The 114,623-nt window shown below is 72.7% G+C and carries 98 protein-coding genes and 1 riboswitch (1 of these 99 cut by a window edge); of the genes, 47 read left to right on the top strand and 51 right to left on the bottom strand.

Annotated elements, in window-relative coordinates; genetic code table 11:
- The 4 genes from IEY93_RS37900 to IEY93_RS06575 form a co-directional block, all read right to left on the bottom strand.
- On the bottom strand, positions 1-660 hold a 660-nt coding region (locus IEY93_RS37900), incomplete at its 3' end, for a helix-turn-helix domain-containing protein (RefSeq protein WP_229690914.1).
- Complete coding sequence (locus IEY93_RS06565; protein WP_189162069.1) at positions 657-1,226, bottom strand: IS607 family transposase; 570 nt, start codon at positions 1,224-1,226, stop codon at positions 657-659. The genes IEY93_RS06565 and IEY93_RS37900, both read right to left, overlap by 4 nt.
- Positions 1,227-1,437: 211 nt before the next feature.
- Entirely contained in the window at positions 1,438-3,291 is a 1,854-nt protein-coding gene (locus tag IEY93_RS06570; protein WP_203967929.1) for a hydantoinase B/oxoprolinase family protein, read from the bottom strand.
- Positions 3,288-5,399 carry a hydantoinase/oxoprolinase family protein gene (locus IEY93_RS06575; protein ID WP_203967928.1) on the bottom strand — a complete coding sequence of 704 codons (2,112 nt, stop codon included), beginning with the start codon at positions 5,397-5,399 and terminating at the stop codon, positions 3,288-3,290. Before IEY93_RS06575 ends, IEY93_RS06570 begins: the two co-directional genes overlap by 4 nt.
- A 268-nt stretch (positions 5,400-5,667) precedes the next feature.
- Between IEY93_RS06575 and IEY93_RS06580 the strand changes: the two genes are divergently transcribed.
- Both IEY93_RS06580 and IEY93_RS06585 read left to right on the top strand, forming a co-directional pair.
- On the top strand, positions 5,668-7,080 hold the full coding sequence (locus IEY93_RS06580) for a hypothetical protein (protein WP_189162071.1): 1,413 nt from the start codon (positions 5,668-5,670) through the stop codon (positions 7,078-7,080).
- 124 nt (positions 7,081-7,204) lie between these two features.
- Positions 7,205-7,867, top strand: coding sequence for a thymidine kinase (locus IEY93_RS06585; protein ID WP_229690915.1), 663 nt, complete (start codon positions 7,205-7,207; stop codon positions 7,865-7,867).
- A gap of 69 nt (positions 7,868-7,936) precedes the next feature.
- Here the strand turns inward: IEY93_RS06585 and IEY93_RS06590 are convergent, their stop codons facing one another.
- On the bottom strand, positions 7,937-8,839 hold the full coding sequence (locus tag IEY93_RS06590) for a hypothetical protein (RefSeq protein ID WP_189162072.1): 903 nt from the start codon (positions 8,837-8,839) through the stop codon (positions 7,937-7,939).
- A 223-nt stretch (positions 8,840-9,062) separates the two neighbouring features.
- The gene (locus IEY93_RS06595; protein WP_189162073.1) at positions 9,063-9,830 is read right to left on the bottom strand and encodes an SRPBCC family protein; all 768 of its coding nucleotides are present in this window, start codon (positions 9,828-9,830) and stop codon (positions 9,063-9,065) included.
- A 687-nt stretch (positions 9,831-10,517) separates the two neighbouring features.
- Between IEY93_RS06595 and IEY93_RS06600 the strand changes: the two genes are divergently transcribed.
- The 3 genes from IEY93_RS06600 (at position 10,518) to cydB (ending at position 14,181) form a co-directional block, all read left to right on the top strand.
- A complete protein-coding gene (locus IEY93_RS06600) occupies positions 10,518-11,498 on the top strand; it encodes a polysaccharide deacetylase family protein (RefSeq protein WP_189162074.1) in 981 nt (326 codons plus the stop codon).
- A 205-nt stretch (positions 11,499-11,703) separates the two neighbouring features.
- Positions 11,704-13,242 carry a cytochrome ubiquinol oxidase subunit I gene (locus IEY93_RS06605; protein ID WP_229690916.1) on the top strand — a complete coding sequence of 513 codons (1,539 nt, stop codon included), beginning with the start codon at positions 11,704-11,706 and terminating at the stop codon, positions 13,240-13,242.
- 9 nt (positions 13,243-13,251) lie between these two features.
- Positions 13,252-14,181 (top strand): cytochrome d ubiquinol oxidase subunit II, encoded by a 930-nt coding sequence (cydB, locus tag IEY93_RS06610; protein WP_189162075.1) that lies wholly within the window; start codon positions 13,252-13,254, stop codon positions 14,179-14,181.
- A 264-nt stretch (positions 14,182-14,445) separates the two neighbouring features.
- Here cydB and cutA read toward each other — a convergent pair whose 3' ends face one another.
- The 4 genes from cutA to IEY93_RS06630 form a co-directional block, all read right to left on the bottom strand.
- Complete coding sequence (gene cutA / locus IEY93_RS06615) at positions 14,446-16,836, bottom strand: aerobic carbon-monoxide dehydrogenase large subunit (RefSeq protein WP_189162076.1); 2,391 nt, start codon at positions 16,834-16,836, stop codon at positions 14,446-14,448.
- Positions 16,837-16,890: 54 nt separating this feature from the next.
- On the bottom strand, positions 16,891-17,409 hold the full coding sequence (locus tag IEY93_RS06620; protein WP_189162077.1) for a (2Fe-2S)-binding protein: 519 nt from the start codon (positions 17,407-17,409) through the stop codon (positions 16,891-16,893).
- Positions 17,410-17,487: 78 nt separating this feature from the next.
- On the bottom strand, positions 17,488-18,399 hold the full coding sequence (locus tag IEY93_RS06625) for an FAD binding domain-containing protein (protein WP_189162078.1): 912 nt from the start codon (positions 18,397-18,399) through the stop codon (positions 17,488-17,490).
- Positions 18,396-19,766 carry a uracil-xanthine permease family protein gene (locus tag IEY93_RS06630; protein ID WP_189162079.1) on the bottom strand — a complete coding sequence of 457 codons (1,371 nt, stop codon included), beginning with the start codon at positions 19,764-19,766 and terminating at the stop codon, positions 18,396-18,398. Before IEY93_RS06630 ends, IEY93_RS06625 begins: the two co-directional genes overlap by 4 nt.
- Positions 19,767-20,213: 447 nt before the next feature.
- On the opposite strand from IEY93_RS06630, the gene IEY93_RS06635 reads away from it, so the two are divergent.
- Together IEY93_RS06635 and IEY93_RS06640 are read left to right on the top strand one after the other, a co-directional pair.
- Positions 20,214-20,729: a SigE family RNA polymerase sigma factor gene (locus IEY93_RS06635; RefSeq protein WP_189162080.1), complete on the top strand. Its 516-nt coding sequence runs from the start codon at positions 20,214-20,216 to the stop codon at positions 20,727-20,729.
- Complete coding sequence (locus tag IEY93_RS06640) at positions 20,726-21,931, top strand: TolB family protein (protein ID WP_189162081.1); 1,206 nt, start codon at positions 20,726-20,728, stop codon at positions 21,929-21,931. Before IEY93_RS06635 ends, IEY93_RS06640 begins: the two co-directional genes overlap by 4 nt.
- A gap of 127 nt (positions 21,932-22,058) precedes the next feature.
- Here IEY93_RS06640 and IEY93_RS06645 read toward each other — a convergent pair whose 3' ends face one another.
- A complete protein-coding gene (locus IEY93_RS06645; protein ID WP_189162082.1) occupies positions 22,059-22,481 on the bottom strand; it encodes a winged helix-turn-helix transcriptional regulator in 423 nt (140 codons plus the stop codon).
- Between the two features lie 100 nt (positions 22,482-22,581).
- On the opposite strand from IEY93_RS06645, the gene IEY93_RS06650 reads away from it, so the two are divergent.
- From IEY93_RS06650 to IEY93_RS06660, 3 genes are all read left to right on the top strand, one after another.
- Positions 22,582-23,256 carry an NADPH-dependent F420 reductase gene (locus tag IEY93_RS06650; RefSeq protein ID WP_189162083.1) on the top strand — a complete coding sequence of 225 codons (675 nt, stop codon included), beginning with the start codon at positions 22,582-22,584 and terminating at the stop codon, positions 23,254-23,256.
- A gap of 344 nt (positions 23,257-23,600) precedes the next feature.
- Positions 23,601-24,287, top strand: a complete 687-nt coding sequence (locus IEY93_RS06655) for a DUF433 domain-containing protein (RefSeq protein ID WP_189162084.1) — start codon at positions 23,601-23,603, stop codon at positions 24,285-24,287.
- A 6-nt stretch (positions 24,288-24,293) separates the two neighbouring features.
- The gene (locus IEY93_RS06660; RefSeq protein WP_189162085.1) at positions 24,294-24,731 is read left to right on the top strand and encodes a PIN-like domain-containing protein; all 438 of its coding nucleotides are present in this window, start codon (positions 24,294-24,296) and stop codon (positions 24,729-24,731) included.
- 75 nt (positions 24,732-24,806) lie between these two features.
- On the opposite strand, the gene IEY93_RS06665 is transcribed toward IEY93_RS06660, so the two are convergent.
- Positions 24,807-26,372, bottom strand: a complete 1,566-nt coding sequence (locus IEY93_RS06665; protein ID WP_189162086.1) for a PucR family transcriptional regulator — start codon at positions 26,370-26,372, stop codon at positions 24,807-24,809.
- Positions 26,373-26,535: 163 nt separating this feature from the next.
- Between IEY93_RS06665 and IEY93_RS06670 the strand changes: the two genes are divergently transcribed.
- The 4 genes from IEY93_RS06670 to IEY93_RS37905 all read left to right on the top strand — a co-directional run bounded on the left by IEY93_RS06670 (position 26,536) and on the right by IEY93_RS37905 (position 33,320).
- A complete protein-coding gene (locus IEY93_RS06670) occupies positions 26,536-27,444 on the top strand; it encodes an oxamate carbamoyltransferase subunit AllH family protein (protein WP_229690917.1) in 909 nt (302 codons plus the stop codon).
- Positions 27,445-27,803: 359 nt separating this feature from the next.
- Positions 27,804-29,207, top strand: a complete 1,404-nt coding sequence (locus IEY93_RS06675; protein ID WP_229690918.1) for an AllF/FdrA family protein — start codon at positions 27,804-27,806, stop codon at positions 29,205-29,207.
- Positions 29,208-29,209: 2 nt separating this feature from the next.
- A complete protein-coding gene (locus IEY93_RS06680; protein WP_189162228.1) occupies positions 29,210-30,586 on the top strand; it encodes a YlbE family protein in 1,377 nt (458 codons plus the stop codon).
- Between the two features lie 175 nt (positions 30,587-30,761).
- Positions 30,762-33,320: a serine/threonine-protein kinase gene (locus IEY93_RS37905; RefSeq protein ID WP_229690919.1), complete on the top strand. Its 2,559-nt coding sequence runs from the start codon at positions 30,762-30,764 to the stop codon at positions 33,318-33,320.
- Positions 33,321-33,351: 31 nt separating this feature from the next.
- On the opposite strand, the gene IEY93_RS06690 is transcribed toward IEY93_RS37905, so the two are convergent.
- The gene (locus tag IEY93_RS06690) at positions 33,352-35,025 is read right to left on the bottom strand and encodes a metallophosphoesterase family protein (protein WP_189162088.1); all 1,674 of its coding nucleotides are present in this window, start codon (positions 35,023-35,025) and stop codon (positions 33,352-33,354) included.
- A 90-nt stretch (positions 35,026-35,115) separates the two neighbouring features.
- Positions 35,116-36,711, bottom strand: coding sequence for an FAD-binding oxidoreductase (locus IEY93_RS06695; RefSeq protein WP_189162230.1), 1,596 nt, complete (start codon positions 36,709-36,711; stop codon positions 35,116-35,118).
- A 92-nt stretch (positions 36,712-36,803) separates the two neighbouring features.
- On the opposite strand from IEY93_RS06695, the gene IEY93_RS06700 reads away from it, so the two are divergent.
- From IEY93_RS06700 to IEY93_RS06710, 3 genes are all read left to right on the top strand, one after another.
- Complete coding sequence (locus tag IEY93_RS06700) at positions 36,804-38,471, top strand: glycerol-3-phosphate dehydrogenase/oxidase (protein ID WP_189162089.1); 1,668 nt, start codon at positions 36,804-36,806, stop codon at positions 38,469-38,471.
- A gap of 646 nt (positions 38,472-39,117) precedes the next feature.
- Positions 39,118-40,023 carry a sucrase ferredoxin gene (locus IEY93_RS06705; protein WP_189162231.1) on the top strand — a complete coding sequence of 302 codons (906 nt, stop codon included), beginning with the start codon at positions 39,118-39,120 and terminating at the stop codon, positions 40,021-40,023.
- 122 nt (positions 40,024-40,145) lie between these two features.
- Complete coding sequence (locus IEY93_RS06710) at positions 40,146-40,457, top strand: WhiB family transcriptional regulator (protein WP_093171423.1); 312 nt, start codon at positions 40,146-40,148, stop codon at positions 40,455-40,457.
- 424 nt (positions 40,458-40,881) lie between these two features.
- Here IEY93_RS06710 and rsgA read toward each other — a convergent pair whose 3' ends face one another.
- The 4 genes from rsgA to IEY93_RS06730 all read right to left on the bottom strand — a co-directional run bounded on the left by rsgA (position 40,882) and on the right by IEY93_RS06730 (position 45,994).
- Complete coding sequence (gene rsgA, locus IEY93_RS06715; RefSeq protein ID WP_189162090.1) at positions 40,882-41,982, bottom strand: ribosome small subunit-dependent GTPase A; 1,101 nt, start codon at positions 41,980-41,982, stop codon at positions 40,882-40,884.
- Between the two features lie 218 nt (positions 41,983-42,200).
- Positions 42,201-43,454: a serine hydroxymethyltransferase gene (gene glyA / locus IEY93_RS06720; RefSeq protein ID WP_189162091.1), complete on the bottom strand. Its 1,254-nt coding sequence runs from the start codon at positions 43,452-43,454 to the stop codon at positions 42,201-42,203.
- Between the two features lie 24 nt (positions 43,455-43,478).
- Positions 43,479-43,560: riboswitch (ZMP/ZTP riboswitch) on the bottom strand.
- A 5-nt stretch (positions 43,561-43,565) separates the two neighbouring features.
- The gene (locus IEY93_RS06725; RefSeq protein ID WP_229690920.1) at positions 43,566-44,576 is read right to left on the bottom strand and encodes a YihY/virulence factor BrkB family protein; all 1,011 of its coding nucleotides are present in this window, start codon (positions 44,574-44,576) and stop codon (positions 43,566-43,568) included.
- 308 nt (positions 44,577-44,884) lie between these two features.
- Positions 44,885-45,994, bottom strand: coding sequence for an FAD-dependent monooxygenase (locus IEY93_RS06730; RefSeq protein WP_189162092.1), 1,110 nt, complete (start codon positions 45,992-45,994; stop codon positions 44,885-44,887).
- Between the two features lie 154 nt (positions 45,995-46,148).
- Between IEY93_RS06730 and IEY93_RS06735 the strand changes: the two genes are divergently transcribed.
- The 6 genes from IEY93_RS06735 (at position 46,149) to IEY93_RS06760 (ending at position 52,332) form a co-directional block, all read left to right on the top strand.
- Positions 46,149-47,207, top strand: coding sequence for a TetR/AcrR family transcriptional regulator C-terminal domain-containing protein (locus IEY93_RS06735; protein ID WP_189162093.1), 1,059 nt, complete (start codon positions 46,149-46,151; stop codon positions 47,205-47,207).
- Positions 47,208-47,408: 201 nt separating this feature from the next.
- Entirely contained in the window at positions 47,409-48,227 is an 819-nt protein-coding gene (locus IEY93_RS06740) for a TIGR03084 family metal-binding protein (RefSeq protein ID WP_189162094.1), read from the top strand.
- Positions 48,228-48,641: 414 nt separating this feature from the next.
- On the top strand, positions 48,642-50,324 hold the full coding sequence (locus IEY93_RS06745; protein ID WP_189162095.1) for a nitrite/sulfite reductase: 1,683 nt from the start codon (positions 48,642-48,644) through the stop codon (positions 50,322-50,324).
- Entirely contained in the window at positions 50,321-50,464 is a 144-nt protein-coding gene (locus tag IEY93_RS06750) for an Insertion element protein (protein ID WP_189162096.1), read from the top strand. Before IEY93_RS06745 ends, IEY93_RS06750 begins: the two co-directional genes overlap by 4 nt.
- Positions 50,465-50,540: 76 nt before the next feature.
- A complete protein-coding gene (locus IEY93_RS06755) occupies positions 50,541-51,269 on the top strand; it encodes a phosphoadenylyl-sulfate reductase (RefSeq protein WP_189162097.1) in 729 nt (242 codons plus the stop codon).
- Positions 51,270-51,474: 205 nt separating this feature from the next.
- Positions 51,475-52,332 carry a sirohydrochlorin chelatase gene (locus IEY93_RS06760; RefSeq protein WP_189162098.1) on the top strand — a complete coding sequence of 286 codons (858 nt, stop codon included), beginning with the start codon at positions 51,475-51,477 and terminating at the stop codon, positions 52,330-52,332.
- Here IEY93_RS06760 and IEY93_RS06765 read toward each other — a convergent pair.
- Both IEY93_RS06765 and IEY93_RS06770 read right to left on the bottom strand, forming a co-directional pair.
- Positions 52,280-53,197, bottom strand: a complete 918-nt coding sequence (locus IEY93_RS06765) for an FAD binding domain-containing protein (RefSeq protein WP_189162099.1) — start codon at positions 53,195-53,197, stop codon at positions 52,280-52,282. The two genes, IEY93_RS06760 and IEY93_RS06765, sit on opposite strands and share 53 nt — an antisense overlap.
- Positions 53,194-55,710 carry a molybdopterin-dependent oxidoreductase gene (locus IEY93_RS06770; protein WP_189162233.1) on the bottom strand — a complete coding sequence of 839 codons (2,517 nt, stop codon included), beginning with the start codon at positions 55,708-55,710 and terminating at the stop codon, positions 53,194-53,196. Before IEY93_RS06770 ends, IEY93_RS06765 begins: the two co-directional genes overlap by 4 nt.
- A gap of 98 nt (positions 55,711-55,808) precedes the next feature.
- Here IEY93_RS06770 and IEY93_RS06775 point away from each other — a divergent pair, with 98 nt between their 5' ends.
- Positions 55,809-56,501, top strand: a complete 693-nt coding sequence (locus IEY93_RS06775; RefSeq protein ID WP_229690921.1) for a TetR/AcrR family transcriptional regulator — start codon at positions 55,809-55,811, stop codon at positions 56,499-56,501.
- A 316-nt stretch (positions 56,502-56,817) separates the two neighbouring features.
- Here IEY93_RS06775 and IEY93_RS06780 read toward each other — a convergent pair whose 3' ends face one another.
- Both IEY93_RS06780 and IEY93_RS06785 read right to left on the bottom strand, forming a co-directional pair.
- Positions 56,818-57,078 (bottom strand): DUF397 domain-containing protein, encoded by a 261-nt coding sequence (locus IEY93_RS06780; protein WP_308425734.1) that lies wholly within the window; start codon positions 57,076-57,078, stop codon positions 56,818-56,820.
- Positions 57,056-57,979 (bottom strand): helix-turn-helix domain-containing protein, encoded by a 924-nt coding sequence (locus IEY93_RS06785; RefSeq protein ID WP_268241536.1) that lies wholly within the window; start codon positions 57,977-57,979, stop codon positions 57,056-57,058. Before IEY93_RS06785 ends, IEY93_RS06780 begins: the two co-directional genes overlap by 23 nt.
- Before the next feature lie 418 nt (positions 57,980-58,397).
- Here IEY93_RS06785 and IEY93_RS06790 point away from each other — a divergent pair, with 418 nt between their 5' ends.
- Positions 58,398-58,805: an ATP-binding protein gene (locus IEY93_RS06790; RefSeq protein ID WP_189162103.1), complete on the top strand. Its 408-nt coding sequence runs from the start codon at positions 58,398-58,400 to the stop codon at positions 58,803-58,805.
- 155 nt (positions 58,806-58,960) lie between these two features.
- Here the strand turns inward: IEY93_RS06790 and cpt are convergent, their stop codons facing one another.
- Positions 58,961-59,533 carry a chloramphenicol phosphotransferase CPT gene (gene cpt / locus IEY93_RS06795; RefSeq protein WP_189162104.1) on the bottom strand — a complete coding sequence of 191 codons (573 nt, stop codon included), beginning with the start codon at positions 59,531-59,533 and terminating at the stop codon, positions 58,961-58,963.
- A gap of 253 nt (positions 59,534-59,786) precedes the next feature.
- On the opposite strand from cpt, the gene IEY93_RS06800 reads away from it, so the two are divergent.
- The 3 genes from IEY93_RS06800 to IEY93_RS06810 all read left to right on the top strand — a co-directional run bounded on the left by IEY93_RS06800 (position 59,787) and on the right by IEY93_RS06810 (position 61,957).
- On the top strand, positions 59,787-60,698 hold the full coding sequence (locus tag IEY93_RS06800) for an SPFH domain-containing protein (RefSeq protein ID WP_189162234.1): 912 nt from the start codon (positions 59,787-59,789) through the stop codon (positions 60,696-60,698).
- Complete coding sequence (locus IEY93_RS39680) at positions 60,695-61,141, top strand: type II toxin-antitoxin system antitoxin (RefSeq protein ID WP_372444391.1); 447 nt, start codon at positions 60,695-60,697, stop codon at positions 61,139-61,141. The genes IEY93_RS06800 and IEY93_RS39680 overlap by 4 nt, the downstream gene beginning before the upstream one ends.
- A 180-nt stretch (positions 61,142-61,321) precedes the next feature.
- The gene (locus IEY93_RS06810; protein ID WP_189162105.1) at positions 61,322-61,957 is read left to right on the top strand and encodes a GOLPH3/VPS74 family protein; all 636 of its coding nucleotides are present in this window, start codon (positions 61,322-61,324) and stop codon (positions 61,955-61,957) included.
- Between the two features lie 204 nt (positions 61,958-62,161).
- On the opposite strand, the gene IEY93_RS06815 is transcribed toward IEY93_RS06810, so the two are convergent.
- The 3 genes from IEY93_RS06815 to IEY93_RS06825 form a co-directional block, all read right to left on the bottom strand.
- Positions 62,162-63,052, bottom strand: coding sequence for a DUF1707 SHOCT-like domain-containing protein (locus tag IEY93_RS06815; RefSeq protein WP_189162106.1), 891 nt, complete (start codon positions 63,050-63,052; stop codon positions 62,162-62,164).
- Between the two features lie 244 nt (positions 63,053-63,296).
- Positions 63,297-64,403: a maleylpyruvate isomerase family mycothiol-dependent enzyme gene (locus IEY93_RS06820; protein WP_189162107.1), complete on the bottom strand. Its 1,107-nt coding sequence runs from the start codon at positions 64,401-64,403 to the stop codon at positions 63,297-63,299.
- A gap of 2 nt (positions 64,404-64,405) precedes the next feature.
- A complete protein-coding gene (locus tag IEY93_RS06825; RefSeq protein WP_203967926.1) occupies positions 64,406-64,963 on the bottom strand; it encodes a sigma-70 family RNA polymerase sigma factor in 558 nt (185 codons plus the stop codon).
- Between the two features lie 143 nt (positions 64,964-65,106).
- Here IEY93_RS06825 and IEY93_RS06830 point away from each other — a divergent pair, with 143 nt between their 5' ends.
- The 6 genes from IEY93_RS06830 (at position 65,107) to IEY93_RS06855 (ending at position 72,880) form a co-directional block, all read left to right on the top strand.
- Complete coding sequence (locus IEY93_RS06830) at positions 65,107-66,735, top strand: isovaleryl-CoA dehydrogenase (protein ID WP_189162109.1); 1,629 nt, start codon at positions 65,107-65,109, stop codon at positions 66,733-66,735.
- Positions 66,736-66,936: 201 nt separating this feature from the next.
- Positions 66,937-67,824 carry an alpha/beta fold hydrolase gene (locus tag IEY93_RS06835; protein ID WP_189162110.1) on the top strand — a complete coding sequence of 296 codons (888 nt, stop codon included), beginning with the start codon at positions 66,937-66,939 and terminating at the stop codon, positions 67,822-67,824.
- Between the two features lie 204 nt (positions 67,825-68,028).
- Positions 68,029-68,457, top strand: a complete 429-nt coding sequence (locus IEY93_RS06840) for an OsmC family protein (protein ID WP_189162111.1) — start codon at positions 68,029-68,031, stop codon at positions 68,455-68,457.
- 356 nt (positions 68,458-68,813) lie between these two features.
- Positions 68,814-70,946 (top strand): glycogen debranching protein GlgX, encoded by a 2,133-nt coding sequence (glgX, locus tag IEY93_RS06845; protein WP_189162112.1) that lies wholly within the window; start codon positions 68,814-68,816, stop codon positions 70,944-70,946.
- A 54-nt stretch (positions 70,947-71,000) separates the two neighbouring features.
- Entirely contained in the window at positions 71,001-71,723 is a 723-nt protein-coding gene (locus IEY93_RS06850; protein WP_189162113.1) for a pyrimidine reductase family protein, read from the top strand.
- Positions 71,720-72,880: an ATP-dependent DNA ligase gene (locus tag IEY93_RS06855; RefSeq protein ID WP_229690922.1), complete on the top strand. Its 1,161-nt coding sequence runs from the start codon at positions 71,720-71,722 to the stop codon at positions 72,878-72,880. The genes IEY93_RS06850 and IEY93_RS06855 overlap by 4 nt, the downstream gene beginning before the upstream one ends.
- A 43-nt stretch (positions 72,881-72,923) precedes the next feature.
- Here the strand turns inward: IEY93_RS06855 and IEY93_RS06860 are convergent, their stop codons facing one another.
- Entirely contained in the window at positions 72,924-73,739 is an 816-nt protein-coding gene (locus IEY93_RS06860) for an alpha/beta fold hydrolase (protein WP_203967925.1), read from the bottom strand.
- A gap of 72 nt (positions 73,740-73,811) precedes the next feature.
- Here IEY93_RS06860 and IEY93_RS06865 point away from each other — a divergent pair, with 72 nt between their 5' ends.
- Complete coding sequence (locus tag IEY93_RS06865; RefSeq protein ID WP_189162115.1) at positions 73,812-74,414, top strand: PadR family transcriptional regulator; 603 nt, start codon at positions 73,812-73,814, stop codon at positions 74,412-74,414.
- A 116-nt stretch (positions 74,415-74,530) separates the two neighbouring features.
- Here the strand turns inward: IEY93_RS06865 and IEY93_RS06870 are convergent, their stop codons facing one another.
- Positions 74,531-75,901 (bottom strand): 6-phospho-beta-glucosidase, encoded by a 1,371-nt coding sequence (locus IEY93_RS06870; RefSeq protein WP_189162116.1) that lies wholly within the window; start codon positions 75,899-75,901, stop codon positions 74,531-74,533.
- A 212-nt stretch (positions 75,902-76,113) separates the two neighbouring features.
- On the opposite strand from IEY93_RS06870, the gene IEY93_RS06875 reads away from it, so the two are divergent.
- On the top strand, positions 76,114-77,301 hold the full coding sequence (locus IEY93_RS06875; RefSeq protein ID WP_229690923.1) for a carbohydrate kinase family protein: 1,188 nt from the start codon (positions 76,114-76,116) through the stop codon (positions 77,299-77,301).
- A 261-nt stretch (positions 77,302-77,562) separates the two neighbouring features.
- On the top strand, positions 77,563-78,840 hold the full coding sequence (locus IEY93_RS06880) for a C39 family peptidase (RefSeq protein WP_189162118.1): 1,278 nt from the start codon (positions 77,563-77,565) through the stop codon (positions 78,838-78,840).
- A gap of 120 nt (positions 78,841-78,960) precedes the next feature.
- Here the strand turns inward: IEY93_RS06880 and IEY93_RS06885 are convergent, their stop codons facing one another.
- Together IEY93_RS06885 and ligD (IEY93_RS06890) are read right to left on the bottom strand one after the other, a co-directional pair.
- Positions 78,961-79,455, bottom strand: coding sequence for a glutathione peroxidase (locus IEY93_RS06885; protein ID WP_189162119.1), 495 nt, complete (start codon positions 79,453-79,455; stop codon positions 78,961-78,963).
- Positions 79,456-79,642: 187 nt separating this feature from the next.
- On the bottom strand, positions 79,643-80,662 hold the full coding sequence (ligD, locus tag IEY93_RS06890) for a non-homologous end-joining DNA ligase (RefSeq protein ID WP_189162120.1): 1,020 nt from the start codon (positions 80,660-80,662) through the stop codon (positions 79,643-79,645).
- Between the two features lie 263 nt (positions 80,663-80,925).
- Between ligD (IEY93_RS06890) and msrB the strand changes: the two genes are divergently transcribed.
- Positions 80,926-81,330 carry a peptide-methionine (R)-S-oxide reductase MsrB gene (msrB, locus tag IEY93_RS06895; protein WP_189162121.1) on the top strand — a complete coding sequence of 135 codons (405 nt, stop codon included), beginning with the start codon at positions 80,926-80,928 and terminating at the stop codon, positions 81,328-81,330.
- A gap of 414 nt (positions 81,331-81,744) precedes the next feature.
- Here msrB and IEY93_RS06900 read toward each other — a convergent pair whose 3' ends face one another.
- From IEY93_RS06900 to hemG, 3 genes are all read right to left on the bottom strand, one after another.
- On the bottom strand, positions 81,745-82,395 hold the full coding sequence (locus tag IEY93_RS06900) for a hypothetical protein (protein ID WP_189162122.1): 651 nt from the start codon (positions 82,393-82,395) through the stop codon (positions 81,745-81,747).
- A 176-nt stretch (positions 82,396-82,571) separates the two neighbouring features.
- On the bottom strand, positions 82,572-83,273 hold the full coding sequence (gene hemQ, locus IEY93_RS06905) for a hydrogen peroxide-dependent heme synthase (RefSeq protein ID WP_372444389.1): 702 nt from the start codon (positions 83,271-83,273) through the stop codon (positions 82,572-82,574).
- Between the two features lie 50 nt (positions 83,274-83,323).
- Positions 83,324-84,772: a protoporphyrinogen oxidase gene (gene hemG / locus IEY93_RS06910; protein ID WP_189162124.1), complete on the bottom strand. Its 1,449-nt coding sequence runs from the start codon at positions 84,770-84,772 to the stop codon at positions 83,324-83,326.
- Positions 84,773-84,974: 202 nt separating this feature from the next.
- Here hemG and IEY93_RS06915 point away from each other — a divergent pair, with 202 nt between their 5' ends.
- Positions 84,975-86,288, top strand: a complete 1,314-nt coding sequence (locus tag IEY93_RS06915) for a DUF4349 domain-containing protein (protein WP_189162125.1) — start codon at positions 84,975-84,977, stop codon at positions 86,286-86,288.
- A 7-nt stretch (positions 86,289-86,295) separates the two neighbouring features.
- Here IEY93_RS06915 and hemE read toward each other — a convergent pair whose 3' ends face one another.
- Positions 86,296-87,333 carry a uroporphyrinogen decarboxylase gene (gene hemE, locus IEY93_RS06920; RefSeq protein WP_189162126.1) on the bottom strand — a complete coding sequence of 346 codons (1,038 nt, stop codon included), beginning with the start codon at positions 87,331-87,333 and terminating at the stop codon, positions 86,296-86,298.
- A 730-nt stretch (positions 87,334-88,063) separates the two neighbouring features.
- On the opposite strand from hemE, the gene IEY93_RS06925 reads away from it, so the two are divergent.
- Positions 88,064-88,666: a DUF3000 domain-containing protein gene (locus IEY93_RS06925; RefSeq protein WP_189162127.1), complete on the top strand. Its 603-nt coding sequence runs from the start codon at positions 88,064-88,066 to the stop codon at positions 88,664-88,666.
- A complete protein-coding gene (locus IEY93_RS06930; RefSeq protein ID WP_189162128.1) occupies positions 88,663-89,910 on the top strand; it encodes an HRDC domain-containing protein in 1,248 nt (415 codons plus the stop codon). The genes IEY93_RS06925 and IEY93_RS06930 overlap by 4 nt, the downstream gene beginning before the upstream one ends.
- Before the next feature lie 85 nt (positions 89,911-89,995).
- Here the strand turns inward: IEY93_RS06930 and IEY93_RS06935 are convergent, their stop codons facing one another.
- From IEY93_RS06935 to dxs, 3 genes are all read right to left on the bottom strand, one after another.
- On the bottom strand, positions 89,996-91,057 hold the full coding sequence (locus tag IEY93_RS06935; RefSeq protein WP_189162129.1) for a LacI family DNA-binding transcriptional regulator: 1,062 nt from the start codon (positions 91,055-91,057) through the stop codon (positions 89,996-89,998).
- Between the two features lie 72 nt (positions 91,058-91,129).
- Positions 91,130-92,605, bottom strand: coding sequence for an amino acid permease (locus IEY93_RS06940; protein ID WP_189162130.1), 1,476 nt, complete (start codon positions 92,603-92,605; stop codon positions 91,130-91,132).
- 123 nt (positions 92,606-92,728) lie between these two features.
- Positions 92,729-94,687: a 1-deoxy-D-xylulose-5-phosphate synthase gene (gene dxs / locus IEY93_RS06945; RefSeq protein ID WP_372444387.1), complete on the bottom strand. Its 1,959-nt coding sequence runs from the start codon at positions 94,685-94,687 to the stop codon at positions 92,729-92,731.
- Between the two features lie 436 nt (positions 94,688-95,123).
- Here dxs and IEY93_RS06950 point away from each other — a divergent pair, with 436 nt between their 5' ends.
- Positions 95,124-95,933 carry a neutral zinc metallopeptidase gene (locus IEY93_RS06950; RefSeq protein WP_189162131.1) on the top strand — a complete coding sequence of 270 codons (810 nt, stop codon included), beginning with the start codon at positions 95,124-95,126 and terminating at the stop codon, positions 95,931-95,933.
- 30 nt (positions 95,934-95,963) lie between these two features.
- Here IEY93_RS06950 and IEY93_RS06955 read toward each other — a convergent pair whose 3' ends face one another.
- The 8 genes from IEY93_RS06955 to IEY93_RS06990 form a co-directional block, all read right to left on the bottom strand.
- On the bottom strand, positions 95,964-97,166 hold the full coding sequence (locus IEY93_RS06955; protein ID WP_189162237.1) for an ROK family transcriptional regulator: 1,203 nt from the start codon (positions 97,164-97,166) through the stop codon (positions 95,964-95,966).
- A 64-nt stretch (positions 97,167-97,230) separates the two neighbouring features.
- On the bottom strand, positions 97,231-98,484 hold the full coding sequence (locus IEY93_RS06960; protein WP_189162132.1) for a sugar ABC transporter permease: 1,254 nt from the start codon (positions 98,482-98,484) through the stop codon (positions 97,231-97,233).
- A complete protein-coding gene (locus tag IEY93_RS06965; RefSeq protein WP_189162133.1) occupies positions 98,481-99,257 on the bottom strand; it encodes an ATP-binding cassette domain-containing protein in 777 nt (258 codons plus the stop codon). Before IEY93_RS06965 ends, IEY93_RS06960 begins: the two co-directional genes overlap by 4 nt.
- Positions 99,258-99,361: 104 nt before the next feature.
- Entirely contained in the window at positions 99,362-100,483 is a 1,122-nt protein-coding gene (locus tag IEY93_RS06970; protein ID WP_189162134.1) for a sugar ABC transporter substrate-binding protein, read from the bottom strand.
- Between the two features lie 231 nt (positions 100,484-100,714).
- Positions 100,715-101,440: a TSUP family transporter gene (locus IEY93_RS06975; RefSeq protein WP_229690924.1), complete on the bottom strand. Its 726-nt coding sequence runs from the start codon at positions 101,438-101,440 to the stop codon at positions 100,715-100,717.
- Positions 101,441-101,499: 59 nt separating this feature from the next.
- Positions 101,500-102,699: a cytochrome P450 gene (locus tag IEY93_RS06980; protein ID WP_189162135.1), complete on the bottom strand. Its 1,200-nt coding sequence runs from the start codon at positions 102,697-102,699 to the stop codon at positions 101,500-101,502.
- Positions 102,700-102,928: 229 nt separating this feature from the next.
- Entirely contained in the window at positions 102,929-105,718 is a 2,790-nt protein-coding gene (locus IEY93_RS06985; RefSeq protein ID WP_275411975.1) for an aconitate hydratase, read from the bottom strand.
- A 284-nt stretch (positions 105,719-106,002) separates the two neighbouring features.
- A complete protein-coding gene (locus IEY93_RS06990; protein WP_189162137.1) occupies positions 106,003-106,758 on the bottom strand; it encodes a metal-dependent hydrolase in 756 nt (251 codons plus the stop codon).
- Positions 106,759-107,112: 354 nt separating this feature from the next.
- On the opposite strand from IEY93_RS06990, the gene IEY93_RS06995 reads away from it, so the two are divergent.
- The 3 genes from IEY93_RS06995 (at position 107,113) to IEY93_RS07005 (ending at position 109,337) form a co-directional block, all read left to right on the top strand.
- Positions 107,113-107,856 (top strand): PadR family transcriptional regulator, encoded by a 744-nt coding sequence (locus IEY93_RS06995; RefSeq protein ID WP_189162138.1) that lies wholly within the window; start codon positions 107,113-107,115, stop codon positions 107,854-107,856.
- A gap of 7 nt (positions 107,857-107,863) precedes the next feature.
- On the top strand, positions 107,864-108,466 hold the full coding sequence (locus IEY93_RS07000; protein WP_189162139.1) for a DUF1707 SHOCT-like domain-containing protein: 603 nt from the start codon (positions 107,864-107,866) through the stop codon (positions 108,464-108,466).
- A 220-nt stretch (positions 108,467-108,686) separates the two neighbouring features.
- Positions 108,687-109,337 (top strand): DUF6879 family protein, encoded by a 651-nt coding sequence (locus IEY93_RS07005; RefSeq protein ID WP_189162140.1) that lies wholly within the window; start codon positions 108,687-108,689, stop codon positions 109,335-109,337.
- A 133-nt stretch (positions 109,338-109,470) separates the two neighbouring features.
- Here the strand turns inward: IEY93_RS07005 and IEY93_RS07010 are convergent, their stop codons facing one another.
- Positions 109,471-110,391: an LLM class F420-dependent oxidoreductase gene (locus tag IEY93_RS07010; RefSeq protein WP_189162141.1), complete on the bottom strand. Its 921-nt coding sequence runs from the start codon at positions 110,389-110,391 to the stop codon at positions 109,471-109,473.
- An 86-nt stretch (positions 110,392-110,477) separates the two neighbouring features.
- On the opposite strand from IEY93_RS07010, the gene ligD (IEY93_RS07015) reads away from it, so the two are divergent.
- Positions 110,478-111,470: a non-homologous end-joining DNA ligase gene (gene ligD / locus IEY93_RS07015; RefSeq protein ID WP_189162142.1), complete on the top strand. Its 993-nt coding sequence runs from the start codon at positions 110,478-110,480 to the stop codon at positions 111,468-111,470.
- 25 nt (positions 111,471-111,495) lie between these two features.
- Here the strand turns inward: ligD (IEY93_RS07015) and IEY93_RS07020 are convergent, their stop codons facing one another.
- The 3 genes from IEY93_RS07020 to IEY93_RS39295 all read right to left on the bottom strand — a co-directional run bounded on the left by IEY93_RS07020 (position 111,496) and on the right by IEY93_RS39295 (position 112,636).
- Positions 111,496-111,693, bottom strand: a complete 198-nt coding sequence (locus IEY93_RS07020) for a transposase (protein ID WP_189162143.1) — start codon at positions 111,691-111,693, stop codon at positions 111,496-111,498.
- A 178-nt stretch (positions 111,694-111,871) separates the two neighbouring features.
- Complete coding sequence (locus IEY93_RS07025) at positions 111,872-112,450, bottom strand: hypothetical protein (protein WP_203967923.1); 579 nt, start codon at positions 112,448-112,450, stop codon at positions 111,872-111,874.
- Positions 112,451-112,501: 51 nt separating this feature from the next.
- Positions 112,502-112,636, bottom strand: coding sequence for a hypothetical protein (locus IEY93_RS39295; RefSeq protein WP_268241537.1), 135 nt, complete (start codon positions 112,634-112,636; stop codon positions 112,502-112,504).
- A gap of 331 nt (positions 112,637-112,967) precedes the next feature.
- On the opposite strand from IEY93_RS39295, the gene IEY93_RS07030 reads away from it, so the two are divergent.
- Positions 112,968-113,729, top strand: a complete 762-nt coding sequence (locus tag IEY93_RS07030) for a protein phosphatase 2C domain-containing protein (RefSeq protein WP_189162144.1) — start codon at positions 112,968-112,970, stop codon at positions 113,727-113,729.
- A 108-nt stretch (positions 113,730-113,837) separates the two neighbouring features.
- On the opposite strand, the gene IEY93_RS07035 is transcribed toward IEY93_RS07030, so the two are convergent.
- Entirely contained in the window at positions 113,838-114,287 is a 450-nt protein-coding gene (locus IEY93_RS07035) for an NUDIX hydrolase (RefSeq protein WP_189162145.1), read from the bottom strand.
- A gap of 256 nt (positions 114,288-114,543) precedes the next feature.
- The coding region annotated (locus tag IEY93_RS07040) for a hypothetical protein (RefSeq protein ID WP_189162146.1) crosses the window boundary (this coding region is incomplete at its 5' end): on the bottom strand, positions 114,544-114,623 show 80 of its 358 nt. 278 nt of the annotated region lie beyond the right edge of the window.

Here is a 114,623-nt window from a genome sequence, read left to right on the forward strand (position 1 = left end):
GACGTCGATCCCGCACGAGGGCGCGTCGCCCGAGACCGCGCGCCGCTCGTTGACCTCGGACCGGTCGATCTCGAGTTGGAACGACACCCACCAGCGCCCGGCCTGCTCGCGGACGGTGGAGCCGATGACTCGAGCACGACCGTCAGTGATGCGGCCGGTCAGCCACGACATGTCCTCGAGCGTCGCCACCTTGCCGATGCCGGGGAGGTGGGCCACTCGAGCCGAGACGGGGCGGGCGCGGTCGGCGTCATAGCGGAACCTCGAGCCGTGCTTACGCTTCCGCCAGTCCGGGAAGCCGACTTTGCGGCCTGCCCGCTTGCCGGATCTGGAGTCGAAGAAGTTCTTGAACCCGGCCGCGCGAACCCGGCACGCCTGCTTCGGTACCCGCGACGACAAGCCCTCCTGGCCGAACCACGGGAACCGCTCGCGGTGCTCCAGACGCCACAACCGCTCGAGCGCGGGAGCCGACCACGGGACCGCAGTCAGGTCCTTGTCCGCGACGCCGTAGGTCTTCTCCGCCTCCCGCTGCTCGAGCGCGGCCTTCACCTTCTCGAGACAGAAGTTCTCGACCACCCTCGAGAGTCCGGCGTGCTGCCCGAGCCGGGCACGCTGCTGGAGTGCCGGGGCGAGTTCCACACGGTAACCCTGACGGGCGGTCACGCTGCGTCCTTGGCGGCACGGAGGGCGGCCTTGGCCCTGCGTGTGGCTGATCGGCGGCCGTACAAGCGGGCACAGAACCAGGTGAGAACCTCGGTCATGTCCCGCACCAGATCGTCGTCGACCTCGGCGTCATCGATCACTACGATGCGGCGTCCCGTCGCCTGGAGCGCGGCCGACAGGTGCTCCAGACCGAACCGCGTCAGCCGGTCACGATGCTCCACCACGATCACGGCCACGGACGGGTCACGCAGTAGCCGTGCCAGCTTGGGACGTTCACCGTTCAGCCCGGAGCCGACCTCGGTGACCACATCGGCCACGGTCAAACCCATGGCCGTCGCGGCGGTGACGACCCGGCCCGCCTGCCGCTCCAGGTCGGCTCCCTGGCCGGCACTGGACACCCGGCAGTACGCCACGGTGCGGGTGACGGTCTCGGCTGCTTGCTCGAGGACGAGATATCGGCCTGTAGCGGTCTTGACGACCGGGACCGGCATCTTCCCGTCCCGCGCCCACTGCCAGGCGGTCTGGTAGTGGACGCCGTTTCGCCGCGCCCACTCGGAAAGCTTCACACGCTGATGATCCTAGAGGGAAACCGAGAAACGCTGATAATTTCGCTAGCAGCCGAATCCCCCGCCTGAAGCGAGCGCACCGCCTCGCATCGCCGCACGCGCCGGGCCGGCGGCCGGCCCGGCCGGACGGGCGTCGCGGATGCCGCGGCACACGCTTCACGCGATGGGCCTCCCCGGTCGCCGGGGAGGCCCTCTCCCCTGTCCGGCCGGGTCACAGCAGGTCCACGTCGGCGTGCGGACGGCCGCCGGACAGCAGGGGGTAGCCGGGGCCGCGGTCGAAGAAGGCCACCGGCCCGGCGGCACGCAGCACGGCGCGCAGTTCCGCGGTGGCCGCCGCGTCGACCTGCGGCTCGCCCGCCGGGCCGGAAAGGACGACGCCGTAGTCGTCGCGCGCGCCCTGCGGGGAGACCTTGCCGTCGCGTACGTCGGCGGCGACCAGCTCGGGGTCGCGGTCGAAGGGCGACCCCCAGCCGCCGCCCCCGGTGGTGCGCACCCGGATGACCTCGCCCGCCTTCACCGGGAAGTCGTCCACCAGCCCTTCCATCTCCTCCTCGCCGACGGTGACGACGAAGGGGCGTCCGGCCCGGCCGCCGTTCACCCCCCAGCAGGCAAGGATGGAACGGTCGGCGATGGACATGAACGACGCGTCGCGCAGCATGCGGATGTGCTTGTCGTACCCGAGCCCGCCCCGGTACAGGCCCGGCCCGCCGGAGTCGCACGCCAGGCCGAGCCGCTCGACGCGGAACGGCCAGCGGGCCTCGGCGAACTCCACCGGGATGTTGCGCGAGTCCGGCACGACGTGGATGGTGTCCTCGCCGTCGGCGTACCACCGTCCACCCGACCCGCCGCCGAGCACCTCGCGCATGAGGTACGGCCGGCCCTCCTCGTCCTCGCCGTACACGCCGGTGTAGCGGATCGTCTCCTGGTCGGCGGGCATCCGGCCGCCGGTGGCCTTGGCGAGCACCCCGGCGAGCACGCCGAGCAGGCGCAGGATGACGAACGTGCGGGCGTTGGTGGGCGCGGGGAAGACCGGCGTGAGCAGGGTGCCCTTCTCCGGGAAGCGCATCTCGATCAGCGGCACCACGCCCTCGTTGACGTCCAGTTCGGCCATGCGCTCGGGCGTGTCGGCGAGGTTGCGCAGGATCGGCGCCAGCCACTTCTTCAGGAACACCCCGTCGGCGTAGTCGCCGGCGTGGTTGATCGGCCCCTTGGCCTGCGGCGAGGTGCCGGTGAAGTCGATGACCAGCGGCCGCTTCGCCGAGTGGTCGACGGTGAGGGTGATCCGCTGGGTGTGCAGGCGGGGCTGGTCGACGCCGTCGTGCTCGGCGTAGTCCTCCCAGACGTGCACCCCCTCGGGGATCTTGGCCAGCAGCTCGCGGCGGAAGGTCTCGGTGGTCTTGCCGATGATCGCGTCGAAGCACGCCTCGACCGCGGCCCTGCCGTACCGGTCGAACAGCTCCGCCAGGCGCCGGGCGCCCATCAGGCAGGCCGAGCACTCGGCGTCCAGGTCGCCGGCCAGCGAGTCGGGCATGCGGGAGTTCCTGGTCATGATGGTCAGCGCCGCCCGGTTGGGCACGCCGCGGTCCCACAGCTTGATCGGCGGGACCATCAGCCCCTCCTCGAAGGCGCTGCGCGCGTGCGAGGGCATCGACCCGGGGACGGCGCCGCCGATGTCGTCGTGGTGGCCGAACGCCTGGACGAAGGCCACGACCTCGCCCCGGTGGAAGACCGGCACGGTCACGCACAGATCCGGGAGATGCCCGATGCCGCCTTCGGACAGGTAGACGTCGTTGTGGAAGAACACGTCGCCGGGGTTCATCTCGGCGATCGGGAAGTCGCGCACGATGGGCTGGACGAGCGCCGAGTACGACCGGCCGGTCAGCTTGCGCAGCCGCACGTCGTGGATGCCGGCCCGGAAGTCGTGCGCGTCGCGGATCATCGGCGAGCGGGCGGTGCGGGCGATCGCCGTCTCCACCTCCATCTCGACCGAGGCGAGCGTGCCTTCGACGATCTCCACCAGCACCGGGTCCGCCGCCACGTCCGTGCCCTCCCCCTCGTCCGTCACGCGTCCGCTCCTTCCGCACCGGCTCTCGCGGTCCGCGCCGTCACCACCAGGTTCCCGTGCGCGTCGACCTCGGCGGCGAAGCCGGGGTGCAGCGGCAGGGTGGAGCCGTACTCCTCGATGACGGCCGGCCCGTTGATCACCTCGCCGCGGCGCAGGTCGCCGCGGCGGTACACCGGCGCCGTCCACCAGCCGTCCTGGTGGGCCGGTGAGCCGGCGTCCTCCTCGAAGTACACCCGCCGCCGCCCGGCCGCACGATCCGGTCCCCCGGCGGCCGCGCGTGGGGAGTGCTCGGGCAGCTCACGCAGGGTGGGCCGGGTGATCGGGCCGATGCCGGAGACCCGCAGGTTGACCCACTCGACCGCGTGCCGCGGGTCGTCGCGGTAGCCGTACCCGTACAGCTTCAGGTGCGCGAGGTGGAACCGGTCGAGCACCTCGGCCCGCCACGCCTCGTCCACCGGGCCCGGCGGCGCGGGCACCCGCACCTCGTACGCCTGCCCGTAGTACCGCAGGTCGGCGCTGCGCGCGTACACGTGCCGCTCGCCGGGGAACCCCTCGCGGCGCAGCGCGGCGGCCGCCTCGGCCTCCAGCTCGCCGAAGATCCCCGCGGCCGTCTCCAGGGACGGCTCACGGGTGACGTGCGTGCGCACGTAGTCGTTCTTGACGTCCACCGTGAGCAGCCCGAACGCCGAGACGTTGCCCGGGTCGCGGGGCACGATGACGGCCGGCAGGGACAGGATGTCGATGAGCCGGCACACCAGCAGCGGTCCGGAGCCGCCGAAGGCGACCATCGGGAAGTCGCGCACGTCCAGGCCGCGCTTGACGGTGATCTGGCGGATGGCGTTCGACTGGTTGAAGGCGCTGATCTCCAGGATGCCGACGGCGGTGCGCTCGGGGGTCAGGCCGAGCTTGCCGGCCAGCTCCTCGACGGCGGCCCGCGCCGCGGCGGCGTCCAGCGGGATCTCCCCGCCGAGCAGGTGGGGCGGCACCCGGCCCAGGTAGACGTGCGCGTCGGTGACGGTGACCTCGGTGCCGCCCCTGCCGTAGCAGATCGGGCCGGGGTCGGCGCCCGCGGACCTCGGGCCGACCTTGAGCGTGCCCTCGGGGGAGATCCAGGCGATGGAGCCGCCGCCGGCGCCGACCGTCACGATGTCGATCATCGGGATCTTGCACGGGTAACGCCCGACGGCGCCCTCGGTGGTCAGGGACGGCTCGCCGTCCACGACCACGGCGACGTCGGTCGAGGTACCGCCGCCGTCCAGGGTGATGACCGAGGGGCGGCCGGCGGTGCTCGCGATCAGCGCGGCGCCCAGCGCTCCCGCCGCCGGGCCGGACAGCACGGTGGTGATCGGCTGGTGGACCACCTCGGCCGCCGACAGCACCCCGCCGTTGCTCTTCATCACCGAGAACGGCATGCCAAGGCGCGCGGACAGCCCGGCGATGTAGCGGCGCATGATGGGCTTGACCGCCGCGTCCACCAGCGTCGTCACCGACCGCTCGTACTCACGGTACTCACGCAGCACGTCGCTGGACAGCGACACGACGGCGTCGGGGTGCTCGCGTTCGAGGACGGCGCGCATGGCGTGCTCGTGGGCGGGGTCGGCGTAGGAGTGCAGGAAGCACACGCCGATGGCGGTGACGCCCCGCTCCCGGAACCACCGTGCCACTTCGGTGGCCTGCGCCTCGTCGAACGACCGCACCTCGCGGCCGAGGTGGTCGAGCCGGCCGCCGACGGTCTTCACCCGGTGGACCGGGACGATGCGCGGCGGCTTGACCCAGAAGTAGGAGTTGCCGTACCCGTCGGGGACGCTCTGCCGGGCGATCTCCAGGATGAACTCGAAACCCTCGGTGGTGACGAAGCCGAGGTCGACCGGACGGTCCTCCAGGAGCTGGTTGGTGGCCACCGTCGTCCCGTGCACGATGCCGGCGACATCGGACGGCACGCGGCCGGCGAGGATCTTGTGCACCCCGTTCATGAACCCCTCCGCCGGGTCGCCCGGGGTGGACGGGGTCTTGGTGGTGGTGATCTCACCGGTCCGCTCGTCCACCATGACGACGTCGGTGAACGTGCCCCCGGTGTCGACGCCGATGCGGACGCTGCTGCTGTGCATGCCTTCAGTGTGTACTGAACCCTTCCGGCGTCCGGAACCAGCGAGATCCGCCAAGAAATCGCACCTCCCTCGGCACCTTCCGCCCTGCGGCGCGCACGCACCGCCCGATTCGCGTACCGGCTCACCCGCACACGCCGACCGCCCGCCCATCCACGTACCCGCCTGCCGGACCCGGTGGCGGCGGGCTCTCCCGGGTGCCCGCCGCGGCGGCGGAAAAGCGCATCGCGGGCCGCTGGAACCCGCCGGGCGCGCGAACGGTAGGAAGGGCATGGAGCGACGCGATTTTCTGAGGTTCGCGGGCGGCCTTTCGGGTGCCGCCCTGCTCACCTCCTGCACGAGCGGCGGCACCGGCGCGAACGGCCGGAACGTCCCCCCGGACGGCCCCGGTCCGGCGACCGGCACGCTCGGCGGCGCCGGCGGGCCGGCGTCCGGCGGGCACATCCTCTACGCCTCCATCGGAACGCGGGTGGCGGCCATCGACGCCGGGACGGGCGCCACGCTGTTCACCGCGGACCGGCCGGTGCCCGCGCCGGACTGGAGCCGCCTCTACACCGTGTCACCGGCGGGCGAGCTGCTGACGCTGGACGCCAGGTCCGGTGCTGTGACCGCCCGCACCACCGTTCCACCAGGTCTTGTCCCGCATGTGGTTTCGTCCATCGGGAACGCGGTCGCCCTGGCCGCTCCTCCCCCTGCCTCCCCGTACGGAGCGCCGGCCGGGCGCACGGCCACCACCATGGTGATCGCGGCTCCGGACGGGCGGGAGGCGCCGAGGACCGTGCGGCTGGACGGCAACTTCCAGCCCGACGGCCTCAGCGCCGGCGGAGATGCCCTGTTCGTCCTGCAGTACCTCCCGGCGAAGGCACCGGAGTCCTACAAGGTCAAGCTGTACGACATGGAGCAGGGCAAGCTGTGGTCGCTGCTGACCAGGGACAAGCAGCCGGTGCCCGACAGCGTGGAGGAGACGATGCGCGGCGAGGGACGGCAGGCCGTGCTCGAACCCGGCTACCAGCGGCTCTACACCCTCTACACCCACCAGCCGGACCATCTGCACACCCGTGACCTGGTCGCCGGCCGCACCACCGGGGTGCACGCGTTCGTGCACGTGCTCGACCTGGGCCAGCGATGGGCCTACTGCCTGGACCTTCCCGAGCCGTTCGGCCGGGCCCCGGCCGCGGCGCACACCCTCGCCGTCAGCGCCGGCGCGCTGTACGTGTACGAGAACGGGCACGGGACGCTCGTGCGGGCCGACACCTCGTCACTCACCATCACCACGACCCGGACGATCGGCGCCTCCGCCGCGACCGCCGGAGCGGGAACGCCGTCCCCGGCCGAGTCCGGCGGGCCCGCCACGGGTGCCGGGACGGGGAGCGGCGCGTCCGCCGCGGTCTCCGGGGCGGCCGGTGACCTCGTCTACCTCGCGGCGGGCCAATCCCTGCGTGCCGTCGATCCGCGGTCGCTCGCCGTACGGCGCCGGTGGCACCTCCCGGCCCCCGCGCGGGGCGTCACGGTGACCGAGGACGGACGCGCAGTGTACGTGGGCGTGACCGACGCCGTCCTGCGCTTCGCCGGCCGCAAGGAGCCGGCCGGCGACCGGGAACGGCGGGACGGCGACGCCGCGGAGGCGGCCCGGCTGCCGGTCCCCGGACTCTCCCTGCTGCGCCACGCGGCCACGACGACATGACCGGCACGCGGGCCGCAGGAGACCCCGAGACAGCCCCGGCCACGTATGGCAGACCCCAGACCCGAGCCCGTGATGGACACCGGACCGGCCGCAGGCGGGAGGCCGATCGGTATGCTGGCGGCCTGTGAGCGAACTGTCGGCCTTGTCCTTCACCCCCGCGCCCCCGCACCGCGACGCCGTGCTGAGGTTCTTCTACGGCCCGATGGACTGCGGCAAGTCCACCCTCGCGCTGCAGATGAACTACAACCACGGCCGCCAGGGCAGGCGCGGCCTGGTGCTCACCAAGCACGACCGGTCGGGCGGCCCGCGGGTGACCAGCCGCATCGGCCTCGGCCTGTCCGCCGTGGAGGTCACCGAGGACCTGGACCTGGTGCGCCTGGTGCTGGCGCACGACCAGATCGACTACCTCATCTGCGACGAGGCGTGCTTCTACACCGTGGCCCAGATCGAGCAGCTCGCCGACCTGGTGGACGAGCACGGTGTGGACGTGTACGCCTTCGGGCTGGCGTCGGACTTCCGCTCGCGGATGTTCCCCGCCGCCCAGCGCCTGTTCGAGCTGGCCGACGAGGTGTGCCGGCTGCAGGTGGAGGTGCTGTGCTGGTGCGGCCGGCAGGGCCGGCTGAACGCCCGCGTCGTGGACGGGGTCATGGCGCGCACCGGAGAGCAGGTCGTGATCGCCGACACCGACGGCGCGCAGGTGCACTACCGCGTACTGTGCCGCCGCCACTACCGCACCGGCGACCTCGGCGCGCCCCATCCCGACCAGCTCACCGTCTCACCGGTCTGAACCCCGGTCAGCGCACCGCCCAGGCCATGACCGCGGCCGGCCTCGGCGGAGACACCTTGCGACCGGCCGTCAGGAGGCGGCGGCGATGTCGTCCATGCGGGAGGCGAGCTGGACCGGGTCGCCGCCGAGCAGCGCGGACGCCGCCCGCCACCAGGCGAACCACTCGCCGCTGCGCCACATCCAGTCGACGCGCTCGATCACGGCGACGACCTCGCCCTTGACCTGCCAGCGCCCGCCGGCCTGCTCGGCGGTGGCGCCGTGCCGCAGCGCCCACTGACGCAGGTACTCGGCCGCCTGCGCGTCCACGGTCTCGGCGTACGGGTCGGGGTCCTCGCCGGGCAGGGGGTGCGGGCCCAGCCCCGCCGCCACGCCCCAGCTCCACTGGGCCTCGGCGGCGCGTGAGTAGCGCAGCGAGGAGAAGTCGAGGTTGGATCCCAGGGCGCCGTCCGGCCGTTCGACCACGACGGCGTCCAGCCGGCCGCCCGCGTCGAACGAGACGACCAGGCGATGGCCGGGGACGGCGTCGGCGGGCAGGTCGACCCGGTCCTCCGCCTGCCAGGAGTTGAGGTCCACCGACGTGATCGGCGGCCCCCAGGCGTCGTCGGCGCCGTCGTCGGCGATCCACGCCGCGAGCATCTCCAGAACGGTGAGGTCGGTCCATGGTTCGATGGCCGTGTTCGCCGCCAGCACCTCGTCCGGTGCGGGGATCTTGCCGCCGCGGCCGGACGTCCACCAGTCCAGGCCGAGCGTCCGGGTGCCGACGAGCAGGCCGGCGATCGCGGCCAGCTCCGAGGATCTTCTGGTGAGCGCGGCGCCTCGCGCCAGTTCGGCGCAGTTCGCCGTGCGCTCGTCACCGAGCACGCTTCTGGCGTCGCTCAGCAGCAGTGCCGCCGTCGGGTGCCCCTCACCCAGCAGATCGTGGATGAGCCGGCGAGCCTCCGATCGAGCGTCCTCCGCACGGAACTCTCGCATATCCCCACGTTACGCCCGGAGATCCGCTCCCGCGAGCACTTGTCATGTTCCTGTGACGCACTGCCCGATGACCTGGCCGAGCCCTGCCGGGGTCCCCCCCGACACGCTCCCGGAACCAACGTGTGCACGCCGTCCGCCGGCCCTGGCCGGCCCTCGAACGGCGGCCGCGGCCCGGGAAGGTGCCCGGCGGGAGCGTGAGAACGGGATGGGGAGGCTGCGCCGATCAGCGGCGGCCGGTGCGGCCGAGCAGCCAGCCGATGACCGCGCTGCCGAGCGCGACGCCCGCGCCCATGCCGAACGCCGTCAGCACCGGCCAGACGGGCGTACCGGCCCGGGGACGCCCGTCCGCCTGTCCGGCCTCCTCGCGGGGCCGCTCGAAGACCTGTCCCGCGACGGCCGCCGGGCTCGGCGCGGGACCGTCCGGGTGGGCGACCACCATGCTCTCCACGTCCATCGGCCCTCCTGTCAGGCTCGGTACACCCGCTTCCTCGCCGAGGCCGGACGCGGCGGCCGGCAGTGCCTCCTCGACGGCCGGAGCCTGCCCGGCGGGGGCGCGGCGGAGATGCCGCTCCACCGCGCTGAAGAACTCTCCGGCGGTCTTCTTGGCCACCGAGCCGAGCATCCGCTGCCCGACCCCGCCGATCATCCCGCCCACGACCGCCTCGGCGTCGTAGTCGACGCGCGTCCCGCCCTCGCCGGCCTCGCTCAGCCGGATCAGCACGGTGGCGTCCACCGTGCCCGGCGCGCCCGCGCCGCGGGCCCGGAGGGTGAACCGCTCCGGCTCCTGCGGGTCGGACAGGGCGACCTCGCCCTGGTAGACGCCCTTGATCGAGGCGACTCCCGCGGTGACCGTCATGCGGTAGGTGTCGGCACCGGTGGCCTCCAGCCGCTCACAGCCGGGGATCGTACGGACCAGGACCGCGGGGTCCTGCAGCGCGGCCCAGACGCGCATGCGATCGACCGCGACGACGGCACTGCCGACGACCTTCATGACCACCTCCGTGCGGAGAGACTAGAGGAAGACGAGACAGGATGCGCAGAGACTAGGGACGCCACGCCTTCCGCATAAGGGCAACTCTTGCCCGCCCGATTCCCCGCGGGTAGGCATTAGTCGCCGCGAACGCCCACCTCCGACCCCGTTCACCGGCATCGCCGGGTGGCTCAGGAGCGTGACACGGCGAGCGGCATCCGGGCGGGCGGGGTCGTCGCCGGCCGCCATCGGCGCGTGGCGGGTGCACGGCGGGCCGATCGCGGCCGGGTACCGGTGGCTCTCCCCAGGCCATCCGGTACCCGGCCTGTCCAGCGACGGCGCGGGGGACACCGCCGCCGGGCTCGCGTGCCGGCCTCGACCGGCGGGGAGCCGGCGGACCGCCGGTGCCGCTCGCGCGGACCGGTGAGCCGTCCGGCTCCTTGCGGAGCGGTCCGGGCCCGGGCGACGCTGCCCAGGCCGGCCGTGACACCGCCCATGCCGTCGGTGGCGGGCGGTGTGCCGGGGGAAGCGGCCGCTCCCCCTCGCTCTGCGGTGCCACTGTCCACGCTCGTACTTGCGAGGAGCTTGCACACCGGTTACCGGGGGCTCTTTCGCGGCTTATGGCAGGAGATCAGGACGATGGCAGGATTGCTCCCCGTGATCTGGGCACGGAAGGCGACACAGCTAGCGGCCGTAGCAGGACTTGTCATGATCTGCTCGACGGGCGGCGCGAGATCCCCCGAAAGCTCCGTGGCATCCCCGGCGGCCGCGATCACGCCGTCACCTGCCGGCCGGCCCGCCCAGACCTCCTCGCCCTCCGCCGGGCCGTCCCTGGAGAACCGGCCGGTGACGGGCGCGTCGCCGTCCGGCGCCGGGCCGGCGCCGAGCGCCGCACCGACGGGACCGGTGGGGGCGGTGGGGGCGGCGGGGGCGCTGCCCCGGCCGGGCGAGGTCGGGCGGATCCGCGCCGGCTCCGGCGCGGCGCTGCCGGTCATCAGCGCGATCCCGACCAGGCGCAAGGTGGTCTTCCTGACCATCGACGACGGCTGGGAGCAGGACCCGGGGTTCGTCCGGCTGGTCAGGGAGCGCGCCGTGCCGATCACGGTGTTCGCCACGCGCGACGCGGTGGAGGCGCGCGGCGTGCCCGACCCGGGCGCGGCCGGCGGGCGGTACGTCGGCGCGGGCAAGTGGGCGTACTTCCGGGAGCTCCGTGATCTCGGCGTGCCGATCGAGGACCATACGCTGACCCATCCGAACCTGTGGAACCTCGGGCCCGCGGCGCAGCGCACGGAGATCTGCGGCGCGGCCGGGGTCATCGCCGGCGAGATCGGGCGAAGGCCGGCACTGCTGCGGCCGCCGTTCGGCAACTACACCGGGACCACGCTGCGGGTGGCCCGGAGGTGCGGGTTGTCGGCCGTGCTGCTGTGGACGGCGAGCGTGCAGCCGGGCGGGAAGATCTCCTACCAGACGCCGGACAAGCGGCTGCGTCCGGGCGACATCCTGCTGCTGCACTTCCGGGCGAACCTGGCCAGGGACTTCCGCATCCTGCTCGACAAGATCGAGCGGCGCGGTTTCGAGCTGGGGAACCTGGACGCCTACCTCAGGGCGGCGCGGGTGCGTCTCCCCGTCGCGTCTGTTCCCACGGCGCCGCCCACTCCCGCCGTTCCCTCCGCGACGCCTCCCGCCTGATCCTTCCCGGTACCGATCCTTCCCGGTTCGCCTGTTCCGCCTGCCGTTGTGGCGTATCCCCGCGTCCGGCCACCGGGCCGGCGACGGCCGGGTGTGACGAAGATCGCACAGCGCGGCGGGACCTCCCTCGTCTTTTGCTCTACAGCTTGTAGTACTACTGGAGATAGAACTACGACGTGTAGAGCTCGGAACCCGTGAGGGGTGCATGGACGCACTGGATCTGGCGCGGTGGCAGTTCGGGGTCACCACCGTCTACCACTTTCTCTTCGTACCCCTGACGATCGGCCTGGGGATCTTCGTCGCCGGGCTGCAGACGGCCTGGCACCGCACCGGCAAGGAGCACTACCTGCGGCTGACGAAGTTCTTCGGCAAGCTCTTTCTGATCAACTTCGCCATGGGCGTGGTCACCGGCATCGTGCAGGAGTTCCAGTTCGGGATGAACTGGAGTGCGTACTCCACATTCGTCGGCGACGTGTTCGGCGCGCCGCTCGCCCTGGAGGCGCTGCTCGCGTTCTTCCTGGAGTCCACCTTCCTCGGTCTGTGGATCTTCGGCTGGGACCGGCTGCCCCGGCGGATCCACCTGGCCACGATCTGGGCGGCGGCCATCGGCTCGAACCTGTCGGCGTACTTCATCCTCGCCGCCAACGCCTGGATGAAGCACCCGGTGGGGTACGAGGTCGTGAACGGGCGGGCCCGGATGACCGACCTGTGGGCCGTCCTGACCAACCCCACGGCGCTGGCCCAGGTGCCGCACGTGGTCGCCGCCTCGTTCGTCGTCGCCGGCGGGTTCGTCATCGCGGTGAGCGGCTACCGGATCCTCCACGAGCGCCGCACGGCCGCCGCCGAGACCGACACGGTCGCTGAGTTGGTCACGAGCGCCGCGCCCGCCGGCCGGGACACCGCCGCCGCGGCCGCGCCGCGCCGGTGGGCGGCGGGCCGGGGCGGAGCGGGCAGGCCGAAGGCGGGCACCGCCGACCCCGGCATGTGGCGCTCCAGCCTGCGGGCCGCGCTGGTCATGACCGCGATCGCCGGAGCCGTCGTCGCGGGCAGCGGCGATGTGTCCGCGCGGTACATGCACGAGCAGCAGCCGATGAAGCTCGCCGCCGCCGAAGGACTCCGGCACGACACCGCGGGAGCGCCGTTCTCCCCGCTGCCCGGCGTCGAGGTGCCGAAGCTGCTGAGCCTGCTGTCCGCGCACGACCCCGGCGCGACCGTCCAGGGCATGCAGGACATCCAGCAGCGCTACCAGGCCGAGTTCGGCCCCGGCGACTACCTGCCGAACGTCCCCGTCGTCTACTGGTCGTTCCGGGTGATGATCGTCTTCGGGCTCACGACGGTCGCCCTGTCGCTGCTCGGGCTGTGGCTGACCCGGCGCCGCCGCCCCACCCCGGGCTGGTTCGCCCGGGCCGGCGTCCTGGCGCTCCCGCTGCCCCTCATGGCCGTGATCGCCGGCTGGCTGCTCAGCGAGATCGGCCGGCAACCGTGGACCGTCCAGGGCGAGCTGCTCACCGCCGCCAGCGTGTCCCCCGGGGTCTCGCTCGGCGAGGTCGCCACCTCGCTGGCGATCTTCACGGCGGTGTACGGCGTACTGGCGATCGCCGAGGTACGGCTGCTCGTCCGGCACGTGAAGGCCGGCCCCGACCCGGTCGCCGTCCCCTCGGGCCCCGGCCGTCCGGGCGACACCGATGCCGCGGCCGGCGGAACCGACCGGAATGCCCGCCTCCAGCCGACCCTCATGTACTAGGAGACCGCCGTGGCACTCCCGACCTTCTGGTTCCTGGTCATCGCCTTCCTGTGGACCGGCTACTTCGTGCTGGAGGGCTTCGACTTCGGCGTCGGCGCGCTGCTGCCCGTGCTGTCGCGGAACGAGGCCGAGCGCCGGCAGGTGCTCGCCACGATCGGCCCGGTCTGGGACGGCAACGAGGTGTGGCTGATCACCGCGGTCGGCGCGATGTTCGCCGCCTTCCCCGCCTGGTACTCCGGCCTGCTCAGCTCGTTCTACCTGCCGCTGGTGCTGGTGCTGACCGCCCTGATCGCGCGCGGCGTGGCCCTGGAGTGGCGGGGCAAGGTGACGGCCCGCGAGCGCGTGCTCTGTGACGTGGGCATCGTGGCCGGCAGCGCGCTCGCCGCGTTCCTGTGGGGTGCGATCTTCGCCGGTCTGCTGTGGGGCGGCGTGCTCGCCACCGTGCTCGGCGGAGCGTTCTCCCTGACGCTGGCTCTGGTGCACGGCGCGGTGTTCCTCGCGCTGAAGACGGCGGGCCCGCTGCGCGCCCGTGCCCGCCGCGCCGCGCTGGGCCTCGCGGCGGTCGCGCTGCCGGTCGCCGTCCTGGCTCTCCCCGGCATCCCGTCGGCGGGCGCCGTGGGCGGCGGCTTTCGGGTCTACCCGCTGCCGTGGCTCGCCGCCCTGGCCGCCGCCGGCGCGCTGACCGCCGCGGTCGCGCTGCTGTGGCGCCACCGCGAGGGCTGGGCGTTCACCGCCACCGCCGCCTCGATCGTGCTGGCCACGACCGCGCTGTTCGGCACGCTGTGGCGCGCGCCGCTGCCGGGCATGACCGTGGCCGAGGCGGCGTCCGGCCCGTACACCCTGGGCGTGCTCACCTGGATCGGCCTGGCGGCCCTGCCGTTCGTCCTCGGCTACCAGGCCTGGACGTACTGGGTCTTCCGCAAGCGCGTCACCGCCTGAGGGAACTCGCCGATGGCGTACGTACGTTGTGCGCGCATGGGGCTCAAACGGCTCATCGACCGGCTGCTGCGCCGCCGTTCGCGCGTTCTCGCTGGTGGACGCGACGACCGGCCCGACACGGGAGGGGTGAGGGAGCCCCGGCGTCCCTCGTCCACCCCGCCGTCCGACGTCATCCGCCTACCGGAACCGACCTGACCGGTCGGACTTCATCGCGAAGGCCGCCACCCCGTGGCGGCCTTCGCCAGTGGGCGGCCGGGCACGTTCTCAGCGGCCCGCGGCGCGGCGTAGTTCGTACAGCTCGGCGGGCGAGATGGGCATGCGGTCGATGGGCAGGCCCTCGGCGTCCTCGATCGCCGAGGCGATCACCGCGGACACCGGGATCACCCCCGCCTCGCCCGCGCCCTTGATGCCGAGCGGGTTCAGCGGCGAGGGCGTCTCCAGGTGCGCGGTCTCGATGGCCGGGACCTCCGTGGCGTACGGCATCAGGAAGTCCATGAAGGAGGCGTTGAGGAGCTGACCGTGCCCGTCGTAGACCATGCGCTCGTACAGCGCCCCGCCCACGCCCTGCGCGACCCCGCCGTGGATCTGCCCCTCGACGATCATGGGGTTGATCAGCCGGCCGCAGTCGTGCACGACGGCGTAGCGCAGGATGCGGATCTCGGCGGTGTCGGGGTCGGTCTCCACGATGGCGGCGTGCATGCCGGAGGCGAACGTGGAACGGACCGGCGAGTAGTAGTCGCGCCCCTCCAGCCCCGGCTCCTCGCCCTCGGGGACCGGCGGGCGGTCCATCGGCGTGGCGCCGGAGAACTGCGTCGCCCGCGCGGCCTCCTCGTCGAAGGCGTACCGCAGCGGGTTGGACAGCACCGCCACCGTCGCCAGCGGCACCGACGCCTCCGGATTGCCGACGACGCGCACCAGGCCGTCCTCGATCTCCAGGTCGCGCGGGTCGGCCTCCAGCGCGTCGGCGGCGATGCGCAGCGCCTTCTCGCGCACCTTGCGGCAGGCCAGGGCGATCGCGTTGCCGCTCATCACCGCCGCCCGCGAGGCGAAGGTGCCGACGGCGTAGCCGAAGCGCCGGGTGTCCCCGGTCACCACCGAGACCTTCTCCAGCGGCACGCCGAGCTCGGTCGCGGCGATCTGCGCGAACACCGTCTCGTGCCCCTGGCCCTGTGAGGTGAGGCCGGTGGAGACGTGCACCCGCCCGTCGGAGGTCACCTGCACGTGCCCGCCCTCGTACGGGCCCACCCCGGTGCCCTCGACGTAGCACCCGAGACCGATGCCGAGCCGCCGCCCGCGCGCCGCCGCCTCGGCCTTCATCGCCGGGAAGCCGTCCCAGCCGATCATCTCCTTGAGCATGCGCAGCGACTCGGGGTAGTCGCCGCTGTCGTAGATCAGCGGTCGGCCGTCCTGGAAGACCATGCCCTGGTCGTAGGGGAACTCGTCGGGCTGGATGAAGTTGGCCGCGCGCACCTGCGCGCGGTCCAGGCCGAGGTGGGCCGCGATGCGGTCCATCGTGCGCTCCATGCAGAACACCGCCTGCGGGCGCCCCGCGCCGCGGTACGGGGTGACCTGCACGGTGTTGGTGTAGATCGAGGAGAACTCCACGCGGTAGGCGCCGATGCGGTACGGGCCGAGGAGCTGGGTCGCCGTGATGATCGGCACGATGATGCCGTACGGGGTGTAGGCGCCGTGGTCGTGCAAAATCGTCACGTCCAGGCCGAGCACGTGCCCCTCGTCGTCGAAGCCGACGCGCACGTGCTGCACCTGGCCGCGTTCGTGGGCGGAGGAGATGAAGTGCTCACGGCGGTCCTCGGCCCACTTGACCTCCCGCCCGAGCAGCATCGCCGCCCAGGGCACCAGCACCTCCTCCGGCCACGGGTGGACGATCTTGACGCCGAAGCCGCCGCCCACGTCCGGGGCGACCACCTCGACCGATGGCAATGGCAGCCCCAGCTTGGCGGCGATGGCCATGCGCACGCTGGTCGAGGTCTGGGTCGAGCTGTAGACCCGCAGGGAGCGGTCGTCGGCGTCCCACCGCGCGTACACCCCGCGCCCCTCCAGCGGGGTGGAGGCGCTGCGCTCGATGTCCAGGCGGAACGCCAGCGTGTGCGGCGCCGCGTCGATCGCCCGGCCCGCGCCGAGGCCGGCCCGCGACGGCACCTCCTGCACCAGATGCGCGCCGACGTTGCCGGGGACGTCGTCATGGACGAGGTGGGAGCCCAGCGCGGCCTCCTCGATGCCGACCACCGGCTTGAGGATCTCGTAGTCGACCTCGATGAGCGCGGCGGCGTCCTCGGCCAGATAGCGGTCACGCGCCACGACCATGACGACCGGCTCGCCGACGTGCCGGACGACGTCCCTGGCCAGCGGGTAGGCGGTGCGGCCATGGGTCAGCGCCGGGTGCGGGATCAGCAGCGGCAGCGGGTCGCGGACCCGTTCGGGCAGGTCCTCCCAGGTGTAGATCGCGACCAGGCCGTCCACGTCCAGCGCCGCCGACACGTCGATGTCACGGACGCGGGCGTGCGCGTGCGGCGAGCGGACGAACGCGGCGGCGAGCGCGTCGCGGCCGAGGTCGTCCAGGAACAGGCCCTGGCCGGTGATCAGCCGCCGGTCCTCCCTGCGCTGGACCGGCTCGCCGAACAGTCTGGTCGTCACGCCACCTCACCCATCCACCTGGCCGTCACGCCCGATCTCCCGTCCGCGGGCCCGTCACGCGTGCTCGCCCGTGCGCGCGGGCGTGGCGTCCGCCTCGGCGGCCAGCTCGGCCGCGCGGTGCACCGCCTTCACGATGTTCTGGTACCCCGTGCACCGGCACAGGTTGCCCGAGATGCCCTCGACCACCTGCTCGCCGGTCGGCGCGGGGTTCTCCCGCAGCAGCGCGGTGACCGTGCACAGGAACCCCGGCGTGCAGAAACCACACTGCAGCGCGTGGCACTCGGAGAAGGCCCGCTGCACCGGGGACAGCTCTCCCTCCGGTCCGGCCAGGCCCTCCACGGTGGTGATCTCGTGGCCGCCGGCGGTGACCGCGAAGGTCAGGCACGAGCGCACCGGCTCACCGTCCAGCAGCACCGTGCAGCAGCCGCACACCCCGTGCTCGCAGCCGACGTGCGTGCCGGTCAGGCCGAGGTCGTGCCGCAGGCAGTCCGACAGCAGCCGCCGCCCGGGCACCCGTACCTCCCGGACGACCCCGTTGACGGTCAACGCGATCTCGTGCAGCGCCTCACCCATCAGCCCGCTCCCCCATCTCGCGCACCCGTCCACCCATCAACCGGACCCACCGCCTGCGACGCTCCCCGGCGCGGGCTCTCAGCCATCGGACGGCTCCCCGGCTTCCCCGGCGTCCCGGCCGTCGCCGGCCGCCTCCCGCGCCGCGGCGCGCAGCGCCCGTCCGGCCAGCACCCCGGTCAGGTGCCGCCGGTAGTCGGCCGTCGCGTGGATGTCCGCCTCGGGGTCCACGCGGTCGCGCACGGCCGCCGCGACGGCGGCCCAGTCGGCCGAGGCGGCGGGCCGCCGGTCGCACACCTGCGACACGTCGATCGTCACCGGCACCGGACCGGCGCTCACGCAGGCCACCCGGGCGGAGACGATGCGCAGGTCCTCGTCCAGGACGACGACCGCGGCGGCGCCGGCCATGGCGTAGTCGCCGTGCCGGCGGGCCACCTCGCGGAACGCGGTGCCCGCCCGGGGCGGCAGCGCGGGGAAGAACGCCGAGACGGCCAGCTCGCCCGGCCGCAGGGCCGACTCCAGCGGCCCGGTGAAGAACTCCCCCGCCGGGACATCGCGCTGACCGCCGCCGTGCCGGGCCAGCCGCACCGAGCCGCCGAGGACGGCGAGCACGGCGGGCAGTTCGGCGGCGGGGTCGGCGTGCACCAGGCTGCCGACCACCGTGCCCCGGTTGCGGATCACCGGGTGGGCGACCTGCCGCAGCGCGGACCGCAGCAACGGCTGGGCTCGCGCGGCGTCCGCCGAGCGTTCGACGGCGGCGTGCCTGGCCAGCGCGCCGACGCGCACCCCGCCGGCGTCCGCCTCGATGGTGGCGAGCCCGGTCAGGCGGTTGATGTCGACCAGGTGGGCGGGGGCGGCCAGGCGCATGTTCATCAGCGGGATCAGGCTCTGACCACCCGCCAGCACCTTGCCGCCCGCGCCCGCCCCGGCGAGGACCGCGAGGGCCTCACCGAGGTCGCGCGGGGCGTGGTAGTCGAACGGCGGAGGCTTCACGCGCCGGTCTCGCTCCCTTCGGCCAGGACGGGCGACGTCCCGTCCGGGACGCGGCGCCGCCAGGAGATCACCCGCAGCAGGTGGTACCCGCCGAGGACGACGATCGTGCCCAGCGTGATGCCGGCCAACGAGAAGTCCCCGGTGATCTGGTGCGCCACCGGGCCGATCGCCAGGATGATCCCTGCGCCGATCGGCACCATGTTCACCGGGTCGGCGAAGTCCACGCGGTTCTCGATCCAGATCTTGGCGCCCAGCAGTCCGATCATGCCGTACAGGATGACGGTGATGCCACCGAGCACACCGCCCGGTGTGGCCGCGACGAGCGCGCCGAACTTCGGCATGAACCCGAACAGGACCGCGATGACGGCGGCGATGTAGTAGGCGGCCGTCGAGTAGACCCGGGTGGCGGCCATGACGCCGATGTTCTCGGCGTACGTCGTGGTGGGCGAGCCGCCGACCGCGCTGGCCACCGCCGTGCCGACGCCGTCGGCGAGGATCGCCCGGCCCATGTACGGGTCGACGTCGGTGCCGGTCATCTCCCCCACGGCCTTGACGTGCCCGATGTTCTCGGCGATGAGCGCGATCACCGCGGGCAGCACCAGCACGATCGCCGACACCGCGAAGTTCGGCGCGTGGAACTGCGGCAGGCCGAACAGCGAGGCGTCCTCGACGCCCTGGAAGCTCACCCGCGGGTGGGTGTCCACCTTGCCGGCGGCCGCGTTGAACGCGGTGACGTCCCCGAAGATCCGGTCGGCGAGCCAGGAGAGCACGAATCCGGCGACCAGCCCGAGCAGGATGCCGATGCGGCCGACGAAACCCTTGAACGCCACGATGATCACGGCGGTCACCGCCATGGTGATCAGGGCGATCCACGGGTCCTGCGGCCAGTAGATGTCGGCGACCACGTACGCCAGGCCGAAGCCGATGAGCATGACCACCGCGCCGGTCACCACGGGCGGGAAGATCCGGTGAATGATCTGCACGCCGAGGTAGTGGACGGCCACACCGGCCAGTGCCAGCACGGCGCCGGCCACCAGGATGGCCCCGGTGATCGTGCCCTTGTCCCCACCGGCCGCCGTGATGGCCGCCACGCCGCCGACGAACGACGCCGAGGTGCCCAGGTAGCTCGGAATCCTGCCCTGCACGATGAGCAGGAACAGGATCGTCGCGACACCGGACATCATGATCGCCACGTTCGGGTCCAGCCCCATGATCACGGGGAAGACGAACGTCGCGCCGAACATCGCGATCACGTGCTGCGCGCCGAACCCCACCATGCGGGGCCAGCTCAGCCGCTCGTCCGGCTTGACCACCTCACCGGGCGTCAGGCCGCGGCCATCTCCGTGCAACTTCCAACCGAAGGCCATCAGATCCCTTTCGCTGACCGGGCCGGGCGGTCGGTGGCCACCCCGCAGGCGGACCTCCACGGCGTCGTGCCTTGTCGTACCTCGGACGTGCCGGCTCTAAGCGAGATCTCCCGCCGCCCGCGCCGAGCGGCGGGAGATCCTCTTCCTGTTGCGGGCACATTAGACCGGCGGACCCCGGCCCACATGGTAAGGACTTGCCAAACGTGCACCCCGTGGCCGCAGTCCTCTTGCGCACCACCGCCCCCACCAGCCCGTGAACCCCCGTCCCGGCTCCCCGCCGCCTCCAAGAGGCGGACCGCGGTGTCATCGTCCTGCCCGATGAGAGATCCCCCGGCCTGTGGTCACCTCCGGCCACCTCGCGCCCCGGCTCGGACCGCCGCCCCGTGCAACAGTTCTCCGGCGACTCGCCTCTGGGAGGTGACAGACGCGAGGAAAGGGCGAACACAGGTGGAAGCAGATCCGCGGTTCGCGGGGTTCGTCGCCGAGCGCGGCCAGGCGCTGTTGCGCTACGGCTACGTGCTCGCCGGGAACCCCCACGACGCGGCCGACCTGGTGCAGGAGGCGCTGCTGAAGCTGCGCGCCGCCTGGCCGAGGTTGCGGGCCAAGGACAACCCCGAGAGTTATGTGCGCACCACCATGGCCAGGTTGCACACCGCCACCTGGCGGCTGCGGCGGCGTGAGCTGCTCGCCTGGGACCTGCCGGAGCACGGCCACCACGATGTCCTGCCCCACGGGGACGAGCAGGCCATGTGGCAGGCACTCGCCGGGCTGCCGCGCAGGCAGCGGGTGGTGCTGGTGCTGCGGTACTACGAAGGGCTGAGCGACGCGGAGATCGCCACGACCCTCGGCATCTCCCGGGGGACCGTGCGCAGCCAGGCGTCGCGGGGGCTGGACAAGCTCCGCGCGGCCATGCCGGCGCACGGCCCGATGAGCGTCGGCAACGAGTACGAGGAGCGGCGATGAACCACGTCGAGGACACCCTGCGCAGGACCTTGGAGAACGCCGCGCGGCAGGCGCCGACCGCACTGCCCGGAACGCTGGCAGGGCGACTGGAGACCCGCCACCAGCGGCGCAGGCACCGGGCCCAGGCGCTGCTCGCGGCGGCGGCCGTGGTGCTGGTCGCCGGCGGCACCGCGGTGGGGCTTCGCGCCGGCGGCGGAACCACGATGCCCGCCGCTCGCTCGTCTCCCACCCCGTCCCTTTCGGCCACCGCTTCCGCCGTCGCCCTCGAACCGGTGGAGAAGGTGTGGCCACAGGCGGCGTGGACGGCTCCCGTGCGGGCGCCGGGCGGCCCGGAGTTGCGTCCGATGGCCATGATCGACGATCGCACGCTGCTGATGAGCGCCGGGCGCACGTTCGGCAAGGTCGAGACGTTGTACGCCTACGACAGTGCCACCGGCGACCTACGCAGGATCACGGATGTGCCCGCGCCCAAGGGGACCACGCTGTTCGCCACAGGCTTCGGTCTCGATGGCACTCGGGTGGCCTGGTGGACCATGACGAAGGGCGTCGTGCACATCTGGGCCGCCGCGCTGGACGGCGGCAGGGCGCGGCCGGTGGCCGGCCACCCGGTCGACGGCGACGACGCACCGGACGGTCTCGGCCTGGCCGGCGACGATGTGGTGTTCTCGCTGGCGAACGGCGGCGTCTACCGCGTCCCCCTGACCGGAGGGCCGGTGATGCCGGTTCCGGACGGCGCCGGGCTGCACCTGCTGTCCTGGCCGTGGGCGGGCACACCGGGTGCCGGCGACCCCAGGCGGCCCGCGTTCACCAAGCTCGTCAACCTGGCGACCGGGCAGACCAGCACGGCCGTGGTCCGCGACGGCGAGCGCGTGTACGCCTGCGGCGTACGGTCCTGCTTCGGGACGGCACCGGACGGCAAGGCCTTCACCAGGGCTCGTGACGGCTCACGGCAGAAGGAGATCCCCTCTGGCTACTTGGTCCCGGAACCACCGGTGCAGAGCCGCTTCTACGTGCGCAACATCAGGGATGACGGCCCGGGGATCGGCCTCTACGACCTGGTCACCGGCACTCTCGCCGACACGGGCATCCGCGAGGAGGTCGCCACCCGCGGCGAGATCCCCGTCCCCGACGCCGCCGGCCGCATCATGACCTACCGCCTCAAGAACCGGTACCACGTCATCGACCTCTCCAAGATCCCCTGATCCCCTCGCCGGCGCACCCCGGGTGCCCGCCCTGCCGGACCGGGCACCCGGCGTCCGGCACACAAGACGGCCAGGCGACGCGCCGGAACCACCCGGCTCCCCCTCGTTCCGGCCATGCGGGCCGAGGTCAGGCCGCCGGGTGCCGGCCGGCCTGCTCGCCGTCCTCATCGGTATCCGTGCTCCCCCGCCCGGCGTTCTCCTGGGCGTCGAGGAGTTCGTCGCCGTGGTCGGCGATCCACCGTCCGAGCGCCCGCATCGGGCCGTCGACCAGGCTCCGTCCCAGAGCGGTCAGGGTGTACTCGACGCGAGGCGGGGCCTCGGCGTACGCGTGGCGGGTCACCAGGCCGTTGGCGAGCAGGCGGTGCACCGCCTCGGTCAGCGCCTTGTCGCTGATGCCGCCGATGAAGGAGCGCAGATCGCGGCGCCGTCGCGGCCCCGGGCGCAGCGCCGCCAGGACGACGGGGTCCCAGGTGTGGGCGAACAGGTCGGTCGCCGCGCGCAGCCGACAGTCGGCGACCAGTTCGTGGCAGTGGGCTTCACGCTCGCTCATCTCACCCCCATCATCGCCTGCCCGTCGCGCACCGATCGGTGCGCGACGCCTTCCCTACCGTTGCCGTCGACCGGCCGGTGACGGAACGAGGAGAGAGACCATGCGCATCGGAATTCTGGGCAGCGGAAACCTTGCCGAAGGACTGGGCACGGGCTGGGTGAGCGCGGGCCACGAGGTGCTGATCGGCGGGCGCTCGCCCGCCAGGACGCGAGACCTCGCCGGCCGGCTGGGCCGGGGAGCTCGCGCGGTCACGCCCCGCGAGGCGGTGGCCGGACGGGACGCGGTGCTGCTCGCCGTGTCGTGGGACGGCGTCGAGGAGATGCTGCGCAGCGCCGGCGCCGCTCAGGGGAGCCTGGACGGGGTCCCGCTGATCGATCCCACCAACGCGGTCGAGCACGGCGTCGGCGTGTTGCTGACCGGGCCCGGCGAGTCGGCGGCGCAGCGGATCTCCGCCCTCGCGCCAGGGGCCCACGTCGTCAAGGCCTTCCACCTGTTCCCCGCCGGCCAGTGGGCCAAAGCCACCGGAGAGGACGGCTCCTCGGTGACGGTGGCGATGTGCGGCGACGACGCGGCGGCCCTGGACGTGGTCGGCGGGCTGGTCCGCGACGTCGGCGCGGTACCCGCCGTGCTCGGTCCGCTCAAGCGCGCCCGCCAACTCGAAGAGGTGGCCGGTTTCGTCATCGGCCTGGCCTTCGCCGGCCTCGACCCCGCCTCCGCCGTCCCCCACGTTCCGGCACCTGCCGCCCCGGGAGACGCCACGACGGCCTCCCCTTGAGAAACGGACGTGAGGAACCCCGGTCCTTCCGAGCGCGGACGGAGCCGCAGAGGAGGACCATCTCGGCGGCTCCGTCCCGCGATAACCGCCATGCCCCCGGCCAACCCTGGCGACGGCTCGCGGGCCAACCGATCGGGGTGCGCCCCCCGAGGCTGAGCGGACATCCACGTGGTCATGGCGCAGACCAAGAGAATCACCCTCTGCGGTCATCGTGATACTCTCTGCACACGCCAATCGTCCGCCATCGACGAATGGAGAGTCAGCAAGGCGTGAAGAGGCCACCTCCAGGAAGACAGAGGCGACACCCCGACATATCCTCCCCAGCGAGAGGGGAGTGATCGGCGATGGGGACGATTCATACGCTTGACCGGCAGGTGATGAGTGTGCGGGCGGCCGCGCGCCAACTCCGCATCCCTCCGACCACCCTGATGCACTGGCTCGAGGGGGAAGAGCGGCAGGGTCGTTTCTACCCACCGGTTCTCCGAGAGGAGCCGACCGGTAGCCACGATGTGACGTGGGGCGAGATCGTCGAGGCGCGTTATCTCCGGGCGTACCGTCAGCGCAACGTCTCGATGCAGAAGTTGCGCCCCCTTATCGGCGACCTGCGCCGCGAGTTCGGCGTCCCCTATCCCCTGGCGCACTTCAAGCCGTTCGTCGACAGCCGTCGCCGCTTCCTGCTGGAGATTCAGGAAGAACTCGATATCCCGGCGGGACTCCGCATGGTGTACCAGGTGAGCGACGACCAATTCGTGCTGGACCACCGAGTGATCGACTTTCTCGACCGGGTGGACTTCAGCGAGAGCGGCGATCAGGAAGCACAACGCATCCACCCTTTGGGACGTCATTCTCCAGTCGTCATAGACCCGATGTTGTCCTCGGGGGCCGCGACCGTCGAGGGCGTCCGCACGGAGGTTCTCGCCGAACTCGTGGACGCCCAGGTCCCCGTGGAGGAGATCGCCGAGGAGTTCGGCCTCCCTGTCTCCTCCGTCAAGGCGGCGCTCGTCTACGAGTGGGGCGCGGATGCCGCCTGAGGTGTCATGAAGCTGGTCAGACCTCGCTGGTACGTCGATGCGGACACCCTTGGCCTGGCCCATGTCCTGATACGCGTGCGCCGCGATGTGACCTTCTGCGGTGACGACGGGCAACGCCATCGAAAGTCCTGGACGATGTCCCCCTGCCCGATCCAGGAGACGGCCACTCCCGACGACGTGTGGATTCCTCGGGTCGCGGCGGCCGGGCTCGCGATCATCACCCGTGACAGGCACATCGAGATGCGGACGGCGGAGAAGAACGCTGTGCTCGCGGCCCGGGCGCGGATGTTCGCCATCACCGCTGAGGAGAGCCTCGACGCGTGGGGCCTGCTCGAAGTGGTCGTGACTCAATGGCGTCACATGGAAGAAGCCGCCGAGAAGCCAGGCCCCTACATCTACGCGGTGACGCGCTCCGGTATCCGGGAGATCGCGCTGACCTCCTGAGACATCTCGAAGTCGCACCGGGCTGCCCGGGGTGGCGCTTCGTGGCTCGGAGGTGCCGGAGCAGGCTGGGGCCGGTCAGATGCCGCGCATGCGGAGGACGTGGAGGGCGAGGGTGAGGTTGAGGCGCAGGTGGGCGTCCTCGGTGAAGTTGCCGAGCATCCGCTCCAGCTTGCCGATGCGGTAGCGCAGCGTGTTGTAGTGGAAGTGCAGGCGGCGGGCGGTCTCGGCGACGTTGAGGTTGGTCTCCAGCAGCACCTGCAGCGTGCGGCGCAGGTCGGCGTTCTCGGCGTCGTCGTCACCGGCGAGCGGGCCGAGGGTCTCCTTCACGAAGGCGTGCAGCTCGGCGGTGTCGTTGACCAGGGACAGCAGCCGGTAGACGCCGAGCTGGTCGAAGTGGGCGACGGCGCCCCGGCCGTGCAGCTGCCGCCCCACCCGGGCGGCCTTGAGCGCCTGGCCGTAGGCGTCGGGCAGCGCGTCCGCGCCCTGGGCGACCCTGCTCATGCCGGTGGAGAAGGTCGCGGGCCGGGAGTCGGCGAAGGACGCCGTGGCGTCCTTCGCCAGGCGGGTCAGGTCGACGCCGGAGCCGACGATGGCGACCACCTCGTGGGAGAAGCCGGCCACGGCGCCGTTCGGGTCGTGACGGCGCAGCGCGGTGACCCAGGCGGCGAGCAGCCGGTCCGGCGGGATGTCCCACTCGGGGTCGATCTCGGCGACCACCACCCCGACCGGCCGTTCGAGGTCCCAGCCGAAGGCGCGGGCGCGGGCGGCGACCCGCAGGCCGCCACGCCCGGTGAGGACGTCGCGCAGGAAGTCGGCGCGGTATTTGCTCTCGACGGCGGTGACGGCCTCCTGGCGGGTGACCACCAGCGCGGCGACCGTGGCGGCACGTTCGAGGATGCCGACGTCGCCCTCGCGCATGGCACCGCCCGGGGTGTAGGCGACGATGCGCCCGTGGTGGTGGCCGCCGGCCACGACGGGCACGACGGTGTAGCCGCCGCCCGAGACGGCGGGCACGGCCTCCAGCGCGGCGGTGTCCCCCGCGGCGGACAACACCGCGCCCGCGGCGTCGACCACCGCCACCGAGACGTCCAGGAGCCCGGCCACCTCGGCGACGACCTCGCGCAGTCCACCGCCGGCCAGCACGATCTGGACGAGGGCGCGGTGCGCCTCCTCGGTGCGGGCGAGCAGGGCCGCCTGGCGGTTGAGGATGTCGGTGAGGACCTGGTTGAGGATGTCGTCGAAGCCGACGTCGTTGGGTAGCAGGATGAGCGGGAAGCCGAGCCGGTCGGCCTGCTCGACCATCTCGCCGGGCAGTTCGTCGACGTACCTGCCGAGCTTGACGCCGAGCGCCGCCAGGCCCCGCTCGTCGAGGTCGGTGACGAGCGTGCCGAGCGACTGGGGGGTGTTGCGCAGGGGGTAGCCGGTGGTCAGCAGCAGCTCGTGCGGCTTGACCCAGGCGAGGATGTCGGGGACCTCCATGACGTTGAGCCGCTGGACGACGCGGTCGAGGCCGCTCTCACCACCGATCAGCCGGGCCCCGGCGAGAGTGGAGACACCGAGCACCTCGCCCACCGAGACCCCGTGAATGATGGTGCCCGTGGAGGCCGAACGCATCGCCGGGGGTGACAGGTCAGCAGCCATGCTCAGCTCCAGGGTGTAACGCCTTTTCGGTGATTCTGACGGAACAGATCTCCTGTCAACAAGAGCCAACTCCACGCGGAAGTGTTGTCAGCTTTCTCCGTACGTCGGGCTTTCGGACCGTTCTACGTTCTCCAGAGACTCGCGGGGAGGCCGAGTAGTGACTGTGGGGACGCGTACATCGATCCGACACCGCCCGCCTGCGCGCACCAAGGCGTACGGGGCGGCGAGCACGGCGCTGCGGCCCGCGCTCGAGTCGCCCCGCCGCCCGGCGCGGGTGCTGGCCGTCTTCCCGCTCGGCCTCTACCTGGAGATCCGCGGCGACGTGGAGCCGTTCGTCGTGGCCGTCGTCACCGGTGAGGCGACCCGCCTGCCGAACGCGGTGGTGCTCGGCGAGGCGCTGCCGCCGGTCGTGGGCGGCGAGGAGGCCGTCGTGGGCGACGGATGCGTCGAGATCGGCGGGGTCAGCGTGCAGGTCCGGCGCTGGTGGGACCCCGCTCCCGCCCTCGGGCCGGTCGGGCTGGACCGCCTGGCGCCGGCGCTTTCGGCGCTCGAGGGCATCTGCGCGGCCTCCGGCCGGGCGACCGGCCTCGAACCCGGCGGGGCAGGGACCCTGCTCGCCGAGGGATGCGCGCAGGGATCGCTCGTGCGGGCCATCAGCGCCGCCGAGCGGCTCATGGGACTCGGTCCCGGTCTGACGCCGAGCGGCGACGACATGCTCGCCGGTGTGCTGGTCGCGCTGCGGCGGCTCGGTCAGGCCGCGGGCGTGGAGCGGGCCGTGTGGCTGGCCGACTGGCTGGCGGCGACCGTCTCCTTCGACGCGCGTACGCGCACCACGCCCATCTCGGCGACGCTGCTGTACTGCGCCGCCCAGGGGCAGGCGTGCGCGGAGGCGCTGGCCGTACTGCGCGGGCTGGCGGGCCACCAGCCGCTGGAGCCCGCGGTGCACCGGTTACTGCGGCTGGGTCACACCTCGGGCGCGGATCTCGCCTGGGGTCTGCGCGCGGGTGCGTTCGCGGTGCTGAGCCTTGGTGGCGCCGTGACCCCGAGCAGGTCCGGCGGCTTTACAAAGTAGATCAAAAGTAGCGTTAACCGGCGAACACGACTGACGTCCGTCACCGCCCAGCCATCGCGAATCGGGTCATCCAGACCGGCCCCACCGGCGCCGGAACCCGGCCCGATCACTGGGATCCGGACCTGGACAGAAGGGCGCCGGGGCCGGGCGGGAAGGCCCCGGCAGGGCCGGACCACCCACGGACGACTCCGGACGGACGCTCCTCGACGTCGCGCCGAGGGGCCGGGTCCCAGAGGAACGAGTCCCCCATCGGGACGACGTCCCACACAGCCTGTCGGGAATCGTGTGAGAAATCGGCTGAGATGCGGTGAGCGACCAGTGAAAGTTAATCGCGTGACGCGAGGGGCGGTGAGCGACCGTTGACGACGAACGCCGATCGGGTCGAGGTGCGCCCCGGCGTCTATCACGACTCGGTGAGCCTGATGCGGGTGAGCCAGGCGCTCGGGTCGCGCCCGGGCGTCACCCTCGCCGTGGTGGCCATGGCGACCGACCTCAACGTCGAGCTGGCCCGCGAAGCCGGGTTCGCCGTGCCCCCCGCGGGCCCCACGGACCTCCTGGTGGCCATCAGGGCCGGCGGCGAGGCCGAGCTGGAGGAGGCCGCCGCCGAGCTGGAACGGCAGTTCGCCGCGCTGGCCAGGGGCGCGGCCGCGGGCGGCGCGGCGACCGGTGAGATGGCCCCGCGCACCACGCGGGCCGTCGCCCGGGTCTTCGACGCCTCGCTGGTGCTGGTGTCGGTCCCCGGCGAGCACGCGTTCGCCGAGGCCATGGACGCCGTCGAGGCGGGCCTGCCGGTGATGATCTTCAGTGACAACGTGCCCGTCGAGCAGGAGGTCCTGCTCAAGCGGCGGGCGGCCGAACGCGGCGTCCTGGTCATGGGGCCCGACTGCGGCACCGCCGTCGTGGGCGGCGCCGGGCTGGGTTTCGCCAACGTGCTGCGCCCCGGCCCGGTCGGCGTGGTGGCCGCCTCCGGCACCGGCGCCCAGCAGGTGACCTGCCTGCTCGACCACGCAGGCGCGGGGGTGAGCCACGTCCTCGGCGTCGGCGGCAGAGACCTGTCCTCGGCGGTGGGCGGCGCCTCCACCCTGGCCGCGCTGGCCGCCCTGGACGCCGACCCCGCCACCGAGCTGATCGTGCTGATCTCCAAGCCCCCGGCCCCCGAGGTGGCGCAGACCGTGCGCCAGGCAGTGGAGGGCCTGGCCACCCCGGTGGTCACCGCCCTGCTCGGCCCCGGCCAGGACGACCTGACCGCCGCGACCGAGAAGGCGCTGCGCGCGCTCGGCCTGCCGGTCCCCGAGTGGCCGAGCTGGACGCCGCCGGAGCCCTCCGCACCAGGCGAAGGGCCGGCGCCGCGCGAGTTGCACGGGCTGTACTCCGGCGGCACGCTGTGCGCCGAGGCCGCGATCATCGCGGGGAGCGGCGATTTCACCGACTTCGGCGACGACGCCTACACCGTCGGCCGTCCCCATCCGATGATCGACCCGACCGTGCGCCTGGAGGCGCTCGAACGGGCCTCCGGCGTCGTGCTGCTCGACGTGGTGCTCGGCCACGCCGCCGATCCCGACCCCGCCGAGCGGCTGGCGCCTGCGGTCGCGCGGGCCGTGGGGCGCGGCGCGTCGGTGGTCGTGGCCCTGGTGGGCACCGCCTCCGATCCCCAGGGGCTGGGCCGGCAGGCGCAGTCCCTGGTCGCGGCGGGTGCGACGGTCTTCACCTCGAACGCGGCGGCCGCCAGGCACGCCGCGAGTCTGGCCGGGAGGTCACGGTGACGATGTCCATGCTGCAGGGCGAGCCGCGGGTGATCACCGTCGGCGCCTCGGTGCTGGCCGAGTCGCTCGACCGGCAGGCCGTCCCGCGCCTCGGGGTCGAGTGGCGGCCCCCGCTGCCGGGCACCTCGCAGGCGCTGGCGAAGGTCCTGGCCGACCCGCGGCGCGAGGCCGCCAACCGGACGGCCGCCGGCCGGCTGACCTCGGCGCGTCCGAGACTCGTGGCGGCACGGCCCGCGCGCGAGGTGCTCGGCCTGCCCGCCCGTACATTCCTGCACGCCGGGCCGCCGATCGAGTGGGAGCGGGCGTCCGGGCCGATGCGCGGCGCGCTCGCCGGCGCCGCGATCTTCGAAGGGCTCGCCGCGAACGCCGAGGAGGCCGAACGGCTGCTCGCCTCGGGCGGCGTGCGGCTCGACTCCTGCCACCACCACCGCACCGTCGGGCCGATGGCCGGGGTGGTCAGCCCGTCGATGTGGATGTTCGAGGTCGCCGACGACGAGTACGGCGGCACCGCCTACTGCTCGCTCAACGAGGGCCTGGGCAAGGTGCTGCGCTACGGGGCCTACGGGCAGGAGGTCATCGAGCGGCTGCGCTGGATGGGCGAGGTGCTCGGCCCGGTGCTCGCGGCGGCGCTGGAGCTGAGCGGTCCGATCGACCTGCGGTCGCTGATCGCCCAGGCGCTGCAGATGGGCGACGAGCTGCACAACCGCAACCGTGCCGCGACCTCGCTGTTCGTCCGCGAGATCGCGCCGTCGATCGTCGACGCCTCCCCCCGGCACGCCGCCGACGTGCTGCGGTTCGTCAACGGCAACGACCACTTCTTCCTGAACGCCGGGATGGCCGCGGGCAAGGTCTGCGCCGACGCCGCACGCGATGTCCCGGGGTCGTCGATGGTGGTGGCGATGGCGCGCAACGGCACCGATTTCGGCATCCAGGTGTCCGGGCTCGGCGACCGCTGGTTCACCGGCCCCGCCGGGGTGCCCGACGGCCTCTATCTCGGCGCGTACGGGCCGCAGGACGCCAATCCCGACATCGGCGACTCGACGATCACCGAGACGACCGGCCTCGGCGGGTTCGCCATGGCCGCCTCGCCGGCGATCGTCCGTTTCGTCGGCGGCGACGTTTCGGACGCGGTCGCCGCGACCCGGTCGATGTACGAGATCACGCTGGCCGAGCACCCGGCGTACCAGATCCCCGGGCTCGGCTTCCGGGGCACGCCGACGGGCATCGACGTGGCGCTCGTCGCGCGGACCGGGCTGCTTCCGGTGGTCAACACCGGCATCGCGGGCCGGGTGGCCGGAACGGGGCAGGTGGGGGCGGGTCTGGTGACGCCACCCGCGGAGGCGTTCATCGCGGCGCTGACGGCGCTCGGCGCACATTAAAGGACGACCGAATTCCCATTGACCGTCCTTTGACCCTAATATCAGTGGCCAGGCTCACAGTCCAGATGGTGCCGATGAACAGTACATGATCCATTAAACGGTGATATGACGCGGACGAGGGTGAAGTGGGGGCCGCGGTATGACGACCGATGGCGCACTGGGGAGAGCGCCCTCGATGGCAGAGGGTAGGAGCCCGCTCGGCGAGGCCGGTGTCACACCCGAGGGGCAAGGACGGCTGGTCGGCCGGCGTTACCGGCTGCTCTCACCCGTGGGCCGCGGCGGCATGGGCATGGTCTGGCACGCCCATGACGTGCTGCTCGACCGCGACGTCGCCGTCAAGGAGCTCATCCTCCCCTTCGGGCTGGACAGCGCGGGCAAGCAGGTCGCGCACCGGCGCATGCTGCGCGAGGCACGCTCGGCCGCCCGCCTCAGCCACCCGGGCATCGTCACCGTCCACGACGTCGTCGAGGAGGACGGCCGTCCGTGGATCGTCATGGAGCTCGTACGCGCCTGGTCACTGGAGCAGGCCGTGCGCCAGAGCGGGCCGCTGCCGGTCGTCCAGGCCGCCGAGATCGGCGTCCGGGTGCTCGACGCGCTGCGGCACGCGCACGCCGCGGGCATCCTGCACCGCGACGTCAAACCCGGCAACGTGCTGCTGACCGCCGACCGCGTGGTGCTGACCGACTTCGGCATCGCCGCGATCGAGGGCGACGTCACCATCACCCAGACCGGGCTGCTCATGGGCTCGCCCGCCTACATCCCGCCGGAGCGGCTGCAGGGCCGGCCGATCACGCACGCCGCCGACCTGTGGTCGTTCGGCGCGACGCTGTACGCCGCCGTCGAGGGCCGCCCGCCGTACGAGGGCCCGGACGCCGTGGCGGTGCTCGGCTCCGTGCTCACCCAGGAGCCCAACCGTCCCCAGCGCGCCGGCGCCCTGCTGCCGGTGATCGAAGGGCTGCTGCGCAAGAACCCCGCCGACCGCATGCCCGCCGCCCAGGCCGCAGACCTGCTCGAACGGGTGCTGCGCACGCACGGAGCCGGCCGGCGGCCGTCCCAGCAGCTGCCGACGCAGGGAGAGTCGACCCCCGTGGCCATGCTTCCCCCGCTCGACCCGCCGTCCGGGCCGCTGCCCTCGCGCATCATCGAGACCCCGTCGGGCCCGGTGCGCGTCCCGGTCGAGCGCGCCCCCGCAGACCAGACCGGTGACCGCCCCGGCCCGTTCCAGACCGGCGGCGTCACCGCTCCGAACGCCATGCCGGGCACCCCTGGGTACGGCGCTCCGGGCGGGCGGCCCGACCCCTATGACGCGCTGCGCAGCGCCTCCGGCCCGCAGTCGAGCCCGGACGGGCCGCGGCCGAATCCCTACGACGCCCTGAGAAGCCCCACCGGCCCGCAGCCGAGCCCGGACGGGCCGCGGCCGAATCCCTACGACGCCCTGAGAAGCCCCACCGGCCCGCAGCCGAACCCCTACGACGCGCTACGCAGCCCTTCCGGCCCGCAGCCGATCCCGGACGGGCCGCGGCCGAATCCCTACGACGCCCTGAGAAGCCCCACCGGCCCGCAGCCGATCCCGGACGGGCCGCGGCCGAATCCCTACGACGCCCTGAGAAGCCCCACCGGCCCGCAGCCGAACCCCTACGACGCCCTGCGCAGCCCTTCCGGCCCGCAGCCCGGCGCACCGGGGGCCGGCCCCGATCCGTACGACGCCCTGCGCAGCGGCTCCGGGCCGCAGGAGGCACCGCACCGGGGGCCCGCGTCCTACGACGCGCTGCGCTCCCCGTCGGGGCCGAACGCGGCGGTCGACCCCTACGACGTGCTCCGGCCGGCCGGCCCCGGCACCGGCCCGCACGCCGCTCCGGTCGAGCGTGGACCGGGCGGCGATGACGCGCTGGTCGCGGGGACGCCGGGCTCGCGGGTCTGGCCTCCGGACGCCTCTCGCAACATCGCCGACGAACTGGCCAAGGAGGTCGGCGACCCGTTCGGCAGGCGGGGCGGCGGCGAGGTGGACACCGCCGGGCGGCCCGAGGGCAATGCGTACGGGCGCGGGCGCCGCTCGCGTGCCGCCGAGGCCGGGGACGACGACCGCGAGGGCCGCTCCCCCGTCCTGCTCGTCCTGGCCGGCGTCGGCATCGTCGGCGTGGTGGCGGCGCTGCTGTTCGTGCTGTGGCCCGCCGGTTCCCCCTCCGATGACCAGGCCGCCGCGCCGCCCGCCGTGAGCGACCGGGCCTCGGCGCCCGCCTCGCCCGCGGCCACGGCCGGCTCCGCCGACCCGCCGCCCGCGACCAAGATCCCCGGCGGGTTCCGCGCGCACACCGCCGCCGGTGTGTCGGTGGCGGTCCCCGGCGACTGGACGATGTCGGCCTCCGACGAGGCGGTGACCTACACCGGGCCCAAGAGCTCCGGACGCCGCGTCCAGATCAAGAAGGTCACGCCCACCGGCGACGACGGCCTTGATCTGCTGACCAAGGCCAAGGACCAGGCCACGCTCACCGACTACGCGCAGGCCCGGCTGGAGTCCTCCCCGCTCGGCGACGGCAAGTGGGAGGGCAGCGTGTGGGAGTACACCTACACCGCGCTCAACAACGTCACCACGCACGCGATGACCAGGTACGTCGCCGTCAGCGACACCGCGGCCTACCAGGTGACCTTCACCGCGCCGGACGCCGAGTGGGACCAGCCGGACACCCGCGAGGCGATGTCCGTGCTCTGGAGCAGCTTCAAGCCCGCGAGCTGACCGGCGCCGGGCCGGCGTCGCGGGCGGCCGGTCAGGCGCCGGGAGCGGAAGCCGGGGCCAGCGGGATGAGGATCTCGTCCTCCAGCGGCGGCTCGATCTCCTGCGGGCGGCAGCCGGTCGCGGCGAAGCAGCGGATGCGCAGCACGCCGTTCTCGACCGACACGTGCAGGAAGCTCTTGAAGAACGGCGGGGTGTCCCAGTCGGACAGCTCGGAGAACCAGCGGTGGAAGGTGCGTCCCACCGGCAGCCGGAACGGCATCGGGCGGCCGCCGAGGATGCGCGCGGCCCACTTCATCCGCGCCGTGATCCGCTTCGGCGGGGCGGCGTCGCCCCGCCCGCCCGCGCCTCCGGCGGCCACCGGGACCTCGCCGGAAGCGCCATGGCCCGAGCCGTCGTCCGCCGTGCCACCGGTGCCCGGGAGCACCGGGACGGGCTCGCCCGCCGTACCGTCGCCGGTGCCGACCGGGCGCGGCGGCACGTTGCCGATGTGGTCGGACATCAGCGTCAGGCCCTCGTCCGGCGTGAGGTACAGCCAGGGCATGCGCAGGCGGTGGCTGTAGAGCTTGCTGTAGAACGACAGCGAGTCGCCGCGCAGCGGGTAGCAGCGGAAGTCGTCCTCGTGGACGCCGCCCACGTCCACCCGGGGGATGGTGTGCGTGGCGTGCATGAACGCCCCCGCGCCGCCGGCCACGATGTACTGGATCGTCCGGTCGCCGACCCGCACCGGATAGCGCTGGTAGTTGTGGGTGTCGCCGCCGATCGCCGCCACGTAGCCGTGCGCGGGGTCCCGGACGATCTCGTCCACGGTGCCGCCGCCCTCGATGGGGCACGGGTGGTACTGGTTGCGGTCGTAGATCGGCTTGCCGGTGATCAGCACCTTCGGCCGGGGGTCGGCCGAGACGCGGCGCAGCCAGGCCCCCTGGTCGCGGTCGATGGTGCCGGTGATCCCGGTGTCGATGCCGACCAGCAGCAGGCCGGGCAGGTCGATCGCCCAATATGGCCCCGGCTGGGGCTCGGCCTGCTGGGAGGGCCGGGAACGACGGCTTCGCGCCTGCGCCAGGCGCGGCTCGTCGATCGGCTCGGGAGCCTTCCAGAACAGGCCGCGCAGGCCCGCCGGGGAGAGCGAGAACCCGCGCCGCTCGGCCTCCAGCGGCGGCGCGTCGCAGAACACCCGCATGAACCCGCCGAGACCGTCGTACCAGTCGTGGTTGCCGGGCAGGGCGTAGATCGGCCCGGGATAGTCCTGGTAGGGGCGGAAGAACTTCGCGTCGTACTCGTTGCCGGAGCCGGTGGGGTAGATGACGTCGCTGGCGATGACGGCGAAACGGGTGCCTTCCGCGAGGGCCAGCATGCCGGGGACGACGGCGTACTGCGAGGCGTCGCCCTCACCGGTGTCGCCGAGGATCAGAAAGCTGTAGGCGGGCCCGGCGTCGATGGTGATCCGGCGGTCGGGGTCGGCGCCCTGCTGCTCGCGCGCGGCCATCCACCGGCGGCGCACCTCGCTCGACGGGTCGCCGAAGAGCTGCGCGAGGATCTCGTTGCGCGAGCTCACGAGGGTGGCCAAGCGCAGCCAGGAGAACGACCTGTCGTCGGGGCGCAGGCTCGCGAAGGTGCCGATCTCCTGGCAGGACCACCCGGCGCCCTCTTCTGAGACCCGCGAGGAGCCGCGTCTGCCGCGCTCCGCCGCCCGATCGACGTCCACCATGGGTCCATCTTCGCCGATCTTGCCGCGCCGTACGGGCCGAATCGCGCACCGTGACGCAATGGAGGCCGAGCGGCGTTCAGGGGGCGGCGTTCAGGGGATCAGGACGCCGGGGTTGAGGATGCCGGCCGGGTCGAGGCGCTCCTTGACCGCGCGCAGGATCTCCACCCCCAGCTCGCCGATCTCGGCGGCGTAGGCGGCCAGGTGGTCGCGGCCCACCCCGTGGTGGTGGGAGATGGTGCCGCCCGCGAGCACGACGGCCTCGTTCACCGCCCGCTTGGCGGTCGCCCACTGCTCCAGCGGGTCGCCGGCCTGTGCGGTGACCACGGTGAAGTACAGCGAGGCCCCGGTCGGGTACAGGTGGGACAGGTGGCACATGACCAGCGGCGGGTTCGCCTGCCCCGCCTCGCCGGCGGGAGACAGCGCGACGCTGAGCACCAGCCGCACGGCGTCGTACAGCCGCGGCAGGCCCGACCAGAAGCAGGCCGTCTCCAGCGTCTCGACGGTCGCCCCGGCCGCCAGCAGCGCGTCGCGCAGGTAGGGGGCGCTGTAGCGGCCGTGCGCCCACGCCTCCCCCGGCTCCGGGCCGAGGTAGACCCCGCCGAGCGCCGACAGGGCGCCCGCGGTGCGCTCGCGGCGGTGGGCGACGTCCTCGCCGGTCCCCTCGTACCCGACCACGGCCAGGCACCCGGCGTCGGCCTGGACGCCGCCGATCTCGCCGGGCTTGGCCAGGCCGACCATGGTCTCGGTCTCGTCGGACAGGCGCAGCACGGTGGGCATCGGCCCGTCCTGGGCCAGGCGCCGCAGGGCGGCCGTCCCTGCCCTGAACGTGGGGAACCGCCACCCCTCGTAGACCTTCTCCGCCGGGGCGCTCCGCGCGCGCAGCCGCAGCGAGGTGATGACGCCGAAGGCGCCCTCGGAGCCGAGCACGAGCTGGCGCAGGTCGGGGCCGGCGGCGGACTTGGGCGCGCGCCCGAACTCCATGGTGCCGCGCGGGGTGGCGACCGTGACGCCGACGACCATGTCGTCGAACCGGCCGTACCCGGCCGACGCCTGGCCGCTGGAGCGGGCCGCCGCGAACCCGCCGAGGGTCGCGTACTCGTAGGACTGGGGGAAGTGCCCGAGCGTGAGCCCGTGCCCGGCCAGCAACTGCTCGGCCTGCGGGGCGCGCAGCCCCGGCTCCACGTCCACGACCATCGACTCGGCGTCCACCGACAGCAGCCGGTCGAGCCGCGCCAGGTCCAGGGCGATCACGCCGGCGAAACCCTGCCGGGAGGCCACGAGCCCGCCGACGACCGAGGTGCCGCCGCCGAACGGCACCACGGCGACCCGGTGGCGGGCGCAGACGCGCAGGACCTCCAGCACCTCCTCGTGCGAGCCGGGCAGCAGCACCGCGTCGGGGGCGTCCGAGGCGTCACCGGCGCGCATGCGCAGCAGGTCCGGGGTGGACTTGCCGCGGGTGTGCCTGATGCGCGCGTCGTCGTCGAAGCGCAGGTGCTCGGCGCCGACGACCTTGCGCAGGTCGGCCAGCACGAGGGGGGACAACGCGACCGGGCCGAGCCTGACCTCGCCGAAGCTCGCCGGCGGCACGGCGGGCGCGCGGACGCCGAGCAGCTCGCTCAGCAGCCTGCGGACGGACTGCGGCAGCTCGGCGGCCTTGGCGGGATCACCCCAGCCGGACCAGAGCATCGGTTCGGCCGCGGTCTTGGGAGTTTCCACGTCCTACACTGTGACACGCTCCACTCCGGCCCCTCGGCCGGGGCGGCCTTCCGGAGGCGCCCGTGACCCCCTCTGCCAGTTCCTCCCCGACGCCTGAGGGGCCTTCCCTGAACGCCGCCCGGCGGGCGCGCGAGCTGGCCGAGGCGCGCGAGGCGGTCGTGGACCTGCTGGTGGTCGGGCTGGGCGCGACGGGGGCGGGGGTGGCGCTCGACGCGGCGTCCCGGGGCCTGTCCACGGTGGCGATCGACGCGCACGACCTGGCGTTCGGCACCTCGCGGTGGAGCTCGAAGATGATCCACGGCGGGCTGCGCTACCTGGCCAGGGGTCAGGTGGGCGTGGCCAGAGAGAGCGCCGTCGAGCGCGGGGCGCTGCTCGCGCGCACCGCGCCGCACCTGGTGCGCGCCCAGCCGTACCTGCTGCCGCTGACGCCGGAGGTCTCCTCGCGGCGGGCGGCGGTCCTGATGGCCGGCTACCGGCTCGGCGACCTGCTGCGCCGCTCGGCGGGCACGCCCCGCAGACTGCTTCCCGGCCCGTCCCGGGTGCCGCCGGGTCACGCCCGCGCGCTGTTCCCCGCGCTGCGCGCCGAAGGGCTGCGCGGCGCGCTGGCCTCCTTCGACGGGCGGGTGGTGGACGACGCCCGGCTGGTGGTCGCGATCGCGCGCACCGCCGCGGCGTACGGGGCGCGCGTCCTGACGCGGTGCCGCGCGCTGTCGCTGCACGGGGACGGCGCCGAGGTGCGCGACGAGCTGTCGGGTGAGGTGTTCGCGATCCGCGCCCGCAGGGTGGTCAACGCGGCGGGCGTGTGGGCGGGCCTGCTGAGCCCGTCGGTACGGCTGCGGCCCTCCCGGGGGACGCACCTGGTGCTGCCCGCCGGTGCGCTGGGCGGGCCGCGGGCGAGCCTGCACGTGCCGATGCCGGGCGGCGGCGCGCGGTTCGCGCTCGTGCTGCCCCAGTCCGACGGGCGGGTGTACGTGGGCCTGACCGACGAGCCGGTGGACGGCCCGGTGCCGGACGTGCCCGAGCCACCCGAGGCCGATGTCGCCCTCCTGCTGGAGGTGCTGAACGCGGTCCTCGCGACTCCTGTGGCCAGAGAGGACGTGGCGGGCGCCTACGCGGGCCTGAGACCGCTGCTGGACGGCGGAGGGCGCACGACCGACCTCTCCCGCAGGCACGCGGTCATCGCGGCTCCTGACGGCGTTCTGACCGTTGTCGGCGGCAAGCTGACGACGTACCGGCGGATGGCGCAGGACGCCGTGGACGCCGCGTTCCCCGGCGCGCCGCCGAGCCGCACGGCGCGGCTGCCCCTGACCGGCGCCCCCGGCGGGCCCCGCGCGCGGGCTCCCGAGGGCTCTGGCGCGAACGCGGTGGACGACACGTGGCCGCACTCCGCCGGCACGCGCATCGTGCCGGGCTTCGGCGGCGCGCGGACCGGTCCGGGCGCGCAGGCGGGCCCGGCCGGCAGGGCGGGAGGGCGGGTGCCGGCCCGGCTGGTGGAGCGGTACGGCACCGAGGCCGCCGAGGTCCACGCGCTCGCGCTCGGCGACCCGGCGCTGGCGCGGACCCTGCCGACCGGGGTGACGGTGGCCGAGCTCGTGTGGGCCGTGCGCCACGAGGGCGCGCTGGACGCCGGCGACCTGCTGGACCGCCGCACCCGCGTCGGCCTGGTGCCCCCCGACCGGGCGGCGGCCCTCCCCGCCGCCGAACGCGTCCTGCGCGAGCACGCCCCCTAGCGGCCGGGCGACACGTACGAGCTCGGGTCCGGCGGCCTGGCAGTCCGCATGCCACGCGCCTTGCGAACGCGTCCTGCGCGAGCACGCCCCATAGTGGCCGGGCGACACGTACGAGCCCCACGCACGGTCCGCCGACCCACCGTCCGCCGGCCTCGCGGCTTGCGAACGCGTCCTGCGCGAGCACGCCTCCGGCGCCCCACCCCCATAGCGGCCGGGCGGACCCTTGCGCGGTCCGGCGGCCCCGGGCCGGGTTCTCCTGCCGCGCCGTCCACCGGCCACGCGCCCTTGCGCCGGAGGCCGCGTCCCGCACACGGCGTTGGGACAGGCGCCCAGAAGCCTTGACAGGGAACTCTCCGAGACCGTCACCGATGCCACCCGGCGGCCCGTGTTGGTACGTCTCGGGACCGCGCTCCGGACCGGCGGCGCTTTCGGGGGTGCCGTGCCCGTGGTCGTCGTGGGCCGGGGATTAACAAGTGATGGGGGTGCGGGGCAAGTGAAGTACGAAAATCGGACGGTGAGTAATCTCACATCCCGGAAACCGCATGTCCTTCCCAGATTCGGACATTCAGCTCAGCTCACGCCTCGCACATGAGCGGCATAACCGTTAGGTTAGTCTTACCTAAGTGATCGGGGAGGAAGCGTGACGATGAACCGGGCACGGGGGTGTGATCACCCGGCCGGCTGCCACACGGGAGAGGTTCCCACCCTCGCGAGCGCCACCACCGGCGCCCGGTTCTGGCTGCTCATCGAGCACCGCGGTCCCTGGGCCGCGCGGCTGGAGGAGTGCGAGCTGCCCGAGCCCGTCCATGAGCTGATCCGCCGCGCGGCGGATCTCGGCGTGCGCGCCCAGCTCATCCGGCGTCCGCTGCAGCGTCACGCGACGTCCGGCCCGGTGCACGTCATGGTCGCCGATACCACGGCGAGGGAACCGTGGATCGCCGAGGGCGTCTTCCTGGATCCGCGCGATCTTGACCTGGGATCTCTCGTGCGCGGAGTGGTACCGGAGTCCTGCATACTGGTGAAGGAGCCGGTGTTCCTGGTCTGCACGCATGCCAGGCGCAACGCGTGTTGCGCCCGCATTGGTCTTCCCATCGCGCGGGTTTTGGGTGAGAGCCAGCCGGGAAGAGTGTGGGAAACCACTCATGTGGGCGGCGATCGCTACGCCGCTAACCTCGTGTGCTTGCCACACGGGCTTTACTACGGCAGCATGTCTCAGGCTGCCGCGATCGCGGCGGCAAACGCGTACCGGCACGGCGAGATCGTTCTCGACCGTTTCCGGGGACGCGCAGGCATCCCTGAGCCATCGCAGGCCGCCGAGCATTTCGTCCGGGTACATACGGGCGAGTTGTCGGTAGGCGGAGTGGCCGTGGAAACCACCAGGTCGGACGGTGACGTCACCGAGGCGATCGTTCGCCACGGGGACGTCCGGTTCCGGGTTGCGGTCGAGCGGACGATGTTCGCGCCATGCGGCATCGCGTGCGCCGACACGATCGCGACCTACAGGCTTGCGGCGCTGGAGTCCTTCCAGTGCGGCACGCCCGTCCTGACCTGAGGCTCCAGACGGAGCCGGGAACACCTCGGCCTACCACAGCGTTGGAACAGTCGACGCCACATGCGTCCAATGCGGCACAAACCCAGAAATACCTCTCACCTACTCACCTAAGGTGGTTTCTCATGTCTCAGGTACGTCGGCAGATCGCCCGCCCGCGCCCCAGCTGGGGATGGCAGGATGACGCCGCGTGCCGGGGAGAGGACCTCGTGCTGTTCTTCGGCCCTGACGGCGAGCGTCAGCCGGAGCGCGACATCCGCGAGCGCAAGGCCAAGGCCATCTGTGCCCAGTGTCCAGTCCGTGCAGAGTGCCTCGACTACGCCCTTTCACGTCCCGAGAAGTACGGCACGTGGGGCGGGCTCAACGAGGACGAGCGCGCGTCCGAGCGCCGTCGGCGCATGCGGCGTGCCGCCAGCGCGGGCATCAGTGCTGCCTGAACCCTCCACCGGCATGATCCTCCGGCGTGATCATGCGGCTTTTCCGCTCCTGTACGCCTCCAGGGCCGAAATTGCCGCATGATCATGCGGGCGCCCTCCTTCGAAGAAGGCGCCCACTGCTCCACCGCCCCTGAACGGGGCGTCCCGCACCTCACCGCCGAGCCGGCTCCGGCTCGGCGGATCTCTTTTCGTGACGGCCCCGATGGGCCGGTCACCGCGAAAACAGTGACGGCCCGCGACCGGCAGGCCCGCTCCCGTTCACCCGGGACGGCCCGGCCACGCGGGCCGTTCGCGTATTCCCGGCAGCGACCCCCGCCTCTTCTCCGGCCAGGTGACCAGGGCGGGCCGGACGCGCGGCGAGCCCCGCGGCGCCACTCCCCCGGCACGCCGGTCCCCCGCCGTGGCGCGGCGGGGGCACCGGCCGTCAGGGGCGGTACCTCCCCCGCACGGACTTGTGGATGATCTTCCACTGCCGGGTGGCCTCCGCCTGGAGCCGGGCGTCGCCGCGCCGGGCCATCCAGGCGGCCTCGCGCTGCAGTTTGCGCCAGCTCTGCAACCGGCGCTCCGGCAGCTCGCCGGACTCCAGCGCCGCCAGCACGGCACAGCCCGGCTCGCTCTCGTGCGCGCAGTCGGAGAACCTGCACTGCTCGGCCAGGTCCTCGATGTCGGAGAAGACCAGGTCGACGCCCTGGCTCATGTCGTACAACCCCACCCGGCGGATGCCGGGCGTGTCGATGACCAGGCCGCCGCCGGTCAGCGGGATCAGCTCGCGGTGCACGGTGGTGTGCCGGCCCCGGCCGTCGCCCGCGCGCACCTGCTGGGTCTCCATCACCTGCTCACCGGCCAGCGCGTTGACCAGGGTCGACTTGCCGGCGCCCGACGCGCCGAGGATCACCGCGGTCCGGGAACCGGCCAGGTGGGCGCGCACCAGCTCCACGCCCTCCCCGGTGATCGAGGAGACCGCGTGCAGTTCGACGCCGGGCGCGGCGGCGGCGACGTCCTGCAGCAGGGACGGCAGGTGCTCGCCGACCAGGTCGGCCTTAGTGACCAGCACGACGGGCGATGCGCCGCTCTCCCAGGCCAGGGCGAGCAGCCGCTCGATGCGGCCGAGGTCGGCGAAGTCGGTGGCGTGCAGGGCGGGCTCTGCGACGAACACCACGTCGACGTTGGCGGCGAGCACCTGCCCCTGCGAGTCGCCGGACAGGCCCTCCCGCGAGACGCGCGCCACCCCGCCGCGGACGAAGGCGGTGCGCCGGGGCAGGATCGCCTCCAGCTCATAGCGGCCCTCGGGCAGCCAGGTGAGCGCGGCCCAGTCGCCGACACAGGGCAGGGCGACCGGGTCGGCCGCGACCGCCCGCCGAAGCGGCGCGGCGTACCGGGCGTGGTGGTGGCCGTCGGCGGCGATGACGTCCGCCGTGCCGCGGTCGACGCGGGCGACACGGGCGGGGACGGTTCCGCCCGGAAGGCCTGCGGCCAGGGAGTCGTCCCAGCCGAGGAAAGAAAGATCATGACCAGAAGCGGTCAACGTAGGGCACCCTTCGGGAAGGACCGGGTGCCCAGCGGCTTCAGCGCGCTGCGGCCACCCGGGAGGAAACGGACACGGGCATGCTCAGAAAGACCCGCATGATCCTCACCTCCCGTTCGTCTGGCCGCCTCTGCTCAGATGCGAGGCGGCGCGGCCTGGGCCCACTTTATCGCGGGCCCGGCCGCGCCGGGCAACACAATTTCCTGGCGCGCCGAAGGTCAGCTCAGGCCCGGCGCCGGGAACCTGCCGGTCAGCTCGCTCACCTCGCCGTGGACCCGGGTGATGACCTCCTCGGCGTCGTCCTTGGCCAGCGCCGTGACGACCTCGTCCATCCAGGCCGCGATCTGCCGCATCTCGGCCTCGCCCATGCCGCGGCTGGTCACCGACGGGGTGCCGATGCGCAGGCCGGACGGGTCGAACGGCTTGCGCGGGTCGAACGGCACGGTGTTGTAGTTGGTCTCCAGGCCGGCCCGGTCGAGGGCCTGCGCCGCCGGCTTGCCCGCGACGCCCTTGGAGGTCAGGTCGATCAGGACGAGGTGGTTGTCGGTGCCGCCCGACACCAGCTCGAAGCCGCGCGCCGCGAGCTCCTCGGCCAGCGCCTTGGCGTTGCGGACCACCTGCTGGGCGTAGGCCCGGAAGTCGTCGGTGGACGCCTCGCGCAGCGCGACCGCGATGGCGGCCGTCGTGTGGTTGTGCGGGCCGCCCTGCAAGCCGGGGAACACGGCCTTGTTCAGCGCCTTGGCGTGCTCGTCGTCGCTGGTCATCAGCATGGCGCCGCGCGGGCCGCGCAGCGTCTTGTGCGTGGTGGTGGAGATGACGTCGGCGTGCCCGACCGGCGAGGGGTGGGCGCCGCCGGCGACCAGACCGGCGATGTGGGCGATGTCGGCGGCCAGCACCGCGCCGACCTCGCGGGCGATCTCGGCGAACGCCGGGAAGTCGATCGTGCGCGGGATGGCGGTGCCACCGCAGAAGATCAGCTTGGGACGGTGCTCCAGCGCCAGGGCGCGCACCTCGTCCATGTCGATGCGGCCAGTGTCCCTGCGCACGCCGTACCGGACCGGGGTGAACCACTTGCCGGTGGCCGAGACCGACCAGCCGTGGGTCAGGTGGCCGCCGAACGGCAGGCCCATGCCCATCACCGTGTCGCCGGGGTTCAGGAAGGCCATGTAGATCGCCAGGTTGGCCGGCGAGCCGGAGTACGGCTGGACGTTGGCGTGCGTGACGCCGAACAGCGCCTTCGCCCGCTCGATGGCCAGCGTCTCGATCTGGTCGATGACCTGCTGACCCTCGTAGTACCGCTTACCGGCGTAGCCCTCGGAGTACTTGTTGGTGAGGACGGTGCCGGTGGCCTCGAGCACGGCCCTGGAGACGTAGTTCTCCGAGGGGATCAGCTTGACGGTGTCGGCCTGGCGGCGCTCCTCCGCCTTGATCAGCTCGGCGATCTCCGGGTCCACGTTCGCGAGAGAACTCATGGCCCTAACCCCTTCGTTGGCTAACGCGGAGACCCAGGCGCCCGGCCCCCGACCTCTTCGCTCCCCGGTGGTGGCCCACCCAGACGCGCCAGTCACGTCGCGTTTCGACGCTTAGACGATAGCGGACTCGGGCTTTCTGCCGAGCCCGCCACCCGGCCACAGCCGGTCGACCTCCGCGTTGAGCGTGGCCCCGATGAGCACCGCGAGCGCGGTGATGTACAGCCACAGCAGCACGGCGATGGGCGCGGCGAGCGAGCCGTAGATGGACAGCGGCGAGAACCACGCGGCCAGCACCTCGCGTAGCACCACCGCGCAGACGATCCAGATGAGCAGCGCCAGCAGCGCGCCGGGCACCTCGCGCCACCAGCGGGTGCGCACGGGGACGCTCACGTGGTACAGCAGCGTGAGCACCAGCACCGAGCCGATGACCACCACGGGCCAGTACAGCACCGCGACCATCCCGCTGTACTGCGGCAGCGCCTCGGACAGGATCGTCGGGCCGATCACCAGCACCGGGATGACGATCAGGCCGATGAGCAGCGCCGCGAGGTAGAGCCCGAACGACAGGATGCGGGTGCGGATGATGCCGCGGGTCTCGCCGAGCCCGTAGGCGATCGAGATCAGGTCGACGTAGACGAACAGCGCGCGCGACCCCGACCACAGGGCGAGCAGGAAGCCCACCGAGATCAGCGACACCTGGCCGCCGCGCAGCACGTCGTCCAGCAGTGGCCGCACCACCCGGTCGACGGTGTTGCCGGTGAACAGCAGCTGTGACTGCTTCAGCACCCACCCGCGGGTCTCGGCGACGGTGCCGGGGCCGAGGACGCCGCCCATGTGCCCGAGCAGGCCGATGAGGCCGAGCACGAACGGGGGCAGCGACAGCAGCGCGAAGAACGCGGCCTCGCCGGCCAGGCCGGTGACCCGGAAGTTGAACCCGGAGACCGTGGTCGCGCGGACCAGCGCCCACAGACGGGAGGTTCGCAGGTCGCCCCAGGTCTTCGACCCGCGCACGACGGAAAGACGGGCGGCGGCGTTTCGCTGCGCCATCGCCCGGACCAGCCGCCAGCGGGCCCGCCGGCCCCGTGGGCGAGGCGACCTGGCCGAGGCATCGGTGGACGTCATGACTCCTCCGCTCTCCGAAGAGAGCGGCTTCTCGCTTCCCTCTGCCGGGGTGGGCGACGGACAAGCCCTGCCCGTTTCGAGCGCAGGAACCATATCAGGGAAGCGATCACCCCGGCGGGTGAACCCGGCGGTTCCCTCGCTAGATTCCATGGCGCCACCACGACCCCACCGTGTAACGATCTCCTTGCGTGGCGTCTACCCCGGGACCGGCCCTGTTATCTGTCCCGAGCCGTGCGATCTCTCATAATAGCCCGACAAACCATGACAAACGCCACATAACCGCAGGTCAGCCATCGAGTAAGTCCCCCTCAGCCGTCCAGTGAGATCGCGTTCTTCGCCGCGTCGACCGACTCCGGCGAGGCGGGCCCGCCTGGGTTCTCGGTGGCCAGCGCCTGGTTGGCCTCGGCGAAGGGCCGCATGCGCCGCTCGTACTCCACGAACGCCCGGCGGTGGTCGCCATCCGCCGCGGCCAGCTCGGCGGCCAGCACGTACGCGCCGACCAGCGCGAGGCTCGTGCCCTGACCCGACAGCGGCGAAGCGCAGTAGCCGGCGTCGCCGACCAGGGTGACCCGTCCCCGCGACCAGGAGTCGAGCCGGATCTGCGCCATCGCGTCGAAATAGAAGTCGGGCGCCTGCCACATGGCCTTGAGCAGGCGCGGGATCTCCCAGCGCATCGACCCCAGCCGCTCGGCGAGCAGCGCCCGCTGGGCGCCGGGGTCGCGGTGGTCGTGATCCAGCGGCCCGGACGTGAAGCCGAGGTTGACCCGCAGCTCGGTGTTGTCCCGGGCCGGGTAGAGCCCCGCGCCCGCGTCCCCGTCGCGGATCCACACCTGCCAGTCGGCCAGGCCGAGGAAGTTCTCCGCGGTGAACACGGCCAGGTAGGTGCCGAGATGGTGGGCGAAGTGGGACTCGGGCCCGAACGCCAGCCGCCGCACCGTCGAGTCCAGCCCGTCGGCGCCGACCACCAGGTCGAACCTGCGGGACCCGCTCCGCTCGAACTCGACCCGCACCCCCTGTTCGTCCTGCTCGATGGCGGTGATCGAGTCGTCGAACATGTACTCGGCACTGCCGGCGGTCCGCTCGTACAGCAGCCCGACGAGGTCCTCTCGGAGCACCTCGATGTCGTCGCCGTCCAGCCGCCCGCTGCTGTAGGCGTGCTCGGTGGAGCGCATGATCTCGTTGCCGTCGGCGTCCAGGACCGACATTCCACGCGTCCGGGTGCGCACGGCGCGCAGCGGCTCCAGCAGGTCCATGCGCGCCGCGACGTCCAGCGCCGCTCCCCTGACGTCGATCGCCTGGCCGCCGGCGCGCAGCGCGGGCGCCCGCTCCACGATGGTGGGGGTGAGGCCGTGGCGGTGCAGCCAGTACGCCAGGGCCGGGCCGGCAACGCTCGCGCCGGAGATGAGCACGGTGGTCATCTGCGTCTCCTCTGTACTAGGTGGACATCGAGGAATGTACAGCGTACACAGTAGGCACACAAGGCGTTGACCTGTGATTCTGTGCTAGTACAGCAGGGTCGTGCATGGTCGGTTGCTAGATTCTGTACTAGTACAGAGAGAGGAGGGCGGGAGCGTGCGGGAGACCGACGAGCCGCCGTACCTGCGCATCGTCGCCGACATCCGGCGGCGGATCACCGAGGGAGGGCTCGCGCCGGGCGACCGGGTGCCCTCGACCAGGCAGATCGCCGGGCGGTACGGCGTCGCGCTCGCGACGGCGACCAAAGCCATGGCCACGCTGCGGCAGCAGGGGCTCGTCCAGGCCCTCCCACGCGTCGGCACGGTCGTCGCCCCGGCCGCCCCGGGAGCCGCGCGGGCCGCCCCGCCGGCCCAGGAAATCGGGCCGGTCGCCGGAAGCCCTGCCGGCGGAAGCCGGCCGTCCGGCCGCCCTCCACGCCCGTCGCCCGGGCGGGGCACGGAGGAGGACCAGACGGAGGCGGGCCGGCCCGAGCGGGAGCTGACCCGTGAGCGGGTGGTGCGCGCCGCGATCGAGATCGCCGACGCCGAAGGGCTGGACGGGCTGTCCATGCGAGCGGTGGCCGCCCGGCTCGGCGTGGCCACCATGTCGTCCTATCGGCACGTCGGCGGCAAGGACGATCTGGTGCTCCTGATGGCCGACACGGTGTTCGGCGAGTACGCCCCACCGCCCGCACCCCCGTCCGGCTGGCGGGACGCCCTGGCCGGCGGCGCCCGCGCCCTGTGGGCGGTGCACCGCCGTCACCCCTGGCTCGCGCAGATCGCCCCGCTCACCCGGCCGCTGCCCCTGCCGAACCAGCTGCCCTACGGCGAGCGCATCCTGTCGGCACTCCAGGGCCGGGGCCTCGGCCCGGAGCTCACCCTCGACATCCAGGTGCTGCTGTACAACCACGTCCAGGGCCTGGCCGTGCACCTGGAGCGGGAGGCACAGGCCCAGGCGGCCACCGGCCTGTCGGGAGAGGAGTGGATGGACCGGCAGAGCGCGGCCTTGGGCTCGATGGCCGCCGACGGTCGCCACCCGGCCTTCGCCGGGCTCATGGCGGCCCTGGCCGAGACCGGTTACGACCTCGACCTGGACCGGCTGTTCGAACGGGGGCTGAGCGTGCTGCTCGACGGTCTCGCGGCCGTCGTGGAGGGGCCGGCGGCCGACCGGCCCTAGCCGGTGTGGCGCCAGACGAGGAGGCTCTCACGCGGCTCCTGCGACGACCGGTGCTGGCAGTCGCACCACGAACCGCCCCGGCAGTCGTCATGCCGGTGATCTTTGCACTCTTCGCAGATCACGCCACCATTTTCCCACTGTTCCTCGGAAGACACGACTCCGTTACGCTGACGCTCCAGCACACGCGACGCGGAGGTGCCCGTGGCCGTCTCCATGGCGGAGCTGCTCACCGATCTGCGGGCGGAGACCGCCGAGCTGACGGCCATGATCCGGACGCTCGGCCCCGACGCGTGGGAGCCGCCCGCCCCGGCGGAAGGCTGGGCGGTACGCGACCACATCGGGCACCTCGCATGGTTCGACGACGCGGCGACCACGGCGGCGACCGATCCCGAGGCGTTCCTCGCCGCGCTGCCCGCGCTGACGGCCCGCGGCGACTCCGCGGTGGACGAGATCGCCGTCGCGGTGCGCAGCCTGTCCCCCGCGCAGGTCTTCGACTGGTTCCGCACCGCCCGCGCCCGCAGCCTGGCGGCCTTCGAGGGGCTCGACGCGCGGATCCGGCTGCCCTGGTACGGCCCCGGCATGTCCGCGGCGTCCTTCGTCACGGCCCGGCTGATGGAGACCTGGGCGCACGGGCAGGACGTCGCGGACGCCCTCGGCATCGCGCGGGCGCCGACCGCCCGGCTGCGCCACGTGGCGGCGATCTGCGTGCGGGCCATGCCGTACGGCTTCGCCGTGCGCGGCCTGGCGGCGCCCGTGAGACCGGTGCGGGTGGAGTTGACGCTGCCCGGCGGCGTGCCGTGGACCAGCGGCCCGGCCGGCGCCGCCGACCTGGTGCGCGGACCGGCGCTCGACTTCTGCCTGCTCGCGACCCAGCGCCGCCGCCTCGCCGGCACCGCCCTGGAGGTGCGCGGCGAGACCGCGACGGCCTGGATGTCGCCGGCCCCGTCGTTCGCCGGCCCGCTCTGTCCCGGCCGGCCGCCCGTCCCGGCGCGCGCGGCCTCCTGGCCCGCGTCCGCCTGACCCCGTCCGCCACCCGCCGTGTACGCCGGGGGCTCCCGCCCCTACCCGTTTCGTCCCCGCCCAGTCTCGTCGTTCTGGGGCCGGCTGCACCCCTCGCAGACTGGGGTAACCCTTGGCGAACAGGGCACCCTATCCCAAAGTGTGGACCCGATATTGGACATCGGCCGGACGGGGGGTATCGTTTGGGGCATGCCAGCGGACCCGCTTCTCGTCGTGCGACGCCACGTCGACTTCCTGCGTGTCCGCAGTGCCATCTGTAGTGACGCCCGTTGACCGTCGCCCCCTGTTGACTCTCGCCAACACGGGCGCGTGACAGGCGTCTTTTTCATGCCCGCCCCTGCCCCACCATGGCCCTGGGCTGCCTGCTCACGAGCGTCCGTGAACCCGACGACCATTCTCGGCAAAGGACGCCCCATGACCAGCCCGCCCCGGCCTGCCAGCCGCCACCACAAGCGCCCGCGTGGTGAAGGTCAATGGGCTCTCGGTTACCGCGAGCCGCTCAACAAGAACGAAGAGAACAAGCGCAACGACGACGGGCTCAACGTCCGTCAGCGGATCATCGACATCTACTCCAAGCAGGGCTTCGACTCCATCGACCCCGCCGACCTGCGCGGCCGGTTCCGCTGGTACGGCCTGTACACCCAGCGCAAGCCCGGCATCGACGGCGGCAAGACGGCGATCCTGGAGCCCGAGGAGCTCGACGACCGCTACTTCATGCTGCGGGTGCGCATCGACGGCGGCCGGCTGAACCTGGCCCAGCTCCGCACGATCGCCGACATCTCCGAGCGGTACGCCCGGGGCACGGCCGACGTGACCGACCGGCAGAACATCCAGCTCCACTGGATCGACGTCGAGTCGGTGCCCGCGATCTGGGAGGCCCTGGAGGCGGTGGGCCTGTCCACCACCGAGGCCTGCGGCGACACCCCGCGCGTCATGCTCGGCTGCCCGCTGGCCGGCATCGACGCCGACGAGGTGATCGACGCGACCCCGCAGATCGAGGACACCGTCGCCCGCTACATCGGCGACCAGGCGTACTCCAACCTCCCCCGCAAGTTCAAGTCGGCGATGAGCGGCTGCCCCGCGCACTGCACGGTGCACGAGATCAACGACGTGGCGTTCGTCGGGGTGGTGGACGAGCACGGCGAGCCGGGCTACGACCTGTGGGTGGGCGGCGGCCTGTCCACCAACCCGATGCTGGCCAAGCGGCTCGGCACGTTCGTCCGTCCCGACCAGGTGCACGAGGTGTGGGCCGGGGTCATCGGCATCTTCCGCGACTACGGCTACCGCCGGCTCCGCCACCGCGCCCGCATCAAGTTCCTGGTCAACGACTGGGGCGTCGAGCGGTTCCGCGAGGTGCTGGAGAAGGAGTACCTCGGCTACCCGCTGCCGGACGGGCCGGCGCCGGAGCTTCCCCGGGGCGGCCGCCGCGACCACGTGGGCGTCCACCGGCAGAAGGACGGCAACTTCTACGTCGGCTTCGCGCCGAAGGTCGGCCGGCTGGACGGCGATAAGCTCCGCCTGATCGCCGACATCGCCGAGCGGCACGGGTCCGACCGGGTGCACACCACCGTCGAGCAGAAGATGGTCATCCTGGACGTCGCCCCCGGCCAGGTGGACGGTGTCGTGGCCGAGCTGGAGGCCGCCGACCTGCAGGTCACCCCGAGCACCTTCCGCCGCCAGACCATGGCCTGCACCGGCATCGAGTACTGCAAGCTCGCGATCGTGGAGACCAAGGGCCTGGCCTCCCGGCTGATCGACGAGCTGGAGGAGCGGCTGCCCGACTTCGACCAGCCGCTCACCATCAACGTCAACGGCTGCCCGAACTCCTGCGCCCGCATCCAGACGGCGGACATCGGGCTGAAGGGCCAGCTCGTCACCGGCGCCGACGGCCGGCAGGTGGAGGGCTTCCAGATCCACCTGGGCGGGTCGCTCGGCGTCAACCCCGGCTTCGGGCGCAAGGTCCGCGGGCTCAAGGCGACCGCCGACGAGCTGCCCGACTACGTCGAGCGCGTCCTGAAGAACTTCCAGAGCCAGCGCGGCGACGGGGAGACCTTCGCCGAATGGGTCCAGCGGGCCGACGAGAGCGACCTCACGTGAGCGAGCGCGCGGTCCCCTTCCACTGCCCCTACTGCGGTGAGGAGGACCTCGAGCCCTACGAGGGCGACGGCGGCTGGTACTGCCGCTCGTGCGCCCGCGCGTTCCGGCTGAAGTTCATCGGCATCGGCGTGCGTTCATGAGCGGCGGACGAGCCGCGGGATCCCCCACACCCGCAGGCGCCCGCACCCATCTGAGATCGACGATTGTGAGCGAGTCATGACACTTGTGGAGATCGAAGCCGGTCTGGAGCGACAGCGCGGCGTGCTCGACCTGCGCGGCATCGTCGAGTCAGCGGCCGAGTTCCTCGAAGACGCCCCCGCCCGCGAGATCATCCGCTGGGCGGCGGCCACCTTCGGCGACCGGCTGTGCCTGACCTCCTCGATGAGCGACGCCCTGCTGATCGACCTGGTGAGCAGGGTGAAGCCCGGCGTGGACGTGCTGTTCATCGACACCGGCTACCATTTCGCCGAGACCATCGGCACGCGGGACGCCGTCCAGCAGGTGTACGACGTCAACGTGATCAACGTGATGCCGTCCAGGACCGTCGCCGAGCAGGACCGCGACCTCGGCCCGCGCCTGCACGGCCGCAACCCCGACCTGTGCTGCTACCTGCGCAAGGTCGAGCCGCTGAACCGCGCCCTGGAGCCCTACCTGGCGTGGATCTCCGGCATCCGCCGCGACGAGTCGCCCACCCGCGCCGGCACCAAGGTCGTCGAGTGGGACGCCAAGCGCCAGATGGTCAAGGTCAACCCGATCGCCCGCTGGACGCAGGACGACGTCGACAACTACATGGCCGACAACGGCGTGCTGATCAACCCGCTGCACTACGACGGCTACCCGTCGATCGGCTGCGGGCCCTGCACCCGCCAGGTCGCCCCCGGCGAGGACCCGCGCAGCGGCCGCTGGGCCGGCCTCGGCAAGACCGAGTGCGGCATCCACCTGTGACCCCGAAAAACCACGACGCCCGAAGCCGTGACGCCCGAAGTGGTCACGGCGAAGTGGTGAGGCCCGAAACGGCGGAGCCCGCCGTGGTCGAGCCCCAAGCCGTGAAGGTGCCGTCCTGACCTCCCCGCTCTCCGCACCCGGCCCGTTCCGCCCGCCGCGGCGGCACGGGTCCCCGATCGTCCTGCCAGGGCGGGTCCCGCCGCTGGTGGCGGTGGCGCACGGGTCTCGCGACCCGCGCGCCTCCGCCACGGTGGAGGCCCTGCTGGAGCGGGTGCGGCGCGCCCGCCCCGGCCTGGCCGTCCACCCGGCCTACCTGGACCACGCGCGGCCGACGCTGCGCGAGGCGCTGACCCCGCTCGACCGGGCGGTGGTGCTGCCGCTGCTGCTCACCGAGGCCTACCACAGCCGGGTCGACATCCCTGCGGCCCTGCGCGAGGAGCGCGCCCGCCGCGCCGCCCCGCCCGGCGATCCGGCGCATCGCCCATCTTCCGGGGCCTGGGGCCCAGGCGGCCACGAGGAACGCGGCGACGGCGTCCGAAGGCCGCCGCTACTGGTGCACCAGGGCGCGGCGCTCGGCCCGCATCCCCTGCTGGTGGCCGCGCTGGAGCGGCGCCTGGCCGAGGCCGGCGTCGAGATCGGCGACCCCGGGACGGCCGTGGTGCTGGTCTCGGCGGGGTCGAGCGACGCCGGCGCCAACGCCGTGGTCGCGGCGATGGCCCGCGACTGGGCGCACGCCCGCCGCTGGCACTCGGTCACCCCCGCCTACGCCTCGGCCGCCTCCCCCACTCCGGAGGAGGCCGTCCGCGGCCTGCTCGGCGACGGGCCGGGACGCCCCTCCCGCGTCGTGGTGGCGCCGTACCTGCTGGCCCCGGGGTACTTCGCCGACAAGGTGCGCCGCACCACCCTGGCCGCCGGGGCGCAGGTGGTGGCCGCTCCCCTGGGCGCCGCGCCCGAACTGGTCGAGGTGCTGCTCGAACGGCACGCCGAGGCGGTGGCGGCGTTCCGCCGGCTCACCCCGCCGGTGCCCAGGCTCGTTCCAGGACCTCAAGCACGGTCCCGGTGAGCAGGGCGACCTTGTAGGCGTTCTGCCCGGACGGTGCGCAGCGGGTGGCGGCCAGCTCCGCCGCCCGTTCGAGCGGCTCGCCGGCCAGCAGCGCGTCCTCGACCTCGGTGAGGCGCAGCGGCACCCGCGCGACCCCGCCGACGCTCACCCGGGCGAAGGTCACCCGCCCGTCCGCCACGACGAGCCGCGCCGCCGCCTCCACCAGCGGCCATTCGGCCAGGGCCCGCCCGGCCGTCCGATGGTGGGCCGCGCGCTCCCCCTCCTGCGGCGGCGGCAGCGTGACGGCGAGCAGGACGGCGCCCGGCGGGAGCAGGTGGTCGCGGGTCGGGTCGGAGCCGTCCCCGTACAGCTCGCCGACCGGGAACGGGGCGGTGCCGTCCACCTCCGCCGTCGCCTCGCAGCCGAGCAGCGCCACGGCCAGCGACGACGGATGCGGGGCCACGCACGGCCCGCTGTCGACGACGGCGGCGCGCAGGGTGTGCCCGGCGCGCGCCGGGCAGCCGTTGCCGCCGCTTTGGAAGCAGGAGAACGCCGGGTTGCGGAAGTAGGCGCAGCGGTTGCGCTGCAGCAGATTGCCGCCGACGGTGGCCACCGACCTGATCTGCGGGGTGGCCAGGGCCGCCGCGGCCAGTGCCAGACAGGGGTGGGCGGCGGCGATCCGCTCGTCCGCGGCGAGCGCCGCGATCGTGGTGAGCGCGCCGATGCGCACCGAGCCGTCGGGGAGCCAGGTGACGCCGGACAGCTCGGGCAGGCCGCGCAGGTCGATGTGCGGCCCGGCGGCGGGGCGGGACATCAGGTCGGTGCCCCCGGCGCGCAGCTCGCCGCCGCCGAGTGCCGCCGCCCCGATGTCGCTGAGGGTGATCATCGGCCGTACATCCCTTCGATGAGCCGGTCGGGGCGGATGGGCAGGTCGCGGGGCCGCCACCCGGTGGCGTTGTACACGGCGTTGCCGACCGAGGCGGCCACGCCGATCGTGGACACCTCGCCGAGGCCGACGCCCTGCCCGTTGACGTGGTCCCAGCCCTCCTGGTGGAAGTGCACGTCGATCTCCGGACAGTCCGCGATGCCGGGAATCTGATAGTCGTCCAGGTTGGCGGTCAGGACGACGCCGGTCACCGGGTCGACATGCCGCTCCTCGTACAGCGCGTACCCCAACCCCTGGACGACGCCGCCTTCGCACTGGCCGCGCGCCGGGCCCTCGGCGTAGATGTGCCCGGCCGCGATGCCGGCCCACACGCGCAGCGGCCGGACGGTGCCGAGGCGGGTGTCCACCTCGACCTCGGTGACGTGGACCGCGCCGCTGAACCCCCGGCCGATCGCCATGCCGCCGACCGCGAACGGGGTGACATAACCCCTCCGGTCGCGGCGGCGCTTGCCCACCACGCGGGTGCCTTCAGTGAGGCCCGCCTGGCGCAGCCGGCGCGCCGCGTCGCGAGCGGCCGGGGCCACCGAGGCGGTGCTGCGGCTGCCGAGCGCACCCGGGCCGTGCACCACGCCGGTGCGGCCGATCTCGACGCGCACCCGCTCGGCCGGCAGGTCCAACTCCGCCGCCACCACCGAGGCGATGACGGTGCGGACCCCCGTCCCGATGTCCTGGGTGGCGGTGCGGGCGACCACCACGCCGCCCTCGACGGTCAGCTCGACCTCGGTCCCGGGGTCCAGCATGTACATCCAGTTGGCGGCGGCCACGCCGACGCCGCGCCGCAGGCGCCCGGTCTGCGAGCCGGTGGCGGGCCGGCCGGTCCAGGCGGGCAGCGCGGCGGCGACCTCGTACAGGGCCTGCCGCTTGGGGTTGCCGTCCCAGCGCCGGCGCAGCGCGATCGGGTCCTCGCCGCGGCGGTGCGCGGTCTCGTCCACCGTCTGCTCCAGCGCCCACAGCAGGGGCGGCGCCCCGGGGCCGCGGAACGGCGCGGCGGGCGGCTCGTTGGTCACCACGTCGTAGTCGCGCAGCCGGCGGGGCGCCCTGCCGTACATCAGCCGGGCCATCACCGCGACGCCCGACCCGACGGCGACGCCGCCGCGCGCGTGGACGTCCACGGTGAGCGCGGACAGGTTCCCCTCGCCGTCGGTGAGCAGCGCGATCTCGGTGCGGGTGCCGGGGCGGTTGCCTGCGGTGGTGAGCTCCTCGTCGCGGCCGAGCACGACGCGCACCGGCACGCCGCAGGCCCGCGCGAGCTCGACGGCCGCCACGGTCTCGGCGGTGACGCCCGCCTTGGCGCCGAAGCCGCCCCCGACGTGCTCGGCGACGACGCGGACCTTGTCGGCGGGCAGTCCCCATCGCTTGGCCGCCTGCGCGGCGACCATTTCGATGGCCTGGGTGGACATGTGCAGGTGCAGTGCGCCGTCCTCGTCCCATCGGGCCACGCAGGCGTGCGGTTCCAGCGGCGTGTGCACCTGCACGGCCGTGGTGAAGGTGCCGGCCACCAGGCCCGGGTCGCCGGCGGCGCGCGCCGCCTCGACGCGCTGGGCCGCGGTACGTCCGCGCTTGCTCATCCGGTTGAACGGCCCGCGCACGTTGCCGTTCCAGGGGGCGGACATGGTCGGCCCCTCGCTGTGGTTGGGGGCCTTCTTCCGCTCGTCCTCGCCGTAGACGTCCGGCGCGTCCGGCGCGTCGTCGAGCGCAGCGGGCAGCGGCTCGTAGCCGATCTCGGCCCCGGCCGCGATGGCCAGCGCCTCCCGCCGGGTGGGCGCGGCGACCGCGGCGATCGGCTGGCCGGCGTAGCGCACGACACGGTCGGACGGCAGCAGGTCGACGACGTGGGCGGCGGCGGCGCGGACGGAGGTGACGCGCGCGTGGGCCCGGGTGGCGCGGATGATCACCCCTTCCAGCTGGCCGTCGAGCCGCACATCGGTGGTGTAGCGGGCGCGGCCGGTGACCTTGTCCATCGCCTCCACGCGGGCCGGGGTGACCGCGTCGCCGTCGTGCTCGCCCCGGCAGGCCGCGGCGATCGCCGCCTGGATGCCCTCGTAGGCCCCGCATCTGCACAGGTGGCCGGCCATGGCGGCGGCGATGGTCTCGCGGGGCGGGGCGACGTCCCCGTGCCCGGCCCGCCAGCCGTCCACGAACGCGGCGGCCTCGACGACCAGGCCGGGCGTGCAGTAGCCGCACTGCAGCCCGTCGTGCGCGGCGAAGGCCCGCTGGACGGGGTGGTCGAGCCCTTCGACCGTGGTCACCTCCTGCTCCTCGGCCGCGGCGGCGGGCATCAGGCAGCTCAGCCGCGGCTCGCCCTCGACCATGACCGTGCAGGCGCCGCAGACACCGGTGCGGCACACCGCCTTGGTCCCGGTGAGGCCCAGTTCGTCACGCAGTACGTCCACCATCGGCTCGTCGGGGCCGGTGTCGAGTTCGGTGCGCACGCCGTTCACCACGATTTTCATGGCACTCCCGGTGCTCATGGGCGGCATCGTCTCCCGCAGTCTCGACCAGCGAGGTTGACGTTGTCAACATGCCTGGCTGTGAGAAGGTTGGGGGCGTGGTGGACGACACCAGGACCCGCCTGGTCGAAAGCGCCCTTACGCTGCTGCGCGCCGAGGGCCTGGACGCCGTGACGCTGCGCGCGGTCGGCGACCTGTCCGGGGTGTCGCGCACCGCTCCCTACCGGCACTTCGCCGACAAGACCGCCCTGCTCGCGGCGCTCGCCGAGCGGGTCCTCGGCGACCTCACCGACCACGTCGCCTCAGCGGTGCGCGGACGCGAGAGCCGCCGCGAACGCCTGCGGGCCCTCTACCTCGCCTACGCGGGGTACGCCGTGGCCCACCCCGAGGAGTACCGCCTGGTCTTCCACGCGAAGTTCCTCGCCGGCCACCACCCGGCCCTGGAAACCGCGATGGACCGCGCCGTGGAACTGATCGTGGCCGAGATCCTCCCGCCCTCCGTCGCAGGCGGACCGTCCGGCCCCGAAGACGAGACCGCGGCGAACGGCCACGACCGGGACGCCCCCGCCCGCCAGGACGCCCCCGCCCACAGGGACGCCCCCGCCTACCGGGGCGCTCTGACCTGCGCCGACGGCGGAAACCCCGCGTCCGGCCAGGACCACGACCCGCGCGAGGCCGCGATGGTCGCCGTGCTCGCCACCGCCCACGGCCTCGCCGAACTCGCCACCTCCGGCCACCTCTCCCACAAGGCCCTCCCCCTCACCGCCGTAGTCGACGCCCTCCTCCCCACCTGACACCCCCCCCAAGAAGGACCCTTCCACCTTGGAAACCCCGCACGAGCGTCCCGACGCGCGGAGTCAGGGACCAGGAAGAGTCCGCCGTAACCCGGGGAGCTCGGCCGCACATGGTCTCGCGACAGACACCGACTTCCAGGCACCGCCCGCCGTCAGCGTTGCTTCGACTGGACTCGCGCCGACTCACCTGGGAGATTTCCATACCCGCCGCAGCACTCCATCCCCTCATGGATTTCGCGCCCCTGCGCGATCACGTGCCTATCTGATCGGGTCGAGATGGCCGTCCACCGGGCAGGTCCTCCTGGGTCGCGCGAGATCAGACCGGATCTCCGAACGCACCCGACTGGACTCCTGCGCGGAACGCAGCCCATGCGCAGGGACCAACGGTCAAGACGGGACCGCCGGTGACCTTGGAGTCACGTATCAGGAGTACGCCTAGATGATCCCGTAAGTCGGCGGATGCCTCCTCCCAAGCGCTGGCCACCTGCAGGCAGTTGGGGCCATCGCCGCTGTAGCTGCTCTTACGCCACACAACGTGGGATACGTCCACCAGATCACTCCGCTCCTGCCGCCACACTCTGAGACCGCTCAGCCAGATCGCCGATCAGAGCCCGTGACGCGTCAGGACTGAGCGCAGCCGCCCGCAGGTGATCGAATGCGAGGGTATATCGATACAACTCGACATCCCCCTCTACGTACAAGATGCTCGTCATATTTTCCACATAGGCGACATTGGGGTCATGCGGCTCCCGAAACTCCAGGATGGCGAAGCTCCCTGCAGTGGCCGGATGCGCCCCAACGGCGATCGGCAGTACCTGAATCGTGATGTTGTCCCGGGCCGCGAACTCAAGGAGCTTGGCGTACTGCTCGCGCATCACCGAGGCCGAGCCGACATGGCGCAAGAGAGCCGCTTCTTCGATCACCGCCCAGAACCGGAGTGGATCGTCTTCGGCCAGCAGGAGTTTCTGGCGGGTCATTCGAACCTCGACCCGACGCTCCACCTCTGCGGGCGGGGACAACGCCATCAAGGAAGATCGAATGACCTCGCGGGCATAGTCCTCCGTCTGGAGGAGACCGTGCACGAGCATGCCGTCGAAGCTTCGGACGAATGCCGCCTCCGCTTCGAGCTGGATGTAGGTCGCGTAGTCACTCGGTAGCGAGTCGGAGTAGGCGTCCCACCAACCCTTGGTTCGCGCCGCTCTGGCCAAACCGTGCAGCGCCGCCCTCTTGTGCCCGTCCAGCTCGTACAGGTCCAGCAGACGGGTGAGATCTGGCGACGTGATCCCGACCCTCGCCGTCTCGACCCGCGAAAGCTTCGCCGTGGACCAACCGACCTGCTCTGCGACCTCCTCGATCGTCATCGCATGACGCTCACGCAATCTGCGCAGCTCGCCGGCGAGACGCCGGCGCCGCACCGTGGGGCCACGTCCCACCGCAACAACCTCCCGATCGACTACGAACAGTGTGCCGCCCGTCACTTCTCGCCACAGGGAAACCGAGAAGGTACGACCGCTAGTAACTTTGCAGAATCGCTTGCTAACTCAGCGTACACAGGTGGACCATCAGGTGGTGTTGCAAGGCCATGAGCCGATCAAGGCCATGGCATGAGAACAATCCGGTCGATCTGGACGGAAGGACAGGTGAGTACATGGGCAGCGGCAAGACGCCGGGTTGGAAGGTCCGCCTGGTTGAGCTGGCAGCGGAGCTGGACGATCTCGGGTTCGACTCGGTCGTCCGGCTGCCGCCGGGGGAACGGCCGAGTCTGGAGATCTTCGTTCCACCGGACCGTCCTGCGGCAAGGTCCAGCCGAGGAGGCAATGCGAAGGCGGGTGGACGCACGCGGCGGCGCCCGGACTGGGGTCGATTGGTGTCGGAGCGGCTCGTGAAGGGAGTGCGGTGAAGGCGCTCGGGCTGCTGGGGCAGGTTGACCTTCCTGCGCAGATCGCGGCCGTCCCCCGAGCCCGGAGCTGTGTGCGTGGCCTGCTCGACGGCACCGATCATCCACAGACGGACGCCGCGCTGCTGTTGGTGACCGAGTTGGTCACCAACTCGGTGCGGTACTCCGACTCCGGACGGTGCCCCGCCGGACGGATCACCATCGTCGTGGCCGAACACGATGGAACGCTCCACATCGACGTGATCGACGGCGGCTCGTGGACCAGCAGACCCACCGTGTGCCCGGAGGTCAGGCTGGACGACGACGGCGGGCGCGGCCTGTGGTTACTGCAAGAGGTGGCGACGGACTGGGGATGGTACGAGACCGCAGCCGGGCGCGCGGTCTGGTTCCGGCTCGCCGGCAAGTGACGAACTCCTGCGACTCTTCGATTCGCGCAGGCTGCACGCCCGCCGAACCGTTCGGCCGCAAGCCGGTCGGCCGGGCATGCAGCCGGCATCGTGATGAAGTTGCGCTTGTCCCGGTGTTCGCCCCTGGAGGGTGCGGTCCGCGGGGGCGCACCCTCTTACTTTCCTGCTTCCGGCGGGAGGTGGTCTTCGCCGGGGGATCGCAGGTGGGCGGCGATGGTCTGGGCGCAGGTGAGGGAGGCGGTTCGGGTGGTGTCGACCTCCAGGTCGTAGCGCACACCTTCGTGGACCACCGTGGCCTGTGTCGCCGCCATTCCCGTGATGCGGTCTCCTCTGGCCTTCTCGCGCTCGGCGGCGGTCGTGCTGTCGCACCGGACGCCGACCCACAGGACGTCCAGCCCGCCGAGTGCTCGTTGCCAACGCCGCTGTGAATGCGCCCCGCCGAGGAAGACGTCATCGATGATCACGGGGGCGCCGGCACGGGCCATCGCGGCGATCCCTTCCATCCACGCCGACTGCAGCGCCATGAAGTCCGCGCCGACGCTCACGCCGCCGTCGGCGGCGAACTCGAGCCCCGTGTCCGAGGCCTGCATGGACCGCGGCATCGCCTCGATGAGCGAGTCGACGCCGAACGTGAGCCACGGTCGCGGCAGGACGGCCTGCAGATGCCGGGCGATCGTGGACTTGCCCGCACTGGACCCGCCGTTGAGCACGATCACCTGGGTCGCCATGACGTACACGCTAGAGGTTCGGCCACCAGGCCGGGAAACCGTTTTCGGCTGAACGCCGCCCGCCGAGACGTCCTGGCGAACACCCTCCGGCCGGTGGCCGCTGCGCCGGGTTCGGGGCCGGCCCAGCGCTACTTCGCCGAGCCGGCCGACCGCGCCGGATAGGCGTCCTTCCGTCAGATGAGGGTTTGAAAAGTGATATCACTTTGCTATGGTGGTGCCATCGGATGAGCCCCCTGGAGGAACGATGGTCGCCATGGAGAAGCTGGACGAGGTCGCGGTGGACATGCCCGCACCGCAGGTGAGCGAGCGGCGTCCGCTGGAGGCGTCGGGGTGGCCCATCGTGGGGCTGGCCCTGCTGCTGACCGCGGCGGGGGTCGCGGTGCTCATCGCCCAGGGCGAGCAGGGCTCGCCGGCCCTGATCGGGGTCGGGGTCGCGCTCATCTTCGTCGCCGTCCTGCTGCTGAGCGGGCTGATGGCGGTCGCGCCCGGACAGGCCAGGGTCGTGCAGCTGCTCGGCCGCTACCTGGGCACGGTCCGTACCGACGGCCTGCGCTGGACGATCCCGTTCACCCAGCGGCGGACGATCTCGACGCGCATCCGCAACCACGAGACCGACATCGCCAAGGTGAACGACATCGACGGCAACCCGATCGAGATGGCGGCCGTCGTGGTGTGGCAGGTCGAGGACACGGCCAAGGCCCTGTTCGAGGTGGACGACTTCGTGGAGTTCGTCGCCATCCAGACCGAGACCGCCGTCCGGCACATCGCGGGCAACTACCCCTACGACTCCCACGACGACGGCCAGCTCTCGCTGCGCGACAACGCCGACGAGATCACCGCCAAGCTGTCGGCCGAGATCGCCGCCCGGGTCGCCTCGGCCGGGGTGCGGGTCATCGAGTCGCGGATCACCCGCCTCGCGTACGCGCCGGAGATCGCCCAGGCCATGCTGCGCCGCCAGCAGGCCAGCGCGATCGTCGCCGCCCGCCGGCAGATCGTCGAGGGCGCGGTCGGCATGGTGGAGGCCGCCCTGCACCGGCTGGACGCCGCCGACGTCGTCGACCTGGACGACGAGCGGAAGGCGACGATGGTCAGCAACCTGCTGGTGGTGCTCTGCGGCGACAAGGACGTGCAGCCGGTCGTCAACACCGGCTCCCTGTACCAGTGAGCGAACGCAAAAAGATCCTGCTGCGGCTCGACCCGGTCGTCCACGACGCGATCGCCCGGTGGGCGGGCGACGAGTTGCGCAGCACGAACGCCCAGATCGAGTTCCTGCTGCGGCGGGCGCTGGCCGGCGCGGGCCGGCTACCCGACGAGGTGGGCGGCATGCCAAAGCGAGGCCGCCCACCGAAGAGATCCGCCGATCCGGCCGGCGATGGGCGGCCGGGACCCGGTGACCTCGATGGCGGCCGGCCTGAGCAGGAGGACGGCCCGGTGGAACCCGGCAACGCCGAGCCCGATCACCGCCGAGCCGGACCCGGCCCTCACCGCGAGCCCGGGCACGCCGAGCCCGATCATGACCGCGCCGCACACGCTGAAGGCCGGGTCAGGACGGTGGAGGGCGGCGGCCGGGACGGCTCAGGGCACTCCGAGCCGCACGGCTCGTCCTGAACCTTCCGGGCGGCGGCCAGAAGCTCCCTTATGGAAGAGAAGACCGACCAGAACGAGCCGGCTGCCGGGACGGCAGGGCCACTCCAAAGCGCACGGCTCGTCTTGATCTATCCGGCCGGCCCCGAACCAGGGCCGGCCGGTGCATCCCCTCATGGAGAACAAGAGCGACAGGAGGTACCGGTGAACCTGCCCGAGACCCTGCCTCAGCGGCTCTGGCTGCTGGCGTACGACGTCGAGCGCAAGCGGCTGACCTCGCGCTGGAAGCTCGGCTATCTGATCCGGGCCGGAGTCCTGGCCGAGCTGATGCTGCGCGGTCACCTCGCCGACGCCACCGGCGGTCCTGAGGTCAGGCGCACGGCCATCGTGGACGACCAGGTGCTGGACGCCGCGTTCCAGCAGATCGCGAACTCCCGGCGGCGCACCTGGCAGCACTGGGTGAACAAGGGGTCGGGCCGCGCGGTGCGTCAGGTGCGGGACCAGCTCGAGGCCGGCGGCTGGATCCGGGTGGAGCACCGCAGGCTGCTCGGCGTCATCCCGCTGGCCAGGGTGACCGTACGCGACACCCGGGTGGTGCGGCGGCTGGCCTCGACGGTGTCCACCGCCATGCGGGGCGGGCAGCCGGTGTCACGCATGGACGACAGGGAGGCCGCGCTCACCGCGCTCGCGGCGGTGGTGCGGCTCCGGACGGTCATGCCGGGGTCGCAGTGGCGGGCGGCCCGCAAGCGCGGCGACGAACTCGGCGACGTCGTGGCACCCGTGCCCCGCGCCCTGCACAAGGCCATCCAGGCCGCCCAGGCCGCAGCAGCGGCCGGCTGACCTCACCGCGTGCCGTGGGGCCGGCGGTACCTCGGACACCGGCCACACCACGGGACGACCGGCCATGGACGGGACGCCGGGCCGGCACCGCGCCCCGAACGCGGAAGGGGCGCGGGTGGGCCCTACACGGGCGTGGGGCAGCCGTACGGGGACGCGGGCGGCGGTGGCCGGATTAGGTACGAGGGCACGGCCCCCGGTGGCGGATCAGGCGTATGGGGGCGCGGGTGGTGGGGGCGGCGGGTCACCGCGGCGGACGTCCCTGCGGACCTGGCGGATGGCATCGCGGGTCTGGCGCATGGCCTCGCGCTGGAACCGGCGGGCGTCGTCAAGAGCCTCGCGTTGGTACCGGTGAGCGTCGTGCAGGGCTTCACGGTGGTGACGGTGGGCGTCGTCGTGAGCGCGGTGCACCTCTTCGCCCAGACCCCGCAGAGAACCCAGGTGGTCCCCGTACATCGCCCCGCGCCGTTCCAGCCACCAGTCGGTCCACGCGGCCAAGGACCGTCTGATCGGCTTGGCCCGGGAGTCACCGATGACCTTCACATCGCCCATCACGGCGTACGCGCGGACCCTGACCACCGGAACCTGCTGGCCCGGCGGCGCCTCCACGACGTCCGCCCGCTTGTCACCCATGATCGCCATGCCGCTGAGGTCGACGTCCACGCCGTCCGGCACAATGATCTTCACGTCGCCCATGACCGCGGTGGCGACGATGTCGATCTCGTTGGAACGCACCTCGGCCTCGCGCAGGTCGATGGTCACGTCGCCCATGACCGCGACCGCGCCGATCTCCTGGTCCACCCGCCACTTGCCGCGCCGCTTGGTGTCCCCCATGACGGCCACGTACCAGCGCCGGGCCCGGCCGGGCGGCCGCGCGGGCGCGGGATGCGGGCCGGGTGCCGCGGCGGTCGCCGTGCCCCCCGGCAGATCCGCGGTGATCTGGGCCAGCTCGGCGTGGGTGACGGCGAGGTAGGCGGCCTCCGTGCGCTCGGTCAGCTCCGACAGCGTGAGGCGCCCGTCGACGGAGGCCTCTCTGAGCCGCTCCACCACGGCCTCGCGCTCGGCATCCGAGGCGCGCATACCACCCGGATCATTCATGACCCGAATCTACCGCGCATCTCTGTTCCGGCTGATCCTCCCAGAGGAGGAAACGAGGATCCTCCTCCTCGGTAAGGCCTCCGGCGGGACGGGTGGGGGCACGGCCACCCTCAGGCGTCCGGCAGGGCGTCCGGACGGAGACGGCGAGCATCCTGGCGGTGATCGTGCGAGGAGGACCGGCTGCTGCTCCACCATCGGGCACAGGGCGCCGGGTCCGCCTGATCAGGCGATCCGGTGGCTCCCGTCAGGGGCCGGAGAGGGCGGGGGCGGCGTGCAGGACGTCGCGGGCCAGGCCGGCGTCCCCGGTGACCTCGGCGGGGAAGGTCGCGGGAGCGCCCCGGCCGCCGAGCAGGAAGCAGAACCCGACGGCGTCGCAGGTGATCGTGGCGTCCACCGGCGACCCGTCGTCCGGCACCACGGCGCGCCCCAGGTCGAGCGGAACGTGCCATGCCCCGCCCCCGGGGCCGGTCAGCGTGAGGCGTATCGCCCGGTCCGCGGCCTCCACGCCACTCAGGGCGCTCGTCCAGGGCAGCAGCCGGGCGCAGAAGTCGGCCGTCGGAGTGATGTGCCCGGCGACCGGCAGGGGCAGGGAACGGCCCATCGCCGCGGCGGCGTCGGCGGTGTGGATCCAGGTCTCCAGCATGCGGGCCAGCAGGTGGTCGGGTAGGGGGAAGGCCATGCCGCCCGGGGCGATGAGGGTCGCCGGGTCCAGCGAGGCTGCCCGCCGGCAGATCGCGCCGGCCTGGGCGCGCCAGTCGGCGCGGGTGAGCTCGGGCGGCTGCCCGGCGACATGGGCGATCATCGCGGCCGTACGCTCGGCCACGTCGGCGTCCGCCGCCGTCGCGGGACCGGCGACGGGGGCGCCGATGGCGGCGGCGACCAGGCCGTCGGTGGCGGCGAGGTGGGCCAGGAGCTGCTGCAGCGTCCAGCCTTCGACGATGGTCCGCGACCAGTCGGCCTCGCCGGCGCAGGCGAGCAGCGCGTCCATGGCGGCGACCCGGGCCGCGTACGGGGCGGCGATGCCGGCGACGGCCACGGCCGGCGGGCGGGCGGCGCGCGCGGCCGCCAGCAACCGCTCCCGCGCGCCCGGAGGCGCCTCGGACGCGGCCTCGGCCAGCACGTCGAGGCGCAGCCGCGTCACCGGATCCGCCGTCCCGGGCACCCCCGGCACGGCCCCGCCCCCGGGCTCCCCCGCCTCGCCGGTCGACACCCGGCCGGGATCGGAGGAGACGGGCGGGCGCCCTGCGGCGGGCTCGCCGGGCGTGGACGCGCGGTCAGGGCCGGGGGCGCCGAGCGTGGACGCGCGGTCAGGGCCGGGGGTGTCGCCGAGGGGGGCGGAGTGGTGGGGCACCGTCACACCTCCTTCTCGGCGAGCTCGTCGGCGAGCCGGCGCAGGCCCAGCCGGATGCGGGACTTGACCGTGCCCTCGGGCAGGCCGAGTTCCACGGCCGCCTGCCGGTAGGTACGGCCACGGTAGTAGGCGAGTTCGATGGCCTCGCGCATCTCTCCGGGCAGCCTGCTCACGGCGAGCCGTACACGCGCGGCCTCGTCGGCGGCGAGCACCCAGTCCTCCAGCGGGCTCGGCTCCGGCTCGGTCAGGCGGGGGCCGATCGCCGCCACCCGGTGGCGTTCCTCGGTGCGGACGTGGTCGACGGCCCTGCGGTGCGCGATCGTGGCGAGCCACCCGCGCAGCGATCCGCGGTCGGGGTCGAACGCCAGCGGGCGCTCCCAGAAGGTGACGAAGACCTCCTGCACGATGTCCTCGGCCACCGAGCGGTCGCGGGTGACCCGCATCGCCAGGCCCAGGACCAGCGGGTACAGCCGGTCGTGCACCTCGCTCAGCGCGCTCTCGTCACCGCCGACGACGCGCTGGTGAAGCAGCCGATCGTCGGCCGTTCCTGGGCCCTCCACCGGTCCCACCCTCCTTGGTCGACCTCGGCCGGCGACCCGAGCATCCCACTGTCGCCGCCAAATGTTGATATGGATGGCGAAGCCCGCATGGATCGGTGGCCCGCCACCCGACCGGCCCGCACCCGCACCTCCGGAGGCATCCTTTGACGCACGAGGTCACCAACCAGGTCCCGCCGCTGACCGGCCACGACGTCGCGGACGATCCGGCGATGGCCGAGGGCGTCCGGCGCGAGGGAGCCGAGTGGGCGCTCGGTGAGCTGCGCATCCTCGGAACGCTCGCCGGGTCCGCCCAGGCGCAGGAGTGGGGGCGCCTGGCCAACGAGCATCCGCCGGTGCTGCGCACCCACGACCGGTACGGCGTGCGGATCGACGAGGTGGAGTTCCATCCGGCCTGGCACGAGTTGATGACCGTGGCCGTCGAGCACGGCCTGCACGCCGCTCCCTGGTCCTCGTCCCGTCCGGGCGCGCACGTGGCGCGGGCCGCGAAGTTCTTCGTGTGGTCGCAGGTCGAGGCCGGGCACGGCTGCCCGATCTCGATGACGTACGCCTGCGTGGCGGCGCTGCGGCACAGTCCGGCCCTGGCGGCCGAGTGGGAGCCGCTGCTGGCCTCCCGCGCCTACGACTTCGGGCTGCGGCCGGCCGCGGCCAAGCGCGGGGTGCTGGCGGGGATGGCGATGACCGAGAAGCAGGGCGGCTCGGACGTGCGCGCCAACACCACCCGCGCCGAGCCGCTGGGTGACGGGACGTACGCCATCACCGGTCACAAGTGGTTCAACTCGGCGCCGATGTGCGACGCGTTCCTGGTGCTGGCCCAGGCTCCGGGCGGGCTGTCGTGCTTCCTGCTCCCCCGCGTCCTGCCGGACGGCTCGCGCAACGCGATGCGGCTCATGCGGCTGAAGGACAAGCTCGGCAACCGGTCGAACGCCTCGGCCGAGGTCGAGTACGAGGGCGCGGTGGCCCATCTGGTGGGCGAGGAGGGGCGCGGGGTGCGCACCATCATCGAGATGGTGAACATGACCCGCCTGGACTGCGTGATCGGCTCGGCCGCCGGCATGCGGTACGGGGTGACGCAGGCGGTGCACCACGCGACCCACCGCAGGGCGTTCGGCACGGCACTGGCCGAGCGGCCGCTGATGCGCAACGTGCTCGCCGACCTGGCCGTGGAGTCGGAGGCGGCGACCGCGGTCATGCTGCGGCTGGCCGGGGCGACCGACCGGGCGATCCGCGGTGACACCGGCGAGGGCGCGCTGCGCCGTATGGCGCTGGCCGCGGCCAAGTACTGGGTGTGCAAGCGTGCGCCGGCGCACGCGGCCGAGGCGCTGGAGTGCCTGGGCGGCAACGGGTACGTCGAGGAGTCGCAGATGCCGCGGCTGCTTCGCGAGTCCCCGCTCAACGGCATCTGGGAGGGCTCGGGCAACGTCGCCGCGCTGGACGTGCTCAGATCAATTGCGAAGGAACCGGACAACCTGGACGCCTTCTTCGGCGAGGTCGACCTCGCGAAGGGCGCCGACCCCCATCTCGACACCGCCGTTCGCCAAGCCAAGGCGGCCCTCACCGACCCCGCCACCCTTGAATACCGCGCGCGGCACACGGTCGAACGCCTTGCCCTCGTCCTCCAGGCATCCCTGCTGGTGAGACACGGCCCGTCCGCCGTCGCCGACGCTTTCTGCGCCTCCCGGCTGGGACCGGAACGGAGCCTGGCGTACGGCGGCCTTCCATCCGGCGTGGACCTCGGAGCGATCATCGAACGGGTCACCATGAAGATCTCCTAAGACGGAGCGGGCGATCGGAGCGATTCCCCTTCGGATCGTGTGAAGGATCCCTGGCGGCCGCCGCGTCATCCCGTACCCCCGAAGTCCGGCGCCCTCGCGCTGCCCGTCCCTTGAACACCCTGGCCCTCACGACCGCCTCACCGGCCCGGTGGCTCCCATCAGGCGAGGGAGGGCGGCATCGTATGGTGAAAGGAGGTGGTCATGCCTCGGGCACGCGTGGGGCGGTTCGTCACGCCCGCCGCGGAAGCGGAGTTCATTCGGATTTACCAAGAAGGGCTGACCGCGCTGCCGCCGCCCACTGAGACGCGTGACGTGCCGACACCCTTCGGCAGAGTGCGCGTCCACCGGTTCGGCGAAGCGGGCGGCCCGCCTCTGGTGCTGCTGCACGGCAGGGCCGCCACCGGCATCATGTGGTTGCCCAACCTCGCGGCCTTCGCCGAGCACCACACCGTCTACGCGCTCGACCTGCTCGGTGAGGGTGGCCTCAGCGTGCAGACGGCCCCCATCACCGGCCCCGGCGACCAGGCCGCCTGGGTCACCGCCGTGCTCGACGGCATCGGCGTCCACACCTGTCACCTGGTCGGGGTGTCGATCGGCGGCTGGCTCGCCTGCAACCAGGCGATCCGCACCCCCGCGCGCGTGGCGTCCCTCACCCTGCTGGACCCGGCCGCCACCTTGGGCCGCGTACCCGTCGGCGTCGTCCTGCGCACCATCCCCGCCGCTCTGCCTTTCACCGCCGCCTGGGGCCTTCCGGCCTTTCTGCGCTGGGTCAACGGCGGCGACCCGGTCCCGCACGACGACCCGGTGGCCCGCGTCATCATCGCCGGCCTGCGCCACTACCGCACCGCCCTGCCACCTCCGGCGTACCCGGCCGACGACGACCTCCGCTCCATCACGGCTCCCACTCTGGCCGTGGTCGCGGGCCGCAGCGTCATCCACGACCCGCGCAAGGCGTACGAGCGCGCCAAAGCCCTCATCCCGCACGTCCAGCCAGAGCTGTGGCCGCACGCCACCCACTCGATCGCAGGCCAGTGCGCCACCGAGGTCAACGCCCGCGTGCTCGCCTTCGTCGGTTCCGCCGGCGCGTGAGCGGCAGCCGGCAGGGATCCGCACTCGCACGGGACATCGCGGTCGACCCGCCGGGCGGCGAACCGCCGCTCACCGTGAAACGCCCCCGCGTTCCTCGGGCCGTGGACCGAGGTGGAAGATCTGGTACGAGCCGAGCACCGGGCGCACCAGGCCCGCGTGTAGGTTCGGGCATGCAACCACCTCAGTGTTGAAAGGGAAGATCGCATGGCGACCATTCGTACCGCGACCACCCAGTGGAAGGGCGCGCTGCTCGACGGTTCGGGCACCGTGTCGCTCGACACCTCCGGCGTGGGCACCTTCGACGTCACCTGGGCCTCGCGGTCGCAGGAGGCCAACGGCAAGACCAGCCCGGAGGAGCTCATCGCCGCCGCGCACTCGTCCTGCTTCTCGATGGCGCTGTCGCACGGGCTCGCCCAGGCCGGCACGCCGCCGCAGGCGCTGGACACCAAGGCCGAGGTGACCTTCCAGCCGGGTGAGGGCATCACCGGCATCGTGCTGTCGGTGCAGGCGCAGGTGCCGGGCATCTCCGCGGAGGACTTCCAGACCGCCGCCGAGACCGCGAAGGCCAACTGCCCGGTCAGCAAGGCCCTCGCCGGCACCACCATCACGCTGAACGCCGAGCTCGTCGGCTGAAGACGCCTCCCGCGAAGGCCCCCGTGCGGACGTCCGCGCGGGGGTCTCGCCATATCGCGGCCGTACGTCACCCGTTGCGCTTTACGGGCGATTTGCCGGTTTTGCGGTATTTTGGGAAGACGCCGCGTGCCTGGACATGACACCGGCCCCGGCGAGCAGGGCACTCTGGCGGCAAAGATCTGGTAAATCAGATCAACGGCTTTAATAATCGACGGTAGAGCCGGAACGCAAGCACTGAGGTATGCGGCCACGGACAGCCCGACCCGAGAGGAGAGACCGGGCACACCGATGACGACGCGGCACGCCGCGCGATCACAGTCGCACCGCGAACCGTTCCACGACCACAATGAGGCTACATGCGCGAGGTCTGGCCTGGTGAGCCGTACCCCCTGGGCGCCACCTGGGATGGCGTGGGTACGAGCTTCTCGCTCTTCTCCGAAGTCGCCGAGCGGGTCGAGCTCTGCCTATTCGACGACTCCGGGCACGAAACCCGCATCGACCTGCCCGAGGTCGACGGGTTCGTCTGGCACGGCTACCTTCCCGGAGTCATGCCCGGCCAGCGATACGGCTACCGGGTCCACGGGCCCTACGATCCGTCCGCCGGGCACCACTGCGACCCCAGCAAGCTGCTGCTCGACCCGTACGCCAAGGCCATCGAAGGTGAGGTGCGCTGGGACCAGTCGCTGTTCGCCTACCAGTTCGCCGATCCCGGCCGGCGCAACACCGACGACAGCGCGCCGTACATGCCGAAGAACGTGGTGATCAACCCGTTCTTCGACTGGGGCGCCGACCGCCCGCCCCGCGTCCCGTACCACGAGACCGTGATCTACGAGGCGCACGTGCGCGGGCTCACCATGCGCCACCCGGACGTGCCGCCCGCGCAGCGCGGCACCTTCGCGGGCCTGGCCCACCCCGCGGTGATCGACCACCTGGTGAGCCTCGGCGTCACGGCCGTCGAGCTCATGCCGGTGCACCAGTTCGTACCCGAGCACGCCATGGTGGCCCGCGGGCTGACCAACTACTGGGGCTACAACACCATCGCCTTCCTGGCCCCGCACAACACCTACGCCAGCGCCGGGCAGCGCGGCGAGCAGGTGCTGGAGTTCAAGGGCATGGTCAAGGCCCTGCACGAGGCCGGCATCGAGGTCATCCTCGACGTGGTCTACAACCACACCGCCGAGGGCGACCACATGGGCCCCACGCTGGCCTACCGCGGCATCGACAACGCCTCCTACTACCGGCTGCTGGACGGCGACCGGCGGCTGCTGCTCGACTACACCGGCTGCGGCAACTCACTGAACGTCCGCTCGCCGCACGCGCTGCAGCTCATCATGGACTCCCTGCGCTACTGGGTCATGGAGATGCACGTCGACGGCTTCCGGTTCGACCTGGCCGCCGCCCTGGCCCGCGAACTGCACGACGTGGACCGGCTGTCGGCGTTCTTCGACCTCATCCAGCAGGACCCGGTGATCTCCCAGGTCAAGCTGATCGCCGAGCCGTGGGACGTCGGGCCGGGCGGCTACCAGGTGGGCAACTTCCCGCCGCTGTGGACCGAGTGGAACGGCAAGTACCGCGACAGCGTGCGCGACTTCTGGCGGGGCGGCCCCCCGGTGCTGCCCGAGTTCGCCTCGCGCCTGGCCGGCTCCTCCGACCTGTACGCCACCAGCGGGCGCCGTCCGGTGGCCTCGATCAACTTCGTCACCTGCCACGACGGTTTCACCCTCACCGACCTGGTCTCCTACGACCGCAAGCACAACGACGCCAACGCCGAGAACAACCGCGACGGCACCGACGACAACCGGTCGTGGAACTGCGGCGCCGAGGGCCCGGTGGAGGACCCGGCGATCGTCGCGCTGCGCCGGCGCCAGCGCCGCAACCTGCTCACCACCCTGTTCGTGTCGCAGGGCGTGCCGATGCTGCTGCACGGCGACGAGATCGGCCGCACCCAGCACGGCAACAACAACGCCTACTGCCAGGACAACGAGGTCTCCTGGGTCGACTGGTCGCTGCTGCGCTCCGAGCCGGACCTGCTGGAGTTCGTCCGCGCCCTGGCCCGGTTCCGCAAGAAGCATCCGGTCTTCCGGCGCCGCCGCTTCTTCCTCGGCCGGGTGCCCGAGGGCGACGTCCGCGACATCGTGTGGCTGACGCCGTCGGGCAAGGAGATGACCTCCGACGACTGGCACAGCGGCTTCGGCAAGGCGATGGCGGTGTTCCTCAACGGCGAGGCGATCAGCGAGCCCGGGCCGCGCGGCGAGCGCATCAGCGACGACTCCTTCCTGCTGCTGGTCAACGCCCATCACGAGAGCATCCCCTTCTGCCTGCCCGGCGAGGAGTTCGCTCCCGGGTGGCAGCCGGTGCTGGACACCGCCGACGAGCGTCCCGACCCGCACCGGCCCACGCACCGGGAGCACATCCCGGGCGCCCAGATCGAGGTGACCAGCAGGTCGATGCAGATCCTCCGCTCCACCGCCCGTCCCCGCCGCCCCTGACCACCACCCCGCCCCCTCCGCGACCGGCGGTCCCACCTGTGCCAAGGTAGGTACGTGCGACGCATCCTTCCGGGCCCCGCCGACGAGGTCGATCTCGCCCACGCCTACGCCTACCCCGAGCAGAGGTGGCTGCGGCTCAACATGGTCTCCGGCGCCGACGGGGGCGCCTGGCTCAAGGGCGTGTCCGAGGGGTTGTCCGGCAAGGGCGACCGGCGGGTGTTCGGCGTGCTGCGCGGCCTCGCCGACGTGGTGCTCGCCGGCGCCTCCACGGTGCGCACCGAGGCGTACGGACCGGCCCGCCCGCGCCCGTCCTGGCGCGAGCTGCGGGTCGGGCGCCCGGCGGCCCCGCCGATCGCGGTGATCACCCGGCGGCTCGACCTCGACCTCGCCGGACCGCTGTTCACCGAGGCCGAGCCGTACGCGCGCACCATCGTGATCACCACCGAGCGGGCGCCGCAGGACCGCCGCGACGAGGCCGCGCGGTACGCCGACGTGATCGTGGCCGGGGATGAGCGGGTCGACCTGCCCCTGGCCGTCGAGGCACTGCGCGAGCGCGGCCTCGGCCGCGTCCTGTGCGAGGGCGGGCCGCGGATCAACGGGCAGCTCGCCGCGGCAGGGCTGGTGGACGAGCTGTGCCTGACGATCAGCCCGCTGCTGACCGGGGGCGACGCCGCGCGCATCCTCAACGGACCCCCCGCCCACGTGCCGCTCCGCCTCGCCCAGGTGCTGGAGGAGGACGGCTACCTCTTCTGCCGGTACATCAGGGAGCAGCGATGAGTGGACTTCCCGGCGACCCGGCGCCCGCCGAGGCCGTGGCGGGCGCCGCCAAGAAGGGCGCGGCACCGTCTGAGCCGCCGCCGGAGATGGACCTCCCGGTCCCGCCGCCGGTGGCGCCGATGCTCGCCAAGGCGGTCAGGACGCTGCCCGCGCAGGACGGCACGCTGCTGTACGAGCCGAAGTGGGACGGGTTCCGGTGCATCGTGTTCCGGGACCGCGACACGGTGTACCTCGGCAGCCGCAACGAACGGCCGTTCAACCGCTACTTCCCCGAGATCGTCGAAGCCGTGCGGCGCGAGCTGCCCGAGCGCTGCGTGGTCGACGGCGAGATCGTGCTGCGGCAGGGCCAGATCCTCGACTTCGACGCCCTGCAGCAGCGCATCCATCCGGCGGCCTCCCGGGTGCGGCTGCTCGCCGAGCGGACGCCCGCCACGTTCGTCGCCTTCGACCTGCTCGCCCTGGGCGAGGAGAACCTGATGGAGACCCCGTTCGGGGAGCGTCGCGCCCGGCTCATCGAGGCGCTGGCCGGCGCGGGAGACCGGGTGCGGCTCACCCCGGTCACCGAAAGCGACGAGCGCGCCGGCGAGTGGTTCGAGATGTTCGAGGGCGCCGGGCTGGACGGCATCGTGGTCAAGCCCACCGACCGGCCGTACGAGCCCGACCGGCGCGCGATGCTCAAGGTCAAGCACGAGCGCACCGCCGACTGCGTCGTCGCGGGGTACCGCGAGCACAAGTCCGGGGCGATCGTCGGGTCGCTGCTGCTCGGCCTGTACGACTCGGCGGGGGTGCTGCACCACGTGGGGGTGTCGGCGGCCTTCCCGATGCAGCGCCGGGCCGAGTTGGTGCACGAGCTGCGGCCGTACGTCATGCCCGACCTGCGCGGGCATCCGTGGAGCTCGTGGGCCTCCCAGGACGAGTCGACCGCGCAGCGCATGCCGGGGGCGGTCTCGCGGTGGAGCGCGGGCAAGAACCTCTCCTTCGTCCCGCTCATGCCGAGGCTGGTGGTGGAGGTCGCCTACGACCACATGGAGGGCGACCGGTTCCGGCACACCGCGCGGTTCCGCCGCTGGCGCACCGACCGCACGCCCGAGTCGTGCACCTACGAGCAGCTCGAACGCCCGGTCGGCTACAACCTGGACGACATCCTCACCCGCTGACCCGGCGCGCCCGACCCGCCCCCGTCCCCCGTGCGGGGGCGGGTCAGGCGCGATGCCGCTCCAGGAAGGCCATGATCGCGTCGAGGGTCTGCGGGCCGTGCGGGGTCTCGAACAGCCACGACGCGTGCGCCGACTCGCCGGGGACCACGAGGAGCTCACGGCCCGGCAGGTGGGTCGCCGCGTCGTGGGCGGCCTTCATCCGGGTCGCCATCTGCCCGTCGTAGGCGGCGGTGACCTGCATCAGCGGCACCCGGAGCCGCGCGATCTCCGCTTCATAGGGTGAGCCGGCCATGTTCACCACCGCCGCCACCTTCTCCCCCAGCTCCAGCGCGGCGGTCACCGAGGCGCTGCCGCCCATCGAGCCGCCGACCAGGGCGATGCGCTCGACACCGCGCTCCTTGCGCAGCCGCCCGGCCATGTCCACGATGTTGTCCCAGGGGTCGGCCACCAGGTCGCGGGCGTAGAGCAGGACGCGGAACCCGGAGGAGACCAGCCGGTCGGCCAGCGGGCGCCAGGTGCACGCGTTGCCGCCGCGCTCGTAGGAGATCACGACGCCGACCGGGCCCTTGCCCATCACCACGCCGGGCAGCTTCTCCTTGCCGTAGGTGAAGATCTTCCCGTCGTCCTCGGTGTAGCACCCTGACAGGTTCGGCCCCTTGGGCACCGGCCGCGGTGAGGGCGACGCCAGGGACGGCGAGGGCGCGGGGGTGGCCGCCGGTGGGGAGGACGGCGCCCCGGACGCCGTCGTGGCGACGGTCGCGGCGCCGCCCGAGGCGCCCACCGCCGCCGTCCCGCCGCCGCACCCGCTCAGCACCAGCACCGCCACCAGCGCCGAAGCCGCCAGACCTATCGCCTGCATGTCCACCTCTCCCCTGGCCGCTATGTCAGAACTGACATAGCGCATGCTGCCGAACACTACACTCGGGGATCGATGCCATCAACACTCGGTTTCGCGATCCTCGCCGTACTGGCCAGGGGCGCGCGGACGGGCTACGAACTCACGGCGGTCATGGGCCGCCCAGTGGGGTACTTCTGGACCGCCCGGCACAGCCAGATCCACACCGACCTGCAGAAACTGCTGGCCGACGGCCTGGTGCGCTTCGAGGCCGAGCACGGCCCCGGGCCACAGGACAAGAAGGTCTACCACCTCACCCCCGAGGGCATGGCCGCCCTGCGCGCGTGGGTCACCGAGCCGCCCCGGGCCCGGCCCGAGCGCGACGAGCTGGTGCTGAAGACCTACGCCTCGTGGCTGGCCGACCCGGCCGAGGTGGCCGGGCTCTTCCGCGCCCAGCTCGCCCTGCACGAGGAGCGCATCGCCCAGTACGAGAGCCAGCAGGCGGACTTCGCCGAGACGCCCTCCCTTGGGGAGCCGTCCTTCGGCAACTACGCGGCGCTGTGGTGCGGTCTCAGCTACGAGCGCCACCGCGCCGACTGGTGCCGCTGGATGCTCGCCCGGCTCGACGCCACCCCCCGCGCCGACGGCCTCCGGGCCGAAGGCTCGTCAGAGGACCCACGGCGGGACACCGGCCACTGACGGCAGGCCGCCCCCTGCTCCTCCGCCACGGACCCGGCCCGGCGCAGCGGCGGTCGCGGGTGACGCCTGTCCGGTCCCGTCCACCTGCCGTCCCCGGCCCGGGGACGCGGCCGAGGTCAGCGGGCGGAGGTGAAGACGGCGTCCAGGGCGGGGATGCGGGCGCGGTACCCCTGGAGCAGGCGGCGGGCGGTCGAGACGGAGCCGACGAGGGGGTGGGTGGCGAACGCCTGGACCGCCAGGGACGGCGAGCCGGTGACCGCGGCCTCGATCGTGAGCCGCTCGACCGCCTTGACCTGCTGCACCAGGCCGAGGAACGGGCCGGGCAGCGGCGCCGCGGCGACCGGGCGCACGCCCGCGGCCTCCACGACGCAGGGCAGTTCGACCACCGCGTCGGGCGGCAGCCCGGGCAGCGCCGAGCCGTTGCGCACGTTGAGGATCATGGTCGTGCACCCGCCACGGGACAGGGTGGTCATGAGGGCGAGCGCGATGCCCTCGTACCCGCCCGCCGTCAGATCCTCCTCGTCACGCTCACCCGCCTGGGCGCTCTCGCGCGTCTCCGCCATGTACGACTCGTCGCGCTCGCGCCGGGCCCGCCGCCACTCGCGCAGCGCGTTCGCCGGGTCGCGGGTGACTGTCGCGTAGAACCGTTCCTGCTGCTCCAGCAAGGTCTCCCCCCGGGTGCGCCCGCCGCCGGTGATCGCGGCCAGTGCCTCCCTGCCGAAGTAGTAGTAGTACAGGTACTCGTTGGGCAGCGCGCCGAGCGTGCGCACCCAGTCGGCGCCGAACAGCCGTGCCTCCTCGACACCGGCGAGCGCCGCGTCGTCGGCGAGCAGACCCGGCAGCACGTCACGCCCCTCGTGCCACAGGCCGCGCAGCCAGCCCAGGTGGTTGAGCCCGGCGTAGTCGGGGACGACACGGGCGGGGTCCAGGCCGAGCGCGCGGGCGGCCCGCCGGACCAGGCCGACCGGCGAGTCGCAGATGCCCACCACGCGGTCGCCGAGCACGCGCCGCATCGCCTCGGTGATCATGCCCGCCGGGTTGGTGAAGTTGATCACCCAGGCGTCCGGCGCGAGCGCGGCGACGCGTTCGGCCACGTGCAGTGCGACCGGGACGGTACGCAGGCCGTAGGCGACGCCGCCGGGGCCGGTGGTCTCCTGGCCGAGGACGCCGAGGTCGAGGGCCACCCGCTCGTCGGCCGTGCGGGCTTCCGGCCCGCCGACCCTGATCGCCGAGAACACGAAGGCCGCCCCGCGCAGCGCCTCGTCCAGGTCGGTGGTGACGCGCACCCGCGGCGGCGCCTCGCGGCCCTCCGCGAGCTCCGCGAGCTCCGCGAGCCCGGCCAGAACATGGCGTACGACGGCCAGACGCTCCGCGGAGACGTCGTACAGCACGACCTCCTCCACGCGCGGCCGGCCGGTGTCGCCGAGCAGCGCCCCGTATACCAGGGGGACGCGGAAACCGCCGCCGCCGAGGATGGTCAACCTCATGCCCACTCCTCCCCCAGCGCGCGCGGCGGTGACCCCACGGATGCGGACCGGCCGGATGGTCATGGGGCGCGGGAGGCGCCGCGGCACGTCAGGATGGTACCAGTCGTCCGAGCACATGATCAGGAGACGATGCGCGCCGCCGGCGGCGGCCTTGCCACCGGTGACAAAAAATGCAAGAGTGCCACATCTTCGCAGGTCGAGGAGGCTTCGCCGTGTCACCCCAGGCATATGACCCACTAGCCGGCAAGCGCGGCCCGGACGGGCCGGAGTTCGACGTGTTCACCGCGGGCACCGTCTTCCTGGACATCGTCTTCACCGGGCTGCAGGCCATGCCCGCCGCGGGCACCGAGGTGTGGGCGGAGGGCATGGGGTCCTGCCCGGGTGGCATCGCCAACCTGGCCATCGCCTCCAGCCGGCTCGGCCTGCGCACCTCCATGGCGGCGGCGTTCGGCGACGACGACTACGCCGACTTCAACTGGCGCATCCTGTCGGAGCAGGAGTCGGTGGATCTGTCCCGGTCACGCCGGTTCCAGCGGTGGCACTCGCCGGTGACCGTCTCGGTGGCGGTCAACCGCGACCGGAGCATGGTCACCCACGGCCACCCGTCGCCGATGCCCATGACCCAGATGATCGGCCGTCCGCCCCGCTCCCGCGCGGTCATCGCGCCGCTGTCGCTGGAGGAGCCGCTCGGCGGCGACGGGTGCTCCTGGGCCGACCTCGCCCGCCAGGACGGCGCGCTGGTGTTCGCCGACGTCGGCTGGGACCCGTCGGAGACCTGGTCGGCCTCGCTGCTGGACCAGCTCGAGGTGTGCCACGCGTTCATGCCGAACGCCGTCGAGGCCATGGCCTACACCAACACCGACACCCCGCGCGAGGCGCTGTACGCGATCGCCGACCGGGTGCCGCTCGCGGTCGTCACCGACGGCGCCAACGGCGCGATGGCCATCGACTCGGCGACCGGCGAGGAGGCCTACGCCCCGGCGCTGCGGGTGACCGCGCTCGACCCGACGGGGGCGGGCGACGTCTTCGGCGCCGGGCTGGTGCTCGGCACGCTGTCGGACTGGCCGCTGGCCGACCGGCTGGCCTTCGCCGGGGTGTGCTCGGCCCTGGCCGTCCAGCAGTTCGGCGGCTCGCTGGCCGCGCCCGGCTGGGGCGACATCGCCGACTGGTGGCAGGACGTGCGGGCCGCGGCGGCCGGGGGGAACAGCGGCGCCTACATCGACTCGCTGGCCCGCCGGTACGCCTTCCTGGACCAGATCGTGCCGGACGTCCCGATGTGCGCGGTGCGGCGGGCGACCGCGACCATGTCCCGGCACGCCGACGTCGACGTGGCGGCGGGCGCCGCCAAGCCCGGCCATCCCACCCCGCTCGGCGGCTCCCCCGCCAAGGACCGCGGCTGACCCCCGCCCCGCGCGCCCGCCGTACCGTCCCGCATGCCGCACCACTCCCGGCCGTCACGGCATCCGCCACCAGCCCGGACGGTGCCGGGCAAAGGCCGCCGTCGGGGAGTCTTGGGCACCGCGTCGCACGGCTCCCGGCGAGGGCACCGGGGCGATGTGTCCCCGGGGTCAGTACTGTCAAGCCATACGTAATCCTTCCGATGCGCCGGAAGTCGGGAGGATCTACCGTCGCGGCGAACCGACGACAGGCAAGGTGAGCCCATGCGCGTGCCGAAACCGTTCTCCTCGCTCTCCGCGTTACCCGCCCTGCTGCTCTCCGCCCTCCTGGTCACCACGACGCACGCGGCGAGCCCCGCCGCGGCCTCGGCGGCCGCCGAGCCGGTGGACGTCGCCTACCAGCGGGCCTCGTTCCCGCAAGGCCAGGCCGAGGGGGTGGCCCCCGGCCCCGTCCTCGCCTTCGCCCACCCGGTGGGCACCACCACCTACACCGACGCCCTGGGCACCAAGACCTGGGAGTACGCCCGGTGGACCGGCAGGGAACGCCCGATCGGCTTCGCCGCCACCGAGGCCATCGCCTCGTGGAACGCCGACACCCCGGCCGGGAGCTGGCTGCAGGTCGAGATGCGGGGCCGCAACTCCGCAGGCCTGACCAAGTGGTACGTCCTCGGCCGCTGGGCCTACGGGGAGGGCGACATCGAGCGCACCTCGGTGCCCTCCCAGGGCGACGCGAACGGCTACGTCGCCGTCGACACCTTCGTCGCCGCGGACGGCCGGCCGATCACGGCCTACCAGTTGCGGGTCACCCTCTACCGCACGCCCGGCTCCCACGTGAGGCCCACGGTGCGCACGCTGGGCACGATGGCCTCCGACGCGCCGGACCGGGAGACCGTGCCGGTCAGCCCCGGCGGCGCCGCCTGGGGTGTGGAGCTGAAGGTGCCGCGCCGCTCGCAGAACGTCCACGCGGGCCACTATCCCGAGTGGGACGGCGGCGGAGAGGCCTGGTGCAGCCCCACCTCCACCACGATGGTCCTCGGCTACTGGGGCAGATGGCCGAGCGCCCGGGACACCGCGTGGGTCGATCCCGCCGATCCGGACCCGGAGGTGGACTACGCGGCCCGGTACACCTACGACCACGACTACGAGGGCGCCGGCAACTGGCCGTTCAACACGGCCTACGCCGGGCGGTACGGCATGGAGGGCTTCGTCACCCGGCTGCGGTCGCTGACCGAGATGGAGCGCCTGATCGCCGCGGGCATCCCGGTGGTGACCTCGCAGTCGTTCAAGAAGGAGGAGCTGCCCGGCGCGGGCTACGGCACCAACGGGCACCTCATGGTGATCATCGGCTTCACCGCCACCGGCGACGTCATCGCCAACGACCCGGCCTCGCCGGACAACGACGCGGTACGCCGCGTCTACCCGCGGGCGAACTTCGAGAACGTCTGGCTGCGCGGCTCCAGCAGCCGCGGCATCGTCTACGTCATCCACCCGCCGAACCGGCCACTGCCACCGGCCACCCCGGGCCTGCCCGCCAACTGGTGACCAGCGGCGGCCCGGTGCACGGTCACGGGCCGGCCGGGCGGGCCCGGCGGGGACCATTCCGGCATCTGGCCTGACGCGGCCGCTCCGTCCTGCCCGGGCGGAGCGGCCGTGCGGGACGGGTCAGGACCGGGCGAGGGCCTTCTCGATGGCCTCGACGACCTCGTCGGCCTCGGGCTCGGTGCGGGTACGGAACCGGGCGACGATGTTGCCGTCGCGGTCGAGGAGGAACTTCTCGAAGTTCCACTGGACGTCGCCCGCGTCGCCGGCGGCGTCCGGGGCCTGGGTCAGGGCCGTGTACAGCGGGTGGCGGCCTTCGCCGTTGACGTCGAGCTTCGCAAGGAGCGGGAAGTCCACGCCGTAGGTCGTGACGCAGAACTCCTTGATCTGCTCGGCCGTCCCGGGCTCCTGGCCGCCGAACTGGTTGCAGGGCGCGCCGACGACCGTGAAACCACGCTCGCCGTAGCGCTGCTGAAGCCGGACGAGGCCGGCGTACTGGGGGGTCATACCGCACCTGGAGGCCACGTTGACCACCAGGGTCACGGCGTCACCGGTCAGTTCTGCCAGCGTGGTGGGCGCGTCGTCCAGCGTGCGCACCGGAACATCACGAACACTCATCCCGCAACCCTAGATCACCAAGCCACAACGCCCAAGAGCCATGCCGGTGTGCGGAAGGCCGGACGATGCCCCGAGGCGATCGGTGGGTCGCGAGCGGGACCGGCTCGGCGAATCGCCCGCGGTCGAACCACGCCGTGCGCTCGCGCTCCCACCCGTGCGGTACGCAGGTGCCCTCACCGGCGCTCGGTCAGCCCGGGTCGGTCTCCGGGGTGGAGGGGCGGGCCTTGCTGGGCTGCACCCGGGGCGGCTCGCCGGGCATCTTGGGGTAGTTCGGCGGGTAGGGCATGTCGCCGCGTTCGTCCTTGGCGTACCACTCCAGCAGCGGCTCGATGGAGAAGGCCTGGTCGTCGATCTCGCCGTGCACGTCGCCCAGCTCGGCGAAGCGGCGCGGGACGGTGCGGATGTCGAAGTCGCGAGGGTCGGCGTCGGCCAGTTCGTCCCAGGTGAGCGGGGTGGAGACCGGGGCGTGCGGCCGGGCCCGCACGGAGTAGGCGCTGGCGATGGTGCGGTCGCGGGCGTTCTGGTTGTAGTCGATGAAGACCTTCTCGCCGCGCTCCTCCTTCCACCAGGCGGTGGTGGCGAGGCTGGGACGGCGGCGCTCGATCTCGCGGGCGAGGGCGATGGCGCTGCGCCGCACCTCGGTGAACGACCAGCGGGGCTCGATGCGGACGTTGATGTGGATGCCGCGCGTGCCGGAGGTCTTCGGGAAGCCGCGCATGCCGAGCTCGCCGAGCACCTCGCGCACGGCGAAGGCGATCGCGCGGGCGTCGTCGAAGCCGGTGCCGGGTTGCGGGTCGAGATCGATGCGCAGCTCGTCGGGATGCTCGACGTCGTCGGCCCGGGTGGGCCAGGGATGGAAGTCGATCGTGCCCAGGTTGGCGCAGTAGGCGATGGCCGCCACCTCGGTCACCCGCAGGGCGTCGGCGCTGCGGCCGCTCGGGAAGCGGACGGTGACCGTGCGCAGCCAGTCGGGGTGCCGGGGCGGGATCCGCTTCTGGTAGATCGCCTCGGAGAGCACGCCGTCGGGGTGGCGTTTGAGGTAGGTGGGCCGGTCTCTGAGCGCACGCAGAGCGCCCTCGCCGACCGACACGTAGTATTCGACCAGCTCGCGCTTGGTGGCACCGATGGCGGGAAAGTAGATCTTGTCAGGGTTGGTGACCTTGACGACCCGGGTTCCGACGGTGAGCTCGATGAACGGCGACGCCATGCCTCCGACCGTACCCGCGGCCACCGACAGGAACCGGACCGGACAAAACCCGTCGCACGACCGTCCGCGCCCGCTCACCGTGCCGGGACTCCGCCGGAGCACGGCGCGAGCAGGCCGGACGCCGGCCCTCCGGACCGGCCGGCGCGCCTGTTCCCGCCCGGACGCCGGGCACCTGATCGCGAACGCACGGCGTGCTTCTTACGGGGTGGTGACCAAGCGGCCGTATGCCATTACCCTCGCCGGCGCCCGCATAGGCTTGAGGCATGGAAAAGGTGGTCAAGAGCGAGGCCGAGTGGCGCGTCCAGTTGTCCCCCGAGGAGTTCCACGTACTCCGCAAGGCGGGCACCGAGCGCCCGTGGACCGGTGAGTACGTCGACACCAAGGTCGAGGGGGTCTACTCCTGCCGCGCCTGCGGGGCCGAGCTGTTCCGGTCCGATACGAAGTTCGAGTCACACTGCGGCTGGCCGTCGTTCTACGCACCGTCGGACTCCGACGCGGTCACCCTGATCGAGGACCACTCGCTGGGCATGTCGCGCGTCGAGGTCCGCTGCGCCCGCTGCGACTCCCATCTCGGGCACGTCTTCCACGGTGAGGGCTACCCGACGCCGACCGACGACCGTTACTGCATCAACTCGGTCTCTCTTCGCCTGGTCCCCGCCGGCTCCTGACCGCGCGGGTCGTGGCCCGTCAGCCTGCGGTGTGACGCAAAGCGCATGAAAGGTGACGCCCTGCGCGTGTTCATGCTCCGGCCGGGTAAGTACAGCACGGGCCCCCGTCTCCGCGGGGGCCCGGCCCTTGCGTCCCGTGCGGGAGCCGCATGCTGCACCTACGGCACAGGTGGGAGACCATCGAGACCATCGGACGGGTGGTCACGCAGCGCTGCGCGGTCTGCGGCAGGACCCGGGTGCGCGTTCTCCGGTCGCCGTCCCCTCCGAGCGACCTGTCGGGTCACGCCCGGCCGCCGCGGGCCGGCCCTGTCTCCTTCCGCGCTCTGGCGGCGCCGGGTGGCCGTGCGCCGGCCCTGGCGGCCGCCGCCTGAGCCGCCCGCCCTCCCACCCTTCCGCGCCTGAACGGAGAGCGGGCTAGCGCGGCTTGGGAGCGGTGAGGCGGCATGACCTGTCGCCGCCACCGATGATGTTGGCCAGCACCGGGTTGCCGTTCTGGCCGTACTCCGCCTGGACGAACACCACCGGATCGGCGTCCCCGACCTCCTGCGCGAGGTATTCCATGCCTCGCTTGCACAGGTCGAGGGCCGATTTGGAGTTGTGCGCGGACTCGGGGAGGTCGGTATAGATGCGGAGGTACTTGCCGACGGTGCGGATGTCGGTGATCCGCTTGACCGCCTTGTCCTTCTCCCAGCGCCGCTTGAAGTAGGTCATCGCCGACGCGTCGGTGTGCTTGGACGGCCCCGACGCGGTCTTGTCCGGGTCGCGGGCCTTCTTGGCCTTGGCGCCGGCCGCCTTGGCCCCCGCGCCGCCCTCCCCTGTGGCTCCGGCGCCGGCGCCGTCCCACACGGGCGGCGCGAACGGCGCCGGCATCGCCGCCGGCGGCGCCTGCGGCGCTCCCTGCGCGGCCAGGCCGTCGTCCGGCCGCAGGAAGACCACGCCGGCCGCCAGGCCCACCACCGTGACGGCGGCCAGCGCCGTGCAGCTTTCGAGTACGACTCTGCTCCGGGGCTTGCGCCGCCGGTGCCCCCCTCGCCTGGACCGTGCCAGACTCTTGCCCCTGTTCACCCTCTGCCTCACTTCGACACGGGAATCCTCCCGAGTATGCCAAAGATCGGAGTCTGGCGAGGGTTGTTGGCTTGAAATCGCTTTTGAAGCTTACTGAGCCTTACGAGAGTCTTGAGCGACGCATGCCGGGTTTGTCGGGACGGCCGCGCCGCCGCCGACGACAGCGGCGGCGGGCGTCACGGCAGGGCGGCGACCAGCTCCTCCAGCGGCTTGCGGGTGCCGGTGTAGAAGGGGACCTCCAGGCGGGTGTGCCTGCGAGCCTCTGCGGCGCGCAGGTCACGCATCAGGTCGACGATGCGGTGCAGCTCGTCGGCCTCGAACGCGAGGATCCACTCGTAGTCGTTGAGCGAGAACGAGGCCACCGTGTTGGCGCGGACGTCGGGGTAGCCGCGGGCGAGCATGCCGTGCTCGGCCAGCATCCTGCGGCGCTCGCCGTCCTCCAGGAGGTACCACTCCAGAGAGCGCACGAACGGGTAGACGCTGACGTAGCCGCGCGGCTCCTCCTCCGCCAGGAACGCGGGGATGTGCGACTTGTTGAACTCGGCGGGACGGTGCACGGCCATGACCGACCACACCGGCTCGCTCGCCCGGCCCAGGGCGGTGCGGCGGAACCGGCCGTAGACCTCCTGCAGGTCCTCCGGGGAGGGCGCGTGCCACCAGAACATGTAGTCGGCGTCGGCGCGGTAGCCGGCGACCTCGTACGCGCCCCGGGTCACCACGTCCTTCTCGGCGGCCTGGGACAGGACGGCCTCCGCCTCGTGCACGAGGTCGCGGCGCTCCGCGGGCAGCGCCTCGCGCACCCGGAAGACCGACCACATGGTGTAACGGATCACGTTGTTGAGGTCGCGTGCCTTCGGCCGCGCCTTCTCCTCGCTCACAGCTCGCTCGCTTTCGTCGAATCTCGCATCCGGCCGGCGGCGCACCCCGCTCAGCGGGCGCCGGCCGCGCGCCGGTCCTCCCGCCATTCTCCCCCGCCCTCGTCGCGCAGGTGCGAGAGCACCGCGGTCGCGGCCGACCGCGCGGAGGCCACGCACGCCGGGATGCCCACCCCGTCGTAGGCCGCGCCGCACACGGCGAGGCCGGGCTGGACGGCGACGGCGGCCCGTACGCGGGCGACGCGGTCCAGATGGCCCACCTCGTACTGCGGCAGCGCCCCGCCCCAGCGGGTCACCCGGCTGTCCAGGGGCAGGCCCCGCGCCCCGGCGACCTCGGCCATCTCGGCCATCGCCAGCGCGACCAGCTCGTCGTCGCCGCGCTGGAGGACGGCCTCCTCCCCCAGCCGCCCGATCGAGCAGCGCAGCACCAGGACCCCGGGGTCGGCCTCGGCCAGGTGGGGCCACTTCACCCCGCTGTAGGTCACCGCCTTGACGGCCCGGCCCTCGACCGGCGGCACGAGGTAGCCACTGCCGGAGGGCTGCTCGGGGAACGCCGTGCGGGGGTAGGCCAGCGTGATGATCGCCATGCTCGCGTACTCGACGCGGGACAGCTCGGCGGCGGCCTTGGGCACCTCGCCGGACAGCAGCCGGGCGGCCGCGGGCGCGGGCACGGCGAGGATCACCGCGTCGGCCTCGATCGTCTCGGGGTCGCGGGTGGGCCCGGTCACCAGGCGCCACCCGCCGGGCGTGCGGCTGAGCTCGCGCACCATGACGCCGGTGCGCACCTCGGCGCCGGAGGCGGCGGCGACCCTCTCGGGCAGGCTGCCCATGCCGCCCTTGAGCGTGGTGAACACCGGGCCGGCGTCCTTGGGGGCCTTCTCGGCGATGGCCCGCGCGGCCTGGAGCAGCGACCGCTCGGTGCGGGCGGCGGTCGCCACGGCGGGCATGGTGGCGTCCAGGGACAGCATCTCGGCGCGGCCCGCGTAGACGCCGCCGAGGAGCGGCTCGACCAGCCGGTCGAGGACCTCGCCGCCCATGCGCGCGCGGATGTAGGCCGCGACCGAGACGTCCGAGGTGATCAGCGTGGCGGGCAGGATCTGGTCGAAGGGCACCCGGGCGAGCCCCGCGGGCGACAGCACCCCGGAACGCACCAGCTCGGTGAGATCGGTGGGAACGCCCATGACCTGCCCCTTGGGCATCGGGCGCAGCGCCCCTCTGCTGTACACCGACGCGCCGACCGGAGCGGGGTGGACCAGCTCGTCCGCCGCCCCTGCGGCGCGGGCCAGCTCCTTGCCCTCGGGGCGCCGCGCCAGCATGGCCTCGGCGCCCTCGTCCACCGGGACGCCGGCGACCTGCGAGACGCGCAGCTTACCGCCGATGCGCGGGGCGCCTTCGAGCACGGTCACCCTGAGGCCCGGCGCCTCATGGCGGAGATGCCACGCCGCGGCCAGGCCGGCGATGCCCGCGCCGACGACCACGACGTGCCGCCGAGTAGCTTCCATGCCCCCAGACGTTACCTGCCGCCCTGCTCGGTCCGCGCGACGGCCACGGGCACGCCGCGGACCCGGTAGGCAGGGGCGGGACGAGGTGGCGCGGGACAGGCCCGGGGCGGGAGGGGAGCGAGTGGCCGAGCGGCGCGCGAACGTGACGGCATCGTGACGCGGACCGCCAAACCGCGACCGGCCAAGCGTCGTCAACCAGGACATGAACGGATTACGGTGCCGTCCGGCCCTCGCGGGGGCCCTGGCGGTGATCGCCCTCGCCCTGACGGGATGCGGCGGGGGCACGAGCGGCTCTGACAGCGCACCGGCGGTCGCGCCCGCCGAACGGCGGGAGCCCGCCGCCGACGGCAGCGCGGCGGGCGGCGCGGAAGCACAGGACCAGGCGAAAGTACCGGCCGCACCCACGGCGACGGGCGGGCCTGCCGGGACGGGGGTCCAGCAGGCCCGGCGCGCCATCGTCTACACCGGCGCGCTCAGGGTGCGGGTCAAGAGCGTCGCCGCGGCGGCCGACAAGGCCAAGCGCATCGTCGCCGACGCGGGCGGCCGGTTGGACAACGAGCGGGCCACCTCGACCGACGGGCAGGACACCGCCACGCTGGTCTTCAAGATCCCTCCGGGCCGCTACCAGAGCGTGACCGACCGGCTCGGCAAGGAGATCGGCACCCGCCTGTCGGTGGAACTCGGCACCGAGGACGTGACCGAGCAGATCGCCGACGTGGACAGCCGGGTGAAGTCCGCCGAGGCCGGGCTGGAGCAGCTACGGGCGTTGCTGAAGAAGGCCAAGAGCGTCTCGGACGTGCTGAAGATCGAACGGGAGCTGTCCGGGAGGGAGGCCGACCTGGAGGCGCTGCAGGCGCGCCAGCGCAGCCTGGCCTCGCGGACGGCCGACGGCACGCTGACCCTGGACATCGAGGGCGTCCCCGGCCCGGACCCGGCACTGAACGCGCCCGCGCCCGAACGGCCGAACTTCCTCAGCGGCCTGCGCACCGGCTGGGACGCGCTCACCGAGACCGGGCGGGTCAGCCTGGCGATCTTCGGCGCTCTGCTGCCCTGGCTCGTGGTGGCCGGTCTGCTGGGGGCCGCCTTCGTGGCGGTGCGCCGCCTGCTGCGCGGTCTCCTGCCCGGCCGCCGTCCTGCCGCGGTCCGGTCACCCGCGCCCGTACCGGGGCCGGCGGGCCGGGCACGGGCCGACGCGCCGCCCTTCGGACCTGAGCCCTCCCCTGACGCCGGGCCCATTCCCTGGCGAGAGGAGGAAGAGGCGGCCACCTCGCACGATGCACCGGCGGCACCGGGCGAGGTGGCCGGCGGATGGTTCGGCCCGGCCGCGCCCGGCGATCCCGCGCACGGCCTGCCCGAGGACGCCGACCGGCTGACCGGGCCCACGTCTCCTATGGAGCCCGGAGCTCCGCGGCCGGCCCAGGCCGCGGAGCCCGCCGAACCGTCCGAGCGCACTGAGCCCGGCGATCCCGGCGATCACCGAAGGCCCGGCCCATCCCGAAACCCGGACGGCCCCTGAGCACCCGTCAGCGGGCGGACGCCTGGTGGACGAGATCGGTGAGGCGGGCGAGCTGGTCGGGGTCGGCCGTGGGCGGCACCCCGTGGCCGAGGTTGAACACGTGGCCGCCGGCCGCCCGCCCTCGCCGCAGGATGTCCAGGGCGCGCCGTTCGACGACCTCCCAGGGGGCGAACAGCACGGCCGGGTCGAGGTTGCCCTGCAGCGCCTTGTCCGGGCCGACGCGGCGCGCCGCCTCGTCCAGCGGCACCCGCCAGTCGACGCCGACCACGTCGGCGCCCGCCTCCCCGAGCAGGCCGAGCAGCTCGCCGGTGCCCACGCCGAAGTGGATGCGGGGCACGTCCAGGTCGGCGAGACCGGCGAAGATGCGCGAGGTGTACGGCAGGACGTACTCGCGGTAGTCCTCGGGGGCCACGGCGCCGACCCAGGAGTCGAAGAGCTGGATCGCCGAGGCGCCCGCCTGGACCTGCACCCGCAGGAAGGCCAGGCTGATCTCGGTCAGGCGGTCCATGAGGGCGTGCCACAGCGCGGGCTCGCCGTACATCATCGCCTTGGTGTGGTCGTGGTTCTTGGACGGGCCGCCCTCGATCAGATAGGAGGCCAGCGTGAACGGCGCGCCGGCGAAGCCGATGAGCGGGGTCGCGCCGAGCTCCTTGACCAGCGCCCCGACCGCCTCGGTGACGTAGGGCACGTCGCCCGGCGTGAGGTCGCGCAGGACGGCGAGGCCGGCGGTGTCCCTGATCGGGGCGGCGATGACCGGGCCGACCCCGGGCCGGAGGTCCAGGTCCACGCCGATGGCCTTGAGCGGCACCACGATGTCGCTGAAGAAGATCGCCGCGTCCACGCCGTAGCGGCGCACGGGCTGCAGCGTGATCTCCACGATGAGGTCGGGGGTGGCGCAGGCGGTGAGCATCGGCACGTCGGCGCGCAGGGCGCGGTACTCCGGCAGGGCGCGTCCCGCCTGGCGCATGTACCAGACGGGGGTGTGCGGGACGGGCAGTCGCCGGCAGGCGCGGACGAACGGGGAGTCGGCGGTCTCAGGATTCACCTGACCAGGGTGCCACGCGAGCCGCCCGGTCGCCCCATCACGGGGGCGGCACGCTCCCCGCGCGCCGCCGGACGAGTGGCCGTGCCGGGAGGGCCGGCGCCCGTCCTGGGATGGACGGCAAAGTTTGCCGCGAAAAAGTTACCTGGCTGACTGATGTCCAGTCATGAGGAACGACGCGGCGATCCGTACACTATGTCTGGTTCGGCAGGGCAGGCCCGGCCCCGGACGGTCACCGACCGCGTCAAGCGGCGGCATGGCGCAGGTACAGTACGTCACACGCGAGGTTCCTGGTCATGTCCCGGCTGGTGCAAATTTCCGTCAAATCACCGCGCGGCGTCGATTCGGTGACCACTTTCGGGACACGCCGAGCGCGTTGCGGGGAAATGTCGCCGGGACGTGTCACCGTCGGACCAGCCCTCGAGTTCACGGACAAGGCGCGCGCGGGGAACGCCTGCCATGCGGCGGCGTGCACACCTGTCCGTGCGAGCACTCGATCTTGGGACCCGACGAAAGGCCCGCGATGACCGCGATGTGGAGTTCCTCCGAGCACCGCAGTGCGCATTGTGCGCTCCGTGCCGGCGAGCAGCGGGCCGGGAAGCGTCCCCGCCATCACGACCGGGTCTCGGTGGAGCGGGGCGGGGCTCCGGTGATGGTGCATTGACCGGCCTTCCTCACTCCGGTGCATACCCCCCTGCTTCCGGCATCGCCCACTCCGGCCTACGCTGCCATCATGACCATCGGTGACGCCCCACCGGCTCCCGCCGCGTTCCGGCGGGCGCTGGAGAGCCTGCGTCCCGCCCAGGTCAGGCCGGAGATCGAGCTGGAGGACATCCCCGCACCGCAGCGGCTCGCCCCCTACTCCGGCGCGGTCGGCGCGTCGGTCTACCGCGACGACGACGAGCTCGCCGTCGGCCGGTTGATCATGTTGTTCGACCCCGACGGCCAGCGCGGCTGGGACGGCCCGTTCCGCCTGGTCGCCTACGTGCGGGCCGACATGGAGCCGGAGATCACCTCCGACCCGATGCTCGGCCCGGTCGCCTGGAGCTGGCTCACCGAGTCCCTGGACTCCCACCAGGCCCGGTACGCCGCCGCCGGCGGCACGGTGACCCGCGCCGTGTCGGAGGGGTTCGGCAACAAGGAGGACGACCCGGTCACGACCGAACTGGAGCTGCGCGCGTCATGGTCGCCCCTGGAGGAGGACCTGTCGGCCCACGTCGCGGCCTGGTGCGACCTCATCTGCCTCGCCGCGGGCATCCCACCATTGCCACCTGACGTCGCGGCCCTGCCGCCGCGGGCCGCGCGTCGCGAAGACCCGGAGTCCTTCAGGACGTGACCGACGACCAGATCATCCCCGCATCCGAGACGGTGCCGCTCCTTGAACCCCGCGAGGGCATCCCCCCGGTCATCGAGGACCCCGCCGCGCTCGCCGCCGTCGTGCGCGCCTTCGCCCAGGGCTCCGGCCCGGTGGCCGTGGACGCCGAGCGCGCCTCCGGCTACCGCTACAGCGGCCGCGCCTACCTGGTGCAGTTGCGCCGCGCCGGGGCCGGCAGCGCGCTCATCGACCCGATCACCTGCCCCGACCTGTCGGAGCTGGACGCCACGCTGGACGGCGCCGAGATCGTCCTGCACGCCGCCACCCAGGACCTCGCGTGCCTGGCCGAGCTGGGCTTCCGGCCCCGCCGGTTGTTCGACACCGAGCTGGCCGGCCGGCTGCTCGGGTACGAACGGGTCGGGCTCGGCACCATGGTGGAGAACGTGCTCGGGCTGCACCTGGAGAAGGGGCACTCGGCGGCCGACTGGTCCCACCGGCCGCTGCCGGAGGACTGGCTGCGGTACGCCGCCCTCGACGTCGAGGTGCTGATCGAGCTGCGGGACATGCTGCACGCCGAGCTGGAGAGCAGCGGCAAGCTCGCCTGGGCGCTGGAGGAGTTCGCCGCGATCCTCGCCGCTCCCCCGGCGCCGCCGCGCACCGACCCCTGGCGGCGCACCTCCGGCATCCACCGGGTGCGCACCCTGCGCGGGCTGGCGGTGGTACGCGAGCTGTGGACGCTGCGCGACGCGCTGGCGCGCGAGGCCGACCTGGCGCCGGGCCGGGTGCTGCCGGACGCGGCGATCGTGACCGCGGCGCTGGAGCAGCCGCGCACGACCAAGGCGCTCACCGAGATCGCGCCGTTCACCGGCCGCAGCGCCCGCCGGCATCTGCGCGAGTGGCTGAACGCCATCGCGCGGGCTCGCGCGCTGCCCGAGCCGGAGCTGCCGCAGCCGAGCGGCCCGGGCGAGGGGCCGCCTCCGGCCAACCGCTGGGCCGACCGCGACCCCGCCGCCGCGCGCAGGCTGGCCGCCGCCCGGGCCGCGGTCGCGGCGCTCGCCGACACCAACCACATGCCCACCGAGAACCTCCTGCAGCCCGAGGCGGTACGCAGGCTCACCTGGGAGCCGCCGGAGGACCTCGGCGACGAGGCGGTGGCCGAGCGGCTGCGCGGGCTGGGCGCCCGCGAGTGGCAGATCGCGCTGACCGCCCACCCGCTGTCGAAGGCGCTGATCCGCCTCGCCGCCAAGGAGGACGTCGGCGGCTGAGCGGCCGGCATGGGCCATGCCGCGGGTGTCACCGGACATGCGGGCGCCCGGGGTCGCGCCCGGCGGCCGTTCACGGCGCGGGGCGCTATGAGGCGGTGAGGCTGGGCGGGACGGCCGCGGCGGAGCCGTCCGCCGGGGCCGCCGAGCCGAGAACGGCGACGCTGTGCCGGAACATGACCTGCCCGGCGACCGGCTCCACCCGTGGCCCGCCCTGCGGGCACAGTGCCAGGTCGAGGGCCAGCTCCCCCATGCGCGACAGCGGCAGCCGTACCGTGGTGAGCGCGGGGACGACGTCGTGCAACGTGGGGATGTCGTCGAAGCCGGCCAGCGACAGGTCGCGGGGCACCTCGACCCCCCGCGAGCGGAACGCGGCCAGCGCGCCGAGCGCCATCACGTCGTTCACCGCGAAGACGCAGGTGACGTCGGGTGCCATCTCCAACAGCTCGGCGGCGGCGGCGTGGCCACCGTCGCGGTCGAAGCCGCCGTGCACGACGACCGGCTCGGGCAGGCCCAGCTCGGCCAGCCCGTCGAGGAAACCCGCGGCGCGGTCGACGGCGGTGTACAGGTGGACCGGGCCGGCGAGCACGGCGAAGCGGCGGTGCCCCCGGCGGACGATCGCGTGGGCCAGCTCGCGCGCGCCCTCGCGGTTGCGCGGCGCGACGGTGTCGGCGTCCAGGAGGTCCTGGCCGATGACGGCGACCCGGCCGCCGGAGGAGCGGTAGACGTCCAGCTCGGCGCGCAGCCGGCCGAGCATGTGGTCGTCGGCGACGCGGGAACCGGTGATGAGCACCGCCCGGGCCCGCTGCGCGGCCAGCGTGGCGACCAGGGCGATCTCGCGCTCGGGGTCGCGGTAGGTGGTGCCCAGGGTCACCACCATGCCGTGCAGGTCGGCGGCGCGGATCGCCCCGTCGGCGATGGTCGCGAAGTAGGCGTCGGAGAGGTCCTGGATGATCAGGCCCACGACGTTGCTCGCGCCCCGTGCCAGGGTCTGCGCGGTGGCGTCCACGCGGTAGCCGAGCTCGGCGGCCGACGCCTCGACCCGTGCCCGCAGGGCGGCGCCGACCTGCCTGCTGCTCCCGTTGAGCACCCGGGAAGCCGTCGCCAGTGACACCCCCGCGTGCCGGGCGACATCCTCAAGCGTGACCATCGGCGGCCCCCCTCGTCCCGTCCGCCCTCTTCATTGTGCAGGCACGCGGCGGATGACCTGCGGGGCGGCCGGTCATCGGGCGCGCACCGGTGGCGGCTGGTCCTCGACCCGGCTGCGGCGCCTGCCGTAGGCGAAGTACAGCACGGTCCCGAGGGCCATCCAGATCAGGAACCGCAGCCAGGTCTCCACCGGCAGGTTCAGCATGAGGTACAGGCAGGCCAGGATCGACAGGGCGGGGACCAGCGGGACGAGCGGCGTGCGGAACGCCCGGGGCAGCTCGGGCCGGGTCCTGCGCAGGATGACCACCCCGGCCGACACCAGGACGAAGGCGAACAGCGTCCCGATGTTCACCAGCTCGGCCAGCGCCGACAGCGGGACGAACCCGGCGAGCAGCGCGGTGGCCACACCGATGATGACCGTGATGCGGTAGGGGGTGCCGAACCTCGGGTGGACGGCGGCCAGGCCGGTGGGCAGCAGCCGGTCGCGGCTCATGGCGAAGAAGATGCGGCTCTGCCCGAGCATGAGGATCATGACGACCGTGGTGAGCCCGGCGAGCGCGCCGATGCTGATCACGGTGGCCAGCCAGTCCTGCCCGACCGCGCGGAACGCGCCGGCCAGCGGCGCCGCGCGGTTGAGCTCGCCGTAGGGCTGCATGCCGACCACCACCAGGGACACCGCCACGTACAGGACGGTGCAGATCGTGAGGGAGGCGATGATGCCGATCGGCAGGTCGCGCTGCGGGCGCCGGGTCTCCTCCGCGGCGGTGGCCACCACGTCGAAGCCGATGAAGGCGAAGAACACGACGGCCGCGCCGACGAACACCCCGAGGACGCCGTAGGCGACGGGGGTGATGCCGAAGAGCACCTGGATCAGCGGCGCCTTCAGGCCGTGGACGGCGTCGGTCTGCTGGGCGGGTGGGACGAACGGCGTGTAGTTGGCGCCCTTGACGAAGAACAGGCCGGCGACGATGACCAGCAGGATCACCGCGACCTTGACCGCGACGACGACCAGGTTCAGCCGCGCGGACAGTTTGATGCCGGCCACCAGCACGGCGGTCAGCGCCAGCACGACGAAGACGGCCGGCACGTTGAACGTGGCGTGCTCGCCCGCCAGCGCGGGCGGCAGGTGGATGCCGAGCGCGCTCAGCAGTTCGGTGAGGTAGCCGGACCAGCCGACCGCGACGACGGCGGCGCCGAGGGCGAGCTCCAGCATCAGGTCCCAGCCGACGATCCAGGCCGGGAACTCGCCGATGGTGGCGTAGGAGAAGGTGTACGCCGAGCCGGCCACCGGCACGGTGGAGGCGAACTCGGCGTAGCACAGCGCCGCGAGCGCGCAGGCGACGCCCGCGGCGACGAACGACAGCGCGACGGCGGGGCCCGCGGTCTCGCGGGCCACCTGCCCGGTGAGCACGAAGATGCCGGTGCCGACGATGACCCCGACGCCGAAGACGGTCAGGTCGAGCGCGCTCAGCCGGCGTCGCAGCCGGTGTCCGGGCGCCTCGCTGTCTTCCAGCGACTGTTCGATCGACTTCGTACGGAAGATCGACATCGGCGTTGCCCCTTGATCATCATCGCCCACGGGGAGGGCGCCTGCCACGAAAAGCGCAGGTCATGCCTACCCCCGGCGTCGATGAACATTCCTCCCCCGGGCAACGGGGAGGAAAGCGGGGCGTCAGCGGGCCGCGGGGTCGCCCTCCAGGTCGCGGGTGCGGCCGGCGACCGCGGCGGTGATCTCACGGGCGAGGTCCTGACCGGTGAGCCCGGACTCGGCGAGGATCTTCGGCCGCTTGGCGTGGTCCAGGAAGCGCTGCGGAATGCCGAACGTGCGCACGGGCACCTCCACGCCGGAGTCGCGCAGCAGGCGCGCCACGGCGTCGCCGACCCCGCCGACCCGGCCGTTGTCCTCCACGACGGCGACGAGCCGGTGGGCGGCGGCCGCCGCCACCAGCGCCTCGTCCAGCGGCTTGACCCAGCGCGGGTCGACCACGGTGGCGGGGATGCCCTGGGCCTGCAGCAGCTCGGCGGCCTCCAGCGCGGCCTGGGCCATCGGCCCGGCGGCGACCAGCAGCACGTCGGCGTCCGGGCCGCCCGCGCGCAGGACGTCCATGCCGCCGAGCCGGGCGACGGCCGGGATCTCGGGGCCGACCGCGCCCTTGGGGAAGCGCACGACCGTCGGGCCGTCGCCGACCCCGACCGCCTCGGCGAGCAGCTCGCGCAGCCGGGCGGCGTCGCGTGGCGCGGCGATCGCCAGCCCGGGGATCACCTGCAGGATGGACAGGTCCCACATGCCGTTGTGGCTCGGCCCGTCGTCCCCGGTGACGCCGGCGCGGTCGAGCACGACGGTGACCGGCAGGCGGTGCAGGGCGACGTCCATGAGGAGCTGGTCGAACGCCCGGTTGAGGAAGGTGGCGTAGACGGCCACCACCGGGTGCAGCCCGCCGAGGGCCAGGCCCGCGGCGCTGGTGAAGGCGTGCTGCTCGGCGATGCCCACGTCGTAGGTGCGGTCGGGGTAGGCGTCGGCGAAGGCGGCCAGGCCGGTCGGGTGCAGCATCGCCGCGGTGATCGCGACCAGGTCGGGGCGCTCGGCGCCCAGGCGCACGAGCTCCTGGCTGAAGACGTTGGTCCAGCTGTGCGGCTTGGGCTGCTCCTCGCCGGTGAGCGGGTCGAACGGCGCGGGCGAGTGGAAGTGGTCCTCGTCGTGGTTCTCGGCGTGGAAGTAGCCGTACCCCTTCGTGGTGAGGACGTGCACGATGACCGGCCCGCGGAAGTCGCGGGCCTTGCGCAGCGCGGCCTCGACCGCCTGCTCGTCGTGGCCGTCGATCGGGCCGACGTACTTCAGGCCGAGGTCCTCGAACATCACCTGCGGGGCGAGGATGTCCTTGATGCCCTTCTTGACGCCGTGCAGCGTCTCGTACAGCGGCGGGCCGACCACGGGCACCCCGCTGACGTTGCGCTTGACCGCCTCCAGCAGGTGCTCGTACTTCTGCGTCATGCGCAGGGAGGCGAGATGGGAGGCGAGGCCGCCGATCGTCGGCGAGTAGGACCGGCCGTTGTCGTTGACCACGATCACCAGGGGAAGGTCGGGGTCCTTGGCGTGGCCGGCGATGTTGTTCAGCGCCTCCCAGGCCATGCCGCCGGTGAGCGCGCCGTCGCCGATGACCGCGACGACGGTGCGGCCGGTCTCGCCGCGCAGCTTGTAGGCCTTGGCGAGCCCGTCGGCGTAGGACAGCGCGGTGGAGGCGTGGGAGTTCTCGATGACGTCGTGGTCGGACTCCGCCTGGCACGGGTAGCCGGACAGGCCGCCCTCCTGGCGCAGGGTGGTGAAGTCCGCGGAGCGGCCGGTGAGCATCTTGTGCACGTAGGCCTGGTGGCCGGTGTCCCACAGGATGCGGTCGCGCGGGGAGTCGAAGACCCGGTGCATGGCGATGGTCAGCTCGACGACGCCGAGGTTCGGGCCGAGGTGGCCGCCGGTGCGGGAGGTCGTGGACACCAGCAGGTCGCGGATCTCCGCGGCCAGCGCGGGCAGCTCGTCCGCCCTCAACCGCTTGAGATCTCCCGGACCCTTCACCGATTCGAGCAGGCCGGCCTGCTCCGTGCCCGAACCTTCCGTTCGCTGGGTCCGCTCGCTCACGGAATCATCTCCTCCGCCTGTTACCGACGCGCCATCGAGTCTATGCACCCGGGAGGTTCCCTCCACGGTCTTGCCCCAGGGTCCCACCCTGGTGGCGCCAACGGGACATGCTCGGGAAACCTCCACAAGTTGTCCACATTAGAGGGGTTTTACGCTCAGCGCACAGCTCACACACCTTCTCTGCTTCATGAGATGTTCATCCCATAGATCGGGCTTGTGGGCTGATGACGGGCCTGCCGCGCTGCAGCGGACCGGCCGGCACCGGCACCGGTCCACGCTCGCGAGAGGGCCGATGTGAGCCGTATCACCGAGCCGGTACGGTCGCCGGTCCCCGCGGCGGTTCCTGGCAGCTCCACCGCGGCGATCCACCCCTTTCATCGGCGTTCATCGGTATTCATCGGCTCTTGAGGGGACACAGCGGCTACTCTCCTCTGCTGTGATCAGTCGAAAGCGCACCACCACGCTGTCGGCCGGACTCCTGGCGGGCCTGTGCCTCCTGACCGCCGCGCCGAGCGCCCCCGCCTCGGCCTATCCGATCAAGCGCGCCGCGCTGACCCGCAGCCCGCTGTACGCCACCGGGCCGCTGCCCACGGCGGACTGCCCGGAACGGCCGGTCAAGCCGGGGAACGCGAACTCCGCCAAGAGCTACATCCTCCCGCTGCTCGACTGCCTCGGCACCTCCTGGGGTGCCCAGCTCGCCAAGGCCCGCATCCGCTTCACCGCGCCGCGCGTGCAGTTCATCCAGCGCCCGTCGAAGGTCTGCGGCCACCCCTGGCCGAAGAACGCCCAAGGGCTCTACTGCCCCTCCCAGCGCCGCGTCGTCATCCTGCTGGACAAGCATCTGACCCGGCAGGCCGAGGACCTGTTCCTGATGGACGTGATCGCCCACGAGTACGGCCACCATGTGCAGAACCTGGCCGGCATCGAGACCGCCTTCAACGGCCTGGCCTACCGCGGCAAGGCCGAGTACTACGAGCAGTACCGAAGGCTGGAACTACAGGCCGAGTGCCTGGCCGGGGCCTTCATCGGCAGCGTCTGGGAGTCGCTGGACCGCACCGCCGAGGACTGGGACTACCTGCTGGAGGCGACCCGCGAGAGCGGCGACGAGGTCACCAAGGTGCGCGACCACGGCAAGGGGCGCAGCATCGCCACCTGGCTGAACCGCGGGTTCCGGGCCGGCGGCCCGGGCGCGTGCAACACCTGGGCCGCCGGCACGGCCTCGGTGGCCGCCGCGCCGGCGGGCTGACCCGGCTCACCTCTCCCGGGCGGCGACGGCTCAGGCCCCGACGCGGGCGAGCGCGTCCAGCGGGTCGGCGAGCACCTGGGCGAAGGCCAGCTCGGCCGCGCCGACCAGCGTCGTGTCGTCGCCGAGCAGGGGCGTGCGCAGGCGCAGGTTCTCCCGGCAGGCGCGCAGCGCGTCGGTGGCGACCCTGCTGCGCACCTGCGCCGCCGCGCCGAGGTAGATCTCGCGCAGCATGCCGCCGAAGATGACGATCTCGGGGTTGAAGATGTTGACCAGATTGGCCACGCCCAGGCCCAGCCAGTCGCCCACGCGGGCGAGCGCGTCCTGGGCGACGATGTCGCCGCGGTCGGCCGCGTCCACCACGGCCCGCACGGCGTCCCGGCCGATCCGCGTGCCGAACCGCCCGGCCGCCTCCAGCAGCGCCCGCTCCCCCACCTCGGCCTCCAGGCAGCCCTGGGAGCCGCAGCCACAGGGACGGCCGCCCTCGTTCACCACCATGTGGCCGACCTCGCCGCCGTAGCCGCCGTGCCCGCCGAGCAACTGGCCGCCGGTGATGACGCCGCCGCCGACGCCGACGTCGCCGTGCAGGTAGATGAGGTCGCGGCAGTCCACGCCGACTCCCCGCGCCTGCTCGGCCAGCGCGCCCAGGTTGGCGTCGTTGCCGACCGCGACCGGCACGCCGAGCCCGAGAGCACGTTCCAGCTCCTCGCGAAGCGGGACGCCGGCCACCCCGAGGTTCGGGCTGAAGCGGACGAACCCATCAGAGCTGCGCACGCCGCCGGAGAACGCCACTCCGGCGCCGACGCACACGCTGTCGGGACCGGTCGCGCGCAGCATGCGCGTGGTGAACCCGGCCAGGCGCCCGACGACGTCCGGCAGGACGAAGACCCCGCGCGGCCGGGCGGCCTCGTACCGGTCGAGGATCACCCCGCCGAGCCCGACCCGGGCGGCGACGAGCCGGTCCACGCCGATGTCGAAGGCCAGCACGTACACCCGCGACGACTCCGGGCGCACCACCAGCGACGGCCGACCCGCCCTGCCGGTCTCCCTGGGCAGCTCCTCGCGCACCAGCCCCGCGGCCGTCAGGTCCGCGGTGAGCGCCATGATGGTGCTGCGGTTGAGCCCCATCCTGGTGGTCAGCTCGGCGCGGGACGTCGGGCCGCCCAGGTGCACGTGGCGCAGCAGGACGCCGAGGTTGTGGCGCCGGATCTCCTCCTGCGAGGGGCCCGCGCGCATCATGTACCGTCCTCGCGCCGCTCGTCCGGTCCGGTCTCCGGGTCAGGTCGCGCCGGACCGGCACTCACCTCAGCCCGGAGGCGGCCGCACGCTTGCGCGACAGGGCGTCCACGCCGGCGGCCAGCAGGAGCACCGCGCCGGTGACGATGTACTTCACACTGGCGCTGTATCCCATCAGGCCCATGCCGTTGTTGATCACCGCGACCACGGCGCCGCCGAGGATGGCGTCCAGCACCCGGCCCTTGCCGCCGAACAGGCTGGTGCCGCCGATGACCGCCGCGCCCACGGCGAACAGCAGCACGTCGCTGCCGCCCGTGCTGGGGTCGACCGAGCTGGCCTGGGAGGCCAGGATGATGCCGCCGACCGAGGCCAGGCCCGAGCAGATGACGAAGGCGCTGACCCGGATGAGATCCACGTTGATGCCGGCCCGGCGGGCCGCCTCGGCGTTGCCGCCGACGGCGTAGATGTGCCGGCCGAACGCCGTGCGGCGCAGCACGAACGTCCAGAAGATCAGCAGGGCGAGCACGATGGGGACCACGACCGGCACGCCCTTGAGCGACACCAGCAGCACGTTGCGGCTGCGCTCCAGGTTCAGCGCGTACACCGCGAGCCCGCCGAGAACGGCGAGGGAGCCCACCCGCAGGGCGATGAGCCCGACAGGGTCGGCCGCGAGGCCCCGGCCGGCGCGGCGGCGCGCCCGCACGAGCTGGACCGCGGCGTACGCCAGCACGCAGACCGCGTACAGGGCCCAGCCGAGCCACGGCGGCAGGTAGCGGTTCTCAATGGCGATGATGACGGGGTCGCGGATGGCGATGTTGGTGCCCTCCTGGACCAGGACCAGCAGTAGGCCCTGGAAGGCGAGGAAGGCGGCGAGGGTCACCACGAAGGAGGGGATGCCCAGCTTGGCCACCAGCGCGCCGAGCACCAGCCCGATCACCACGCCGGTGAGCACGGCCGCGCCGACGCCCACGTACCAGGGCAGCCCCTGCTGGCTCATCACGACGGCCAGGACGGCGGCGCAGACGCCGCTGGTGTAGCCGGCCGACAGGTCGATCTCGCCGAGCAGCAGGACGAACACCAGGCCCATGGCGATCATGGTGATCGCGGCGCCCTGGGTGAACAGGTTGGCGAAGTTGGTCGCCGACAGGAAGACCGGCCGCAGGACGGCGAAGGCCGTGCACAGCACGATGAGCCCGAGGATGGCGGGCAGCGCGCCCATGTCGCCGCCGCGCACCCGCGCGATGTAGGACCGGAAGTTGCCGGCGATGCTCGGGGCCGGCGCGGCGGCCTGCCTGCCGGGGACGATCGTGGTGCTCATGCGGTGACTCCGTTGACGTTCTGCAGGCCGAGCTCGCCGCTGCGCCCCGAGGTGATCAGCTCGACGACCTGCGCGTGGGTGACGTCGGACGTCTTCACCTGCGCGGCCATGCGCCCCAGGTAGAGCGCCGAGATCCGGTCGGAGACGGCGAAGACGTCGTTGAGGTTGTGGGAGATGAGGATCACGGCCAGGCCGTTGTCGGCGAGGCGGCGCACCAGTTCGAGCACCTGGGCGGTCTGCGCGACACCGAGGGCGGCGGTGGGCTCGTCCAGGATGACGACCTTGCTGTTCCAGAGCACGGCCTTGGCGATGGCCACGGTCTGGCGCTGGCCGCCCGACAGGCTGGACACCAGCTGGCGGATCGACTTGACGGTGCGGACCGACAGGCCGTCGAGCGTCTTGGCGGCCATCTCCTCCATCGTCGCCTCGTCGAGGACCAGTCCACTGCGCTTCTCGCGCCCGAGGAACATGTTCTGGACGATGTCCAGGTTGTCGCACAGGGCGAGGTCCTGGTAGACGATCTCGATGCCCAGGTCCGCCGCGTCGCGGGGGCTGGTGATGTGGACCGGGCGGCCGTCGAACACGTACTCGCCGGCGTCGGCGGTGTAGGTGCCGCCGATGCACTTGACCAGGGTGGACTTGCCGGCGCCGTTGTCACCGACCAGCGCGGTCACCTCGCCGGCGTGGGCGGTGAGGTCGACGTGGTGCAGGACCTGCACGGGACCGAAGCTCTTGTCGAGCCCCCGGATCTCCAGGACGGGTTGGGAAGACACGTTGCTCCTCGGGGAGACGGACGGCACGCCCCGCGCACCCCGCCGGGGAGGCCCCTTCTGCAGGTGGCCTCCCCGGGTGGCGCCGGCCGCGCCGGACCTCGGTTCTACTGGATTCCGGCCTTGGTGCACTTGTCGGCGAAGTCGCCCTTGCAGAGCTCTTCCTTGGTCACGTAGCCGTCGGCGACGACGTCCTTGACGGAGTCGAACGTGATCGACTGCGGGTCCAGGAGGACGGAGGGGACGTCCTGGCCGGTCTCGGTGTCCTTGACCGAGCCGCTCACCGTGGGCTTCTCGCCCTTGGCCAGCGCGATGGCGAGCTCGGCGGCGGCGTCGGCCTCCTTCTTGACCGCCTTGTAGACCGTCATGCACTGGTCACCGGCGAGGACGTTCTGCAGGCCCTGGACGCCCGCGTCCTGGCCGGTCACCGGCACCTTGCCGTTGAGCTTCTGCTTCTTGAGCACGGTGATGGCGGCGTTGCCGAGGTTGTCGTTCGCGGCGAGCACACCGGCGATCTTGGGCTCGGAGGTGAACATCTGCTCGAAGATCGTGCCGGCCTTGCGCGGGTCCCAGTCGGGCACCGACTGGTCCGGGCCCTTGACGTACTCGCCGGAGTCGAACTTCGGCTTCAGCACGCTGTCGTAGCCCTGCTTGAACAGCGTCGCGTTGTTGTCGGTGGGCGAGCCGTTCAGCTCGGCGACGATGGGCTTGTCGGCCTTCTTGTCGGTCAGGCACTGGACCAGGCCCTCGCCCTGCAGCTGGCCGACCTTCACGTTGTCGAAGCTGACGTAGTACGAGGCGCCGCCGCCGAGGGTCAGGCGGTCGTAGTCGATGACCGGGACGCCCTGGGCCTTGGCCTTGTCGATGACGGCCTTGCCGGTGCCGCTGTCGAGGTTGACGATGGCCAGCACGGTGGCGCCGTTGGTGATCATCTGGTCGGCGATGGTCTGGAACGCCGTCTTGTCGTTCTGGGCGTTCTGGATGTCGTACTCCACGCCCGCGGCCTTGAACGCCTCTTCGAGGTACTTGCGGTCCGCGGTCTCCCAGCGGGGCGAGGACTTGCTGTCGGGCAGGATGACACCGATCTTGCCGGGCTTCGCGGCGGCTTCGGAGCTGGCGGCGCCGCTCGGAGCGGCGCCTGAGTTGTCACCGCCGTCGCCCCCGCAGGCGGTGAGACCGAGAGAGAGCGCCGCCGCGGCGGCGGTCAGGCCGAGGATCCCCTTGCGCATGAGTGCACCGGGTCCTTTCTGCGAAAGATGGCCACTGACGGCGTGGCACGGGGGGTCTGTTGTGGGGAGGTGCCCGGCCGAGCTCAGACCGGGGGGCACGGCCGGCGCCGGATCTCGGCTGTGGCCGTTCGTCGAATGTTGTTTGCGGCAACGTATTCCGTCGCGCGCCGGGATGCCAGACCTGCGCAGGTCTCAATTTGTTGTCAGCGGTAACAATCGGGAAACGCCGTCTTAACGGGCCAGGCTCTGCCCGATCAGCACCACCGCGGACAACGACGCGACCACCAGGACCCCGGTCCTGACCCGCCCGCCGTCGATGAACCGGCGCAGTGGGCCGGAGACGGCGAAGCCCGCGATCATGAACGGGACGAGCACGGCGCCCGCGAGCAGGGCCCGCGCGGGCAGCCGGTCCACCGCGGCGAGCAGCAGCAGCGACTGCGCGGCCGACAGCGCGAAGTACATGGCGAGGGTCGCCCGGATCTGCGGCCCCTTGGCGTGCTGGTAGACGATGCCCATGGGCGGGCCGCCGATGCCGGTGGCGGTGCCGGTCACCCCGGAGATGAAGCCGGCCCCGGTCAGCGTGGCCCCGTTGCGCGGGATCGCCACCGCCGTCGCGGTGACCGCCACCGCGACGAGCACCATGATGCCGACGAACACGCCGAGCACCGCGGTGCTGACGTACACGACGACGACCGCGCCGACGGCGCTGCCCGGCAGCCGGCCGAGCAGCGCGAACCCCAGGCCTCGCCAGTCGACCCGGCGCCACTCCGCGGCGAGGGTGAACAGCGGCAGGGTCATGTTGACGACCTGCACCGCTCCGGGCATGACACCCGGGTCGAGCACCGTGATCATCGGGGCGGCCACCAGGCCGAGCCCGAACCCCACCCCTCCCTGGACGATGGCGCCGATGAACACCGCGAAGCCGCCAATAACGACATACAGGACGTCGATTCCCATGCGCGGCAGGCTAGACCTCGCCCCCGCGCCCGCCGCAACGGGTTATCGGCCCCGGGCGTTCACCAGGCGACGGGCAGCCGGTGCACTCCGTAGATGGCCATGTCGGAGCGGGTGGCGACCTGCTCGGGCTCGACGGCCAGCCGCAGGCCCGGGAAGCGCTCCAGCAGCGCGGGGTAGCCGACACGCATCTCGACGCGGGCGAGCTGCTGGCCGATGCACTGGTGGACGCCGTGCCCGAAGGCCAGGTGCCCGGTGGCCGGCCGGGTGACGTCCAGCGCGTCCGGGTCGGGGAAGCGGGCCGGGTCGCGGTCGGCGGCCGACAGCGAGACGGTGACGCTCTCCCCCGCCCTGATCATGTGGCCCTCGATCGGGACGTCGGCCATCGCCGTGCGCAGCAGGCCGATGTGGATGATGCTCAGGTACCGCATCAGCTCCTCCACCGCCGCCGGGGCCCTGCGCACCGGGTCCTCGCGCAGCGCGGCGAGCTGGGCCGGGTTGCGCAGCAGGGTGAAGGTGCCGAGCGCGAGCATGTTGGCGGTCGTCTCGTGCCCGGCGACCACCAGCAGCATCGCCACGCCGGCGATCTCCTCCTTGGTGAGCTGCTTCGTCGCAACCAGGTTGCTGATCACGTCCTCGCCCGGCCGGGCCCGCTTGCCGTCCACCAGCTCCAGCATGAACGCCATCAGGCCGCTCACCGCCTCGCGCACCTGGTCTGAGGTGGAGTCCAGGTCGAGCATGACCTCCGACTGCCGCTGGAATGACTCCTGCGCACCGGTGGGCACGCCGAGCAGCTCGCAGATCACCAGCGACGGCAGCGGCAGCGCGAACACCTCCACCAGGTCCACGGGCGGCCCGGCCTTCTCCATGCCGTCCAGCAGCTCGCCGGCGATCTGGCGGATCCTGGGCTCCAGCTCCTTGGCCCGGCGCAGGGTGAACTGCCCGGTGAGCAGGCGCCGGATCCGGGTGTGCTCGGGCGGGTCCTGGTGCAGGAAGAAGCCGGGGATGCCGGCGAACAGCCGCTGGGTGAGCCGCCCGCCGACCGGCGGGTGCAGCCGGTCGAGGTCGGTGCCGAACCGCGGGTCGGCGAGCACGGCGCGCGCGGCCTCGTACCCGGTGACCAGCCAGCCCACGTGCCCGTCGGCGTAGAGCATCGGCCGGATCGGGCCCTCCTCCCGCCATCGGGCGAGGTCACGAGGCGGGTCGAAGGGGTTCGGCCGGTCGAGCGAAAGGGTCACGGGTCCCGACATCGCGTGCGTCATGCTGCGCTCCTCCCTTTCCCCCCGACCTTATGTTTCGGCGATATTTCACACCTTGAAGGGAGCTTTCAGGCGAGGCAAAGATTCGGCAGGTCACGGCGGGTGCGGCGCCCGGGACGCGGGACGCCATGGTGGCCCTCAGGGGACGCGCCTGCGGCCGGAACCGAAGCGGCCCGGCGGGGTGATCCCCCGCCGGGCCGTTCCATCTCCCGCCCCCTGGCGGGCCGTCGGCTCAGCTCTTGGCGAGCAGCGAGCGCAGGACGTACTGCATGATGCCGCCGTGGCGGTAGTACTCCGCCTCACCGGGGGTGTCGATGCGCACGACCGCCTGGAACTCCTTGTCCCCGGCCCGCACGGTCACGGTGGCGGGGGTGGTGCCGGCGTTGAGCTCCTCGACGCCGCTGATGTCGAAGACCTCCTCGCCGGTCAGCCCGAGCGAGGCGGCGGTCTCCCCCTCGGGGTACTGCAGCGGCAGCACGCCCATGCCGATCAGGTTGGACCGGTGGATGCGCTCGTAGGACTCGGCGATCACCGCGCGCACGCCGAGCAGCGCCGTGCCCTTGGCCGCCCAGTCGCGCGAGGAGCCCGAGCCGTACTCCTTGCCGGCCAGCACGACCAGCGGCACCCCTGCAGCCTGGTAGTTCACCGAGGAGTCGTAGATGGTGGAGACCGGGCCGCCCTCCTGCGTGAAGTCGCGGGTGAAGCCGCCCTCGGTGCCCGGCGCGATCTGGTTGCGCAGCCGGATGTTGGCGAAGGTGCCGCGGATCATCACCTCGTGGTTGCCGCGCCGCGAGCCGTAGGAGTTGAAGTCCCTGACCTCGACGCCGTGCTCCTTCAGGTAGCGGCCCGCGGGCGAGTCGGCCTTGATCGAGCCGGCCGGGGAGATGTGGTCGGTGGTCACCGAGTCGCCGAGCAGCGCGAGCACCCGGGCGCCCGTGATGTCGGTCACCGGCTCCGGCTCGCTCGGCATGCCGTCGAAGTACGGCGCCTTGCGCACGTAGGTGGAGGCCGGGTCCCACTCGAAGGTGTCGCCGGTCGGGATGGGCAGCGACCGCCAGGTCTCGTCGCCCTTGAACACGTCGGCGTAGTCGCGCCGGAACATGTCCTCGCCGATGGAGGAGTTCACCACCTCGGCGATCTCCTCGGTCGAGGGCCAGATGTCCTTGAGGTACACCGGCTCGCCGTCGGCGCCGGTGCCGAGCGGCTCGGTGGCGAGGTCGAGGTCCATCGTGCCGGCCAGCGCGTAGGCGACGACCAGCGGCGGAGAGGCCAGGTAGTTCATCTTCACGTCGGGGTTGATCCGGCCCTCGAAGTTGCGGTTGCCGGACAGCACCGCGGTGACCGCGAGGTCGCCGCCCTGGACCGCCGCCGAGATCTCCTCCGGCAGCGGGCCGGAGTTGCCGATGCAGGTGGTGCAGCCGTAGCCGACCAGGTTGAACCCGAGCTTGTCGAGGTAGGGGGTCAGGCCGGAGCGCTCGAAGTAGCCGGTGACGACCTGGGAGCCGGGCGCCAGGGAGGTCTTCACCCACGGCTTGCGCGACAGGCCCTTGTCCACGGCGTTCCTGGCCAGCAGCGCGGCGCCGATCATGACGTAGGGGTTGGAGGTGTTGGTGCAGGAGGTGATGGCGGCGATCACCACGGCGCCGTGGTCCAGCTCGAAGGTGGTGCCGTCGGAGAGCGTGACCGGGACGGGGGCGTTCGGCCGGTCGAGGGTCTCGGCGGCGCTCGCGGCGGCGTGCGGCCGGTCCCGCTCGCTGTCGTGCCCGTCGGCCTGGGCGTTGGAGGCCGGGGCGTCGGAGGCGGGGAAGGACTCCTTGCCCTCCTCGTCGGCTCCCTCCTCGTCCGGCACGAAGACGCGCACGTCACGGCGCCAGGTCTCCTTGGCCGCCGACAGCTCGATGCGGTCCTGCGGGCGCTTGGGGCCGGCGATGGAGGGGACGACCGTCGACAGGTCCAGCTCGATGTACTCCGAGAAGACCGGCTCGGCGGCCGGGTCGTGCCACAGGCCCTGCTCCTTGGCGTAGGCCTCGACGAGCGCGACCTGCTCGGGGCTGCGGCCGGTGAGCTTGAGGTACTTCACGGTCTCGTCGTCGATCGGGAAGATCGCGCAGGTGGAGCCGAACTCGGGGCTCATGTTGCCGATGGTCGCGCGGTTGGCGAGCGGGACCGCCGAGACGCCCTCGCCGTAGAACTCGACGAACTTGCCGACCACGCCGTGCGCGCGCAGCATCTCGGTGATGCGCAGCACCAGGTCGGTGGCGGTGGCGCCGGCCGGCAGCTCGCCGGTCAGCCGGAAGCCGACCACCCGGGGGATCAGCATGGAGATCGGCTGGCCGAGCATGGCGGCCTCGGCCTCGATGCCGCCGACGCCCCAGCCCAGCACGCCGACGCCGTTCTCCATGGTGGTGTGCGAGTCGGTGCCGACGCAGGTGTCGGGGTAGGCCTTGCCGTCGCGCGTCATCACCACGCGGGCGAGGTGCTCGATGTTGACCTGGTGCACGATGCCGGTGCCCGGCGGGACGACCTTGAACTCGTCGAAGGCGGTCTGGCCCCAGCGCAGGAACTGGTAACGCTCGCGGTTGCGCTCGTACTCGCGCTGGACGTTGCGCTGGAAGGAGTCGGCGCCGCCGAAGAAGTCGACGATGACCGAGTGGTCGATCACCATCTCGGCCGGCGCCAGCGGGTTGATCTTTGCCGGGTCGCCGCCCAGGTCGCGGACGGCCTCGCGCATGGTGGCGAGGTCGACGACGCAGGGCACGCCGGTGAAGTCCTGCATGATCACGCGGGCCGGCGTGAACTGGATCTCGACGCTCGGGACCGCGGACGGGTCCCACCCGCCGAGCGCGCGGATGTGGTCGGCGGTGATGTTCGCGCCGTCCTCGGTGCGCAGCAGGTTCTCCAGGAGGATCTTCAAGCTGTACGGGAGGCGCGCCGACCCCTCGACTGCGTCCAGCCGGTAGATCTCATAGGCCGCGTCACCGACGCGGAGTGTGTCACGGCTGCCGAAGCTGTTCGCGGACACGGAGACTCGCCTCCCTCGTTTCCCGGTCATCACCACAGATGACGGGTCTGCAGACTGTGCCTGGTTCGCCCCATAGATCCTGCCGCACCGGCGGAGTGCGACGGCCAGTTAGGTCGCCCTAACCTCATGGCGTCCAGAAATCTCTCGACATCAAGATATCGGGTGAAATCTCTCGACATCAAGTTACTCGCGGGTAACGACAGGAGCGCGGCCTCACGGATCCGGGCATTCGCGACCGACGGGTCTCGGCGGAAAGGCGGCGCCCAGCGGGAAGGGGGCGGCTACTAGAGGGACGGGAGCAGGCGCAGGGCGAACAGGCCGAGCACGACGACCGACAGCAGCGGCCCGAGGATCTTGATTTCGAACGCCCGCCCCGTCTTGATGCCGATCTTCCACGGCAGCAGCCACCGGTGCCGCAGCGGCCACAGCACCGGGCAGCCCCGCTCGGTCAGGCAGTCGCCGATCACGTGCGCCAGGCAGCCGATCGCGATCGCGAACCCCAGCCACAGGTAGCCGACCTGCGCGGCGCGCAGCAGGATGAACGCCGCCGCGGTGAGCCCGATGTTGACCATCGCCGAGGTCATCGTGCGACCGGGGATGCCGATGCCGACCGCGCGCAGCGCGAGCCCGATCATCAAGATGACCAGGACGTCCCGCCCGATGGGATGGCCGTCGGCGAGCAGGTGGGCGCCGAAACCCGCGGCGAGCGCGAACAGCAGCGAGTGGGTCATGTGCCGGTGCCCGCCGCTGAGCCAGTTGACCGCCTTGCTGAGCACCCAGGTGGCCGGGCCGAAGGTCTGCGCGATCGTCGCGTGTGGATGGTCGAGGTCGGGCAGCATCGCCGCGCCGGCGCAGACGACCGCGCCGGCGACCAGCTCGGCCGGGGACAGCGCGTTGGCCACGATCGGGGTGAGGTCCCCGGCCAGGCCGCCCAGCACGGGGATCTCGCGGAGCGCGGTGACACCCGGGAGCGCCACCAGGCCCGGGGCGACCAGCAGCCAGGCGGCCGCTCCACTCAGGGCGTGCGTATGTCCCATCATGCGCTGATCACGAACCGGCACCCTATGGCAAAAAACCGGTCAAGCGGCGGAGGTGACCGTCCCGGCCTCGGCGTGTCGCCGGAAAAAGAAAAGGACGGGATCGTTCCGCTCCAAGAGCACCCCCCAGCCCTCTCAGAGCGGAACGACCCGTCCGACCAGTGTTAACGCTCGCATCCCGGGATGTGTTCCCCGGGAGGCGTGATGTGCGTCACTGATTTTCCGGTCCGCGAGTGCCGGGAGTGCGGCCGTCCGGACCGCGGGTTCGCGATCGGGTGTTGCTCTCAGAATGTTCGCGATATATCTTTGAAGCATCGAGAACGATCGAAGGTCGATCGTGACGAGAGGAGTCACACCATGACCGCATTCGCGATGGGCGCTCCGTGGGAGCGCCGCGGCATGAAACGGCCGGGCCTCGCCGCACTGGGCGCCCTGGCCGCACTGCACCAGGCCCACCACCACCGCCACGGCGGGCCGCACGGCGAGGACGACGAGGGCGGCCACGAGCACCGGCGCCGGGGTCACCGAGGCGGGCGCAGGGGCCCCGCCCCCTGGGACTTCGGCCCGGGACCGTTCCCGCCCGGCTTCCCCTTCGGATTCCGCGGCGGCCGGCCGCCGTTCGGCCGGGGCGGCGGCCGCAAGGCCAAGCGCGGCGACGTACGCGCGGCCATCCTGGCGCTGCTGGCCGAGGAGCCGCGCAACGGGTACCAGATCATCCAGGAGATCGCCGAGCGCAGCGAGGGCGGCTGGCGGCCGAGCCCCGGAGCGGTGTACCCCGCGCTCCAGCAGCTCGCCGACGAGGGCCTGGTCCTCGCCGAGGAGTCCGAGGGCCGCAAGACCTTCCGGCTCACCGAGGCGGGGCTGGCGTACGTCTCCGAGCACCCCGACGAGGTGCGCGCCCCCTGGGAGGACATGACGCCGAACATCGAGGAGGGCATGTACGAGCTGTTCGACCTGAGCCGGCAGGCCGCCGCGGCACTCTTCCAGATCGCGCAGACTGGAAGTGACGCCCAGGTGGGGCAGGCGAAGAAGATCCTGGCCGACACGCGGCGCAAGCTGTACCAGATCCTGGCCGACGGCGACACCGCCCCGGAGGAGTGAGGCCTCGATGATCTCGCGGGACGATCTGCGCATCGGAGACGCGGAACGCGACGAGGTGACGGCGACCCTGCGTGAGCACTTCGCGCAGGGCCGCCTCACCCGGGAAGAGCTGGACGAGCGGCTCGACGCCGCCTTCGCCGCCCGCACGGCCGGCGAGCTGCGGCGGGTGACGGCCGACCTCCCCGCCTCCCCCGCGCCGCGCCCCGCCCCGTACGACGCCCCGCCCTCGGCGCACGCCCGGCGTGGCCGCGGCGCGTGGGGGCACGGCCCCCGTCCGGGCGGCCACCACGGGTGGCACCCTGGACCGCTCCCCTGGGCGGGCGAGCCGCAGGAGTGGACGACGGGCGGCGCGCCGGTCCCCTGGGCCGGGCCCGCGGCCCTCCGGCGGATGCCCGGCGCTCACCACGGGCGGACGCACCGGCATCACGGACGGCCGCCGATCCCGCTGATCGTCGCCGCCGTCGTGCTGTTCGCGGCGGTGGCCGCGGGCTCGCTGGCGCCGTTGCTGTTCGCGCTGAAGGTCGCGCTGCTGATCGGGCTCGTCGTCGTCGTGGCCCGCCTGGTCCGCCACCGGCACCCGCGCCGCTCCGTGCGCGCCCGCCGTTACTGACCTCCGCCGGGGGGCGGGGCCGCGACGGCCGGTCGCCGATTTGGGCCTTGACGGGTTTTGTCAGCGGCCCCATGATCGGCCTGTTCACCCGACCGTCGTCACTCCCGGGTTTCGGCTCGAACGCGTCCGGGCATGGTGGCGCACGTTGCCCTGATCAGCGCCACCCGTCCTGTGGACTCCGCCGCAGGCCGCGCACCCCCCGACGACGAGGAGTACGCCCATGGCACCGATGACCGACGATCGCCTCGACTGCCGCGTCTTCCAGCGGGTTCACGAGGCGGACGCCGTGATCCTCCCGCCCGAGGTGTACGGCCCGGAGTTCAGGACGGCCTACGAGCGGGCCGGCGGAGTGGTGTGGAAGCTCGAGCGCGCCCAGCACTTCCACGAGCCCTACGAGGCGAGCTGGGAGGCGGCCATGATCGCCGGTGATTGGGAACGTTCCTTGCGGCTGATCGACCTGATGCGCGGCGACCTGGTCACCGACTACGCCGGGTACGCCGAGTTCCGCCGGGTCCGCGTGGTCGACACGCCGCTGACGCCGTACATGCAGTGGGAGCTGCACGTCCTCGCGGCCCGGGTGGACGCCGGCGAGCGCATCCGGGTGGTGCCCGGCTCCTCCGTCCGCGACCTCGAGCGGCCCGCCCCGCTGCCCGAGTTGCTCGTCTTCGAGTCCGGGCTGATGTACGAGGTGCTGTACGACGCCTCCGGCGCCCATCTGGGCGGGCGCCGGATCACCGAGCCGGGCGTGGTCGAGGCGTGCCGCTCGGCCGTGGCCGCCCTGTACGAGCAGGGCGAGGACCTCGGCCCCTACTTCCGGCGCGAGGTGCTCCCCCTCCCCGCCCCCCGGCCCCGCCGCGCGCGCTCCGCCTGACCATCGCCGGCGCGCGCCCGCCGTCGGCTCCGGCGGATGGCCGCGGTCGGTGGCCGGTGGCCCGCCGGTCGATTCCCGGCGAAAGCCGGGCGACCGGCCACCGCATCCACCCGCCCGGGGCGGGTGGCGGTGTTCAGACGTGCGGCATGATCTCGGCGGCGACCAGTTCGAGGTGGTCGAGGTCGGCCAGGTCGAGCACCTGCAGGTACATCCGCTCGCACCCGGCCTCGGCGAACCGGCCGATCTTGTCGATGACCTCCTGCGGCGTACCGGCCAGGCCGTTGTGCCGCAGTTCGGGCACCTCCCGGCCGATCGCCGCCGCCCTGCGGGCGATCTCGGCCTCGTCGGCGCCCACGCACAGCACCTGGGCGGCCGACAACACGATCGGCTCGCGGCCCACTCCGGCGCACGCCTCACGCACCCGGCCGAAGCCGGCGATGGTGTCCTCCAGGCCGTGGAACGGCACGTTGTACTCGTCGGCGAACTTCGCGGCCAGGCGGGGCGTGCGCTTGGCGCCGACGCCTCCGATGATCACCGGCGGGCGCGGGCTCTGCGCGGGCTTGGGCAGCGCCGGCGAGTCGGCGAGCCGGTAGTAGGCGCCCTCGAAGGAGTAGGTGTCCCCCGGCTTGGTCGTCCAGAGCCCGGTGATGATCTCCAGCTGCTCCTCGAAGCGGGCGAAGCGCTCACCGACCGGCGGGAACGGGATGCCGTACGCCTTGTGCTCCTCGTCGAACCATCCGGTGCCGAACCCGAACTCGACCCGGCCGCCGCTCATCTGGTCGACCTGGGCGACGCTGATCGCGAGCGGGCCGGGCAGCCGGAAGGTCGCGGCGGTGACGAGCGTGCCGAGGCGGATGCTCGTGGTCTCGCGGGCGAGCGCGGCCAGCGTCACCCACGAGTCGGTGGGCCCGGGACCGGGATCCGCCCCCATGTGCAGATAGTGGTCGGAGCGGAAGAAGGCGTCGAAACCGAGCCGCTCGGCGGCCTGGACCACCCGAAGCTGGTCCTCGTACGTGGCCCCTTGCTGCGGCTCCGTGAAGATCCTCAATCTCATATGCACATTATCCCGACATCGGCCGATGAATCTCCGGGGTGGTATAGGGGTTCGGACTTACCCTCCCGGCGGGTAAGAAAACGCCCATGGGGGCACTACCCACTTATTCGCCGATGCTCGCTCAGCTCGGGCCGCTCCCGCCGCCCGGCGAGGATGCCGCCTGGGGCCACGAGATGAAGTGGGACGGCGTGCGCGCCCTGGCGTACGTGCAGGACGCCGCCCTGCGGCTCATCTCGCGCAGCGGCAAGGAGATCACGGTCGCCTACCCCGAGCTGTACCCGCTCGCCGGCGCGGTGAGCGGGTACGACGTGGTGCTGGACGGGGAGATCGTCGCCTTCGACGAGGCCGGCCGCCCGAGCTTCTCGGCGCTGCAGCCCCGCATGCACCAGCGGCGCGAGGAGCGGGTGCGCAAGCTGGCCCAGGCGATCCCCGTGACGTTCATGCTGTTCGACGTGCTGCACGTCGGCACCAAGCCGGTGATCCAGCTGCCCTACCTGCGGCGCAGAGAGCTGCTGGAGGACCTGGTGCGCCCCGGCGCACGCTGGCAGGTGCCCGCCTGGTTCCACGACGACGGGGCGCACGCCATGCGGCTGAGCCGGCAGCTCGGCATGGAGGGCATCGTCGCCAAGCGGCTGGAGTCGCCCTACCGCCCCGGACGGCGCACTCCGGAGTGGGTCAAGGTCAAGAACTTCCGTGCCCAGGAGGTGGTGATCGGCGGCTGGACGACCGGGCGGGGCCGCCGGTCGGCGACGATGGGCTCCCTGCTGGTCGGCGTGTACGAGGCCGGGCGGCTGGTGTACGCCGGCAACGTCGGCACCGGGTTCACCGAGGAGACGCTGCGCGAACTGGGCGAGCTGCTGGCCCCGCTGGAGCGGCCCACCGGCCCGTTCGACGACACGGTGCCCAGGGAGCAGGCCAGGGGCGCGCACTGGGTGGACCCGGTGCTGGTCGGCGAGGTGCAGTACGCCGAGTGGACCCACGACCGGCGGCTGCGGCACCCGTCCTGGCGCGGGCTGCGCGACGACAAGGCCCCCGCCGAGGTCGTCCGCGAGGAGGAGCCGCCCCAGCTCGCCGGCTGACCCCCGCCTCCCCGCTCCGGTGATCTCAGTGGTGCTCGCGTGCCGTCCCCCGCGGCAGGACGACCAGCTCGACCAGCTCGTCCAGGTCCACGTACGAGGCCACCTCGGCGACCGAGCGGCAGTAGGCGACCAGCACCCCGTACTGGCGCACCCGCAGCAACGTATGCCCGTTAAGCCTGATCGGCTCGACCTCGTACCCCTGGCCCCCCACCCAGCGTGACATGTCCGGAAGGATAAGAAACCGCACGTCAAAGCCCGGCAAAGCCCCCTCGGGCCCGCGGGAGATCCCGTCAAGGTGATCCCGCACCGCCATCACCGCATCGCGACGCCCCAAGCCCGCGCGGGGCCGCGGGAGTGTCGCGCGACGCCGAGACAGACGGGATCACCCGTTCCCGGGCCGGTCAGGAGAACAGATCGTCGACGCTCTCGACGGTCACGGCACGCTGAATCCACTCGTCGAGCCGCGCCGACTCGGCGCATCCGAGAATGCGGCCACGAGCCTCCTCGGACACCGCGATTCCCCGGGCGTCGAGCATCAAAAGAAGCGCCTCCGCCCTCCCCTCGGCTTTGCCCTCCGCGACATATTTCCGCGCGAAGCCGCTCTGGTACTCATATGTCCCGGCGATCATTAGCTCCTCCAGATGCTTTCGCCCCGCTTCAGGGAGCATCATCAGCACGAAATCAGCGTACAACCGGGCCCGGCGCTCGTCGATGGCCTCCAGTGCGGCCAGCAGCGCTTTCGTGATCGCCTGCACTTCGACGTCGCCGCCGTGCGCGACAGCCGACAACACGGCGAGCTCGGGTGCGTTCACGGCGGCCAGGGGGTCGGTGACCACCGGGACGTTGTGCGGCCCGGCGACCACGGGGGCCAGACGCCAGCCCGGGTGGCCCATCTCGATGGGAGTGGCGCACCACTGCGCCACAGCGGACTCGGTGCACACGACCAGCAGGATCGCCGGGCAGCGCGCGCGGGCGCGCACCGCCGCCAGATAGACCGGCCAGCTCCATCGCTTGTGACCATCACGGCCGCGCTACACCTCCACCACGACCGCCAGGACCGGGGTGTCGTCCAAGGACAGCACCACGACCGCGTCCGCCTGATATTCCACCGGGGGAAACTCGGTCAGATCTCCCGACTCTATTTTCGCCTTGCTGTATCGGGGCACCGGAACACCGAATGCCCCGGCCAGCAGGTCGGCCGCGAGGGCCGGGCGATTCCGGAAAGGACCAGCAGAGCCTCATGTTCTTGTGACGGCATGGCGACGACATTAGTGCACCGGCAAAGCTCGAACAAAACTTTATGAACATTACCACATAAGCCTTATGGCCGACATTTCGGAGTTTGACCGACTGCGCGATTTCTTATTTTTCCGCATTATGCGACATGCGGGTGTCGAAGGGGAGAGCATGCCATGGGCGGTGGCGCCGGGGTGGTCGTAGGGTGAGCTCGGGCCGTTCGGGGCCTGTCGTGTTCGCCGTAGGAGTGCCGGGGGTCTTGTGCACGTCGTCTACTCCACCGCCGCCGCCCCCGGGGGCGGCGGGCGCCGCAACGAGGACTTCGTGATCGCGGGTCCCGACTGGGTGGTCGTGCTGGACGGGGCCACGGCCGCGGCCGGCGCCGACTCCGGTTGCCGTCACGACGTGGCGTGGTACGTCGCGCGGCTCGGGACCGGGCTCGCGCGAGGGCTCGCCGCCGGTCCCGAGACGGACCTGCGGGACGTCCTGGCCGACGCCATCCGCGAGGTGACGGGGTGCCACGGCGGCTCCTGCGACCTGGACAACCCCGACTCGCCGTCGTCCACGGCGGCGATCGTGCGCCGGCGCGGCGCTGCGGTGGACTACCTCGTGCTGTGCGACTCCCCCGTGGTCCTGCGCGGCAGGGACGGCACGGTGCGGGTGATCCACGACGACCGCACCGAGCACCTGCCGGGCGGGCGGCCCTACAGCGCGGCGCTCGTCCGGTCGATGCGCAACCGCCAGGGCGGCTTCTGGGTGGCCGCCGCCCGTCCGGAGGCCGCCCACCAGGCCCTCACCGGGTCGGTCGCGGCGGCGGACCTCGACGGCGCCCTGCTGGTCACCGACGGCGTGACCCGGCTGGTCGAATGGTACGGCCGCACCTGGGAGCACCTGACCGCCACGGCGGCCACGGCCGGCCCGGTCGAGCTGATCATCCAGGTGCGGGCGGCAGAGCGCGAGCACGGCGCGCCGCGTGGGGCCAAGCCGCACGACGACGCCACGGCCGCCTGGGTGCGCTGGTGACGAGCCTTGACGATGTCCCATGAGTCGGTTCGGGACGATCGAACCGGGATTGGCGTGCGCGCACGTGAGGGCCCCCCGCTCCTGCAGGAGCAGGGCCGGTTGCTTACCTCACGCGGGCCGGCTAGTCCGTAGATCAGCCAGGTGGAACAAATCGGAGGCGTGCCGGACGAGCAGGTCGCCTACGGACTCCGGCTTGAGCGCGGTGCCGGCCAGGGCCGAGGAGGTCAGTGGGATCTCTTCGACGATGTAGGCGCCTCGGGTGGGGTCGGTGAATTCCGGGCCCGAGCGGCGCGTCGGGTCCCAGTGGTCGATGCGGGCGAGGAAGAAGTACTGCGACTCGCCGCGAATCTCCTCGACGTGGATGAGGGAGTGCACCCGGGCCTGGCCGGCGAGTTCCTCGTGGATCTCCCGTGCGAGCGCGTCTTCCAGGGAGGCATCGGTCGGCTCGACGCCGCCGCCCGGGAGCACCCAGTAGGGCTCGGCATCAGGGCGGACCCGCTTGATCGTCAGCAGTGCGCCGCTGGGGGTGACCAGGACGGCCCGTACGCGATCGGTCATGACGTTCCCCTTTCAGCGCAGAAGGTACCCGCCGTCGACGGCGGGCGGCGAGCACGGCGAGGAGCTGCCCGGATTCGATCGCCCAGGTGAGTCCCAGGCCGGCCCAAACCGCGGCCACCATGGCCAGGTCGCGCAGGTCGATGTACACATGTCCTCCCGATGTGGAACGGCGGCACGACGCCCGCACCCGGGATTGCGCGCGGTCGCGTCGCCGTAGAGGCGCGGCGGCGGAAGGTGGGATCGCCGCCGCACCGGCTTATGGGGTGCCGAGCGCGGGGCGGTTCCGCCGGCCAAGGGTGTAGCCGGCCCGGTGGCCGATCTCGTCCTGCACAGCCA

Source organism: Sphaerisporangium melleum (genome assembly GCF_014646695.1).
GTDB lineage: Bacteria > Actinomycetota > Actinomycetes > Streptosporangiales > Streptosporangiaceae > Sphaerisporangium > Sphaerisporangium melleum.

What these genes read in the sequence shown, in the direction of transcription:
- IEY93_RS06575 (WP_203967928.1), bottom strand. Translation starts at nt 5,399, where the DNA reads ATGCACAGCAGCAGCGTCCGCATCGGCGTCGACACCGGGGGCACGTTC.
- IEY93_RS06580 (WP_189162071.1), top strand. Translation starts at nt 5,668, where the DNA reads ATGGAGCGACGCGATTTTCTGAGGTTCGCGGGCGGCCTTTCGGGTGCC.
- IEY93_RS06590 (WP_189162072.1), bottom strand. Translation starts at nt 8,839, where the DNA reads ATGCGAGAGTTCCGTGCGGAGGACGCTCGATCGGAGGCTCGCCGGCTC.
- IEY93_RS06595 (WP_189162073.1), bottom strand. Translation starts at nt 9,830, where the DNA reads ATGAAGGTCGTCGGCAGTGCCGTCGTCGCGGTCGATCGCATGCGCGTC.
- IEY93_RS06600 (WP_189162074.1), top strand. Translation starts at nt 10,518, where the DNA reads ATGATCTGCTCGACGGGCGGCGCGAGATCCCCCGAAAGCTCCGTGGCA.
- IEY93_RS06605 (WP_229690916.1), top strand. Translation starts at nt 11,704, where the DNA reads ATGGACGCACTGGATCTGGCGCGGTGGCAGTTCGGGGTCACCACCGTC.
- IEY93_RS06620 (WP_189162077.1), bottom strand. Translation starts at nt 17,409, where the DNA reads ATGGGTGAGGCGCTGCACGAGATCGCGTTGACCGTCAACGGGGTCGTC.
- IEY93_RS06630 (WP_189162079.1), bottom strand. Translation starts at nt 19,766, where the DNA reads ATGGCCTTCGGTTGGAAGTTGCACGGAGATGGCCGCGGCCTGACGCCC.
- IEY93_RS06640 (WP_189162081.1), top strand. Translation starts at nt 20,726, where the DNA reads ATGAACCACGTCGAGGACACCCTGCGCAGGACCTTGGAGAACGCCGCG.
- IEY93_RS06645 (WP_189162082.1), bottom strand. Translation starts at nt 22,481, where the DNA reads ATGAGCGAGCGTGAAGCCCACTGCCACGAACTGGTCGCCGACTGTCGG.
- IEY93_RS06650 (WP_189162083.1), top strand. Translation starts at nt 22,582, where the DNA reads ATGCGCATCGGAATTCTGGGCAGCGGAAACCTTGCCGAAGGACTGGGC.
- IEY93_RS06655 (WP_189162084.1), top strand. Translation starts at nt 23,601, where the DNA reads ATGGGGACGATTCATACGCTTGACCGGCAGGTGATGAGTGTGCGGGCG.
- IEY93_RS06660 (WP_189162085.1), top strand. Translation starts at nt 24,294, where the DNA reads ATGAAGCTGGTCAGACCTCGCTGGTACGTCGATGCGGACACCCTTGGC.
- IEY93_RS06665 (WP_189162086.1), bottom strand. Translation starts at nt 26,372, where the DNA reads ATGGCTGCTGACCTGTCACCCCCGGCGATGCGTTCGGCCTCCACGGGC.
- IEY93_RS06680 (WP_189162228.1), top strand. Translation starts at nt 29,210, where the DNA reads ATGTCCATGCTGCAGGGCGAGCCGCGGGTGATCACCGTCGGCGCCTCG.
- IEY93_RS37905 (WP_229690919.1), top strand. Translation starts at nt 30,762, where the DNA reads ATGGCAGAGGGTAGGAGCCCGCTCGGCGAGGCCGGTGTCACACCCGAG.
- IEY93_RS06690 (WP_189162088.1), bottom strand. Translation starts at nt 35,025, where the DNA reads ATGGTGGACGTCGATCGGGCGGCGGAGCGCGGCAGACGCGGCTCCTCG.
- IEY93_RS06695 (WP_189162230.1), bottom strand. Translation starts at nt 36,711, where the DNA reads ATGCTCTGGTCCGGCTGGGGTGATCCCGCCAAGGCCGCCGAGCTGCCG.
- IEY93_RS06705 (WP_189162231.1), top strand. Translation starts at nt 39,118, where the DNA reads ATGAACCGGGCACGGGGGTGTGATCACCCGGCCGGCTGCCACACGGGA.
- IEY93_RS06710 (WP_093171423.1), top strand. Translation starts at nt 40,146, where the DNA reads ATGTCTCAGGTACGTCGGCAGATCGCCCGCCCGCGCCCCAGCTGGGGA.
- glyA (WP_189162091.1), bottom strand. Translation starts at nt 43,454, where the DNA reads ATGAGTTCTCTCGCGAACGTGGACCCGGAGATCGCCGAGCTGATCAAG.
- IEY93_RS06725 (WP_229690920.1), bottom strand. Translation starts at nt 44,576, where the DNA reads ATGACGTCCACCGATGCCTCGGCCAGGTCGCCTCGCCCACGGGGCCGG.
- IEY93_RS06730 (WP_189162092.1), bottom strand. Translation starts at nt 45,994, where the DNA reads ATGACCACCGTGCTCATCTCCGGCGCGAGCGTTGCCGGCCCGGCCCTG.
- IEY93_RS06745 (WP_189162095.1), top strand. Translation starts at nt 48,642, where the DNA reads ATGACCAGCCCGCCCCGGCCTGCCAGCCGCCACCACAAGCGCCCGCGT.
- IEY93_RS06755 (WP_189162097.1), top strand. Translation starts at nt 50,541, where the DNA reads ATGACACTTGTGGAGATCGAAGCCGGTCTGGAGCGACAGCGCGGCGTG.
- IEY93_RS06765 (WP_189162099.1), bottom strand. Translation starts at nt 53,197, where the DNA reads ATGATCACCCTCAGCGACATCGGGGCGGCGGCACTCGGCGGCGGCGAG.
- IEY93_RS06770 (WP_189162233.1), bottom strand. Translation starts at nt 55,710, where the DNA reads ATGAAAATCGTGGTGAACGGCGTGCGCACCGAACTCGACACCGGCCCC.
- cpt (WP_189162104.1), bottom strand. Translation starts at nt 59,533, where the DNA reads ATGGCGACCCAGGTGATCGTGCTCAACGGCGGGTCCAGTGCGGGCAAG.
- IEY93_RS06800 (WP_189162234.1), top strand. Translation starts at nt 59,787, where the DNA reads ATGGAGAAGCTGGACGAGGTCGCGGTGGACATGCCCGCACCGCAGGTG.
- IEY93_RS06815 (WP_189162106.1), bottom strand. Translation starts at nt 63,052, where the DNA reads ATGAATGATCCGGGTGGTATGCGCGCCTCGGATGCCGAGCGCGAGGCC.
- IEY93_RS06835 (WP_189162110.1), top strand. Translation starts at nt 66,937, where the DNA reads ATGCCTCGGGCACGCGTGGGGCGGTTCGTCACGCCCGCCGCGGAAGCG.
- IEY93_RS06840 (WP_189162111.1), top strand. Translation starts at nt 68,029, where the DNA reads ATGGCGACCATTCGTACCGCGACCACCCAGTGGAAGGGCGCGCTGCTC.
- glgX (WP_189162112.1), top strand. Translation starts at nt 68,814, where the DNA reads ATGCGCGAGGTCTGGCCTGGTGAGCCGTACCCCCTGGGCGCCACCTGG.
- IEY93_RS06855 (WP_229690922.1), top strand. Translation starts at nt 71,720, where the DNA reads ATGAGTGGACTTCCCGGCGACCCGGCGCCCGCCGAGGCCGTGGCGGGC.
- IEY93_RS06860 (WP_203967925.1), bottom strand. Translation starts at nt 73,739, where the DNA reads ATGCAGGCGATAGGTCTGGCGGCTTCGGCGCTGGTGGCGGTGCTGGTG.
- IEY93_RS06865 (WP_189162115.1), top strand. Translation starts at nt 73,812, where the DNA reads ATGCCATCAACACTCGGTTTCGCGATCCTCGCCGTACTGGCCAGGGGC.
- IEY93_RS06870 (WP_189162116.1), bottom strand. Translation starts at nt 75,901, where the DNA reads ATGAGGTTGACCATCCTCGGCGGCGGCGGTTTCCGCGTCCCCCTGGTA.
- IEY93_RS06880 (WP_189162118.1), top strand. Translation starts at nt 77,563, where the DNA reads ATGCGCGTGCCGAAACCGTTCTCCTCGCTCTCCGCGTTACCCGCCCTG.
- IEY93_RS06885 (WP_189162119.1), bottom strand. Translation starts at nt 79,455, where the DNA reads ATGAGTGTTCGTGATGTTCCGGTGCGCACGCTGGACGACGCGCCCACC.
- ligD (WP_189162120.1), bottom strand. Translation starts at nt 80,662, where the DNA reads ATGGCGTCGCCGTTCATCGAGCTCACCGTCGGAACCCGGGTCGTCAAG.
- msrB (WP_189162121.1), top strand. Translation starts at nt 80,926, where the DNA reads ATGGAAAAGGTGGTCAAGAGCGAGGCCGAGTGGCGCGTCCAGTTGTCC.
- hemG (WP_189162124.1), bottom strand. Translation starts at nt 84,772, where the DNA reads ATGGAAGCTACTCGGCGGCACGTCGTGGTCGTCGGCGCGGGCATCGCC.
- IEY93_RS06915 (WP_189162125.1), top strand. Translation starts at nt 84,975, where the DNA reads ATGAACGGATTACGGTGCCGTCCGGCCCTCGCGGGGGCCCTGGCGGTG.
- IEY93_RS06925 (WP_189162127.1), top strand. Translation starts at nt 88,064, where the DNA reads ATGACCATCGGTGACGCCCCACCGGCTCCCGCCGCGTTCCGGCGGGCG.
- IEY93_RS06935 (WP_189162129.1), bottom strand. Translation starts at nt 91,057, where the DNA reads ATGGTCACGCTTGAGGATGTCGCCCGGCACGCGGGGGTGTCACTGGCG.
- IEY93_RS06940 (WP_189162130.1), bottom strand. Translation starts at nt 92,605, where the DNA reads ATGTCGATCTTCCGTACGAAGTCGATCGAACAGTCGCTGGAAGACAGC.
- IEY93_RS06955 (WP_189162237.1), bottom strand. Translation starts at nt 97,166, where the DNA reads ATGCGCGCGGGCCCCTCGCAGGAGGAGATCCGGCGCCACAACCTCGGC.
- IEY93_RS06960 (WP_189162132.1), bottom strand. Translation starts at nt 98,484, where the DNA reads ATGAGCACCACGATCGTCCCCGGCAGGCAGGCCGCCGCGCCGGCCCCG.
- IEY93_RS06970 (WP_189162134.1), bottom strand. Translation starts at nt 100,483, where the DNA reads ATGCGCAAGGGGATCCTCGGCCTGACCGCCGCCGCGGCGGCGCTCTCT.
- IEY93_RS06975 (WP_229690924.1), bottom strand. Translation starts at nt 101,440, where the DNA reads ATGGGAATCGACGTCCTGTATGTCGTTATTGGCGGCTTCGCGGTGTTC.
- IEY93_RS06980 (WP_189162135.1), bottom strand. Translation starts at nt 102,699, where the DNA reads ATGACGCACGCGATGTCGGGACCCGTGACCCTTTCGCTCGACCGGCCG.
- IEY93_RS06990 (WP_189162137.1), bottom strand. Translation starts at nt 106,758, where the DNA reads ATGATGGGACATACGCACGCCCTGAGTGGAGCGGCCGCCTGGCTGCTG.
- IEY93_RS06995 (WP_189162138.1), top strand. Translation starts at nt 107,113, where the DNA reads ATGACCGCATTCGCGATGGGCGCTCCGTGGGAGCGCCGCGGCATGAAA.
- IEY93_RS07000 (WP_189162139.1), top strand. Translation starts at nt 107,864, where the DNA reads ATGATCTCGCGGGACGATCTGCGCATCGGAGACGCGGAACGCGACGAG.
- IEY93_RS07005 (WP_189162140.1), top strand. Translation starts at nt 108,687, where the DNA reads ATGGCACCGATGACCGACGATCGCCTCGACTGCCGCGTCTTCCAGCGG.
- IEY93_RS07010 (WP_189162141.1), bottom strand. Translation starts at nt 110,391, where the DNA reads ATGAGATTGAGGATCTTCACGGAGCCGCAGCAAGGGGCCACGTACGAG.
- ligD (WP_189162142.1), top strand. Translation starts at nt 110,478, where the DNA reads ATGGGGGCACTACCCACTTATTCGCCGATGCTCGCTCAGCTCGGGCCG.
- IEY93_RS07020 (WP_189162143.1), bottom strand. Translation starts at nt 111,693, where the DNA reads ATGTCACGCTGGGTGGGGGGCCAGGGGTACGAGGTCGAGCCGATCAGG.
- IEY93_RS07035 (WP_189162145.1), bottom strand. Translation starts at nt 114,287, where the DNA reads ATGACCGATCGCGTACGGGCCGTCCTGGTCACCCCCAGCGGCGCACTG.